This window comes from Rhodococcus sp. Ni2 (assembly GCF_021352185.1).
Classification (GTDB): domain Bacteria; phylum Actinomycetota; class Actinomycetes; order Mycobacteriales; family Mycobacteriaceae; genus Rhodococcus_F; species Rhodococcus_F qingshengii.
Genome location: NZ_WOXZ01000002.1, coordinates 1794662 through 1910004, shown reverse-complemented (window position 1 = coordinate 1910004; position 115343 = coordinate 1794662). Strand labels below are relative to the sequence as shown.

Here is a 115343-nt window from a genome sequence, read left to right as displayed (position 1 = left end):
GCTCAGCTGACCGTCGGTGGGACGGTCGTAGCTCAGCGGGTACGTACGACGGATGTCGTTCAGGTACGCCCACCACTCGGTGAGGTCGAACGTGGTGCCCGTGGCCATGTCGGCACGGATCGCCTCGATGAGTTCGGTGATGACCTCTTTGCAGTCGCCCACGATCGGGACGTCCGCGTAGCGGTTCTTGCCGATCTCGGCCGGGTCGATGTCGGCATGGATGACCTTGGCGTCGGGCGCGAAGGAATTCAGCTGACCGGTGACGCGGTCGTCGAAACGCGCACCGAGGGTGATCAGTAGATCGCTACGCTGCAGAGCGGCGACTGCGGCAACGGTGCCGTGCATTCCCGGCATACCGCAGTTGAGGTCGTGGCTGTCCGGGAACGCGCCGCGGGCCATCAGCGTGGTGACGACGGGGATACCGGTCAGCTCGGCCAATTCGAGCAGCTCCGGCGAGGAGTCGGACTTGATGACGCCGCCACCGACGTACAGAACCGGCGACTTGGCGTCGGCGATCAGACGTGCAGCTTCACGAACCTGCTTGCCGTGCGGCTTGGTCACCGGGCGGTAGCCCGGCAGACGCATCTCCGGCGGCCACGAGAACGTGGTCTGCGACTGCAGGATGTCCTTGGGGATATCGACCAGGACGGCGCCGGGGCGACCGCTGGCCGCGAGGTAGAAGGCCTCGGCCATGATGCGCGGGATGTCGATCGCGTCGGTGATCAGGAAGTTGTGCTTGGTGACCGGCATGGTGATGCCTGAGATGTCGGCTTCCTGGAATCCGTCGGTACCGATCAGCGAGCGCGCCACCTGCCCGGTGATCGCGACGATCGGAACGGAGTCCATCTGCGCGTCGGCCAGCGGCGTGACCAGGTTGGTCGCACCGGGACCCGAGGTGGCCATGCAGACGCCGACCTTGCCGGTCGCCTGGGCGTAACCGGTGGCAGCGTGGCCTGCACCCTGCTCGTGGCGCACGAGCACGTGGCGGACCTTGACCGAATCGAAGAGTGGGTCGTAAACCGGGAGCACGGCACCGCCGGGAATGCCGAATACCGTGTCGACCTCGAGCTCCTCGAGGGCTCGAACCACAGACTGCGCGCCGGTTACCCGCTCAGGCGGGAGCTGGCGACGGTTGGCCGTCTGGGTTGCGGCAGCCGCGGTTGTCGGGCTCGGTGTCCCTGACTTGCGCGGCGTGGGTTGAGGCCGTGCTGTTGGTGCGCTCACTGGGAAATCCTCTGATTCTGGCTCCGGGCAACAAAAAACCCCCGTCAGCATCTGCTGAGCGAGGGTGGCGCGTCGTTATCTGGTGAGTTGAAAAATCGACTCAGGCGACGACGCGCCGGCCGATTACGAGCAACTCATTCTGTTTCACGCACTCGACAGTAGAGGCGCTAGTCGCGAACGGCAAACTTGGTGAGTCGACCGTCCCAGAATCTGAGATACATCGGCTGCAATGCGAAGATGTAGAGGTGTCAACTTCGCAGCAGCCCGTGCCACCGGCTCAATCATCCCACACGCCGAAACCACTTCGGCACGTCATCCGCATTTCGCAGCTCGCTTACATGGCGTGCGCGTTCCTTCTGTTCGCGGTCAGCTTCCCGATCTTCGGGTGGCCCGTCGCCTTCAGCTGGTTGCTGATCCTTCCGATCATCGCCGTCTATCTCGTCGCGCGACTGCGCACCACCGTCAGCCCTGACGGCCTCGAGGTCCGCTCGACGTTCTCCAAGCGCACCCTCGCCTGGGACGACGTCAAGGGTTTCCGCTTCCCGAAGCGGAGTTGGGCGCGCGCGGAACTCACCGACGGAACCGAGGTGACCCTGCCTGCGGTCAGCTTCGTCAGGCTTCCCGAGATCGCGATCGCCAGCGGCGGCCGCATCACCGATCCCTACGCATCCGCCGCAGAAGCCTTCGCCGCCAAGGAAGCCGAAGAGGAAGAAGCAGCTGCAGAAGCAGAAGCAGAATCCGAGCTCGTCGAGAACACACAGGACCAGCCCGAAGAGAAGCGCCCGTAGCACGCGAGTAGCGTTGAAAGGCCCTCGCTTCTATTTGAGTGGACCAGCAACGATCACATAAGGAACACGCCCATGCCCCCGTTGAGGTCACGCACCACCACCATCGGACGTAATGCTGCCGGAGCCCGATCCCTGTGGCGCGCCACAGGAATGACGGATTCCGACTTCGGAAAGCCGATCGTCGCCGTAGCGAACTCGTACACCCAGTTCGTACCCGGCCACGTGCATCTCAAGAACGTGGGCGAGATCGTTGCCGAGGCCATCAGTGCGGCCGGCGGCGTCGCTCGTGAGTTCCACACCATCGCAGTCGACGACGGCATCGCAATGGGCCACGGCGGAATGCTCTACTCGCTCCCGAGCCGCGAGATCATCGCCGACTCGGTCGAGTACATGGCAAACGCCCACACAGCCGACGCACTGGTGTGTATCTCCAACTGCGACAAGATCACTCCCGGCATGCTCAACGCTGCAATGCGTCTCAACATCCCGACCGTCTTCGTCTCCGGCGGTCCGATGGAGGCCGGTAAGGCAGTGGTCGTCGGCGGCGTGGCCCAAGCCCCCACCGACCTCATCACCGCGATCTCCGCCTCTGCCAACGATGCCGTGTCCGACGAGGGCCTCGACGAGGTCGAGCGCAGCGCGTGCCCGACATGCGGGTCCTGCTCCGGAATGTTCACCGCCAATTCCATGAACTGCCTGACGGAGGCCCTCGGCCTCGCATTGCCGGGCAACGGCTCCACGCTGGCAACTCACAAGGCTCGTCACGCACTCTTCTCTCGTGCGGGCACCACCGTGGTCGAGGCTGCCCTCAAGTACTACCGCGACGGCGACGAGTCGGTGCTGCCACGCAACATCGCGACCCCGGCAGCGTTCCGCAACGCGATGGCTCTCGACGTCGCCATGGGCGGTTCCACCAACACCGTCTTGCACACGCTGGCTGCGGCGCAGGAAGGCGAGGTCGACTTCGACCTCGACACCATCGACGCGATCAGCCGAAAGGTTCCGTGCCTGTCCAAGGTCTCTCCCAACTCGGACTACCACATGGAAGACGTCCACCGCGCCGGCGGAATCCCCGCCCTGCTCGGTGAGCTTCGCCGCGGCGGACTCCTCGAAACCGACGTGTCCACCGTGCACACCAAGAGCTTCGACCAGTGGCTCGACGACTGGGACATCCGCTCCGGCAAGGCAACCGACGAGGCAATCGAACTCTTCCACGCGGCTCCCGGCGGCGTGCGCACCATCGAACCGTTCTCCACGGACAACCGTTGGTCTGCCCTCGACACCGATGCGGCCGGCGGCTGTATCCGCGACGTCGAGAACGCCTACACCGTCGAAGGCGGCTTGGTTGTCCTGCGTGGCAACATCGCACTCGACGGCGCAATACTCAAAACGGCCGGCATCGACGAGGAACTGTTCTCCTTCCAGGGCCCGGCGCTCGTCGTCGAATCCCAAGAAGAAGCCGTCTCGGTCATCTTGCAGAAGAAGATCAAGGCCGGCGACGTTCTCGTCGTGCGCTACGAAGGCCCCAAGGGTGGCCCCGGCATGCAGGAAATGCTGCACCCCACTGCCTTCCTCAAGGGCGCAGGCCTCGGTAAGGAATGCGCGCTGATCACCGACGGTCGTTTCTCGGGCGGAACCTCTGGGCTGTCCATCGGTCACATCTCCCCCGAGGCTGCCGCAGGCGGAATCATCGGTCTCGTCCAGAACGGCGATCAGGTTCGCATCGACGTCGCCTCGCGCACGCTCGAGATCCTGGTCGACGACGACGTCCTCGCCGAGCGACGCGCGAAGATGGAGGCCTCGGAGCGCCCGTGGCAGCCGGTCGATCGTCAGCGCACCGTGACGACAGCACTGCGCGCCTACGCCGCTCTGGCGACGTCCGCCGACAAGGGCGCGGTTCGCTACGTTCCGTAAGTTCTGCCACGAATCGAAAAAATCCCCGGCCGCTTTTCGGCCGGGGACTTTTTCTGTCAGCGCTCGTGCGGCTCGAGACGCCCGTAGCCGATGTGACAGTCACACAAGGTTTTCGGGCAGCCGCACGTGCGGCAACCAACTCAGCTCCACGAGAATGCTCGCCAACGGGCCACGACAGAGGGTCGACAGAGTCGGGTTCATGTCACCTCGGAGAAGAACGCGGGACCGACTGCGTCCGAACACGCCATACTTCCTCCGGTGTTGTATGAGCTTGAACCACAACCCAATCCGATCATCCCGTTGCCGACACACTCTGCCACGACGCGTGATGGACGCTCGACCGGATCCAGGTACGCGGTGGTCCTCTCGCCTGTCGCCCCGATACGGGTGAAATGGGACGTGCTGGTACAGCGACAGTGCAACTCATCGACAGCAAGACCGACCGACAGGTACCGAATAACCGGGCGACACGCGGAGCACCAACGGAACGATATGAGCTATCAGACATTTCAGACCGAATCGCGCGTCCGGCTCGTGAGCGAATTCACTTGGACGTAGGGTTTCAGACACCAGCTGATCAATTCAGATACATGAGGGGGGATGACTTTCAGTCAGGTGATCATTTCGGTCAGTTCGAGCGAGCCGACTTGCACACGGCGCTCACCAGTGGTTCCCTCATCAGGTCGCTGAGACGCACATCACAACGACGACAGTCAGCCACCGCCCGTCACCCACAAGGTCGACGGGAAACAACCAAGGAGCAATACATGCCCGGAGTCGGCATATGGCGCACCAAATCCGTCGAGCAATCGATCGCGGACACCGACGAGCCTGAGACAAAGCTCAAGAAGGAACTGACCGCGAAGGACCTCACGGTATTCGGAGTCGCCGTCGTCATCGGCGCAGGCATCTTCACGCTGACTGCTCGAACCGCAGGCAATGTCGCAGGACCCTCCATTTCACTGGCATTCGTTCTCGCTGCCATCGCCTGTGGCCTCGCCGCGCTGTGTTACGCGGAGTTCGCCTCCACCGTCCCCGTCGCAGGCAGCGCATACACGTTCTCCTACGCCACGTTCGGGGAGTTCGCCGCCTGGATCATCGGCTGGGACCTCATTCTCGAGTTCGCTCTCGCCTCCGCCGTCGTCGGCAAGGGCTGGTCGCTGTACCTCGGCAACGTCATCGGGGCCAGCGGAAGCACCACCGCCCACATCGGTTCGATCAGCTTCGATTGGGGCGCTCTGCTCATCATCGGCGCGATCACGCTGATCCTCGCGATCGGCACCAAGGTTTCCTCGCGAGTCTCCGCAATCATCACCGCGATCAAGATCGCAGTAGTCCTGCTCGTCATCGTCGTGGGCGCGTTCTACATCAAGAAGGAGAACTACTCCCCCTTCATCCCGCCGTCCGAAGGAACCGAGAGTTCTGCAAGCGGAATCCATCAGACCTTGTTCTCCTGGCTGACCGGCGCAGGCGGAAGTAGCTACGGCGCTTACGGATTGCTCGCAGCCGCCAGCCTCGTGTTCTTTGCCTTCATCGGTTTCGACGTCGTCGCCACCACCGCCGAGGAAACCAAGAACCCGCAGAAGTCGTTGCCGCGAGGAATCTTCGGCTCGCTCGCCATCGTCACGGTTCTCTACGTTGCCGTCACGCTCGTACTGACCGGCATGGTCAAGTACACCGAACTCAAGGACGGCAGTCCGTTGGTCGGCGATTCCAGCGCCACCCTCGCAACCGCATTCGAGGCCAACGGAATCGGTTGGGCACAAACCGCCATCAACTTCGGTGGCCTGGCCGGCCTCACGACAGTTGTCATGGTCATGATGCTCGGCCAGACCCGCGTCCTCTTCGCCATGTCCCGTGACGGCCTCATGCCGCGCAGCCTGGCCAAGACCAACGCCAAGGGCATCCCGATGCGCATCACGTTGATCGTCGGTGGCATCGTTGCCGTCCTGGCAGCGTTCTTCCCCATGGGCACGCTCGAAGAGATGGTCAACATCGGAACGCTGTTCGCCTTCGTCCTGGTTTGTGTCGGTGTCATCGTCCTTCGCCGCACCCGCCCCGACCTGCCGCGCGGATTCCGCGTCCCGCTGGTGCCGTTCGTTCCGATCGTCGCCGTGCTCGCCTGCGGTTGGCTGATGCTCAACCTCTCGGTCGAGACCTGGATCCGGTTCCTCGTCTGGATGGCCATCGGTGTGCTCGTGTACTTCGCCTACGGTCACCGCAAGTCGGTCCTCGGTCGCAAGCTCAAGGACGGAACGGCCATCCCGTCCGCGAACGCCGACCCGGTACTCGTCAAGGACTGATCCTTCACAAACGAACCGCCGCTCTCCGATTCGGAGAGCGGCGGTTCGTTTTGTTCGACGGCGCGAGTTTCAGATGAGCGGATTGGCACCGTTCAGGAAGATCCAGGTGCAGACACCGGCAGCGATACCGAGGATCAAAACCACGAGCGATCCGATAAACGGACGAGTTGCCCAGCCACGACGACCGTCGAGCGCAATACGACCTGGTCCCGTCAAAATGATGACGCCCGCACAGATTCCGAGCAGCATCTCGTACTCGGTCCCGGCCGGGGCGAAGTACTCCAGGCCGGGTGCGCTCGCCTGACGCAGCGCCCACGCATTGATCATCACCGCCAGAACCGACGCTGCCGCAACGGGAGTCAGCAACCCGAGGATCAGGAGGGCGCCACCTGCGACTTCACCGACGGCGCCGAGTATCGCCATCCACTTCGCCTGCTGGAACCCGGCGTCCGCCAGCATCGACTCGAACCCGTTCAGCCCCGGCCCGTTCCAGATACCGGTCAACTTCTGCAGACCGTGCACCAACGCAGTTCCACCGACGGCCAATCGCAGTGCAAGCAACCCGAGGTCGAGAGTGCCTCGGCCCCGCGGAGACTCAGTTGTACCTGCCACGGCTTCGGCGGTGGGGACGGCGGCGATCGGAGCGTCGTACGCCGTCTCACGCTCGAGAGCCACGGTCGGCTGATCCGCGCCAGGTGCTCGGTATGTCGGTATCTGTTCGGTCAGGGAGTTGGCGTTCGTGGAACCGAAATCGAGATCGTCGTCGGTCCGCGGCAACGGATTCTTGGCGCTCACCGTCGGAAATTGTTCGGTGGGCGAATCATACGGACTGGACACATTGCCCGTCGGCTTGTCCGCATCCGACAACTCGCTGGGATCTTTTCGCTCGTCAGTCACGTAGGTGAGCCTATGACCGATTCACGAACTCGACGGGGAACCTTGGTCCGGCGTGGCGGCATCTGCCGTGCATTACGTAACGTCTTGGGCATGACTACGGGTAGGCATGCAGCGCTGGGCGCACTGGCGCTGGTGCTCGGGACATCGTTGCTCGCAGGTTGCGCCGACTTCGACGAATCGACTGCCTCGCCGTTCACACCCGAACCGACCAACCAGGCCAGCGCGGAAGTGCAGCCGGAGAACCCGCCGCCGTCGACCACGCCGCCGGCGCCGCGGACCGGCCCCCTCGGACCGTGTCAGGATGCCGACACCGCCGTGATCGCAACCTGTCTCGACACCACGGGTGGGCTCGTCACACTCCCGGACGGGAACTCCGGACTGGTCGCCGAACGGCGGACCGGCCGGATCATGCAGGTAGCTCCCAACACGACACCGGTCGAGGTAGCCAAGATCGACGTCGACGGCAGCGGTGACGGCGGCCTGCTCGACATCGCACTCTCCCCCACGTTTGTCGAAGACAACCTGATCTATGCCTACGTCACCACCGGAACGGACAACCGGGTGGTCCGCATCGCTCCGGGTGACACCGCCAAGGAAGTACTCGGTGGAATCCCGCGCGGCGCGAGCGGCAACGGCGGGTCACTGGAGTTCGCGGCCCCGGACCAGCTCATGGTTCTGACAGGCGATACCGGAAACCCTGCGGTTGCTCAGGATCCCGCCTCGTTGGCGGGGAAACTCTTGCGGGTCCGATCGCTGACACCCAACGCTGCGCCGCCTCGCCCGGAAGTTGTTCTGTCCGGAATCGGAAACGGCGGCGGCGTGTGCGTCGATCCGGGAATCGCGACGTGGGTCACGGACCGAACCACTCTCGAGGATCGCCTCCAACGCGTCGGCGCCGACGGCACGGTGACATCCCCCGCGTGGACGTGGCCCGACCGACCCGGAGTCGGCGGGTGCATCGCGGCGCAGGGAGTGGTAGCTGTCGCGCTGGGGGCCGGCAAAGCGATCTCGGCGCTGGCCGCAGATCCAGGAACAGGAGCAGTTACGACCGCGCCGTCGGCAGTGGCGAAAGACACGTACGGCCAGCTGGGCGGTTTGGCACTCGGATCCGACGGTTTGATGTGGGCGAGCACGATAAACAAAACCGCGGGCGAGCCGGGTCCGAACGACGACAAGGTGGTCAAGATCCCGATGCCGAGTGGCAGCGGCGGGATCGACTGAGCTGAGATCGCCGAGCAGCATGTCTGTTCGGTCACGGATCCCGTGACCGAACATGCACAGATGCGTACTCTTTTGTTAGCGGGGCTAAACACCACGCATTTGCCAGGACCGGTTGGCCCAACCACGACAAAGGAGTCGGTATGAAGGCAATCCAGTACACGAGAATCGGCGCAGAACCCGAACTCACGGAGATTCCCAAACCCGAGCCCGGTCCAGGTGAAGTGCTCCTGGAAGTCACCGCTGCCGGCGTCTGCCACTCGGACGACTTCATCATGAGCCTGCCCGAAGAGCAGTACACCTACGGCCTTCCTCTCACGCTCGGCCACGAAGGCGCCGGCCGGGTCGCCGCCGTCGGCGAGGGCGTCGAAGGACTCGACATCGGAACCAATGTCGTCGTCTACGGACCCTGGGGCTGTGGCAGCTGTTGGCACTGCTCGCAAGGACTCGAAAACTACTGTTCTCGGGCAAAAGAACTCGGCATCAATCCTCCTGGTCTCGGTGCACCCGGCGCGTTGGCCGAATTCATGATCGTCGATTCACCTCGCCACCTCGTCCCGATCGGCGACCTCGATCCGGTCAAGACGGTGCCGCTGACCGACGCCGGTCTGACTCCGTATCACGCGATCAAGCGTTCACTGCCGAAACTTCGCGGTGGCGCGTACGCCGTCGTCATCGGTACCGGCGGTCTCGGCCATGTCGCCATCCAACTCCTCCGCCACCTCTCGGCAGCAACCGTCATCGCACTCGACGTGAGCGCGGACAAGCTCGAACTGGCAACCAAGGTAGGCGCTCACGAAGTGGTCCTGTCCGACAAGGACGCGGCCGAGAACGTCCGCAGGATCACCGGAAGTCAGGGCGCCGCACTGGTTCTCGACTTCGTCGGCTATCAGCCCACCATCGACACCGCGATGGCTGTCGCCGGCGTCGGATCGGACGTCACGATCGTCGGGATCGGCGACGGGCAGGCCCATGCCAAAGTCGGGTTCTTCCAAAGTCCTTACGAGGCTTCTGTGACAGTTCCGTACTGGGGTGCCCGCAACGAGCTGATCGAATTGATCGACCTGGCGCACGCCGGCATCTTCGACATCGCGGTGGAGACCTTCAGTCTCGACAACGGCGCCGAAGCGTATCGACGACTGGCCGCCGGAACGCTCAGCGGCCGCGCGGTTGTGGTCCCTGGTCTGTAGACCGACAGCGGCAAAACGACAGCGAAAAACACTGATGCCCGGCCGAATTCGATTCGGCCGGGCATCAGTGTCAGAAATTCAGTGTGCGCTAGCTGCACGCCTCGATGACAAGTTCCTTCACACGAGCCGCGTCTGCCTGTCCACGAGTGGCCTTCATGACGTCGCCGACGATCTTTCCGGCGGCCTGCACCTTGCCACTGCGAATCTTGTCCGCGATGTCGGGGTTCGCTGCGAGCGCTTCGTCGACGGCTGCCTTGAGCTTGGTTTCGTCACGTTCGACGACCAACTCCGGGTGGGCCGCGACAACCTGCTCCGGGTCACCCTCGCCGTCGAGGACGTGATCGACGACCTGGCGAGCCACTTTGTTGTTGAGCTTGCCGCTGTCGATGAGAGCTACGACCTGGGCAACCTGCGCCGGGGTGATCGGCAGAGCGCCGAGTTCGACGCCACGGGTGTTCGCCTGCTGTGACAGGTAGGACAGCCACCAGGAGCGCGCTGCCTCGGGCGAAGCACCGGCCTCGGTGGTCGCGATCACCAGATCGATGGCACCGGCATTGACGAGGTCGCGCATGACCTCGTCGGAGATTCCCCAGTCCTTCTGGATCCGCGCACGGCGAATCCAGGGAAGCTCCGGCAAGGTACCGCGCAGTTCTTCGACCCACTCGGCGCTCGGAGCGACGGGCTCGAGATCCGGTTCCGGGAAGTAGCGGTAGTCCTCGGCCGTTTCCTTCCGGCGTCCCGCTGCGGTGGTGCCGTCGCCTTCCTGGAAATGGCGGGTCTCCTGGATGACCTCACCGCCGGCGTCGAGAACTGCTGCCTGACGGCGCATTTCGTAGCGAACTGCGACCTCGACGCTCTTGAGGGAGTTGACGTTCTTGGTCTCGGTGCGGGTCCCGAGTTCGGTGGAACCGATCGGCATGAGGGAAATGTTGGCGTCGCAGCGCATCGATCCCTGGTCCATGCGGACGTCGGAGACGTCGAGGGACTTCAGCAGATCACGAAGCGCCGTGACGTACGCGCGAGCAACCTCGGGGGCGCGCTCACCGGCACCGTGGATGGTCTTGGTGACGATCTCCACCAAGGGAACGCCCGCACGGTTGTAGTCGAGCAGCGAATGGCTGGCACCGTGGATACGACCGGTAGCGCCACCCACGTGGAGGGACTTACCGGTGTCCTCCTCCATGTGGGCGCGCTCGATCTCGACGCGCCACGTCGTGCCGTCGTCGAGGATCACGTCGAGGTAACCCTCGGTTGCGATCGGCTCGTCGTACTGGGAGATCTGGTAGTTCTTCGGCTGATCCGGGTAGAAGTAGTTCTTGCGTGCGAATCGGCCCCACGGCGTGATGGAGCAGTTGAGCGCAAGGCCGATCCGGATCGCGGACTCGACCGCGGCTGCGTTCACCACCGGCAACGAACCGGGCATGCCCAGACAGACCGGGCACACCTGGGTATTGGGTTCGGCACCGAACTCGGTGGGGCACGGGCAGAACATCTTGGTCGCGGTGCCGAGTTCTACGTGCACCTCCATACCCATCACAGGCTCGTACTTGGTCAGTACTTCGTCGTAATCGAGGATGTCGGGCGCATCGACAGCAGTCATGGTGATCAGTTTATGCGTCTGCGGCTCAGCCGAAGAATGCGGCTGCCTCCTCGTAGCGCTCCTTGGGCACCGTCTTGAGTTTGCGGGTCGCCTCGGCGAGCGGAACGAGGTCGATGGACGTTCCGTGCAACGCGACCATCTGACCGAAATCTCCGCGGTGAGCTGCGTCGGTGGCATGAACGCCGAAGCGAGTGGCGAGGATGCGGTCGTGCGGCGTCGGGGTGCCACCGCGCTGAATGTGCCCGAGGACGGTGGTGCGAACTTCCTTGCCGATCCGGCGCTCGATCTCGTTTCCGAGCTGCTGCGCGACACCGGTGAAGATCTTGTGGCCGAACTCGTCTATGCCACCTTCGCGCAGGGTCATCGACGCGGGATCGGGCATCGCACCTTCAGCCACGACGCAGATGAAGTGGGAGTCGCCACGCTGGAAGCGCTTCTTGACCATCGCGCACACCTCGTCGACGTCGAACGGCTGTTCCGGAACCAGAGTCAGGTGTGCCCCCGACGCCAGTCCGGCCTGCAGCGCGATCCAGCCCGCATGCCGGCCCATGACCTCGACGAGCATGACGCGCTGGTGCGATTCGGCCGTGGTGTGGAGCCTGTCAATGGCGTCGGTGGCGACAGCCAAGGCGGTGTCGAAACCGAAAGTCACGTCAGTGCAGTCGATGTCGTTGTCGATCGTCTTGGGCACACCGATCACGGGTACGCCACTCTCGGAAAGCCAACTGGCCGCGGTGAGAGTGCCTTCGCCGCCGATCGGGATCAGGACGTCGATCCCGTTGTCGTCGAGAGTCTGCTTGATCTGATCGAGGCCCGCACGGAGTTTGTCGGGGTTCACGCGAGCGGTGCCGAGGATCGTGCCGCCGCGGGTGAGGATGCGGTTGATGCGGTCATCGGAGTCGAGCGGGACCTTGCGGTCCTCGAGCAATCCTCGCCAGCCGTCCCGGAATCCGACCACGGTACTGCCGTAACGACCGGCCGACGTACGTACGACGGCGCGGATGACCGCGTTCAAGCCCGGGCAGTCGCCGCCGCCCGTGAGGATTCCGATTCGCATAGTGCAGCACCTCTCGTGACCGGATTGTGGATCTTGGTGTCCATCTTCCCCCAGTCACCGTATTGCCGCAGGATAGCGGCGTTGCCGAGCCGCAACGCCGAGCCGCACGGGATCACTAACCTGGCGTGACGAGCCCGCTTTCGTACGCCAACACGACTGCCTGGGCGCGATCGCGCAGATCGAGCTTCGACAGCACCTTCCCGACATGGGTCTTGACGGTCTGCTCGGCGACGAACAGCCGCTCGGCGATCTCGACGTTGGACAATCCGCGGGCGATCAGTTCGAGGACCTCGCGCTCACGCGGGGTCAGGGCGTCCAGCGCTGCGGGCCGTGCGCGCGGGGCCGCCCGCCGGCTGGTCACATCGGCAATCAGACGCCGAGTCACCGTCGGCGCCAGCAAGGCCTGCCCTTCGGCAACGACGCGTACCGCCCGAATCAGCTCCTCAGCCGGTGCGTCCTTGAGCATGAAACCGCTCGCCCCGACGCTCAGTGCCTCGTAGACGTAGTCGTCGATGTCGAAAGTGGTGAGCATGAGGACTCGCACCGGTGGTTCCCATCCGGCGGACAGAATCTGGCGGGCAGCGTCGAGTCCGTTCATCTCGGGCATGCGAACATCCATCAAGACCACATCCGGACGCAATCGCGCGACCTCGGCGACGGCGATCTTGCCGTCCGGCGCATCGCCGATCACGCTGATGTCGGGCTGGGCGGAGAGTAGGGCTCCGAACCCTTGTCGAACCATCGCCTGGTCGTCTGCGATGAATACTGTGATGGGCACTCGGACAGCCTAGGCGGGCATCGACGGCAACTCGGCCCGGACCTCGAACCCTCCGTCCTGTCGCCGGTTTGCCAGCAGCATGCCGCCCACCGCCGAAGCCCGCTCTCGCATTCCGCGGATTCCGTTGCCACCAGTGGTTTCCGACGCCGAGTGCTGATTGCCACCCAATGGCGAAGGTCCGTTGTTCACGAGCGCGCTCACCGATTGCGGACCGAAGGCCACGGCGACCTCGATGGGTCCGCCTGGCGAATGCCTGGCCGCGTTGGTGATCGACTCCTGAATGATCCGGTAGAGCGCAAGGCCCGTGGATTCCGAGACCGACGCTCGATCGCCGTCGACTCGCCACGATACCGGCAAACCGGCACGGGTACTGCCGAGCAACAGGTCGTCCAACTGGTCGACGCCCGGTTGTGGAGCCGTCACCACGGTGTCCCCGTCGCTGCGCAGGACTCCGAGGAGGCCACGGATCTCGTTGAGCGCTGCTCGCCCTGTCTCACTTATCGATTCGAATTCGGTTCGGATCTCCGGAGTGACTGCATCGAGTCTGTACGGCGCACTCTGAGCTTGCACGACCACCATCGACATGTGGTGGGCCACGATGTCGTGCAAGTCGCGGGCGATCCGCGCCTTCTCCTCGAGGATCGTGCGTCGAGTGCGTTCGAGTTCACTGACTTCCTCCTGCTTGGCCAACTGGCGGCGCGAGAGAACCAACCAGCGGATCAACAGGCAGAAGACGACCAGGGCACTCAGCCCGACAGCCCAACCGGCGCCGTCGCTTCCCGGGGCGTTGCCGAGAAAGAGCAGCACTGTGGCGATCCAGGCGACACCGACAACCTGAATGGGCGCCCGCAGACTCACTGCGGCCAGCAACGACATCAGCACGATGATGTGGACGACCTGCCACGGGTAGTCGTAACCGGGAGTGTTGTCGAACACCAACGGGATGATCAACGCCGAGACCGCCGACACCGCCCACCCCAACGGAGCGTTGATCCGGATCAGGACGAACGGAAATGCAGCCAACGCGGCGACGAAGGGCATGATCGGCGGCGAAACATGATGCGTCAGTTGCAGTGTCGGCCAGGCAATCGAATAGAGGATCAGAGTGATCGCTACGATGACGATGTTCCAGAACTGACCGCGGGCCACGAAACTGGTTGCCCGACGCACTTTCTCCGAATGAACGACCGCCCCGTCGAGGCCGGACAGCATCGACCCGGCGGTGGCGTATGTCGGCGCGGGCACATCCGGTGCACCCTTGTTCTTCCTACGGACCTTGATCACTCGTCAAGCCTATGAAGGCGAACCCCGAAAGTCCTCATACTGCAGAGTGAGATCCCCCTACCTCCGAGGTATCACAGGGGAGGGAATTCTCACCCGAATGCGCGTCGGAGAACCCCTCCACAGAGCGATGACCGCCAGGATTGTCCGTTCATAGCGTGAACGGCATCCGGATCACACGGGTGAAAGACATCTCTCGAAGCGCCGGCACCTGGGCTGCCCTGGCGCTGGCTGCAACGGCAGCGATCACGGTCACTGCCGGAGCGAGCGGAGCCCAGTCGCCGCGCACCGAGAATTCGAACGCATCCAGGGCGATCGCCACCGTGACTACTGCGGATGCCGCTGACGCTGCGACCACCATCCCGGCGGACTTTGCGGCATTCGCCGGTTACACCCCCGCCGTCGTCGACGGATACCTCGCCAATCCCCACGGCGACTGCTCGTCGCCGGTCCCACTTCCCGACGAATTCGACTCGGCCTGCAAAGCGCACGATCTCGGCTACGACCTACTCCGCTACGCGCATTCGCACGGAACGGAACTGGGGCCGTGGGCACGTCAGGTCCTCGACGGTCAGCTCGACCAGCGAATGCATGCCGCGTGTGAAGACCGCACGTCCTTTCTCTCACGAGGGTATTGCTTCGCGATGGCCGATGTAGCCGTCACGGCTGTGAACGGAAACTCCTGGCGCCAAAGCTATCTGACGCCGGTCGCGGAATCGGGATTCGGTTACGGCACGGCCGGTGTTCTGGCAGTCTCCGCCTTCGGCTTCACCCTGATGCGATCGCGGCGCCTCGACCCGTCGAACGAGTTCTCCTACTCCCCGAAAGCGATTGCAGCATGAGCGTTCTGAATGCGTCACGGACCCCCGTCCTCGCCCGAGTCGGGGCGCTCGCACTCCCCCGCGTGTCCACGAGCGTCGCCGTGGCAGCGATGTCCGCCATCTCGCTGGCTCCCGGACTCCTGCCGCGATCAGCCGTACTACAAGGGGTGTTCAGCGGTCTGCTCGTCGCGGCCGGACTACTGGCGATGTGGGCGTTCTCCGCGGTAGCCCGTCGGCTCGTCCCCGACCGGGTCAAGGCCCGATTCGACGAACGTCATTGGCGCATCACCGCGTTCGGGTTGTCGACTGCCGGCACCGCAGTTGCGATGTTCGCCGCCGTCGGTTGGCAGAACTCGTTGCGAGCGGCGATGGGCGCACCGTCTGCCGGACTTCTCCACTGGGCGGAGGCGGGTTGCATTGCAGCACTGACCGCCCTTGCACTCTGGGGCCTCGGGGTCGAACTTTCGAAGGCGCTGCGGTGGATGGGTTTCGCGCGGAGTGTTGGCGCACTGGTCATGGGTGTTCTCGGAGTGCAGTTGGTAGTCGGTCCCGCCGTGTGGAACGGTCTTTCCGATTCGTTCGACAAGTCCAACGCGTACATCGACACCGCTCTGACACAGCCACTTTCGGCCTCCGCGACAGGCAGCTCCGAATCGCTCATCTCGTGGACGTCGATGGGCGCGGAGGGACGCAAGTTCGTCGCAGCAGGCGAAGACTCGGTGCGCGTCTACGCCGGTTTGGATTCGGCACCCGACACTGCATCACGTGCCGCGCTCGCGGTGAGCGAACTCGATCGCGTCGGCGGCTTTGCCCGCAACAGCGTCGTAGTGGCCGTTCCGACCGGATCGGGGTGGATCGACACGCATGCAGTCGACGGTATCGAGCAACGGTTCGGCGGCGACGTCGCAATAGTCGGGCAGCAATACTCCGACGCACCCAGTTGGGCGACATTCCTGTTCAGCCGCGACGACGCCGAAGAATCGGCAACCGCTCTGTTCACCGCCGTCGGCAGCCACATTGCCGCTATGCCCGCCGAGGATCGACCGGACCTGTTCCTCTACGGACAGAGCCTCGGCGCCGTCGGCGGCAGCGCCGCACTGTCCGAGGGCAGTCCCATTGTCCCGTGCGACGTGTTGTGGGCAGGTCCCCCGGCCGGCGCGACAGGGACGGACGGCGCAACCGTCCTAGCGAACACGTCTGACCCGGTGGTGTGGTGGTCCCCCGCCCTCGCGACGCAGAAGCCGGATCTGAGCCGTGCCGTGCAAGATGCACCGATCCCGCAGTGGATCCCGGGTGTCACGTTCTTGCAGACCACCGTCGACATGCTCGGTTCGCTCGGTGTCCCCGCCGGTCACGGCCATCGCTACGGAACCGATCAGGGGACGGCCCTGAGAACTTGCTCCTGAACTGCTGTGCGCCTTTATTAACCGCGGGGGGTTGATAAAGGCGCACAGCAAACAGGTCAGACTGCAGTCGCTATCGGGCCGCGTGCAGCTTCGTAGGCCGCACCGACACGGTAGAGGCGCTCGTCAGCCATGGCGGGCGCCATGATCTGCAAGCCCACCGGCAGGTTGTCGTCCGCGGACAGGCCCGAGGGCACCGACATCGCGCAGTGTCCGGCCAGGTTGGTCGGCAGCGTGCACAGGTCGGAGAGGTACATGGCCAACGGATCGCCGACCTTCTCCCCCAACTTCCACGGCGTGAACGGGCTGGTCGGCGAGACCAGTACGTCCACCTTCTCGTAGGCCTTGTCGAAATCGCGCGCGATGAGCGTACGAACCTTGAGCGCCGAACCGTAGTAGGCGTCGTAGTATCCCGAGGACAGTGCGTAGGTACCGATCATGATGCGGCGCTTGACCTCCGGACCGAAACCGGCGGCGCGGGTTGCCGCCATGACCTGGTCGGCACTCATGTTGCCGTCGTCGACACGCAGTCCGTAGCGCATGGCGTCGAAGCGGGCCAGGTTGGACGAGACCTCACTGGGCAGCACCAGGTAGTACGACGCGAGCGCATGCTCGAAGCTCGGGCACGAAACCTCGACAACTTCGGCGCCCAAAGCCTTGAGTTGCTCGACAGCAGCGTCGAAGGAAGCGATGACGCCGGGCTGGTAGCTGTCGGAGTGAAGTTCCTTGACCACACCGACTTTGACGCCGCGCAGGTCGCCGGCTGCACCTTCGCGTGCCGCAGCGACCACCGGACGCACGGGGGCGTCGATGGACGTGGAGTCACGCGGATCGTGTCCGGCGATGACCTCGTGCAGCAGAGCGGTGTCGAGCACGGTGCGACCACAGGGGCCGCCCTGATCGAGCGAGGACGCGCACGCGACGAGTCCGAAGCGCGAGACGGTTCCGTACGTCGGCTTGGTTCCGACCGTCGCGGTGACCGCAGCGGGCTGACGGATCGAACCGCCAGTGTCAGTGCCGATGGCCAGCGGGGCCTGACGGGACGCGAGCGCAGCCGCACTGCCGCCGCCCGAACCACCGGGGATGCGGGTGACGTCCCACGGGTTACGCGTCGGGCCGAAGGCCGAGTTCTCGGTCGAAGAGCCCATCGCGAACTCGTCGAGGTTCGTCTTGCCGAGGATCGGGATGCCGGCAGCGCGCAGCTTGGAGGTCAGAGTCGCGTCGTACGGCGCGACCCAGCCTTCGAGAATCTTCGACGCACAGGTGGTCGGCATGTCCGTCGTGGTGAAGATGTCCTTCAACGCGATCGGAACGCCGGCGAGTGCCGAAGCGGGTTCGTTTCCGCCTGCGAGCGAGTTGTCCACTGCTGCGGCGGCTTCGAGAGCCTGTTCGCCTGCAACGTGCAGGAAGGCGTGGTACTCGGTGTCGACGGCCGCGATGCGGTCGAGATGCGCCTGCGTGACCTCTACCGAGGACACCTCACGCGAGTGGATCTTGCCGGCCAGCTCAGCGGCGTCCAGCGTGGTCAGATCGGTCATTCGCCCTCTCCAAGGATCTGCGGAACCGCAAAGCGATCCTGTTCGACTGCGGGTGCTCCGGACAATGCCTGCTCGGGGGTCAACCCGGGCACGATCACGTCGGGGCGCGTCACGTTGGTGACGGCATTGGGATTCGCCATGGGCGGGACGTCGTCGGCCGCAACCTCGGTGACCACCTTGACGTGGTTGAGAATCGAATCCAACTGACCGGCGAACTCGTCGAGTTCGGCATCGGACAGGGCGAGTCTGGACAGCCGCGCGAGGTGCGCGACCTCGTCACGGGAGATGGCAGGCACCGCGGGGCCCCTTTCGGAAGAGGACGTGAACATTGCCGGTCCAGCCTAGTTGCTCGCCGCGACAGACCTGTAAGCACGCCTGCTGTATCGAACGACGAGCACGCTCACTGTGTCGATCGCCACGCCGGATGCCCGCGGTGTGTTTCGCTCGTGTGACAAGCATGTGCATCCGGCGTGACGCCGCCGCGGCGCCCACCATCGCAGGTTGGGCAAGTGCAAAGATGAGTCAGGCCCGGGTCGACGTGATCCGGGCGAGAACCGATCAGCGAAAGGCACGCACGTGTCGTACCTGCTTCGCGTCCAACTGCCCGATCGACCAGGCAGCCTCGGCGCGCTCGCCGTAGCTCTCGGATCCGTGGGCGCAGACATCCTCTCCCTCGACGTCGTGGAACGAGGTGACGGTTTTGCCATCGACGACCTCGTGGTCGACGTCGAACCGGGCGCGCTGCCCGACACCTTGATCACCGCTGCCGAGCATCTACCGGACGTGCTGGTCGATTCGATCCGCCCCTACGCCGGGATTCTCGACACTCACCGTGAGCTCGAACTCATAGATTCCGTTGCGACGGCCCGAAACGATCGACTACAGGTCCTCGTCGACGGCGCGCCGCGTGTACTGCGAGTCGGCTGGTGCGTCGTCGCGGACATCGGCAAGCACGGTGCGTACCGCGTCGTCGGTAGCGCCGGCGCGCCGGAAACCCACGCCACCGACATTCCGTGGATGCCACTGGACAAGCCCACCGCCCTCGACGGCGAGGCCGACTGGGTTCCGGACGTATGGCGCGACATGAACACCAGCCTCGCTGCCGCACCTCTCGGCTCCGGCAATCGAGTCCTCATGCTCGGTCGTCCCGGTGGGCCCGAATTCCGCCCTTCGGAGATAGCCCGCCTCGGCTACCTCGCAGGAATCGTGGCGACGGTACTGAGTTGACCAGGCTGGCTGATCAGGCCAGGCCGCGCACCATGACGGTCAGTTCCATACCGCGAATCGGCTCCCACGCCCGCTCGGGATCGGGGACGAAACCGTTGCGGTCGTAGATACGACGGGCATCGACCATCTCGGGCTGCGTCGAGATGACCACCGAGTGATCGCCGCGGTCGTAGGCTTCGGCGATCACTGCGCGAACCAATGCGGTTCCGGCGCCCGATCCCCGAGCTTGCGGCGAGACTGCGAGCATGCGGAACTCGAGTTCGCCCTTCTGCGCAACATCCGCGAAGGGCGTGCCGGGTTCTGCGATCGTCAACGAGCCCACGACTTCGTCACCGAGAACCGCAACCAGCACCCGGCCCTGCTCCACCCGAGTTGCGGTGTCTCGCAGGCGCTCCGCGTACGGCGATCCGCCGGCGACAAATCCGCCACCCACGTACGACTGCACAGTCAGCTCCCCGACGGTCTCGAACTCAGCCGGTAGAACTTCACGAATCTCGATCATGGCGTCACTATCGCACCCAGCACACCAATCTCAGAAATCGGACAAAGTCACTCTGGTTCGTCCAAATCGGTGGGAGCGACCGCATCCGGGCCATCTTCGAGCAACCGCCGGAAGCCGTCTTCGTCGAGCACCGGCACACCCAATTCGACCGCCTTGTCGTGCTTGGAACCGGGCGCTTCACCGACGACGACAAACGCAGTCTTCTTCGAGACCGACCCTGCCGCCTTGCCGCCGCGCACCAGAATCGCTTCCTTCGCCTGATCACGCGAGTAGGTCTCGAGCGAACCGGTGACGACGATCGAGAGGCCCTCGAGATTGCGCGGAATCGAATCGTCGCGTTCGTCCTCCATGCGTACTCCGGCCGACGCCCACTTGTCGACGATCTGCTGATGCCAGTCGACGGAGAACCACTCCACGACGGCGGCGGCGATAGTCGATCCGACGCCGTCCACTGCAGCCAACTCGTCGACCGAGGCTTCCCGAATGCGTTGCAGCGAGCCGAATTCGCCGGCCAACGCCCTCGCGGCAGTGGGGCCGACGTGCCGAATCGACAGTGCCACAAGCACTCTCCACAGCGGCTTGTCCTTGGCCGAATCCAGGTTGGCCAGCAAGCGTTTTCCGTTGGCGGACAGGGATCCCGCATTGGTGCGGAAGATCGGAACTTCGATCAGTTTCTCGGCGTCGAGTGAGAAGAGATCGCCCTCGTCGCCGATGACCTTCGCCTCCAACAGCCCGGTCGCGGCCTCGTAACCGAGCACCTCGATGTCGAATGCACCGCGCCCCGAGACGTGGAACACGCGCTCGCGCAACTGCGCCGGGCAGTACTGCTGATTGGGGCATCGCACGTCGACGTCGCCCTCTTTCGCGGGTGCCAACAACGTGCCGCACTCGGGACAATGTGTCGGCATGACGAACTCGCGCTCGGTACCGTCACGAACGTCTGCCACGGGACCGAGAACCTCGGGGATGACGTCTCCGGCCTTGCGCAACACCACGGTGTCGCCGATCAGCACACCCTTGCGCTTGACCTCCGAGCCGTTGTGCAGCGTGGCCAAGGACACAGTGGAACCCGCCACCGTGACGGGTTCCATGTACGCGAACGGCGTCACACGACCCGTACGTCCGACACTGACCCGGATGTCGAGGAGCTTGGTCGTGACCTCTTCCGGCGGGTACTTGTACGCGATAGCCCACCGTGGTGCGCGCGACGTGGTGCCCAGACGTCGATGTAACGACATCTCGTCGACCTTGACCACCAACCCGTCGATCTCGTGCTCGACGTCGTGGCGGTGTTCTCCCCAGTACTTCATCTTCTCGACCACGGCGTCGGCGCCGACCACCCGTGAGGTGTGCGTGGACACCGGCAGACCCCAGGCGGCGAGGGCCACGTAGGCGTCGTACTGCGAGGCCGGCTCGAAACCTTCCATGCGCCCGAACCCGTGGCAGATCATTCCGAGGCGGCGACGCGCGGTGACGGCAGGATTCTTCTGACGCAGGGAGCCCGCCGCGGAGTTGCGCGGATTGGCGAACGGCGCCTTACCCTCCTCCACCAGGGAGGCATTGAGTGCTGCGAAGTCCTCGAGGCGGAAGAACACCTCGCCACGCACCTCGAGCAGGCTCGGAATCGGGTACTCGTCCGTGGCGGTAAGGCGCTCCGGGATGTCGTTGATCGTCAAGGCGTTGAGCGTGACCAGCTCGCCCGTACGACCGTCACCGCGGGTTGCGGCACGAACGAGTTTGCCGTTCTCGTAGACGAGATTGAGGGCGACACCATCGATTTTCACTTCACAGAGATAGTGCAGTTCCGGCCCGGTTTCCTGCTCTACCTTGGCGATCCATGCTCGGAGCTCCGACTCGTCGAAGACGTTGTCGAGGCTGAGCATCCGCTCGAGGTGGTCGACGGACGTGAAGTCCGTCGCGAATCCGCCACCGACGAGTTGCGTCGGAGAGTCGGGAGTTCGCAGATCCGGGTACTGCTCTTCGAGAGCATTGAGCTGCCCGAGCAATGTGTCGAATGCACCGTCCGAAATGACCGGCGCATCACGAACGTAGTAGCGGAACTGATGCTGGCGTACCTCTTCGGCCAGCTCCGTCCACTGCTCGCGCGCCTCGTTGGGCGCTGGCTGCATTGCATCCGCGGTTTCAGTCACAGCTAGAAGATTATCGGTTCACACCGACACACCACACGACTCCACATCGGAACGCACACACTAGAACGCCGACGGATCGTCCACCAATGCCTTGCCGACGTCTGTACACAGCCGAAGGGCGGCACGCGCCCAGTCGAGGTTCGCACCCGAAAGACCGCAACGCGGAGTGACCGCGACCTGGGTCTGCAGGAGTTCACGAGAGAAGCCGAGACGATCTACCAGTGTGACGGCGGGCATCGCACACTCTTTCCACGTCACCGGCTTTTCCGGCTCCACGGACGGAACCAGACCGAGCGCCAATTCCTTGCCGGCGTCGAACAACTGGCCGATACCGTCGAGATCGCGTGAGCCGATGAGCGACATGTCGAAGCTCACGCCGAACGCCTGGCTTCGCCTCAGTAGATCCCACGGCATGTCTGTGCCGCAACTGTGGACGATTGTGGGCAGTCCACAACCGCTGATCGTCGAGTCGAGTACGGCGAGTGCCTCGGGTTCCGGCAGTGCCGGAACGCTCTCCATCTTGGTGCGCCCAGGCAGCGAACCGGCCAGAACTGCCGCGATCTGCGGCTCGTCCAACTGAATCACCACTGCGGCGCCGGTGCGGCGAGTGACCTCGGCCGCATGACGCGCGAGACCCTCACCGAGTGATTCTGCGATGTCGCGGAGCGCACCGCGGTCGACGAGAACTCGCGAACCGTTTGCGACTTCGATCTCGGCGCCGAGTGTCAGCGGGCCGGCGACTTGGAGCTTGACGACGTGGTCTTCGCCGACCATGCGCGCTGACTCCCAGGCTTCCTCGAGCGCGTCGAGATCCTGATTCAGAAAGTCCTCGGCTCGCTTCGCGACATTGCCCCTCCGAGGCACGACTCGATAGGCACGGGTCGAGGCGTCGAGGTTGATATCGACCAGAATTGCCCCCGCCCGGCCGACCATGTCAGCGCCGAGTCCGCGGCTCGGCAACTCCACCAGATGCGGGAAACCACCCAGCTCACCGAGGATGGTTGCGGCACTTTCGCGGGCATCCGTGCCCGGCCAGGATCCGATTCCGGTGACGAGACCACCGATGGAAACCTGCTGCGTCACAGTGTGTTCGGCTCGGATTCGGTGCCCGAGATGGTGCCACTGCCGAGAACCTGGTCGCCCAGTTCGCGGTCGGGGCGATACAACACGACGGCCTGTCCCTTTGCGACGCCGGTCAGTGGTTCGCGCAACGAGATCGAGATACCGCCGCTTGAAGTACCGTCGTCGACGGCCTCCGCAACAGCCTGCGCCAGTCCACCGTGCGCACGAACCTGCACCATGCATTCGACGGGGCCCTCCGGCGCCTGGCCCGAGGTCCAGATCGCACGCTGCGCCGAGATGGCCCAGACGTCGAGATTCTTGGCCGAACCCACTCGGACCGTTCCGGTTTCGGGCTCGATCGCGGTCACGTACCGCGGACGGCCGTCACCCGCCGGACCTTCGACGCCGAGACCCTTGCGCTGTCCGATCGTGAAGCCGTGTACGCCGTCGTGTGCAGCGAGGACTTCACCCGAATCGGCGTCGACGACGCTTCCCGGACGAACGCCGATGCGCGCACCCAGGAATGCTCGTGTGTCGCCGGTCGGGATGAAGCAGATGTCGTGACTGTCAGGCTTGTTCGCCACAGCCAGACCGCGCTCGGCGGCTTCCTCGCGGATCCGTTCTTTCGGTGTGTCACCGATCGGGAACATCGCTCGCGAAAGCTGCTCAGCCGTCAGCACACCGAGGACATACGACTGGTCCTTGTCAGCGTCGACCGCCCGGCGCAGGACGCCGTCTTCGAGGCGCGCGTAGTGACCGGTCGCCACGGCGTCGAAGCCGAGAGCGACTGCACGGTCGGCGAGTGCGGTGAACTTGATCTTCTCGTTGCAGCGCAGGCACGGATTGGGGGTCTCACCCGCTGCGTACGACGCCACGAAGTCGTCGATCACGTCTTCCTTGAAGCGATCGGCGAAATCCCAGACGTAGAAGGGTATTCCGAGAACGTCGGCGGCGCGCCTGGCGTCGCCGGCATCTTCCTTCGAGCAGCATCCACGCGAACCCGTCCGCAATGCGCCCGGCGCCGTGGACAAAGCAAGATGAACGCCGACGACGTCGTGTCCGGCGGCGACAGCGCGGGCGGCGGCGACAGCGGAGTCGACACCTCCGCTCATGGCTGCGAGTACTCGCATCAGCGATCCCCTCCACGCGAACCGGCACCGGCAAGACCGGCGGCCCGAGCGCGCTCTACTACTTGTGGAAGCGCAGCGATGAGCGCGTCCACATCGGTGACACTCGACGTATGTCCGAGCGAAAATCTCAGTGAGCCACGCGCGACGGGCGATTCGACGCCCATCGCGATCAAGACGTGGCTGGCCCTGGCCACACCGGCGGTGCAGGCCGAACCGGTGGAACATTCGATACCGGCAGCGTCGAGCAGCATCAGCAACGAATCGCCCTCGCAACCGGGGAAGGTGAAGTGCGCGTTACCGGGAAGCCGATCGGAACCGGTCGGGCCGTTGAGCACCGACTCGGGAAGGATCTCCAGGACTCCGTCGATCAAACGGTCACGCAACTGCGCCAATTCCCTTGTGCTGGAATCGAAGTTCTCGACGTTTGCGCGCAGCGCCGCAGCCATCCCGACAACGCCCGCAGTATCCGGAGTGCCCGAACGCAGATCACGTTCGTGTCCGCCGCCGTGGAGGAGCGGCACACACGGAACCTGGCGTCCGAGCAGCAGTGCGCCGACGCCGTGCGGACCACCGAACTTGTGTGCCGCGATGCTCAGCGCGGACAACTTGCTCGCCGCGAAATCGACCGGCAATTGTGCAACTGCCTGAACCGCGTCGCTGTGCATCGGAATCTCGAACTCAGCCGAAATCTCCGCCAACTCCACGATCGGCATGATCGAGCCGACCTCGTTGTTGGCCCACATCACCGTCACGAGTGCTACCTCGTCGGCGTGGACGGAAAGCTCGTCACGCAAGGTCTGCGGGTCGACGACACCGTTCTCGTCGACCGGCAACCACGTCACGCGCGCGCCCTCGTGCTGCTCGAGCCACTCGACGGCGTCGAGCACAGCATGATGCTCGACGGAGCTGGCCAGGATGCGAGTGCGTCGCGGGTCTGCGTCACGGCGAGCCCAGTAGATGCCCTTGACCGCGAGATTATCGCTCTCGGTGCCTCCGGAGGTGAAGATGACCTCCGACGGCCGCGCACCCAGGCTGGCGGCGATCGATTCGCGCGATTCCTCGACGCGGCGCCGGGCCGCACGGCCGGAGCCGTGCAGCGAGGACGCGTTGCCCACGGTTTTGAAGGTATCGGTCATCGCCTCGATAGCGGCTGCCGACATCGGAGTCGTGGCGGCATGATCGAGGTACACCGGAAATCCGGCGTGGGCACTGTGTGCAGGCAGAGTCATGGCTTGACAAGGATAGCCCAGCACGAGAGTTCGACCAGCCTCGCTCAGCAGGCTAAGCGCTCATCGCCGGGGAAGGATCGATTTGTCCCATGGCTTGTGTCACGAGTTCCGGTGCGGGGTCGAAGATGTCGTGAGCTGCCAGATCGATGATGTCGACGCCGCGTACGGCTCTCTCGCATCGCTGCGCGAGATCGGCTCGACACTCCCCTGCCTCCTCGAGCGGAGCCAGCCTGACCTTCACCTCGACGTTCTTCTGACGCAGGATCCGACGGATGGACTGACCGATCGTTTCGGTGCCGACAAAGCAGGGTCCGGTGCACAGGGAACCGTCGGCGTTCTCGTAGCGGATCGCCATCGGCTGAACCGGGCATTCGGCGTCGACGGCTGCTTGGAACATCGCCGGACGAAAACCGCCGTACGCCCGCCCGCACCAGGTCGTTCCCTCGGGGAACACCATCACCCGGACACCTCGCTGCAGGCGTTCGCGAACGACGTCGACGGTTCCGGGGAGTTCACGCAGGCGAGCGCGGTCGATGGGGACGACGCGCATCCGGCGCGCGAGACCGCCGAGCACTGCCCAGTCGAGCAGGTCGGCGCGGGCGACGAAGTTGGCCGGAGCAACGGCGCTCGCGACGAGGACGTCGGTCCAGGACACGTGACCGGCGACAACCATGACCCCGTCAGGTTCCGCGCGCCCCAACCGCTGGTCGTCGACCGTCAGCTTCATCCCCAGACAACGAAGCAACGCGCGCGAGTATCCGCGTTGCATCTCAGTACGCCAGGTGCGCGGGAGGAGCCAGCCGGCCGAAAGCACAGGCGCAGTCAACAGTGCGGCACCGACCATGACCCCGCGGGCCATCACGGTGATACTCGACACACCGGGTGCGTCCGCGGGTAGGCACCCGTCGCCGCAGGGGCTCGTCGGCACCCAGTACGGCACCGCCGCGGTCATCAGCCGATCCCCGACTCGTGTGCGGCGGCCGCCGATCGCAGCCGTTCGAGGTACCGCTTGTTGGCGGAGTGAAGGCCTTGCAGCGCAACAAAATCGGCCACACCGAACTCGGGATCGTGAGCAGGTTCCCCGCAGATCATCGCGCCCATCCGCAAGTAACCACGGAGCAACGGTGGCATCGTCACGCGTTCCGGTGCGGCGATCTCGTCGAGCGTCAGACCCCCGAGGACCACCGGGTTTCGTGGGATCACCCGCCGCGACCCCGGACTGGCGTGCTTGTTCATCACGAAGTCACGGACGCCGCGGACATCGGCGCCGGCAATTGAATCGGGGCTCGGCAAGACGGGCACGGAGACGCAGCCCATCACCCACTCGTATCCGGTCAATTCGAGATAGTGCAGGATGCCCGACCACATCAGGCTCAGGACGGATCCGGTGCGGTGAGCGGGATCGACGCACGCGCGACCCATTTCGACGATCCTGTTCGCCACCGGATCGAGCGCGGAGATGTCGAATTCCGTTGCGGTGTAATACCCACCGGCCGCCGCAGCGGAATCCGGCGGCAGCATTCGGTAGCAGCCGACGTACTCCTCGGTGATGTTGTCGCGAACGAGAAGATGATCACAGAATTCGTCGAAGGCGTCGGCGTCGAGTTCGAACACCCCGGCCGAAGCGGGGAGGGAGAAGCCTGGCTCGGAGGCGAACACTCGGTATCGAAGGCGCTGCGCAGCGACACGATGCTCGCGGTCGGAGGAGACGATCAGGGAATATCTCGGCTGGGCGACCTCACGGCCGAGATTGTCACTCGCGGAGCGAAGGACTGACGTAATTGTCATGCGCAAGGTTTATCGAGCGCGAACGGCGTCTCGGTATCGACGAAGTGACATGCCGATGCAGGCCGGGTGAATAAAGCACTGTGCGCCTTTATCAACCGCGGGGGGTTGATAAAGGCGCACAGCAGTTTGTGCTTTTCAGCCCTTGTGGGACTTCACAGCTTCGGTGAGCTGCGGTGCGACGTTGAACAGGTCGCCCACGATGCCGAAGTCGGCGATCTCGAAGATGGGTGCCTCTTCGTCCTTGTTGACCGCGACGATGGTCTTGGACGTCTGCATGCCGGCACGGTGCTGGATGGCACCGGAAATGCCGAGCGCGATGTACAGCTGCGGCGAGACCGTCTTACCGGTCTGACCGACCTGGAACTGTCCGGGGTAGTAACCCGAGTCCACAGCGGCACGCGAAGCACCGACTGCAGCGCCGAGGGAGTCGGCCAGCTCTTCGACGACGGAGAACTTGTCCGCGCTGCCGACACCACGTCCACCGGAGACGACAACCGACGCCTCGGTGAGCTCCGGGCGGTCGCCGCCGACAATGGGCTCACGCGAGGTGACCTTGACGGCACTCTCGTCCTGGGCCGGAACCTCGACGGTGATCTGCTCGCCTGCGCCGGCCTGCGGAGCAGCCTCGACTGCGCCCGGACGAACCGAGTAGACCGGAACGTCGCCGTTGGCCTTGGCCTCGACGGTGAACGCGCCACCGAAGATGGAGTGGACGCCGGTGCCGTCAGCCTTGATCTCGATGACGTCGGTCAGCAATCCGGAGCCCAGACGTGCGGCCAGACGACCGGCAACCTCTTTGCCCTCGGTGCCGGCTGCGGTGATGACTGCTGCCGGGCTGGTGGACTCGACCAGAGCGGCGAGAACGTCGACCTTGGGGGTGACCAGGTAGCCGTCGATGTCGTCGGACTCGGCGACGTAGATCTTCTCGGCGCCGGCTGCTGCCAGAGCGTCGGCGAGCTTTGCTGCGGTGCCCGCGGGGCCGGCGACAACTGCCGACGGCTCACCGAGTGCGCGTGCAGCGGTGATGAGTTCGGTGCTGACCTTCTTCAGCGCACCCTCTGCGTGCTCTACGAGCACAAGTACTTCTGCCATGACTTAACTCTCCCTGAGTTCTTCTGCTGGATGTCTAGAAGGGCGCGATCAGATGACCTTGTTGCTGACGAGGTACGCGGCAATCTTGGTGCCACCGTCTCCCTCGTCGACGATGCGCTCACCAGCGGTACGGGGGGGCTTGGGGGTGGAGGACGTCACGGTGGTGCCGGCGTTGGCAACTCCGACGGTCTCCGGGTCGACTCCGAGGTCGGCCAGCGTGTAGACGAGAACTTCCTTCTTCTTCGCGGCCATGATGCCCTTGAAGGACGGGAAGCGCGGCTCGTTGATCTTCTCGGTGACCGAGACGATCGCGGGCAGCGAAGCCTCGAGGCCGAAGACGCCCTCGTCGGTCTCGCGCTCACCGGTGATCTTGCCGTCGGCGACGACGACCTTGCGCAGCTGCGTGAGCTGCGGGATGCCCAGGTACTCGGCGATGATGGCCGGAACAGCGCCGACGCGGCCGTCGGTGGCCTCGTTGCCGGCGATGATCAGGTCGGCAGGCTCGTCGTTCTCGAAGGTGATCTGTCCGAGAGCAGCAGCGAGCGTCCATGCGGTCTGGATCGCGTCGGAGCCGTGCAGTGCCGGGTCGTTGATGTGGACGGCCTTGTCGGCGCCCATCGAGAGAGCCTTGCGGATAGCGTCGGTGGCGCGGTCGGGACCTGCGGACAGCACCGTAACCTCACCGCCCTGAGCTTCCTTGATGAGGAGTGCTTCTTCGACGGAGCGCTCGTTGATCTCGTCGAGGACTGCGTCGGCGGCTTCACGGTCAAGCGTGTAGTCGCCGTCGGTCAGCTTGCGCTCGGACCATGTGTCGGGGACCTGCTTGATCAAAACAACGATATTCGTCATGGGTCTTCGTCGACCTCCTGTGTGTAATTCACCTGATAAATCGTCTGTGGTGCTCGCGCAGTCCGAGCGTCCGAAAAGAGAGTCCGACAGGTCTCCCTACGGGCGAATTTCTCGGTTCACGTCGGCTGTGCGTTAGATTACCCCACGTTAAGTTACCGGTGGGTAACTTAACGTGGAACCTCGTCCACCATAACGGCACGAACAGGAATTGACAGCAGTGATCTGGACCACGGCGAACACGTTCTACTCGGATGGCACTAATCTCGCACGGGTGAGTGAAACGAGTGTCAGCAACCACGAGGACGCACCCCTGCCCTTGACGGGCGAACGAACCGTGCCAGGAATCCCCGAGGAGAACTACTGGTTCCGACGCCACGAAGTGGTGTACCGCGCACTTCTGGAGCGCTGCACGAACCGCCGAGTCCTCGAGGCCGGTTCCGGAGAAGGCTACGGCGCCAACATGATTGCGGACGTCGCAACAAAGGTTACCGGCCTCGACTACGACATCTCCGCGGTCGAGCACGTCCGTGCCCGCTACCCCCGCGTCGAGATGCTCCACGGCAACCTCGCCGAGCTTCCACTGGCCGACAACTCGGTTGACGTCGTCGTCAATTTCCAGGTGATCGAGCACCTGTGGGATCAGGGTCAGTTCCTACGCGAATGCTTCCGAGTTCTCGCTCCCGGCGGTGAACTTCTCATCAGCACCCCCAACCGGATCACCTTCTCCCCCGGCCGCGACACGCCGCTCAACCCTTTCCACACTCGTGAGCTCAACGCCTCCGAAATGACCGAATTGCTCGAAGACGCCGGATTCCGCGTTCAGTTGATGACCGGCGTCCACCACGGTTCACGTCTGAAGGAACTCGACGCCAAGCACGGCGGATCGTTCATCAATGCGCAGATCGACCGCGCGTTGGCCGGCGAGCCCTGGCCGGAAGATCTCACCCGCGACGTCGAGGGCATCACCGTCGACGACTTCAGCATCAGCGAACCCGACATCGACGACAGCCTCGACCTCGTCGCTATTGCCGTGAAGGAATCCGGCGAGTGAGTAACGCAACACCCGTCACCGAACCGGGGATGTTCGCCCTGGTTCTGCACTCCCATCTGCCGTGGCTCGCCAACCACGGCAGATGGCCCGTCGGCGAGGAATGGATCTACCAGTCCTGGGCTGCGTCGTACATTCCGCTCGCCGCCGCGCTACGTCGCCTGGCCGACGAGGGCCGATCGCACCTGCTGACGCTGGGAATCACGCCGGTGCTCGCGGCCCAGTTGGACGATCCCCACTGCCTCGCCGGGATGCATCACTGGCTCGGCAACTGGCAAATCCGCGCCCACGAGGCTGCCGGCATGCCGGACGCGGCGCACCGCGAACTCGGCGCGCGCGAGCACCGGGCCTCAGCTGCCGCTCTCGCAGATTTCGAGACTCACTGGCAGCACGGCGCCTCACCGGTGTTCCGCGACCTCATCGATCGCGAGGCCTTCGAGCTTCTCGGCGGGCCGCTGGCCCACCCGTTCCAACCGCTGCTCGATCCTCGCTTGCGGGCGTTCTCCCTCCGCGAAGGTCTCGCCGACGCGCATGCCCGGTGGAATCACACTCCGACCGGGATCTGGGGACCCGAGTGCGGGTACACCCCGGGCATGGAGCGCGGGTACGCCGAAGCGGGCGTCACCCACTTCATGGTCGACGGCCCCGCCTTGCGCGGCGACACGTCCCTCGGCCGCCCGGTTCGAGAATCCGACGTGGTTGCATTCGGCCGCGACCTGCAGGTCAGCTACCGCGTCTGGTCCCCCAAATCCGGATATCCGGGACACGCCGCCTACCGCGACTTCCACACCTACGACCACGAGACGGGCCTCAAGCCGTCGCGGGTCACCGGACGGACCGTCGACTCCGCCGACAAGTTGCCGTACGACCCCGAACTCGCCGCCGCCGCCGTCGACAAGCATGTCGCCGACTTCGTCGAAACCGTTCGGGCGCGTCTGCGCAGTGAATCCACCCGCATCGGCCGCGACGCCCTGGTGGTCGCAGCTTTCGACACCGAACTGTTCGGGCACTGGTGGCACGAGGGTCCGCAGTGGCTCGAAAAACTCCTGCGCGCGCTTCCCGAGGCCGGAATTCGCGTCGGCACCCTCGCCGACGCCAAGGCATCGGGATACGTCGGCGAACCCGTTCAACTCGAGGATTCGTCCTGGGGATCGGGTAAGGACTGGCGTGTCTGGGCCGGCGATCAGGTGTCCGACCTGGTGCAACTGAACTCCGAGGTGGTCGATACCGCGCTCACCACCGTGGACAAGTCTCGCGGACGCGACAACGCACCCGGCCGACCGGAACTGCGAAACCGGGTCAACGATCAGGTACTTCGCGAGACACTGATGACAGTTTCGAGCGATTGGGCATTCATGGTGAGCAAGGATTCGGCCGCGGGGTACGCCCGCGAACGCGCACACAAGCACGCCCACGCGACCAGGGAAATCTCCGAAGCGCTCGTTTCCGGCCGCGATGCCGTCGCCGAGCGACTCGCCGAAGGCTGGAATCGCGCCGACGGGTTGTTCCCGGGACTGGATGCTCGCCGTCTACCTGACACAGAACTGAGTCCGTCGTGAAAATTCTCATCGTCTCGTGGGAGTACCCACCGGTCGTCGTCGGCGGGCTCGGTCGACACGTCCACCATCTCGCCACCGAATTGGCAGCCGCGGGCCACGAGGTCGTGGTTCTCTCGCGCCGCCCCTCCGGCACGGATGCGTCGACGCACCCGACGATTACGCACATTTCCGAAGGCGTCCTTGTCGTCGCAGTGGCCGAGGACCCCGCGCACTTCGTCTTCGGCGAGGACATGCTCGCGTGGACCCTCGCGATGGGTCACGCGATGGTCCGTGCCGGGATGGCGCTGCACAAGCCAGGAGTGGGCGAGGGCTGGCAGCCCGACGTCGTGCACGCGCACGACTGGCTGGTCGCACATCCGGCGATCGCCCTGGCCGAATTCTATGATGTCCCACTGGTTTCCACACTTCACGCCACCGAGGCGGGTCGCCACAGCGGCTGGATCTCCGGACGCATCAACCGCCAGGTCCACTCCGTCGAGTGGTGGCTGGCAAACGAATCCGACTCTCTCATAACTTGTTCGGCGTCCATGCAGGAAGAAGTGACCGAGCTCTACGGCCCGACGCTGCCGCCGATCACCGTCATCCGCAACGGAATCGACGTGACCACGTGGAACTTTCGCGAACGTGGACCGCGATCCGGACCGCCGAAACTCCTCTTCGTCGGCCGCCTGGAATACGAGAAGGGCGTGCAGGACGCCATCGCAGCACTCCCCCGAATCCGTCGTAGCCACCCCGGCACGACCCTCGCGATCGCGGGCGAAGGCACCCAGTTCACCTGGCTCTACCAACAGGCACGCACGCATCGCGTCGCGCGGGCGGTGGACTTTCTCGGCAACCTCGATCACACGGAACTGCTCAGCTGGCTGCACGGAGCGGACGCCATCGTCCTGCCGTCGCGCTACGAGCCTTTCGGGATCATCGCCCTCGAAGCGGCGGCGGCCGGCACTCCGCTGATCACGTCCACCGCAGGCGGACTGGGCGAAGCCGTCGTCGACGGGGTGACGGGGATGTCCTTCCAACCGGGCGACATCGCCGGGCTCACCTCGGCTGTCCGCGAGGTACTCGACGATCCCGCCGGGGCACAGGAACGGGCAGTGGCCGCCCGCGCACGCCTGACATCGGACTTCGACTGGCATCAGGTCGCCGAGGAGACTGCTCACGTCTACGCGGGCGCGAAGCGTCGGGTGCGACAGCCGTTGGCCCGTCCGCAGATCCCCGAGCGTCCGCTGCCCGGTCGCTGAGCTCGCTTTGTGCTGATCTCAGGGGGTCGGGAGTGGCGCGGTGAAACGAGAACTCGCATCCCCGAGCAGATGGCCTGGTGGCAGCATCCGGCCGCACAGCACGAGCAGGAGATCCTGCGCCGCCCCGTGAACCTCGGCGCCGGCACCGTACGTCCAGTCTCGGTCGTCGGCGCGCAACCGAGCGCCGTCGAGGTCAGTTCCGAAATACTTCACGGTTTTGGGCGAGAGTCCGCTGAGCACACGAGTGAGCCGGTCTTCGGGCACCACGTAATCGTCGCCGAGTGCCACGCGAATGTCCTGACCGTGGATCACGTCGTGCGAGAGCGCACCCTCGAAGCCGCCGCCTGGTGGCTTCCACGGGTGTGCAACGTTGTCGCGAAGCGAGGCAAGCAGTTGTCGCTCACCGACTTCCGACGCATCGGCGAGCGCTCGCCGGTTCGACATCTTGTTGAAGTTTCCGCGTGACTTGACCATTTCCACGACGAATCGCGGCGCCGAGTATCGGTAGGGCATGGTGATGTGCGCGATCACTTCGCGGACCCGCCACCCCTCGCACAGGGTCGGCGCGTTCCACTGCTCCGTGCTCAGGCCTTCGAGAAATCCCACCAGTTCGCGGCGCTGCGCCACGACCCATTCGGGTGTCTGTTCGCTCATGTCGGCACTCCTTTCACCGGCGCAGACTTTCGGCGCCGATACCGATACAGACCGGTGGCAGCGCCGAAAGTAATCGCTGGTTCTGCGGAAAATGAGCTACGACGTCGACGACGCGTCGGCAGCGTCTGCGGCGGCCTTCTTGCGCGCGATGTCTTCGAGCGCCGCGATGTACTTCGCGCGATCGGCAGCGCCGGCTTCCCAATCGGACTTGCGGTTCTTGACCGCCTTCGCGGGCGAGCCGACCGCGATGCTGTAGTCCGGGATGTCGCCTTTGACGACGGCGTGCGCCCCGAGGACACAACCGCGTCCGACGCGGGTATTTCGCAGCACGGTGACCTTCGCTGCCACCCACGTGTCCGGGCCGATACGGACGGGGCCCTTGACGATGCCCTGGTCCTTGATCGGTGTGTTGATGTCGTCCATGCGGTGGTCGAAGTCGCAGATGTAGCACCAGTCGGCTACGAGCGTCGACGCACCGATTTCGATGTCGAGGTACGTGTTGACGACGTTGTCCTTGCCGAAGACGACCTTGTCGCCGATGCGCAGCGAGCCTTCGTGGCAGCGGATCGCGTTGCCGTCACCGATGTGCACCCAGCGCCCGATCTCGAGGCGGGACAGGTCGGGGGTGGAATGGATTTCGACGTTCTTGCCGAGGAACACCATGCCGCGCAGGATCACGTGCGGGTTGGCCATCTTGAACTTGGCGAGACGGTAGTACCGCACCAGATACCAGGGTGTGTACGCCTTGTTCGCCAGAACCCATTTGAGGGAATCGACCGTCAAGAACTTGGCCTGATCGCTGTCGCCTCGGCGTGATCCCCGCCATCGAGTGCGCAACGGTGCGCCCCACATGCTCGTCATGAGTGTTCAGCCTACGTGGGGCCGACTCACCGACCCTCGGGGTGTGCCCCGTCACGTTGCCCCGGTCGGGATAGTCTCTGGTCCGGGCTTGTGCAGTTACCGAGGGCTCTTGATCAAGTGAAGGCAGGGAGATTGTGATGCGGCGGGTCCTACGGTCGTCCGTGATGGTGTCGACGGCGATCGCTGCGGCCCTGATCGCCGGTTGCGGCAGCGACGACGGACGGGTGGACCGGTACGCGTCGGCGGGTTGGCCGGCCATGCATGCCGACGCCCGCAACAGCGACACGAGCCCGGTCACCGGATCACGCAATGTCGAGTTCGCATGGTCACGCCCTCTCGGCGGTCCGGTTGCCGCGTACGCCTCGGTGGCCGCGAACGGCCAGAGCTTCGTCACCGCCCGCACCGAGAACGGCTGCAATCTCTTCTCGTTCCAGATGGATTCGGGTCGCAAGAAGTGGTGCGCTCGACTCAACGACGGAGTAGTCGCCTCGACGCCCATCGTCGACACTGCCACCAATGTCTACGTCGGCGAGAGCGGCGCGATGATGTCCTTCACCGAGACTGGTCAATTGCGTTGGCGCACGCTCGTTGTGGGCACTCCTCTCTCGTCACAGTTCACCGGCGACGGAAACCTGTTGTTCATCACCCAATTGGGTCAGATCAACGTGCTCAACCCGCAGACCGGCGCAAAAGTGGTTCCGTCGTTCGACCTGATCCCGCCGCCGTCGATCGACCAGGGCGCGAATGCAGAACTCATTCCCGACAACAAGGGTTTGAACGAGTGCTTCCTCGGCACGTCCGGCTGCCCGGTGGCCAATACCCCGGCAGTGGACCTGGGCACCGGCAAGTTCTACTTCACCTTCTACGGACCCAGTTCTCAGGCAGCCGATCTGGTCGCCATGAAGTACACGGGCGGCGACAATCCGTCCATCACCCGCGAGTGGTCCACCGACGCGCTTCCCGGTGGAACGGCGTCGAGCCCGGACCTGTCGAAGGACGGCAAGACCGTCTACGCCACCGACAACAACGGATCTCTCTGGGCAGTGAACGCTGAAACCGGTGACACCAGGTGGAGTTACGACATCGGCTTCAACTCGGCCGGTAGTGCCTCGACGTCCGACGACGGTTTGATCATTCCCGCCGGCGGCGACAAGGGCCACCTCCTTGCCGTGCGCGACGAGGGAGATCACGCCGAACTGGCCTGGGAACGTAAAGACATTCTGCAACTGGGCGTTCCGGCGCAGACCGCCGGCAACACCGGATACACCGTCGTACGCGAGGGTGAGAACGGACTGAGCCTGATCACCTTCGACACCGAAACCGGTGAGACGGTGGATCAGGACACGTTGCCGGGAGCAGTCGGCTTCACCGTCGGCACCTCGATCGGCCCCAAGGGCGAAGTGTTGACGCCCAGCGCAATCGGTGAGCTGTTCGTCTTCAAGTGAGCTAGCGGGACGCCTCACAGATGAAGGCCGACGCCGATCGTCCGATCCGCACGATCACGACGCTCAGTGCACGCGAGCCCTTGAGCTTGAGCCGTGGACGCAGCACTGCCGGGTCCACGTCGACTCCTCGCACCAGGATTTCGGCCACACCGCAGTCCCGCTTGGACAGTGTCTGTTTGAGCAGTTTCTCGGAGTACTTGATCTGCTCGAGGATCCGGAATCCGCGAACTCCCTCAGGGACGCTGTCACCGGTCAGATAAGCGATGCGTGGATCGAGCTGCCAGAGGCCGTGTCTGGCCGCGTAGTGGCGCACGAGGCCCGCGCGTACCACCGCTCCGTCCGGGTCGATGATCCACTCCCCCGGCGCTTGCTCCGGAATCACGTCGTCCTCGGCGTCGGTGATCGCCCATCCGCTCCGGTCAGAGCGAAGCACCGAAGCTCGACGCGTGACGCCGGACTCGGCCAGCCCCGTCGACCACAGGCAGGCTTCCTTGACGCCGCCGTCGAGCGAGACGACCTCGACTTCCCCGTCCCAGCCCAGATTGTCGAAATCGAGTCCGGGAGCACACTTCACCGCGAGATCACGGCCGGAGTACGCCTCTATGAGGTCCGGTAGAGGTGGCATCAACGCTGCCGGATCGTGAGTGCGGCGACCGCCCGATCGCCGTGCGGGGTCTGCCAGTACGACGGTGTCGCGTGTCGTCGGGCGGAGCGCGTCGGCCCGCAGCAACGCTGCGCTCGGCACATTGCGCTGTGCCATCGCCAGGCGAACGGAATCGATGTCGCTGCCGATCACGCGATGCGCAACTCCGGTCAAGGCATGCAGTTCGGCGCCGATGGAGCACGTCACGTCGTGGACGTCGCGCCCGATCAGACGCTGCGCGCGGTGGGCCGCGACAACGCCGGGAGTGGCTTGTTGCATCGCGTCGTCCGTGAACAACCATTGCTCACTGCCCGGCAGTTTGGCGGCGGCTTTACGTCGAAGCAGGACGGTGTCCACGAGCGCAGGCATGTGATCACCGAAACGCGTACGCGTCCGGCCGATGTCGGCCAGACGCGTACGCGTGGACAGTTCGAGCTGATCCACCTCGGCCAAGGCAGCTACGCCGGAATCACTTCCGAGATAGTCGACGTCGCCGAGGGTGAAGTCATAACCCAATTCAGTTGCCGGGCTTCACGCCGGTGATCATGACGTTGTAGAAGAATCCGCGAGGAACGACGTGGCGGAGCACCTTCTCGTCGACCCAGCTGAGCGTCTTCCAACCACCGAAAGCGAAACGCCCCCAGCCCCAACCGAGCTTCTCCGGCGGAACAGCCGCTTCGAAGGTACGGACAGGCCAGCCGAGAAGCGCCGCTGCGAATTCCTCGGTGGCAGCGTGGACCTGATCGGCGCCCGCAGACTTCGCCATGTTCTCGAGGTCGGTGGGGTCGAACGTGTGGATGTCGACGACAGCTTCGAGAGCTGCTGCACGAGAAGACTCGTCGAGTTCCTCTTGCGGACGACGCCAGTCTGCGAGGAACGGCAGCTTGGTCACGCGTGTGGTTGCTTCCCACGTCGCGCGGCCGAGCCAGCGGGCGTAGAAGTTGCCGACAGTGGTGGGCTCACCGGCGAAGACGAAACGTCCGCCGGGCTTGAGGACACGAAGGACCTCACGGAGCGACTTCTCGACGTCCGGAATGTGGTGCAGCACGGCGTGGCCGACCACCAGGTCGAAGGTGTTGTCCTCGTACGGAATGGTCTCGGCATCGGCAACACGGCCGTCGACCGGAAGGCCGAGGCTTTCGGCATTGCGCAGTGCGACCTTGACCATACCGGGCGAGAGGTCGGTGACCGAACCGGTCTTGGCGACTCCACCCTGCATCAGGTTCAGGAGGAAGAATCCGGTGCCGCAACCGAGTTCGAGCGCGCGCTCGTACGGGAGCGGCTGATCGCCCGCGACGGCGTCGAAACGACCACGTGCGTAGTCGATGCAGCGCTCGTCGTACGAGATGGACCACTTGTCGTCGTAGGTTTCGGCTTCCCAGTCGTGGTAGAGCACCTGGGCGAGCTTGGTGTCCTTACGAGCGGCCTCGACCTCTTCGGCCGTGGCGTGCGGCCGCGGCGCGGGGTCGACTACCGAGGTGTCGGTAGCGGCGGGCGGCGTGACGGTTGCGTCGTCATTCGGGCTGGCTGTCATGGCGGCTATCCTACTCGCTGGTAAGAGATGAACAAGTTCTAGTTTAGGGGAGCCTACTCGCCCGTGAACTCGGCCTTGCCCGGACCGTTCGCGATGAACGACTCCATGCCGATCGCCTGATCCTTGGTCGCGAACAATCCGGCGAACAGATGCTGCTCGATCTTGAGCCCGGATTCCAGGTCGGTGTTCAGACCCTCGTCGATGGCTGCCTTGGCAGCAGCCAACGCACGTGACGCTCCCCCGACGAACTGCGAGGCCCACGTGCGAGCGGCGGTGTACACGTCGTCGGGAGCGACGACCTCGTCGACCAAACCGATGGCCAATGCCTCGTCAGCCCCGACGAAACGGCCGGTGAAGACCAGATCCTTGGCCTTGGCCGGACCGATCAGACGAGCCAGACGCTGCGTTCCGCCGCCACCGGGAATGATTCCGAGCAGAATCTCCGGAACTCCGAGCTTGGCATTGTCTCCGACGATCCGGCGATCGGCCGAGAGTGCAACTTCGAGTCCACCACCGAGTGCGTATCCGGTGATCGCGGCAACGGTCGGCTTCGGGATGGACGCCACGGCGCCGAGTCCGGCCTGCATGCCGCCGATCGCGTCACGGATCTGGCCGTAGTCCATCTCGGCCATTTCCTTGACGTCGGCACCGGCTGCGAAGACTTTCTCGCCGCCGTAGACGATGACGGCCTTGACTGCCTTGTCGACGGTCGCAGCGTGTGCGGCAGCAGCCAACTCGTCCTGAACCTGACGGTTCAGAGCGTTCATGGGCGGACGCGCCAGACGGATGGTGCCGATGCCTTCGGAAACCTCGAGAGTCACAAATTCAGCCATGGTCGAGAGGTTACTTTGCCGCCTTGACCGACCACGGATGCGGCCCGGCGACGTAGTAGCCATCCTGGTTCGGGAACTCGACGCGCAGCGTTTCCTCGTCGGTGATCAACGTAGGCAGGATGACGGGAATCTCCGGCTCGGCTGCGAGTATCTCCGCCACCGAACTGAACTTGGCCAATTCGGTCAGCTGACTCCACGTCGGCGGCAACAGGATGCTGCCACCCTCCCGCCAGTGCGCCAGCGCGTCTTGCGGGCTCTGCCAACGAACCTCGGCGGCCTCGGAGGTGACGCCGTCCGCGATCTGTCCGGTCGGTGACGCTGCGACGAAGAAGCGCGTGTCGTAGCGGCGGGTCTCGCCCACCGGCGTGATCCAGTTCGCCCACGGCCGCAGCAGATCCGTTCGCAGGACCAGGTACTCCTTCTTCAGGAAATCGCTGAACGACAGCTCGTGCTTTTCGAGAGCTACTCGGTCCTGTGCGTAGCCGGCCGTGTCCGCGACGACGGTGTCCGCGGTCGGTCCGGCGAGTAGGACGCCGCACTCCTCGAAAGTTTCCCGCACCGCAGCCAAGACGAGAGCCTTCGCCCGAGCCACATCCGTGCTGAACCGCTCGGCCCACCATTCGACCGACGGTCCAGCCCACTCGACCTCTGCCGTCGCATCGGACTTGTCGACGCCGCCGCCGGGGAATACCGTCATGCCCCCGGCAAACGCCATCCCCTGTACTCGTTGAAGCAGGAAGATCTCGATCCCGGATTCGGCATCGCGCACCAAGATGACGGTCGACGCATCCTTGGGCTCGGGGACAGCGTTTGTATTCTCGTTAGCCATGCTTCGCGAACCTACGCGATCTGTGATCTGGGACGCATTTCAGGTCCCACTGAAGCTCACGCGCGATGAGCTCCGGACGGTCTCGCGCGGCGCGCGAAGTATCGGCCGTCCGCCTTGTCGAGGCTGATGGACTGGCTGAATGCCGCGCTCAGATTTTCGGCGGTGATGACGTCGTCCAGAAGCCCCTGGGAGACGACCTCCCCTTCCTTGAGAAGGAGTGCGTGGGTGAATCCCGGCGGGATTTCCTCGACGTGATGGGTGATCAGGACGGTTGCCGGGGCGTCCGGATCGGCAGCCAGTTCGGCGAGTCTGGCCACAAGTTCCTCACGGCCACCGAGGTCGAGCCCGGCGGCGGGCTCGTCCAGGAGAAGAAGTTCGGGATCGGTCATCAAGGCTCGCGCGATGAGGACGCGCTTGCGCTCGCCTTCGGAAAGCGTCCCGTACGTCCGATCCGCCAGGTGCTCGGCGCCGAGGCTTTCGAGCATCTCCACAGCGCGCGAGGTGTCCATGGATTCGTACTCCTCGCGCCACCGACCGAGAACGGCGTAGCCCGCCGACACGACGAGGTCGCTGACCTTCTCGTCGCCGGGCACGCGGTTCGCCAACGACGACGAGGACAAACCGATTCGCGGGCGCAACTCGTTGACGTCGACCTTGCCGAGAACTTCGCCAAGGAGGTGGGCAGAACCACTGGTCGGGAAAGTCTCACCGGCCGCGATGCGCAGCAGCGAGGTCTTGCCGGCACCGTTGGGTCCGAGCACCACCCATCGCTCGTCCAGCTCCACTTTCCAGGTGACGGGCCCCACGAGAGTGGACCCTCCCCGACGGATGAGTACGTTGTCGAAATCGATGAGCAGATCTGGATCAGGTAGCGGCACCCGAACATCTTCCCGCACATTCTCCGGCCGTTCACGGCAGGATCATCTTGCGTGTCGCCTCTCATCGAAACTCACACCCCGACGCCCGGGTCTCCGTTCCCACTCGGCGCCAACATCGTGGACTCCGGAACCCAGTTCGCGGTCCACGCCCCGGCCGCGTCGAGCGTCCACATCTGCCTGATCGACCAGGACGGAAACGAAGATCGCGTCGAACTTCGGCAACACACGTACGGAATCTGGCACGGAATCATCTCCGGGATCGGTGCGGGGCAGCGTTACGGAATTCGGGCGTCCGGCCCGTGGAATCCGCGCGCCGGGCTGAGACTTAATCCACACAAGCTGCTCGTCGATCCGTGGGCGCGCCGCATCGAGGGGGATCTCGGTGATCACCGTGCCCTCCTGTCGTACGCCGACGATCCCTTCGGCGACCCGTCGACGGTCGACTCGCTCGGCCACGTGCCGCTGTCCGTGGTGACTCCCGGCCTCGCGCCCGCCGGAGCCCGCCTCGAGACGCCGTGGGAGGAAAGCGTCATCTACGAACTGCATGTGGGCGCGTACACCGCCAGTCATCCAGGAGTACCCGCCGCCCACCGCGGAACGTACCTCGGCCTGACGGCACCGGCCGTGATCGATCACCTCGTCTCACTCGGCGTCACTGCCGTGGAACTGCTTCCCGTACAGGCGTTTCTGACCGAACAGAGCGTCCGCGAGCGAGGAATGCGCAACCACTGGGGATACTCGACGGCGTCGTACTTCGCCCCGCATCCCGGATACGCGGCAACTCCGGGCGGCGAAGTCACCGAGTTCCGGATCATGGTCGACGCACTACACGCGGCAGGCATCGAGGTCGTCCTCGACGTCGTCTACAACCACACCTGCGAGCAGAGTGTCGACGGAATCAGCGTCAGCTGGCGAGGTTTGGACGGCCCCGGCTACTACCTTCTCGACAGCGACGGCCGCGACATCGACCTGACCGGGTGCGGCAACACGGTCGACGCCTGCTCCCCCATCGCCGTCCGCATGATCACCGACAGCCTCCGCTACTGGGCCACCGAAATGGGTGTCGACGGCTTCCGATTTGATCTCGCGAGCGCGTTGGGTAGGCCGCGCGGCGGCGGCTTCGACCAGCGGGCGTCCATCTTGTCGGCCATCTCCTCCGATCCGGTACTGACCCGGTGCAAGCTCATCGCCGAACCGTGGGATGCGACGGCCGACGGTTACCAGGTCGGAAACTTCGGACTCCAGTGGTCCGAATGGAACGACAAGTACCGCAGCACCATTCGCCAGTTCTGGAACGGCGGATCCAGCGTCCGGAAGGTCGCGTCGCGCCTCGCCGGTTCCGAGGACATCTTTGCCGGCAGCGGCCGTCGCCCCTGGGCGTCGATCAACTTCGTCACAGCGCACGACGGGTTCACCGCCGCCGATCTGGTCGCGTACAACCACAAGCACAACGAAGCCAACGGTGAAGACAATCGTGACGGCGCCGATCACAACGATTCGTTCAACCACGGAATCGAAGGCCCGAGCACCGATCCCGAGATTCAGGACGCCAGGGCACGTCATGTACGGGCGCTACTGGCCACGCTCGTGCTGTCGACAGGCACACCGATGCTCACCGCCGGAGACGAGTTCGGCCACAGTCTCGGCGGAAACAACAACGCGTATTGTGTTCCCACACTTGCCTCCCCAGCCGATTCGTGGGCCCTGGACTGGACGGCGGCCGATCAGTCGTTGGTGCAGTTCGTCTCCCGAGCGTTCGGATTACGCCGAGCGGCACCGGCGTTGCGTCAGCCCGAATTCTTCGAAGGCAGAAGAAGACTGGAGCACCCGGACCTCGTCTGGTTCGACGCTGCCGGCGTCGAGTTCGACGACACCGCATGGTACGACGAGAGTCACCGAACGCTGCAGGCCTGGATCGACGGAGCCGACGTTCGGTCTCACACTCGAACCGGGCGCCCACTCGGTGACGACAGTTGGCTCCTGATCCTGCATTCCGGTGGACCGGTTCAGGTCACCGTCGGCACTCCGGAATGGTTCGACGGCACCTTGACTGCATCGTTCGATTCGGCTTCACCCACCGGAGAACCTGCCTCCACGGCCGAAGTTCCCGTCGGCACCGAGATTTCGCTGACCGGCCCCACGGTCTTGGCCTTACGTTCCGTGACACCTCCTCCGGTCACCGCTGCTGTCATGGAATCCGGCAGCACCTTGATGAGGAATTGAATGGTCGGTCCGATCCCGAAGGCGTACAACACTGTTCCGACGCCGACGGTTCCACCGAGGAGCCATCCGGTCGTGAGGACCGCGATCTCGATGCTGGTACGCACGAGCCTGACCGACAGACCTGTGCGAGCGACCAGTCCGGTCATCAATCCGTCGCGGGGGCCCGGCCCCATGCCCGCGCCGATGTAGAGAACGCTGGCCAGTCCGTTGAGGAGGATTCCCGCGACCATGATCACGGCTCGAACTGGCATGGAATCAAAGACCGGCAAGAAGGCCAGTGAGGTATCCACCGAGATGGCAATTACAACGACATTGGCGACCGTTCCGAATCCCGGCCGCTGACGGATCGGAATCCAGAGCAGCAGTACCACCGCACCGGTAATCGCAGTGATCACGCCGAAACTGAGCGAAACGTGCTCGGCCACACCCTGATGGAAAACATCCCAGGGATCCAGACCAAGACCGGCTGTGATCATCATGGCCATCGAGAAGCCGTACAACCACAGACCGACGAACAGCGAGGCGAATCTCCGTATCAACACTCGACCATCTTGATGGCCACTGGACTGTTCATCCATAGCCAAGTTGCCGATACTGGACTGGTCGGTTGCGTCTCTACGGAACCGCGATGACTGTCATGGAGCCTGGTGCCACTTCCGTGAAACCAGCGTCACGAACCGCGACGGCCTCCGACTTCTTCAGCCGAACTACTGCTTCGGCCCACTGTTCCGGGCTCGCGTCGCGCACTGAGCAGCGAAAGTCGTTCTGCGCCCAGTCCCAGCACTGTTTCTCGGACATGGCCGCCGCCAACAACATCGAGGCATGCCCGACCTGTGCCGACGCCTTGCCTACCGTCATCTCGAGCGCCGAGTCGATCCACAGCACCGGAAGACCAGGCTCCGGCGGGCCAGGCTCGTCGTGCTCGAGATCGGTCCCACCGATCTGCAACTTCTTGATTCGCGGGTCCAGTTCTCCGACCGGCCCGGGAACCAGAGCCCGCGCCTGCGCGCCATCCACATCGACGGTGATTCCCGGTACCTCCTGCGCGGCGAGCCACTGCGCTCCTCGCGCTCGACGAGACACCTTCCGAATCCGGGCACCCACCCACGCCGAATAGTCCTCGTGCCAGGGGCCGGGTTCCCCGTCTTCGGTGAACCCGACGCGTTCGTCCAGACACAGCGCCACAGCCGCCGTTGCCGCAGCCTCGAGCAGTGCGGTGCGCTTGGGCGGGTCTGCCTTCGGAATGTGCAGAACGATCGGCATCGCCAACACCAGCGCCGGATCCGCGGGATCGTCTCGCCCTCCGTACCCAGCAGCCAGCACCGCGTGGCGCTCGCGCCAGCGCGAATCGGGGCCGGACATCACAGCTGGATCGGAACTGAATGCTGGATCGGAACTCATGGAATCGGTACGCGTCGCACGCCACCGTCGACGGCGTCCGCAGCCTCGACCTCGTCGCGGGTCACACCGAGAATGAACAGCACAGCATCGAGGAAGGGATGCGACAACGCAGCATCTGCGACCTCCCGCAACGCAGGCTTGGCGTTGAACGCCACGCCCAGGCCCGCGGCGTTGAGCATGTCGATGTCGTTGGCACCGTCACCGACGGCGACGGTCTGTTCCATCGGCACACCGACCTGATCGGCGAACTTGCGCAGCGCAACGGCCTTCGCGGCGCGGTCGACGATTTCACCGATCACACGTCCGGTCAGCTTGCCGTCGACGATTTCGAGGGTGTTGGCGTGCACGAAGTCCAGTTCGAGTTCGTGTGCGAGGCCTTCGATGACCTGACGGAAGCCACCCGACACCACGCCGCAGTGGAATCCGAGACGGCGCAAGGTGCGAATCGTGGTTCGCGCACCCGGCGTCAGTTCGATGCTCTCTGCCACCTCGTCGATGACGGAGGCGTCGAGACCGGCGAGTGTCGCCACACGCTGGTGCAGTGATTCGGTGAAGTCGATCTCGCCGCGCATCGCAGCTTCGGTGACGGCGCGGACCTCGTCCTCGACGCCGGCCTTCGCGGCGAGCATCTCGATGACCTCGCCCTGGACGAGCGTCGAGTCCACGTCGAACACGATCAGACGCTTGGCCCGGCGAGCGAGACCTGCGCGCTCGACCGCGATGTCGACGTTTTCGAGAGCGGCGACCTCGGCGAGTCCGGTGCGCAGCTTCGCGTCGCCGTCCGCCGTATCGGCCGCGCTGACGCTGAGTTCGAGGCCGGTGACCGGATAGTCGGCGACACCACGGATGGAATCGATGTTTGCGCCCTGCTTCGCGAGTTCGCGTGCCACCGATCGCATTGCGCGAGCATTGACCGGGCTACCGAGAACAACGACCGCGTGGGTGGACACCGCGGGCCGTCCGGGATCGGCACCGATTTCGATGTCGACGTTCATTCCGACCGTCGCCATCGCCTGTTCGAGTTCTTCCTGAAGCGCTTCGGGATCGTTCGGGCAGGCAACCATGACACCGAGTGTCAGTCGACCTCGAATCACCACCTGCTCCACGTCGAGTAGACGCACATCGTGCCGCGACAGCGCCGCGAACAGTACCGAGGTGACGCCAGGGCGGTCCGGCCCGGTCACAGTCACCAGAACAGTGGTGTCAGAGGCACCCACCGAAAACTCCGATCGTTTCTTCGTTCGCGTCTTGATCGTCACTATTGTGCCAAGCGAAAGGCCCCACCCGTTACTCGGGCGGGGCCTTCGCTGATTACTTCAGTGTGTTACTTCGCTCAGGAGCGGCTGTCGGTTCCGGGGTCGCCTTCGTCCCCGACCGTGAGCGGCTCGTGACGAGCATCTTCGAGCACGGTGCTGGCGTTCTTCCCGCCGTGGCCGGGGCCGACGTGCGCTTCCGCGCGCATCCGCTCCACCATGTGCGGGTAGTGCAGCTCGAACGCCGGACGCTCGCTACGGATGCGCGGCAACTCGGTGAAGTTGTGACGCGGCGGCGGGCAGGTGGTTGCCCACTCCAGCGAGTTTCCGTAACCCCACGGATCGTCGACGGTGACAACTTCGCCGTAGCGGTAGCTCTTGAAGACGTTCCAGATGAACGGAAGCGTCGAGGCACCGAGTACGAAGGCGAAGATCGTGGACACCGAGTTCAGCACCGTGAACCCGTCCGAGGGCAGGTAGTCGGCGTAACGACGCGGCATACCTTCGGCGCCGAGCCAGTGCTGAACGAGGAACGTGCCGTGGAAACCGACGAACGTGGTCCAGAAGTGCCACTTGCCGAGGCGCTCGTCCATCATGCGACCGGTCATCTTCGGGAACCAGAAGTAGATACCGGCGTACGTGGCGAACACGACCGTGCCGAAGACCACGTAGTGGAAGTGGGCGACGACGAAGTAGCTGTCGGTGACGTGGAAGTCGAGCGGCGGGCTCGCGAGGATGACACCCGACAGACCACCGAAGAGGAAGGTGATCAGGAAGCCGATCGAGAACAGCATCGGCGATTCGAAGGTCAACTGCCCCTTCCACATCGTGCCGATCCAGTTGAAGATCTTCACACCTGTCGGCACGGCGATCAGGAACGTCATGAACGAGAAGTACGGCAGGAGAACAGCGCCGGTTGCGTACATGTGGTGGGCCCACACTGCGATCGACAGAGCGGCGATGGCCAACGTTGCGTACACCAGGCCGCTGTAGCCGAAGATCGGCTTACGGCTGAAGACCGGGAAGATCTCCGAGACGATGCCGAAGAACGGCAGCGCGATGATGTACACCTCGGGGTGACCGAAGAACCAGAACAGGTGCTGCCACAGGAGCACACCGCCCGTTGCCGGGTCGAAGATGTGCCCACCGAGATGGCGGTCGACGAACAAGCCCATGAATGCAGCGGTCAGCAGCGGGAACGCCAGCAGGATCAGGATGCTGGTGATGAAGATGTTCCAGGTGAAGATCGGCATGCGGAACATGGTCATACCGGGTGCGCGCAGGCAGATCACGGTGGTGACCATGTTGACGCCACCGAGGATGGTGCCGAGGCCGGCGACGGCCAGACCCAGGACCCACAGGTCGGCGCCGACGCCGGGGCTGTGCAGCGCGCTGGTCAGCGGCGTGTATGCCGTCCAACCGAAGTCTGCTGCGCCACCGGGCGTGACGAATCCGGCCGTCGTGATGATCGCACCGAACAGGTACAGCCAGTAGCTGAACGCGTTCAGGCGCGGGAACGCGACGTCGGGTGCACCGATCTGGAGCGGAAGAATGTAGTTCGCGAAGCCGAAGACGATCGGGGTCGCGTACAGCAGCAGCATGATCGTGCCGTGCATGGTGAACAGCTGGTTGAACTGTTCGTTGGAAAGGAACTGCATGCCGGGTACAGCAAGTTCGGCACGCATCATCAGTGCCATGAGGCCACCGATGAGGAAGAAGGCGATGGAAGTCGCCAAGTACATGATTCCGAGCACCTTGGGATCGGTGGTCGTGATCATCTTGAAAATGAATGAGCCCTTGGGTCCCTGCCGCGGCGGGTAAGGCCTGGCCGGCGCTATCGTGGGGACTGGCTGGGGCGCTACGGCAGTCACTGATCCTCCTGAATGTGCCTTTGGTCGCTCCGCAGACTCCGTCAAAGAGCCCTTGGTTGCGCCCGCAGGGTCCGTCGCCCGGGCTGCGGACAACGGCTTCTGGCTTGCGCTCATCGAATCGTAGACCGTGACTCCGAGGCACCGCGACCCGGTCCTACTCTGCGTCGTACTCGAGCCTCCGTTTTTCACGGCACCGAACGAACGACCTGCGGTTTATGTTCCCCCGGGAGTCCGAACCCACTTCCGAATCGGCGTGTCGTGCGCGTCGAAGAATTCGGTCGGTGTCCGTTTTCGGCCATCTCCTCCACTGATAAGGTCACCCTCGCCTAACTCACCTCAGGAGTATTCAGTGAAATTCTTTCCCCGCCGCGCCGCGCTGGTAGCCGTCGCAGCCTCGATCGCCTTGGTCGTTCCAGCCTGCTCGAGTAACGACGAGCCCGCTGCAACCACCACCTCGACCGAGTCGGGCGCATTCCCCCGCACGATCGAACACTTCCGTGGAAGCACCGAAATCCCGGCAGCACCCCAGCGGATCGTCGCGCTCGACAACAGCTTCACCGACGCCGTCCTTCTCCTCGAATCCCCGCTCGTCGGCTACGTCGACTACCGCGAGCCCGGTCTGCCCGACTACCTCGGATCCTCGCGGGAGGAATTCGCCGCGGACGCCGTCTCGGTCGGCACGGTCAGCAGTGCAAGCCTCGAGAAGATCGCCGCACTGCAGCCGGACCTCATCATCTCCGCCGAGGTCCGCGACGGGAAGAACTACGAGCAGCTCTCCGCAATCGCGCCCACCGTCTTCACCCAGACGACCGGTCCGACGTGGAAGGACAACATCCGCGTAGTCGGTGAAGCGCTGGGCAAGGAATCGCTGGCCGAGGCGAAGATCACCGAATACGAAACACGCGCGGCTGCCGTCGGCAAGGAAATCAACGAGAAGGCGAACAACCCGGTCATCTCGGTAGTCCGGTTCGCCGGTGAACCGACCGCACGTCTCTACCGCACCACCTCGTTCAGCGGCATCGTTCTTCAGGACGCCGGATTGAAGCGCCCGGACAACCAGGGACCTGACCCCGCCGATGCCGGCAACATCATGATGAAGATCAGCCCCGAGCTGATCAACGAAGCCGACGCGGACGTCATCTTCATCAGCACCTGGCAGGACGCCGAGGGCAAGAGCGCCGAAGCTGCGAAGCCGTTCCTCGAGAGCCCGCTGTGGCAGACCCTTCGAGGACGCAAGGTCGACGTGGACGATTCACGTTGGATGTCGCCGGTCAGCATCCAGGGCGCCCACATGATCCTCGACGACCTCTCGGACACGTTCGAGGTGGACAAGCAGAACAGCTGAGTCGAACAGCTAACCTGAACGGCGCCCGCTCACACAGGAAGCCGTCGACTTGTCTGTTCTCTCACGCACGTCTGTTCTCTCACGCACGACCGCCCGCACGTCCGTTCGTCGTGTCTCGATCCTGGGGATCGCCGCCACGATGCTCGTCCTCGGTGGTTGCTCGTCCGACTCGTCGGACGATCCCGCGAGCACCATCGTCCGGACCACTACGTCGATCGCCGGTGCCGGCGTGATGGGTATCGAACGCGACACCGCCACCGCGTGCCCGACGCCGACGCAAGCCGACCCGGGAGCGGGCCCCGGGGTGAAGCGTCGAGTCGTACACACTGCGGGTGAAACCGAGGTTCCTTCCGATCCCCAACGGATCGTGGTCCTCGACAGCGTCTCGATGGACGCCGTGTGCGCCCTCGGCCTGTGGGAGCGGGTAGTGGGCGCCGCGACCGGTGTCGACTCACCTCAACCGTCGTACCTGGGTTTCGGCATCTCGGAGATTCCGAGTGTCGGCCCCGTGAGCACACCTGACGTCAACGCCGTGAAGGCCGCCGCGCCGGACTTGATCCTCGGGTCCAGTCCGGCGTCCGACGGCTTGTACGGGCAACTCGACGCCATCGCCCCCACCGTGTTCGCGGGCTCGGATCCTGTGTACTGGAAAGCGCAGTTCGCCCTCGCCGGCCAGGCACTGGGCCGTTCGTCCGCGGCTGCGACGGAGCTCGACCGCTACCAGCAGGACGTCGTGCAGCTCGGCGACGCATTGAATGCATCGCAGACGCAGGCATCAGTGGTTCGGTTCGGTTCGAAGGACCTGCAGATCGAGGGCCCCGCATCCTTCGCCGGACAGATCCTCAGCGACGTCGGCGTCCGGCGCCCACCGGCGCAGCGATTGACCGATGCGACCACGGCACCGATTCCGGCCGACGATCTCAGCGCCGCCGAAGGGGACTTGATCTACGTCCTCTTCGACGGGCCGAACGGTCGTAGCTACGGCACCGAGGTCATGAAGAGCGACCAGTGGCAGGACCTCGCCGCTGCCACCGACCGACGTGTGTTCGTAGCGGAAGACGACATCTGGAACGGAAACGGGATGACTGCCGCCCGTGCCGTATTGGCGGACTTGAAGGGAACCTTGAACGGATATGCGAGCTGACTGGAACGAACCACAACTCCGACATTCGAAGCGGTTCGCCCCAGCTGTGAAGTTCGGGTTCTGATCATGCCGATCCCCGAATTCATTGTTGCACTGCGCGAGAAGGTCGGTCATGCGCCGCTCTGGCTGTCCGGAGTGAGCGTCGTGATCCGCGACGACGACGGTCGGGTCCTGCTCACCCGCCGCGCCGACAACGGTCAGTGGGCCGTCGTGTCCGGCGTTCTCGAGCCTGGGGAGGAACCGTCGGCGGCGGCGGTGCGCGAGGCGAAGGAAGAAACCGGCGTCGACGCCGAATTGGTTCGGATCACGAGTGTCGATGTCACAGAGCCCATTACGTACCCCAACGGCGACGTGACTCAGTACCTCGACGTGTGTTTCCTGGCCAGGTGGACCGGCGGAGCTGCACACGTGGCGGACGACGAAAACCTCGAGGTCGCGTGGTTCGCGCCGAGCGAACTGCCTTCGGACATGACGGAAACCTCGCGCCTGCGCCTCGCAAAAGCGTTGCTGGACAAGCCGGAAGCGTGGTTTCAGCGCTAGCCCGCTCTCAATACACGGCCGAAGCCCGATTCCCGCGTGTGCAGGAGTCGGGCTTCGGTGTGTAGGTCGCTCTCTAGAAATCCCAGTCGTCGTCTTCGGTGTTGACGGCTTTGCCGATGACGTAGGAGCTACCCGAGCCGGAGAAGAAGTCGTGATTCTCGTCCGCATTCGGTGAAAGTGCCGACAGGATAGCCGGATTGACGTCCGTCTCGTCCTTCGGGAAAAGGCCTTCGTAGCCGAGATTGTTGAGCGCCTTGTTGGCGTTGTAGCGCAGGAACTTCTTGACATCCTCGGTCAGACCGACCCCGTCGTAGAGGTCCTGGGTGTAGTCGACCTCGTTCTCGTAGAGCTCGAAGAGCAACTCGAACGTGTAGTTCTTGAGCTCTTCACGCTCGGCCTCGGTGAGCTGTTCGAGGCCCTTCTGGTACTTGTAGCCGATGTAGTACCCGTGCACGGCCTCGTCGCGGATGATGAGGCGGATGAGGTCTGCGGTGTTGGTGAGCTTGGCTCGCGAGGACCAGTACATCGGCAGGTAGAAGCCGGAGTAGAAGAGGAAGCTCTCGAGGAGCGTCGATGCGACCTTGCGCTTGAGCGGCGACTCGCCGTTGTAGTAGTCGAGAACGATCTGCGCCTTGCGCTGCAGGTTGGGGTTCTCCTCCGACCAGCGGAACGCGTCGTCGATGTCGGGGGTGGAGCACAGCGTCGAGAAGATCGAGCTGTAGCTCTTCGCGTGCACCGATTCCATGAAGGCGATGTTGGTGTACACCGCTTCTTCGTGGGGAGTGATCGCGTCCGGGATGAGGCTGACGGCGCCGACCGTTCCCTGGATGGTGTCGAGCAGCGTCAGGCCCGTGAAGACGCGCATGGTGAGCTGCTGCTCCTGCGCGGTCAGCGTTCCCCAGGACGGGATGTCGTTGGAGACCGGCACCTTTTCGGGCAGCCAGAAGTTGCTGACGAGGCGATCCCATACCTCGGCGTCCTTCTCGTCCTGGACGCGATTCCAGTTGATGGCGGAAACGCGACTGACCAGCTTGACCATAATTCCTACCTAGCGAGAGAGATACTGCCGAATGTTGGCTTGCCTGAACACTACCCGTTGTGTCGGGTCCGCGATGCCAACACAACAACATGTGTCGCACGCGCCCCTCCACGAGTACAAAAAATGTGATATCAATTAAATATCACTTACCGATGGAAAGCGAGTCTCGCATGACCAGCACACCCACCGTGGCCGAGAAACCGACCGGTGTCGCCACCACAACGATCGCCGAACGCCCAGGCTGGGACCTGTCCGGCAGCTGGATGCTCCTCGGCGGCGTCCTTCTCTTCCTGGCCGGAATCGCGCTGTCCGTCGTTGGCGGAGTTCTGGGACTCTTCGCCCTGATTCCGGTCGGAGTGGTGCTGTTCATCGCGTCACTCCCCCTCCTGATGGGCCTGACCTTGGTGCAACCTAATCAAGCCCGAGTTCTGCAACTTCTCGGAAGCTCGTACAGCGGCACCTTGCGCACGCCGGGACTGCGATGGACAAACCCGCTGACGGTCCGTCGATCGATCTCGACGCGCATCCGAAACCATGAGACCGGTCAGGCGAAAGTGAACGACGCCGACGGCAATCCCATCGAGATCTCGGCGGTGGTCGTCTGGCAGGTGGCCGACACAGCGCTCGCCTCGTTCCAGGTGGACGATTACGAGGAGTTCGTCTCCGTACAGACCGAGGCGGCCGTCCGCCATATCGCCGGTAGCTACCCGTACGACGCCGAAGGCCGAGTCTCGTTGCGCGAGAACGCCGATATCATCACCACCACCTTGTCGGAGGAGGTTCACGCCCGCGTACGTGCTGCGGGTGTCGAAGTTATCGAGACACGCATCAACCGGCTCTCGTATGCACCCGAAATCGCCAGCGCGATGCTTCGGCGCCAGCAAGCGGGTGCAGTGATCGCCGCCCGCAAGCAAATCGTCGAAGGTGCGGTGCCCATGGTCGACATGGCACTCAAGCAGCTCGAGGAAAAGCACGTCGTCGAACTCGACGAGGAACGCAAGGCCACGATGATCAGTAACCTTCTGGTCGTGCTGTGCGGCGACCGCGACGCACAACCGGTGCTCAACACCGGTTCGCTCTACCAGTAAAGGAAAGGCCACATGGCCACGGATCCAGCTCCGCGATCCGAGCGTAAGAAGATCCTTCTTCGGTTGGACCCAGCGGTGCACGACGCGCTTGCCCGCTGGGCCGCCGACGATCTCCGAAGTACCAACGCCCAGATCGAGTTTCTCCTTCGGCGCGCACTCACCGAGCACGGTCGAATGCCGAAGAACGCCGGCAAGATGCACGGTCCCGGCCGCCCGCCGGCCTGATACCCCTGTGCGCCTTTTTGGTAGTAACCACTACCGAAAAGGCGCACGGGGGCGGAGCCCTCTACAGCATGCAGGAAACGCAGCCCTCGACCTCGGTGCCTTCGAGTGCCATCTGACGCAGACGGATGTAGTACAGCGTCTTGATGCCCTTACGCCACGCGTAGATCTGCGCCTTGTTGATGTCGCGGGTGGTTGCGGTGTCCTTGAAGAACAGCGTCAGCGACAGGCCCTGGTCGACGTGTTGCGTTGCGGCAGCATAGGTGTCGACGATCTTCTCGTACCCGATTTCGTAGGCATCCTGGTAGTACTCCAGGTTGTCGTTGGTCAGGTAGGGCGCCGGGTAGTAGACGCGGCCGATCTTGCCTTCCTTGCGGATCTCGATCTTCGACGCCACCGGGTGGATGGAGCTGGTGGAGTAGTTGATGTACGAGATCGAGCCGGTCGGCGGGACGGCCTGAAGGTTCTGGTTGTAGATACCGTGCTTCTGAACCGAAGCCTTCAGCTCACGCCAGTCGTCCTGAGTGGGGATGTGCAGCTTCGCATCGGCGAAGAGTCCGCGAACCTTGTCGGTTGCCGGCTCCCAAGCCTGATCGGTGTACTTGTCGAAGAATTCACCCGAGGCGTACTTCGACTCCGGGAAACCCTTGAAGTACGAGCCGCGCTCGATGGCGATCTTGTTCGACGCACGCAGTGCGTGGAAGAGCACGGTGTAGAAGTAGATGTTCGTGAAGTCGATGCCTTCTTCGCTGCCGTAGAAGATCCGCTCACGAGCGAGGTATCCGTGCAGGTTCATCTGACCGAGGCCGATGGCGTGAGAGTCGTTGTTGCCCTGCTCGATCGACGGCACCGAGTAGATGTGCGTCTGGTCGGACACTGCCGTCAATCCGCGGATCGACACTTCGATGGTCTTGGCGAAGTCGGGCGAGTCCATGGTCTTCGCGATGTTCAGCGAACCCAGGTTGCAGGAGATGTCCTTGCCGACCTTCGAGTAGGACAGGTCGTCGTTGAACAGTGAAGGCGTCGAAACCTGCAGGATCTCCGAGCACAGGTTCGAGTGCGTGATCTTGCCCTCGATCGGGTTTGCCCGGTTCACCGTGTCCTCGAACATGATGTAGGGGTAGCCCGATTCGAACTGCAATTCGGCGACGGTCTGGAAGAACTCGCGAGCTTTGATCTTGGACTTGCGAATTCGCTTGTCGTCGACCATCTCGTAGTACTTCTCGGAGACGTTGATGTCGGAGAACGGAACTCCGTAGATGCGCTCGACGTCGTACGGCGAGAACAGGTACATGTCCTCGTTCTTCTTCGCCAGTTCGAACGTGATGTCCGGGATCACGACGCCGAGTGAGAGCGTCTTGATACGGATCTTCTCGTCGGCGTTCTCACGCTTGGTGTCGAGGAACCGGTAGATGTCGGGGTGGTGCGCATGCAGGTACACAGCACCGGCGCCCTGACGCGCACCCAACTGGTTGGCGTAGGAGAACGAGTCCTCGAGAAGCTTCATGATCGGGATGACACCCGAACTCTGGTTCTCGATCTTCTTGATCGGGGCGCCGTGCTCACGAACGTTGGTGAGCAGCAGAGCAACTCCGCCACCGCGCTTGGACAGCTGCAGTGCCGAGTTGATGGAGCGACCGATGGACTCCATGTTGTCTTCGATACGAAGCAGGAAGCAGGACACGGGCTCACCGCGCTGCTTCTTACCCGAGTTCAGGAACGTCGGGGTGGCGGGCTGGAAGCGTCCGGCGATGATCTCGTCGACGAGTTCGACGGCCAGGTCTTCGTTGCCTGCGGCCAGGGTGAGCGCAACCATGCAGACACGATCTTCGAAACGCTCGAGGTAGCGCTTACCGTCGAAGGTCTTGAGCGTGTAGGAGGTGTAGTACTTGAATGCACCCAGGAACGTCGGGAAGCGGAACTTCTTGGCGTACGCGTGATCGATCAGGAACTTCACGAAAGTACGTGAGTACTGATCGAGAACCTCGGGCTCGTAATAGTTTTCCTCGACGAGGTAGTCCAGCTTCTCGTCGAGGTTGTGGAAGAACACGGTGTTCTGGTTGACGTGCTGCAAGAAGTACTGACGGGCTGCAGCGACATCCATCTCGAACTGGATCTCACCGTTGGCGCCGTACAGGTTGAGCATGGCGTTGAGTGCGTGGTAGTCGAGACCGTTGGTGGAATCGCCGCCGCGCGCATCACGCTCTACGCTTCCTGCCGCGATCGTGTCAGTGATGGTTGGCGCCACTGCCCGTGCTCCTTCTCTGTTTCGAGATGATTCCAGAACTCCCCCAAGCCTTCTCGTACCCGGTCGACGTCCTCGGCAGTGCCCATGAGTTCGAACCGGTACAGAAAAGGAACGTGGCATTTCTGGGAAATGATGTTTCCTGCATAGCAAAAGGACTCACCGAAATTGGTGTTTCCCGCCGCGATCACTGCTCTGATCAACGACCTGTTGTGTGGATTGTTCAAAAAACGAATGACCGGCTTCGGTACATAACTGGTGTCGCGCCCTGTCACGGTGACCCCGCCACCATAGGTGGGCAGAATCAGCACATAGGGCTCGTCTACACGAAATGAGCCGTCACGGTCATGGATAGGTATACGTGTCGCAGGCAGGCCGAGACGTTGAACGAATCGGTGGGTGTTCTCCGACACGCTGGAAAAATAGACCAGCGAAGTCATCGGTTGTCACCATTTTCTTGTACGGTGCCCGGAACTACTCAGATGTGTCGGCGGAGGTGTCCACCGCCGACACTGCGGCGCTTCAAGCAGCGACGGTCAGGGTCTTGATGCGATCGGGACGGAAGCCCGACCAGTGATCTTCACCGGCAACCACGATGGGTGCCTGGAGGTACCCGAGAGCCATGACGTAGTCGCGGGCTTCGGCATCCTCGGTGATGTCGATGACGTTGTATTCGAGACCGGCCTTGTCCAGGGCGCGGTAGGTGGCATTGCACTGAACGCAAGCGGGCTTGGTGTAGACGGTGATGCTCATGAGAGTCCCTCTTTCGCTTAGCCAACAAAGGCCGATGTAGTGATGTTCAGCACCGATACGACCGATTGCCGGAGTCTCGCTCGAGGCGTTCCGCGTTGTGGTCTCTCAGTGCTCAAGACACTACACCTAGTGGCCGACAGAAACACATAACGCGAGATGTTGTGAGTCACATCGTTGGAATTCCCAGGTCGCCCCAGTTCAGCGCCTTCATTTCCCGGCGCGTCGGCGTGTCGCGCGTCACAGTTTCTTTTTGTGCTCGCCAGCCTCTGGGAGCCGCGCCACGGACCTACCATGAGCGTCGTGGAAACACCCCCGAAGGACGAGGCTCCACGCCACGAGGCAACCGTGACGAGAACACAGCAGGTGACACCGTTGATGCGCAGAATCACCTTCGGCGGGGAGGGCCTGAGCGACTTCGAGACGAGTGGTAGCCCGGACGAACGGGTGCTCGTCAGATTCCCCCTCGATCCCCCTCACGCCCGTAGTTACACGGTCCGGCGCTGGCAGCCGTCGAAGAACGAACTGGAGATCGACTTCGTTCTCCACGGCCACGGCGGCGCGGCACTCTGGGCCGCGACTGCGCAACCGGGCGAGACCGTTCACCTCTCGACGGCGAGCGGGTGGTTCACGCCGCCGGCAGGTTGCGACTGGCTGCTGATGGTCGCCGATCACGCCGCTCTGCCCGCGATCGGGCGAATTCTCGAAGAAGCACCCGACGGTCTACCGATCCACGTCATCGCGCAGGTACCCGCGCCGAGTGAACAGCAGACGTTCACGACGCGCGCCCACGCTCACTACCGATGGATCGAGGAATCGGACTCGCTGCTCGCCGAATTGGCCGGCGCTCCCCTGCCCCCCGGCGAGGGCTACATCTGGTGTGCAGTCGAGGCCGCGGCCGCCAGACGCATCCGCACTCACCTGCGTCGAACATGGGAAATCCCGGCAACCCGCATGCACGTGATGGGTTACTGGCGGGAGGACAAGGAGAACTGGGAGCGTCGGTACGCCGCCGTCGCCGACCGTATCGATGCTGCGATGGGCGAAGCGATGATGGCCGGCAAGGATTTCGAGTCGGTTCGGGACGCGGTCGACGACGCGATGGAACGCGAAGGGCTCTAGCGCGCATACGAGTGAGGACCACACCTTCCGGCATGGCCCTCACTCGTGAAACGGATTACGCGTTGACGAGCTGCTTGCCAGCGTCGACGAGGTCGGAGACGACCTTGGAGACCTGAGCGAGCACCTCTGCGTTCTCACGCGGGTGCAGCTCACCGAACAGTGCGCCGGTTCCACCGATGCTCAGTGCAGTGTCCTCGACGACCTTGCCGCCGGCGATACGGACCGCCTTGGTGGTGTCTTCGTGTGCCCACTTGGCGCCGTTGCCGCTGGGCGAAGCGCTGATGACTGCGACAGCCTTGTCCTTGACTGCACCGACACCGTACGGACGCGAGATCCAGTCGATGGCGTTCTTCAGAACTGCGGGAATGGTGCCGTTGTACTCGGGGGTGACGAGCAGGAACGCGTCCGCGTCGCTCGCAGCGGAGCGCAGTGCGTCGACAGCGGGGATGGAAGCACCCTCGACGTCGATGTCTTCGTTGTAGAAGGGGACGTCGGCGAGGCCTTCGAAGACCGTCAGCGTGGCACCCTCGGGTGCGGCGGACACAGCTGTCTCGGCAAGCTGGCGGTTGACGGATCCGGCGCGCAGGCTGCCGACGAGAACGAGAACATTGGTCTGTGACATAGCGAGTTTCCTTCGAGAGTGGTGCGGTTGGTGGCTCCGGTTGAAAGTTATATCAACTAAACGGACCGCGGTCCACTTACATTCCCCGGCCCTGTAACCTGATCCCGTGAGCGCAATCCCCCTCCCCCAGATCGGCGCGGCGCCGGTCGAGCGCGGTGACGCAGCACGTAACCGCGTACTTCTGCTCGACGCCGCAGCCCTCCTCGTTGCCGAGCGAGGTGTCGACGCGGTGACGATGGACGCTGTCGCGTGCCGGGCCGGTGTGGGCAAGGGCACAGTTTTTCGGCGCTTCGGCAATCGATCGGGACTGATGCAGGCACTGCTCGATCACACCGAGCGAGAACTGCAGCAGGCATTCATGTTCGGCCCCCCACCGTTGGGTCCGGGCGCGCCGCCGATCGAGCGCCTCATCGCGTTCGGACGAGCCCGGATTGCCATGGTGGAAGTACAGGGCGAAGTCCTCCGAGCTGCGGAAAACGCTCCTGAATACCGCTTCGGCGGTCCGGCCCGGGCTCTCGGCATCGCTCACGTCATCGGGCTTCTTCGAGGAGCCGGCGTCGAGGGCGACCTCGATCTGCTCGCTTCAGCACTGTTGGCACCGCTCGAAGCGTCGCTCGTCCTTCATCAGGTGCGCGATCTCGGGATGACCACCGAGCGCCTGGCGGCCGGCTGGGAAGACCTTGCCCGGCGCGTTACTCGATGTTGACTCCCCAGATCCGTCCCACCACTTAATGTGAGCCCATGCGCATCGCTGCAGCCGTCATCGGCCTCCTGACCATCGCCGCGGTAAGTGGTTGCTCCGCTTCGTCCGACTCCCCCGAAGACAAGACGGATCCCTCCGGTCGTGTGTTCATCTCGACCTCCGTGGATGGAACACAAATTCCCGGCGGCGGCCCGCTGACTCTCGACTTCAGCCAGGCCGGTCGAGTGTCCGCGAGCGCCGGATGCAACACGGCAAACGGTTCGGTCGAGTTCAACGACGGCACGCTGACCACCGGCACCATGGCGTCGACCATGATGGGCTGCCCTCCCGGCATCGCCGAGTCCGACTCCTGGACAACAACATTGCTGACCGCCGCGCCGGCGTGGAGCCTCGACGGCGACACCCTCGTCCTGACATCGAAGGACGCCACAGTCACCCTGCAGGACAAGAAAATCGTCACGCCGGATCGACCGCTGCAGGGCACGACGTGGACTGTCACGTCCCTCATCAGTCCCGATGCGATCAGTACGAGCCTGGCTCTGGAGACGTCAGCTCCCGAACTGACGATTGCCGCAGACGGTTCGGTCAGCGGGAGCACCGGATGCAATCGCATGACCGGAAGCGCCCAGACGTCCGACACCACAGTCACGTTCACGCCGATGGCAACCACGCGTATGGCTTGCCCCGAGGAGAACATGGACATCGAGCGCCAGATCCTGGCGGTGCTCGACGGCGAAGTGAGCTACACCGTCGACGCCGACACGCTGACCCTGCGCAAGCCCGACGACACCGGATTGATACTGACTGCGCAGGCTTGACCAGACGCTGCAGGCTCGATCAGACGTTGTCGAGCAGCCAGCGCCCCAACTCGCGGGCGCTGGCATCGGTCATCGCGGGCCAGTCCAAGGCCGAGTCGTCCGCGTGATCGCTGACGTGTTTGACGAGTCGGCAGGTAGCACCCGCAGCCTGCGCGGCGAATGCGATGGCAAATCCCTCCATGTCGACCAGATCGGCTCGCTGCGCAAGGGCGTCCCGGGTTGCAGCGTCGGCGATGAATGCGTCGCCGGTCGCCAACACCGAGTCGTCACCGCCGGCGAGCACCAAACGGTCCGCGACGTCGTGCCCCAGCGCTCGGATCGCGGTGCTGCTGATGTCGTGATTGATGACGACGCCGGGAACATAGAGGCCGCCGTGGTGCGCGTGCAGCGCACCGGCTGTCCCGATGTTGACGACCAGCGGCAGATCATCCCGCTCGTACCGCGCGAGAGCAGAGGCGACTGCTGTTGCAGCACTGACCTTTCCAATCCCCGTGATCAGCAGTTCGTATCCTTGCGGCACGTATGCCGCTTCCGACTTCGTCGCACTGACCACCAGAACGTTGTTCGCACTCATGTGCGCGACCGTACCGCCCCGGATACGGTGGCACTGCACGCGCCTGCTCACATCGCTAGAGTCCATTCATGGCCACACTGCGTGAAAGCATCATCGAAGAACTCGGCACAAAGCCGACAATCGACGCCGCAGCGGAGGTTCGCGCGCGAGTCCAGTTCCTGAAGGACTACGTGCGCTCGACCCCCGCCAAAGGGTTCGTTCTGGGAATCAGCGGCGGTCAGGACAGCACGCTCGCCGGAGCCCTCGCCCAACGCGCGGTCACGGAACTTCGTGAAGAAGGCCACGAGGCCGAGTTCGTCGCCGTTCGACTCCCCTATGGCGCTCAGGCTGACGAATCCGACGCTCAGATCGCGCTCGGCTTCATCAAGCCGGACCGCTCTCTCACGGTCAACGTCAAGCCTGGCGCCGACGCGACGGCCCGTGAGGCCTCCGAGGCGTTGGGGAACGGCGAACTACGCGACTTCGTCCGCGGCAACATCAAGGCGCGCGAACGAATGGTCATCCAGTATGCGATTGCCGGTCAGCTCGGCTACCTCGTGATCGGTACCGACCACGCCGCAGAAGCGATTACCGGCTTCTTCACGAAATTCGGTGACGGCGGTGTCGACATCACGCCGCTCACCGGCTTGAGCAAACGCCAGGGCGCTGCATTGCTGCAGGAATTGGGCGCACCCGAGAGCACGTGGCGCAAGGTGCCGACCGCCGACCTCGAGGACGACCGACCCGCGCTACCCGACGAAGTTGCCCTCGGCGTCACGTACTCACAGATAGACGACTACCTCGAAGGAAAGGACGTTTCCTCCGAGGTAGCCGAGAAGCTCGAGAAGATGTTCACCAACACTCGTCACAAGCGCACGGTGCCGGTCACACCCCTCGATGACTGGTGGAAGTAACTCCTACCAGAGCTCTTACCAGCGACTAGCTACCGAACAGGCTGCCGAAGACGTCGCCCAGCGAACCCGTTCCCGAAGCCGGATCCTTCTTCGCGAAGTTGGTGGTGCATCCGTTGAACTGCACTGCATCGACCAGCGTCGACGTGGCGGCGGAACCGGTGCCCACACTGACGCCGTAGTGGTCGACTACCGCGTTCGGGTTCGCGGCGACGATGTCAGCCAAAGGCACTGACACGCGGTCCTTGGCGCCGTCGATGTTCTGAGTGCTCCACCACACGCCCTTCTGGATATCCGCGTGAACGCCGCCGTCAGCCGTCGGCGTCGCGTCGGGTCCCGGGACCCACACCAGGGTGGTGAATCCGTTCTCGAACTTTCCGCCGGTCGTTCCGGTGAGGCGGAGCTGGAATGCCGCAGTCGGCGTGGCGGCGCGCTCGGCAAAGCCGATCGCCTTGTCGACTGCGTCGGACAACTTGATACCGCCGGCCGAATGGTAGGAAACCGAACGATCGCCGGTACCGTCGACGGCCAGCTTCAGTGAACCGTCCTTGTCGAGAACGTTGTCGGCCGAGTACGACGCGGTCTGATCCTTCTCGTCGGTGAACGGGATGCCCCACCCGTTCGGCGTCGCTTCGGTGGACAGGGTCGAGCACGAGGCTTCCGGCGCAGAAGAGCCGAGAGAACCGGTGGACGGAAGCGCAGTAGCAATTGCCGGAGCGGTGAGTGCAGCTGCCCCGAGGAGCGCTACGACGACTCCGACACGGCGCGTGGAATTAATCGACATTGAAATACCTTTCACATAACCCGAGTGGAATTGCGCCAAAATTAACACATGTCGACAATTACCAACAGCGAAGGTATTTCTTTTGTCATCCAAACAGATGACAATTCACCTTGGCAATTCGAAGTGCATTCGCTCCCCCAAAAGTAGGAGAAACTAAACAAAACGACCAATGCTGGACAATTGACCAACAATGGAGAAAACGGAGATAGATGCCACTTGAGCTGGAGTGATCAAGATATAAATATTTGGACCGGCAAACCGAAAAAGGACAATACGTCGGCAGCCCACAAATAGCTACGCCGGCAATTCTCGGACTAGCCTCCAGCGAAAGGCGGAAGAATATCGACAGCGCTACCGGAGGCTCGAGAGACGTCGCGGGTCAAATCGTCACCGACGAGGAAAGCCGAGACCGACAGCACTCGCTCCATCTCCGGTCCGTATCGCCCGACCAGCACCGCCACCAACTCGGCAAGTGTGTTGTCAGGCGAGATGGCGACTACCTCGCTACGGCAACCGGATACATCCGCTGCAGCAGCAAAGTAACGAACCGAGATCGAATGCGGATCAGCCACCAATCGCTCCCATACTTCTTTCCGGCGGAACGAAGTCCGCGGCGTCGATGCCGTGCCCAGCCCACTTGTTCCACATCGCACCGCGCCACAAATCCGCTAGTTCGTCGTCACTTGCTCCGGCCCTGAGCGCGGCACGCAGATCAACTTCACGGTCACTGAACAGACATGACCGAATTGTTCCCTCTGCGGTCATTCGCGTCCGATCGCATTCACTGCAGAACGAGCGGGTCACGGAAGCGATGATCCCTACCGTCATCGTGGTCCCGTCGACACGCCATTCTTCGGCAGGAGCCGACGGATCTTCACGGCCGATTGCTTCCAATTCGAAACGGCTTTCCAAAACGGACAACAATTCAGCCGCGGTCACCATGTTCTCGCGTGCCCAAGCATGGTCTGCGTCCAGAGGCATTTGCTCGATAAAGCGCAATTCGACGCCGGCTTCGAGGCACCACTGCAAAAGATCCGCCGCGCCGTGGAGCGTTTCACGCATCAGCACCGCATTGATCTTCAGTGGCGCGAGCCCGGCCGCAGCTGCCGCTCGAATTCCCGCGAGAACGGACGGCAACCTGTCTCGACGCGTCAATTCAGCGAAATGGGCGCGATCAACCGAATCCAGGGAAACATTCACGCGGGTCAAACCAGCTGCAGCCAGCTTTGCGGCACGATGTTCGAGCCCAACGGCGTTGGTAGTCATGGAAAGTGGAATTCCTGGCACGCGCGCGGCGCACCCCCCGATGATCTTTTCGAGGTCACTACGCATCAGCGGTTCCCCGCCGGTGAATCTCACCTCGCGAATACCGACTCGTTCGACGCCGATTCCGACTACTCGAATGATCTCGTCGGCACTCAGAAGATCTTCCGCAGCGATGGCCGGCAAGCCTTCCTCCGGCATGCAATACGTGCAACGAAGTGAACACTTCTCGGTGATCGAGACTCGCAGATCTCTGGCAACACGCCCGAACCTGTCGACCAGGAGATCCGTCTCGGGACGACCGGCGAGGGAGGCAGCGTCGAACCGCACGGTGGGAATTCCCATCGAGACCACTGTCATCACTTCACCAACTTCCGTATTGCTCCAGTATGACCGAAAGCCGTACTCCGTGTGTCGGACGGACCACACCGCCTAGGATCAAAACATGTCGAGGTTGTCGAGGTTACTGTCATGAGCGCGCGTTCGGTCGAGGAACACGCGTCGCACATCTCCGGATTGCTCACCGGCCTGCACACCCTCTCTCCGACGGCAGTTCCGACGGCAGAAGCGTTGGGGCGCATAACTTGCTCGGATATCGCATCGCCGGTAGACCTGCCACTCTTCCGCAACTCGCAGATGGACGGGTATGCCGTCGATGCTGCTTCTGTGGCCTCGGTTCCGACCACACTGACGGTTCGAGGCGTGATCGCCGCTGGAAGCGGAAAACCACCGAAACACCTTCCAGGATCGGCATTTCGCATCATGACCGGTGCTCCGCTCCCCGAGGGTGCCGACGCCGTTGTTCCGGTCGAGGACACAACGGGTGTCACCGAGCACGTCGTCACGATCGAACGGGGCAGGTCGGTAGGCGAATTCGTACGCGAACGTGGCAGCGACATCACCGCCGGAATGCTACTGGTCACGGCCGGAACGCACTTGGAACCTCGCCATATCGCCGCGCTGAGTGCTGTGGGCCTGGCCTCGCTCGACACCTACACGAAGCCACGGGTCGCGATAATTACGACGGGCGCCGAACTGAAAAGTGCCGGAACAACTCTCGAACCCGGTGAGATCTACGATTCCAACGGTCCAGCTTTGGCAACATTGGCCGAAGCCAACGGCGCCGATGTCGTATCCGTCGCCCGAAGCAGCGACGACCCCGCCGAGTTCCGCGAATTGCTCTCGTACGCAACCTCGGTCGCTGATCTGGTGTTCACCTCCGGCGGAGTGTCCATGGGCGACTTCGAGGTGGTGAAGGAAACTCTCACGCCTCTGGGAGCACACTTCGGCCACGTCGCAATGCAGCCGGGCGGTCCGCAAGGCACTGCAGTGGTGAACGAAGTGCCGGTACTGAGCTTCCCGGGCAACCCGGTGAGCACGATGGTCTCCTTCGAGGTCTTCGCACGGGGCGAACTGCGCCGGGCCGCGGGCCTGCCCGAGATCCCGCGCGAGCGACTCCCGTTGACTGCACCGCTGCGTTCGGTGGACGGCAAGCGGCAGTTCCTGCGGGCACGCAGAACTGCGGACGGAATCGAACTCGTTGCCGGACCCGGATCGCACCTTGTTGCAGCCATGGCGTGGGCCGACGTCCTGATCGACATCCCCGCCGCCGTGACCGAGCTCGGCGCGGGCGATCTCGTCGACGTCGTCCCGCTCTCGACTTCCTCGATCTGATTCACTCGATCTGATTCAAAGGACACTGATGACCGAATTGACACACGTCGACAGCGAGGGCCGAGCGCGCATGGTCGACGTCAGCGCCAAGGCCGAGACGACGCGTATCGCCGTCGCCGCCGGCGAACTCGTCACGACCGCCGAGGTAGTTCGCCTCGTCCGCGCCGACGGCATGCCCAAGGCTGATGTCCTCACCACCGCGCGCATCGCCGGAATCGCCGGTGCGAAGAAGACCTCCGAACTGATCCCGCTGTGTCATCAACTCGCGCTCTCGTCGGTCAAGGTGGAATTCGGGTTCACCGAAACATCGATCACCGTCGAGGCGACGGCGAAGACTCGCGGACAGACCGGCGTCGAGATGGAAGCACTCACCGCCGTCGCGGTAGCCGGCCTGACCTTGCACGACATGGTCAAAGCGGTGGACCCCGGAGCTACCATGAACGGTGTTCGTCTGCTCACCAAAGACGGTGGTAAGCGCGGACATTGGACCCGCGACACTCAGAACGCACAGACAGCTCCGGCGCACACCTTCACCTCGGCACGGTCCGCGACCGTCCTCGTGGCTTCCACCGGCGGTGCGAACGGCACCAGACCCGACACCACCGGACCCACGATCGCGACCTGGCTACGTGAACGGGACTTCGAGGTACGTGGACCGCTTGTGTACGCCGACGCAGACATCGCGGCGGGCATCGCTGACGCCAAGGAGGGCTCCCCGTCACTCGTCATCAGTACCGGCGGCACCGGGGCTTCCCCCACGGATGCCACCCCGGAAGCTACCCGGGCAGTCTTGACCCGTGAGTTGCCCGGCGTCGCAGAAGCGATCCGGACCAAGGGCCTCGAGAAGACACCGCACGCGTCGCTGAGCCGTGGTGTGGCAGGTCTCACAGGTACGACGGTCATCGTCAATCTTCCGGGTTCTCCCGGTGGAGTGAAGGACGGTCTCGCCGTCCTCGGACCCATCATCGATCACCTGCTCGCGCAGGTCGCAGGCGGAGGAGCGCACGATGAGTGAGCTATTGGCTCGGATCTCCGAGCAACCGATTCACGCAGACACCGTCGACGCCGCCGTTGCCGGTCCGAAGAACGGCGCTGTTGTGGTGTTCACGGGAACGGTGCGCAATCACGATGGAGGTCAAGCGGTTTCGGCGTTGGAGTACCAAGCGCATCCGGATGCCGAACGCTTCCTCGAGACGTGCTGCCAAGAGGTTGCGGCCTCGACCGGCCTGCCGGTTGCTGCGATCCATCGCGTCGGTCACCTCGAGATCGGTGATCTCGCACTGGTCGCCGCCGTCGCCGCGCCGCATCGAGCGGAGGCGTTTGCCGCGTGCGCCGAACTGGTGGAGCGCATCAAGCACGAGGTACCGATCTGGAAGCGGCAACACTTCGCGAACGGCGTCTCCGAATGGGTCGGGTTGTAGGTCGAACGCTCCGGGAAGGTAGAGTTGCGATCACTAGGTGCCTGAAATCGGGCATCCAGCGTCGTAGAACGCAAATTTTCTTGCTGAGTGCTCAATGCACCCGCTCTTCTTACGGCGAAGAAGCCTGCCGACCGGCAGCGCCGCCACCACTGTGCTTGATTGTTCGACCGGTTAATTCCCGTGTCGGCATCCGGGCACGAACACGTGCCCGAAAGGCTCTGAACACACTTGTCTGACATCTCTACGCCCGCTACCACCTTCGCAGCCCTCGGTGTGCGCGCACCGCTGGTGAAAGCTCTCGAAGACGGCGGAATCACTTCTCCGTTCCCGATCCAGATCGACACCCTCCCCGACACTCTCTCGGGGCGCGACGTACTGGGCCGCGGAAAGACCGGAAGCGGCAAGACCCTCGCGTTCTCCATCCCCATGGTCTCCCGCCTCGCCGGCGAACTGTCCGGAGGAAAGCGTCGTCCGGGTCGACCGCTCGGCCTGGTGCTCGCACCGACGCGTGAGCTCGCCACCCAGATCACCGCAACCCTCGAACCGTTGGCCGCCGCATACGACTTGCGCGTGACCACGATCTTCGGTGGTGTCTCGCAGCACCGCCAGGTTCAGGCTCTCAAGGCCGGAGTCGACATCGTCGTCGCCTGCCCCGGTCGCCTCGAAGACCTCATGAAGCAGAAGTTCGTCAGTCTCGACGCCGTCGAGATCACCGTGCTCGACGAGGCCGACCACATGGCCGACCTCGGCTTCCTGCCCGTCGTCACCCGCATCCTCTCGTCCACCCCGCAGGACGGGCAGCGTCTACTGTTCTCGGCAACGCTGGACAACGGCGTCGACAAGCTCGTCAAGCGTTTCCTCAAGAACGAGGTCATGCATTCGGTCGACGAGGCCAACTCCCCCGTCGCCGCAATGACGCACCACGTGTTCGACGTCGACGGCGTCGAAGCCAAGAAGGCTCTGGTCGAGAAGCTCGCTTCCGGTACCGGTCGTCGCATCCTGTTCATGCGCACCAAGCACCAGGCTCGCAAGTTGGCTCGCCAGCTCACCGAGTCGGGCATCCCGTCCGTTGACCTTCACGGCAACCTCTCGCAGGCTGCTCGCGACCGTAACCTGGCGGCATTCTCCGCCGGTGAAGCGCGCGTCCTCGTCGCCACCGACGTCGCAGCGCGTGGCGTCCACGTCGACGACGTCGAGTTGGTCGTCCACGTCGATCCGCCGGCCGAGCACAAGGCTTACCTGCACCGCAGTGGTCGCACCGCTCGCGCAGGCAGCGCCGGCGACGTGGTCACCGTGGTTCTGCCCGAGCAGCGTAAGGATCTTGCGATCCTCATGCGCAAGGCAGCCATCAAGGTGACCCCGGTCCGTTCGACTGCCAACTCCGAGCACGTCGTCAAGTTGGTCGGCGACATCGCACCGCACGTCACGCCGGCTCCGAAGGCTCCTGCCCAGCCCAACGGTGGACGCGGACAGCGTCCCGCCGGCCAGGGTGGACGCGGCGGCGCAGCACGTTCGGGTCAGGCTCGCTCCGGACAGGGCGGTCAGTCACGCGGTGCTCGCACCGGCGGAGCTGCCCGTCAGGAACATGCCGGTGGTGGCGCTCGCCGTCCCCGCACCGGCGGCGGCGCTCGCACCGCAGGCTCCACCGGTGGCCGTCCCGCACGCTAGGCCACCGGTACAACTCAATAGGTTTCGTAATGGACAGCGTCGGCCAATGGCCGGCGCTGTCGCCATCCGAAGCGTTCGAGATCCGGAACCTGTTGAAACTCGGTCACCTTCCCGACGCACAGCCACGCAATGGGGCGAACGGGTGACGGAATGCCCATGAGTTCGGTGAGGTACTTCTCGTCGTAGAACGAAACCCAGCCGATGCCGATCTCCTCGGCTACCGCGGCGAGCCACAAATTCTGAATTGCCAGCACCGCCGAGAACAGCCCGGTGTCGTCGACGGTATGACGGCCGAGGATGTTCGGGCCACCGCGCGACGGGTCGTAAGTGACGACGATGCCGGTACCACTCTCGGCGATTCCCTCGATCTTGATGGGGTCGAACGTCGAGCGGCGATCCTCGGGCAAGGACTGCGCGAATTTCACCCGGGCATCGGCGACGTGTGCCGCGAAGGTGTCGAGCGTCTCCGGATTACGAACGACGACAAAATCCCACGGTTGCGTGTTTCCCACGCTCGGCGCGCGATGGGCGGCGTCGAGAATGCGCATCAGAGTTTCGTCGGGGACGATCTCTCCCGAGAACTCGGCGCGAACGTCTCGCCGTCGCCGAATCGCTTCGTACACGGATACAGCTGATTCACTCACGCCCCGACGGTATAGCGGTGCAATCCCAGCATGGCGTCGGGGTGCGGTTCGACCGTTTCTTCGCGCATGCAGGCGCGGAGCGCGCTGCCGACCGCCCCCGAATCCATCCCGGTGCCGATCACGACCAGTTGCGTGGTTCGAGGTTCGCCCGACTTCCATCGCAGCGGCGTGATCCGGACATGATCACCCACCGATTGGATCTCGAATTTTCCTGTGTAGCCCGGAATCTCGAAGTTCACGAAGCCCTTGATGCGGTAAACACCCGACGGCTGATTCTCGAGAAAGTGCGTCAGAGCCCTGGCATCGAGAGGCGTCTCCGATGCGAAATCAACCGATTCGTAGCGGTGGTGCAGGTGATCGTGGTGACACGAGCCGTCCTCGTGATCGTCGTCGTGCCCGTCGCGCAGGAGCTCGTCGAGGCTCAGTTGATCGCCCGGAGCCGGAGGGGTCACCTCGCCGGTATCGAACAACAGAGCGGGGTCTATCCGCGAGTGCGAGGTTTCCACCATCGGCGCTCGCGGATTCAACTTACGAATTTCGGCCGTGAATCGCTCGCGTTCGGCGACCGGAACGCTGTCGATCTTGTTGACTACCACCAGGTCTGCCAGGCGGACATGTTGATCGAGCTCGGGATGTTCGCGGCGAACGGTGGAGAAATTGGCTCCGTCGACCAGGACCACCAGGCCGCCGTAGACGACAGACGGGTTCTCACTTCCGAGGACGAGTCGAATCATGTTCCGCGGCTCGGCAAGCCCGCTGGCCTCGATGACGATCACGTCGATCCCGGACTGCCGGTGCGCCAACTTGTTCAGCATCTCGTCCATGTCCGAGACGTCGACAGCGCAGCACAAACAGCCGTTGCTGAGAGAGACCATCGAATCGACCTGACCGGCGACCATCATCGAGTCGATGTTGACGGATCCGAAGTCGTTGACGATCACGCCGATGCGTACACCGTCGTTGTTACGCAGAAGATGGTTGAGCAGCGTCGTCTTGCCCGAACCGAGAAAGCCTGCGACGACTATTACGGGAATCTGCTTCTTCGCCACCACACAACCTTCCGAAACCACACGTACCGATCAGTGATCGTAGTGGAGTGTGGCTCCGGAAGGTTCACGCTGACAGCAGACTCACACCGTGCAGAGCGGACGGATGTCCGACGTGCCCTCGGTGGTCGGTGACGTCAGGATCGTGCATGCGTTGTATCCACGGGATTCGGCGACCCGGCGGATCTCACTCCAGCCTGCCGCGTCGATGACCGCCGACCGTGAGAGCACGAACCCGGAAAGCCTGAGCGGATCGCCCACCAGTGCCCATGAATAGTCGTCGGCAATGTAGGTGACGATGTAGTTGGGTGGGCCGTCCAAGCTTTCCTGTGAGGGCACCCCGGGGAAGCTCACATGCAACTGGGCACCCGTTGCTGGATCGGTAACTCGGGCATTCCCGACGATCTCGTTGGCTTGACCGGTCCACGTCGTACACGTGTTCTTCACGCTCACGTTCGACGAATCGACGATCCCGTAACTCGCCCGGGTGTCCTTCGCGCACGCGAGGTTGAAGGGCTGAGGAATCGCCGCCACCTGGTTCCATTCCCCTACGTAGCGCGCGACGTCCAGGTTCGCCACCGGCTGCAAGGGTTCCCAGAGTGGGCTCGCCTGCGCGGTTCCCGAAAACATCGTCGCTGCGGCGCACACTCCCGCAATCGCAATCGCACTTCGCCCCGACCACTTCATGTCACTGCTCCTCGTCTGTACAACGCTCGATCGGCATTGGTTCCTCAAGGCATTCGGAGCTGACGGACTGGAGGATGGGGCGGTATGTAAAACTACTTTTGGTTTGTTATGGACCTACTTCACAAACCTTATGTAGTCTTTGCTAAAAGATAGCTGAAAGTCGGACGGAGCTACTGTGATGAAGGTTGTCGACTTAGGTCTAGAACGCACTCGCTATGCAGTCATCGACGAGACGATCGAGTCGAGGTGGCGCCGAGTCACCTCTATGCAGCACGACGCCGTTGCCGTCGTGACTCCGCGCGACCGGATCACTTTCGCCGAACTCGAACTCCGGACCGACGCATTGGTCCGCGAACTTCGCCTACGTGGGTCACACGGGGCACGCCCGGTTGCGGTCGATCTCGAACCAACGGCCGAGTCGGTGCCCGCCATCCTCGCCACTCTGATTTCCGGTCGGCCCTTGGTCATGATCGACCCACAACTCCCCGAGGCCCGCCGAGCGCACATCATGAGCACCTCGGGTGCAGTCCCGCTGCAGTCGATACTCGACGAGTCTGCTGCGACGGGCTTCAGATTCGACAGCGCGTTGGAACCATCGAGTTCCGACCCTGCAATGATCGCGTTCACGTCAGGCACCAGCGGGGCGCCCAAGGGAGTCGTGTTGAGCCACTCCATGTGCCTGAACAAGGCCGACGAACTCGCCGCAGCAATCGACCTGCGACCCGATGATCACATCGGGAACCTGTTGCCCGTCAGTTTCGGAGCCGGAATCACGGCCCTGATCATGGGGCTCATGAACGGAGTCACGGTCTTCTGCTGGGATCCACGTATCGACGGCGTCTCGGGAATCGACGACTGGCTGATCGAGAATTCGATCACGACCACGCACTGTGCGCCGTCCTTTCTGCGGGCGTGGTCGGATCTCGATTGCGATGCAGCAAATGATGATTCGATCGGTTCCCTACGCGTCGTCGTAACGTACGGGGAAGCAGTTCACGGCGAGGACTACGCGCGCCATCGCAGTCACGGCTTCGCTCGCGTCACGTACGTCAACTGGCTGGCCACCACCGAGACCGGTGTCGTCGCGTACAACGCGTTCCCACCACATTCCGAACTACCCGTCGGAGTGGTACCGGCCGGACGTGCTCGCGACGGCAAGGACGTACAGATCGTCGATGTGAACGGCGTGCCTCTCCCCGACGGAGAGATCGGCGAGATTCAGGTTGTCTCGAGTGATCTTGCCGACGGATACCACGGCGACCCGGATCGCACGGCGGCACGATTCACGCGCCTGGGCGACGGAGTGAGCATCTACCGGACCGGTGACCGGGGCCGCATCGACGAACGCGGAGAACTGCAACTTCGGGGACGCGTCGACGACGCCGTCAAGATTCGGGGCTACCTGGTGGAACCGATGGAAGTCGAGTCGCATATTCGTCGAATTCCCGGCGTCGCTGATGTTTTCGTGGCCGTCGTCCTCGAGAACGATCGACCGGAGATTGTCGCCTACGTGGTCCTGACCAACACCGTGATGGCACGGTCGGGCGCCGAGATGCGGCGCGAACTGGCGACATATCTGCCGGCCTGGATGCTCCCCCGACATTTTGTTCTGATGCCGGCGTTGCCCCGCAACGAAAGAGGAAAGGTCGATCGAACAGCGCTGCCCTCCGTCGAGGTGCGGTCCACTTCACCGACTCTCGCCGGGCCCGCCGAATTGTGGTTGTCCTCGATCTGGGAGTCGATTCTCGGCATCGACTCCATCGACCGTGAGGACGACTTCTTCGAACTCGGCGGCGACTCGCTTGCTTCAACCGAAGTGGTGGCAAAGATTCACGACATGTTCCGGATCCGGATCACGGCGGCGGAGTTCGCGGCCGCCAGTACCGTCAAAGACCTTGCAGCGCTGGTAAATCGGCGCAGAATCGATCCCGATGATCGCGTCTGTCACAACACGATGGTTCCGCTGAAGCTCGAAGGGTCCGGGCGACCGCTGTTCATCATGAACGGAGCGGGGTGCCCATCGACGACGCTGTCCACCTTGTCGAAAGCGCTGCACACCGATCGGCCGGTTTACGCACTTCAGCCACACGGCTTCGAATCTCGCGGACTACCCGACCGGTCGGTGAAAGCAAGCGCCCGCCGTTTCATTTTCGAAATCAAGAAGATTCAGCCCACCGGGCCATACCTCCTCGCCGGATACTCGTACGGCGGCTACGTGGCGCTGGAAATGGCGGCACAGCTGTCCGAGTCAGGTGACACTGTCGAACACGTCACCGTTCTCGACACCAGAATCTCCACCGAGGCTGCCGCACGACTGGCTGGTCGAGCGGGCATCACTTTGGATCCGTCGATCGTCGACCTTGCACCACAACCATCCACCAATGCCCGCTGGAAGCCGACCAGACGCACCGTCGCGGCCATGTGGATCCGCACGCTGTTCGCCGGCATTCTGCAGTACCCGCCGGCCACCCAGTGGACCGTGTTCCTCTACATCGGAGGCCAGGCGCTCCGGAAGCATCGAATACGAGCATGCGCCGCGCCCGTCACCGTGATCCGTGGGGCCACCAACAACCGTGGACGCGAGATCTGGTCACTCATTGCCACGGGCTCACTGGATTTCGAGGACGTCGACGCGTGCCACGAAGACGTCGTCCGCCAACCGTACGTCCGCAAGACTGCGGCGATCATCGATCGAGTCTGTGATCGAGCGTGACCAGCGCTCCTCATGTCCAGCTGTAGAAGAAAGAGCGGCGCGGAGTGAGGGCCCAGTCGGTCGTCGACGAACACACTCGTTCCTTGACGAACGCACCCGCCCTGCCTGCGACGAACATGCCCGTTGCGTCGTCGACACGAGTGGTCCGCTGGAACACACCTCGCCGCCTCCCGAGACTGATGCACCGGCCTGCGAACTTCGGAGCCACCGGGCGCGGCGCGGAACCTTCGAGTCGATGCAGGATCGTCTCGGCCGCATGGACTCCCAAGGGAATCGCGGCCTGACAACTCATCCTCAGTAAAAGATCACCGACTGCGACCGCATCACCCGCACCGACGATGTTGGGGTGGGACGAGCATCCGAGTCGGTCGTCGACCTTCAGACGACCGAGACCGTCGACGGGAAGGCCACTTCGGCGCGCCAGATCGGGGACCCCGAATTCTGTCGCGAGAATCGTGCAATCTGCCTCCACCCGTGCGCCTCCCGCAAGCTCGCAGGACGAACCGTCGATCCGCGTCACCCGGGATTCGGTGACGATGTCGACCCCAAGATCGGTCAATGTTCTGAGAATTGCAGATCGCGCACGCTCTGACAGATCCGGGGCCACGATTCCTCCGGTCACCAAAGTGATTCGGCTGCTTCGCTGCTCAGCCAATTCTGCGGCAGTCTCGATTCCGGTGAGACCGCCGCCGACAACGCAGACCGTAGCCTTCCCGTCGAGTGTCGCCATTCTGGATTCGAGGCGAACCGCGTCCTCGAATTCGGAGACGCTGAACCCGTGCTCCGCCGCCCCGCCGATAGTGCTGGGTAACTGCCCACTTCCGACTGCGTAGACCAGATAGTCGTAGTCGAGCACACTGCCGTCGTCGAGGGTAAGCCTGCCGAGCCCCGCCTCGATCGTCGTCACCTCTCCGAAGACTTGGTGTGCCGCACGCGGTAGCGCCCTGTCGAACGAGACCGTCGCGTCGTAGCCGCCCGCGATCATCTGATGGAGCCGCTTCGCTGCCATGGCGCCCGCATATCCTGCACCGATCACCACCACGTGTGCGCGCACGATTCCCCATTCCGCCGCTGGTCTCCGTACCGAGATGCACGGGCCGATCAGGCCTCACAGCGGACAGTATTGCGCACGAAAACAACAAATGCTCTGCACCGATTGGTGCAGAGCATTTGCCTTGGGTGGAGCTAAGGGGACTCGAACCCCTGACCCCCACACTGCCAGTGTGGTGCGCTACCAGCTGCGCCATAGCCCCGTATTCAGTTCACTCTAACAGTCGAACTCGCAGCGGCTGTTCTGCTTTCCGCTTGCTGGAAGAAAGTTACACCACTTGACTCCTGGGCAACAAATCGCCTGGTCAGAGCGAAGCGGCCGCTCCTCGTCGGAGCGGCCGCTTCAGCTCAGGAGGAAAGCTTGGAAACCCAGTCGCTGCTGCCCGTGTCAACGATCTTGCCGTTCGCCACTACCGTGGGCGTCCCGTTCGACCCGACATCCTTGAGCGCCTGGCTGGCGGCTGCGGCATTGGCCGCGGCGGCTTCGACGTTGGTACCGGAAGAGATGCAGGTTGCCACGTCCTCGGATGCGCCCGCATCACGAGCGATCTGGGCGAGGTCGTCGTTGGTGTGGTCGCTGCTGCCGCCCTCGGCCGGCTGCGTGTCGGTCGCGAAAAGCTTGTTGTGGAATGCGGAGTACGCAATCGCGTCACCACCCTGAGCGACGCAGAGCAGAGCGGCGCCGGCCCGTGTGGAGTAGTCACCGCTGCCCGACGCCCGGTTGAGGAAGTTCAACATGTGGTACCGCACGGCGACGTCACCGTTGTCGACGGCGGCCGCGAGAGCCTGGCCACTGAGGTGTTCGAGAGCAGCACAGGCCGGGCACAGCGGATCCTCGAAGAGATCAATGGTTGTCGCGGCGGAGGGCTTGCCGAGCAGCACCACTCCGTTGTCCTGCACCGTGACGGCAACTTCGGAACTCTGCACGGAGCCGTAGCCGTCGTTCTGGGGCTTGTTCTTGCTGTTCGTCCACAAGACACCACCGATGACGAGGGCCGCGATCACGAGCACCGCGAGGCCACCGATGATGTAGGTGGAGCGGCTCGAGACCGGTTCCGGCGAGTATTTGTTCTTGCTGCTCTTGGTGCTCACGCTGATGCAGTCCTTCGTGCGTCGAAACGATTTACCGATTGCTTACCTTGCCACTGAAGACTGAGTATCCACTGAGAACGCCGCGCGTGATCCGGGCCCTAATGCGAGTGGCGAACGCGGGAACACGAGCAGCCAGACGGCAAGTGCCAAGAAGCCCAGGTCCCGGAGAATCTCCTTCGAATAGTCCCAAGCGCCGACGTCGGCTGCACCTCCGCCGCCGAAACATCCGCAGTCGATGGACAATCCCCTGGCCCACACCGAAATGATCACCGCAATGAGAACCGTGAGGATGACCACCGAGACTGCAGCGGATGCTCGCACCGCCAACCCGACGAGGATCAGCAGGCCCAGGACTATTTCGACCAGGGGAAGAGCCGTCGCCACCGGACCCACCAGTGACTCGGGCAATAGTTGATAGGCGCGCACCGCGATCTTCGTCTGAACGGGATCAAAGAACTTGAGTCCCCCGGAAATCAGCCAGACGGCCGCCAAACCCAATCGGGCCACAAGACTCACGATGCGAATTGCCACCCGATCGAGAGTACAGAATGCCCGGTCAGTCCAGGTTTGTCCGCGCAGGAGTATCCGTTAGCACCGTCACATCAGTCAGATCTTCTACAACGGATTCGACAGGCTTCGTTCGCGACGGGACGAACAGCCACCCCGTCGCCGACACGACAACGACGGCTCCCATCACTGCGAAGGCCGCCGAGTACGAAACATGTTGGGCGATCAGCCCGGCACAAATCGGCGCCACTACCCCACCGATGTCGGACATCATCTGGAATACCGCCAGGACGGGTCCACCTCGGGCCGTCGATCCGACAACATCGGCAACCGCGGCCTGCTGGGCCGGACTCATGAGGCCGGAGCCGACACCAGTCACTGCGGCAATGGCGAAGAACACCACGAGGTTGTCGGTGAATCCCATTGCGATGGTTCCCAGACCGCAGATGAGTAGGCCGCTCACGACAAAGGGCTTACGTCCGAAGCGGTCCGAGAGTCGTCCGGAGACGATCAACACCAACGCATTGCCGACGGCGAAGATCGTCAGGGCGTAGGCCGCAATCGAGGGGTCTCGGCCGAGGAACTCGACGACGAACAGGGGAACCATGGCAACGCGAACTCCGAAGATCACGCCACCGAAGGCGAGGTTCGATCCGAGCGCTGCCCGGTACACCGGAGACTGGAGGCCTTCTGTGAGAGTCATCGACTTCACATCGACAGCCTTGTCCGGTGACGCCAAATGAGATCCACGCAGGCTCACGAAGACAACGAGCGCGGCGATCACCAACGCAATTGCGTAGATGATGAACGGCATCCGCAGACCGAACTGCAACAGCGCACCGCCGACCAGCGGGCCGCCGATCGATCCCATGAGAAAGCTTGTCGCGTACAGACCCGACACGCGGCCGCGACTGTCCGGCGGTGACATGCGAATGATCAGCCCGAGAGCCGACACGGTGAACATGGTCGACCCGATGCCACCCAACGACCGGAACAGCAGAAGTTGCCAGTACTCCCCCGCGAAAGCGCACGCACCGGTCGAGACCGCGACGATGAGAAGGCCGACGATGTAGACCGGCCGCTCACCGAGTTTCTGTACCAAAGTGCCGCTCATCGGCGCGAACACCAATCGCATGAAAGCGAAAGACGAGATCACGATCGTGGCGGCGGTGACCGATACGTCGAAGCTGCGCGCGAACTGAGGTAGTGCCGGGGCGACCAACCCGAATCCGAGGGCGATGACGAAGCTGGCGGCGACCAGTACCCAAATTTCCTGTGGCAGCTTGGCTGCACGAGTTTTCATGTCGCCCGGAATTCTAGCCGGGCGACATGAGCGGTCCGCGGGCTAGTTCGCCTTCAAGACGCCGGACACCAAGTCCTTGGCCGCTGCCTGAACCTGAGCCAGATGATCGGCGCCCTTCATCGACTCGGCATAGATCTTGTACACGTCCTCCGTGCCGGACGGCCTCGCTGCAAACCATGCGTTCTCCGTCGTCACCTTGAGACCACCGATCGCCGCGCCGTTTCCGGGCGCGGCAGTCAGTGTCGCGGTGATCGGTTCACCCGCCAGCTCGGTTGCACTCACCTGGTCGGGAGACAGTTTTGCCAAGACTGCCTTCTGTGCGCGTGTCGCGGGCGCATCGATACGTGCGTACGCCGGGCTCCCGAACTTCTCGGCCAACGCGGCGTAGTGCGCTGACGGAGACTTTCCCGTCACCGCGGTGATTTCCGACGCGAGCAACGCAAGGATGATGCCGTCCTTGTCCGTCGTCCAGACGGAACCGTCGTGTCGGAGGAAGGACGCGCCGGCGCTTTCCTCGCCGCCGAATCCCACAGACCCGTCGAGCAATCCGGGAACGAACCACTTGAACCCGACCGGAACCTCGAGCAATTCGCGGCCCAGGCTGCTCACGACACGGTCGATCATCGAGGAACTCACGAGGGTCTTGCCGACCTTGGTATCTGCGCCCCAACCTGGCCGGTTCGCGAACAGGTACTCGATGGCAACGGCGAGATAGTGATTCGGGTTCATCAAACCGCCGTCGGGAGTGACGATGCCGTGGCGGTCGGAGTCCGCATCGTTTCCGGTCGCGATGTCGTAGCGATCCCGAATCCCGATCAGCGACGCCATCGCGTCGGGCGACGAGCAGTCCATGCGGATCTTGCCGTCCGTATCGAGCGTCATGAACCGCCAGGTCGGATCGACGAGAGGATTCACCACTTCGAGGTCGAGTCGGTGAGTTTCGGCAATCGCGCCCCAGTAGTCGACGCTTGCCCCGCCGAGGGGGTCTGCACCGATCGTGATTCCGGCATCGCGGATCGCGTCGAGGTTGAGGACACTGGGGAGGTCTTCGACGTAGTAGCGGAGGAAGTCGTAGCGTTCGACGCGGTCCAGCGCTTGTGCCGCCGTCACACGCCGTACCCCGGAAAGCCCCTTGCGCAGTAGCTCGTTCGCTCGATCGGCGATAACCGACGTCGCATCCGTGTCCGCGGGCCCGCCGTGCGGCGGGTTGTATTTGAAGCCACCGTCACGAGGCGGATTGTGTGACGGTGTCACGACGATGCCGTCGGCTTTGGCCTCCGGACCCGTCGAGTTGTATCGCAAGATCGCGTGACTGACAGCCGGGGTGGGAGTGTAGGCGTCGCGTGAATCGACGAGGACGACGACGTCGTTGGCAACCAGGACCTCCAAGGCCGACAGCCAGGCAGGCTCCGAGAGCGCATGTGTGTCCCGGCCGATGAACAGCGGGCCGTCGATTCCCTGCGAAGCGCGGTACTCGACGATCGCCTGGGTTGTCGCCAGGATATGAGCTTCGTTGAACGCCGAGTCGAGACTGGAACCGCGATGTCCTGAAGTGCCGAAAAGTACCTGCTGCATCGGGTTCTCGGGATCCGGAGTGCGCGTGTAATACGCGGTGACCAGATGAGGAACATTGATCAGATCCTCTGGCAGAGCCACTTGTCCTGCTCGTTCGTGCGCCACGAATCCCCCTCGGCCCGGTGGTCGACCACTGTGTCGACGCGACTGTGGACAATTGTCTACCCTGGCCGCGTGGCGTGCACGCTCGGCGCCGGATCCGTCAATCCGTGATCTGGATTCCCAACCACGCAGCGGACAGTCCCACGATCAGACTGAGGACGATGTAGATCAGAGAAAGCGCCGTCTGGCGCCTCTCGATCATCCCGACGTTCTCGGTCGCGAAGGTCGAATAGGTGGACAAGCCGCCGCAGAAGCCGGTCGCCAGAAGTGCGGCCATCTCGGTGGAAAGAGCTGCCCCGGTGAACAATCCAAGGAGGAAGCAGCCGATCACGTTCGCGGCGAACGTCGCAGCCGGAAATCCCTTGTACGCGGGCACATACCGCGCCAACAGGTACCGGCCACTCGCACCAGCGCCGCCGCCGAGCGCCACCAGGAGAACTGTCATGCCGACGCTCCGTCCCGCGCGCGGATCCAGCGTTCACCGAGCCCTTTGCCCAGTGCTGCAGCGAGGATCGCGGGAATCAACGTCCCGAGAACATAGAGAATCGATCGCCACGGACTCTCCGTCACGGCGTGAACCGCGAAGGACGAGAAGGTGGTGAAGCCGCCGCAGAAGCCCGTGCCGAGAAAGAGGTACCCAACCTTGTTGTGCACGAGCAGGGCCGCGAGAACACCGAGAACGAACGAGCCGACGACGTTGATGACCAGAGTCGTCCAGATGTGGGGAAAGAGCTCCCCCAGACCGTAGCGGCTGAGCGCGCCCAACCCTCCGCCGACGGCAACCGCGCATACCGCAGCCGGCAGTTTCAGATCACCCATGCTCTGGCCTCACCCGAAAGAGCCTACGTCCCGGAGCGGGCTTTCGGCGGGCGAGGAATGAAGTAACTTGTCCGCTGCTGATACTCGCGATAGCCCGGACGCTGTTCCATGTGTCGCTCGAGCAACCGCGCTCCGGTGGCGAAGACCAGGAAGTACGTCATGGCGATCGGTGAGAGGACGGTCAACACCCCCGGCCACACGGACGCCGAGACGAGGAAGATCCCCCACCAGACACACGCGTCGCCGAAATAGTTGGGATGCCGCGTCCATGCCCACAAACCTTGATCCATGACGTGGCCACGGCTGCCCGGATCGGATTTGAACTCCTCCATCTGTCGGTCGCCGACCGTCTCGAACGTGACGCCGACAATCCACAGCGCGATTCCGAGTACGACAAGAAGTCCGAAGCTGCCGTTCGACACTGCTGCGACCTGGATCGGCAGGGAGACGAACCACAACGAAATCCCCTGCGTGAGATAGATCTTGCGGATCGCATACAGCGTTCGATTACCCGTCGCTCGTCCGAGCATTTCTTCGTACCGCGGGTCTTCACCTTTGCCACGCGATCGAATCGCCATGTGCGTCGCCAACCGCAGACCCCAGATCGCCACGAGCGCAAGCATCAGCAACCGGCGCCAGAGGTCGCCGGTTCCCACTATCGCGGACACGAGCGCGATCAGAACGAAGCCGGCGCCCCACGACACGTCGACAACGTTGTGGCGCCCGATCCGTACACCGATCGTGGCTGTCACCGCCATTCCGACGGCGATCGCCAGCAGACTCGTGAGTGTGACCACTCCGAACGCGCCCCAGTCGAATCCGTTCATCGCCGCGACACCCACTGCGGCCGTACCGGTTCCATACCCGATCGACCATCACCGTGCGGCCGGACCGACAGAATCTGATCGACGCCCATCCTACCGTCCCGAAATGCCATTCCTCCGCCGACGAGGTAGAGACGCCACACCCGAGCGACTTCGACACCTACGAGTTCCACGACGCGATCCCAGTTCGATTCGAAGGTCTCGATCCACGCGTCGACGGTCCGCACGTAGTGCTCACGCAGGGCGTGGACGTCCCGCACTTCGAGTCCACCTTCCTCGATCATCGCAACAGTGCGACCGACGGGCCGCATGTACATGTCCGGCGCGATGAACGACTCGATGAACGGACCTCCCCCGGGGTGCGGGCCAGTGCGGGACATCTGCTGAATCAGCACACGGCCACCGGCAATAACATTGTCGTGGAGCGCTTTCACGTAGGTCGGATAGTTGTCCTCACCGACATGCTCACCCATCTCGATGGAAGCGACCGCATCGAAGGGACCGTCTGGAATCTCTCGATAATCTTGGAGGCGAATCTCGACCCAGTCTTCCAAACCGAGCGCGCGGACCTTCGCGTCGACAAAAGCCTTCTGCTCCGCCGAGATCGTGATTCCGACAACCCTGGCGCCGTACTCCCGCGCTGCATGCAGGCTGAGCGAGCCCCAACCACAGCCGACATCGAGAAACCGCAAGCCTCGCGCTCGATCGAGACCGACCTTGCGGCACACCAGGTCCAGCTTGTCTGTCTGTGAGTCTTCGAGCGTGTAGTCCGGTGCATCGGAAGTCCAATAGCCCGAGGAGTACGCCATGTTCTCATCGAGGATCAATTGGTAGAAATCGTTCGACAAATCGTAGTGGTGCCCGATTGCCTCGCGGTCGCGGGCGAGGCTGTGCAGGCGCCCCTTCACCTGAGCCTGCGACGCCGGCGGAGCCAAAGGTCTCCCGAAAGCACCGAAGGATCGCGCAGCCTTGACCGCGGCCAAGACGAGCGACGGTGTCGGGGTAATCGACCCGAGCCCCCGCTCGGCAGACACCTTCCACACGTGTGTGAGTGCATCGCCTAGATCGCCCTCGACGTCGAGTTCACCAAGAACATACGCCTGCGCAGCCCCCAACTCGCCGGGATTCCAGAGCAAGCGTCGCAAAACGTTCGGGCTGTAGAGCGTCACTTTCGGAGCATCTTCCGGACCTGCTGTGCTGCCGTCCCAGGCAGTCAATCTCACCGGAAGTTCGCCGCCGACAAGTGGACTGAGGATGTCCGAGAGACGGCCCGCAACGCCGGTACCTTGTATCGTTCGATCCATTGTGGCAGTCATCGCTGGTTCCTCCGATCGAGAACAATTTGCTGGACGTCGAGATACCCCGACCGAAACCCCGCCTCGGAGTAGCAGAGATAGAAATGCCACATGCGCGCGAACACTGCGTCGAACCCGAGCGCGGACGCCTCGTCGGTGCGAGCGCTGAATCGCTCGTCCCACAGTCGCAACGTCTGCGCGTAGTGATCGCCCATCGACATCCGCTCACGCACCCGCAGGGTTGTCATGCGCTCGGTGACGTCCTCGATCGCCCGCACCGACGGGAGAAATCCGCCGGGGAAGATGTACTTGTGCACCCAGGTGTAGGTGTTGCGGGTCGCGAGCATTCGATCGTGCGGCATCGTGATGGCTTGGATCGCCGCGCGCCCACCCGGCGCCAGCAGGGCGTCGATCGTCTGGAAGTAGCTTCCCCAGTACTGGTGGCCGACGGCCTCGATCATCTCGACCGACACAACGGCGTCGTACTCCCCCTGTACCTGCCGATAGTCGAGAAGGTCGACCTGAACGCGATCTGCCAGTCCCGCAGCGCTTATCCGCTTCGCTGCCAATTCCTGCTGTTCGACCGAAAGTGTCACCGAGCGCACCGTCGCTCCCCGTTGGGCAGCTCGGATCGCCAATTCTCCCCAGCCTGTGCCGATTTCGAGCACTCGCGAACCGGGTCCGACACCTGCGCCATCCAGCAGTCGATCGATCTTCCGATGCTGCGCCGCTGCGAACACGTCCCACGACGGGGTCGCTCCTACCGACAGATCCTCGAAGAGGGCACTGGAATACGTCATGGTGTCGTCGAGGAACAGTTCGAACATCTCGTTCGAGAGGTCGTAGTGCCGGGAGATGTTCGAGCGCGTGTTCTGCGTCGAATTCCGTTCACTGCGAGGCTGCTTCGGAATGTAGAGGCCTCGTAGCCGCTGCAGGAAGTCGGGAATGAGCGTCGCCACGCGGGAGGCGAAGACTTCCAGGACCGCAGTGAGGTCGGATGCTTCCCAATCGCCCGCCATGTAAGACTCGCCGAATCCGATCAAACCACTGTCCCCCACACGAGCAGCGAAGTCGTCTGGGCGGTGAATGACCATCAACGGCGAATCGGGGCTACCGCCACCGGAGAACTCACCGTTGGGCATCTGGACACGCAGCGGCAAACGCGCGACCGCCTTGTGAAACAGGGCGCGGGCAACCGGTGATGCAACCCGCACTTTGAGCCCGCTCGGCACGGTGGCGACGCCCGGCCACCGCTCGGTTTCGATCGTGTGAGCGGAAGGTTCGGTGCCGAGAGTGGTTGTGGTCATTGCACTGCCTCCTGCGGGTGATGTTGCGGTCGGGGAACGATGGGTAAGCGCCTGGCCCACAGCCGGATTCCTTGAAATCTGATCTGCGCGGCGACTCGGAGCGGAGCCAGCGGGATGGCGAGCGCACTGCGCACGATCTCGCGCGTCGTCGCCGGCACACAACGACCGGACACCGTGGCCACGAAGGGCGCCTTGCCGTCACGGGCCAGAACTATCGAGAGCGCGAGCGCGGTGTCGGGTAGCGGAAGTCGCATCCGGTACTCGCCGTCCAGATCGTTGAATGGAGACACGTAGAACTCTTTGGACGTGCGAACCGCGCCACGTTCGTCGGTTTCGAGCAGGTAGCAGTGCCGCTCGCCGTAGGTGTTGTGAACCTCGGCAACGACGCACCGCTGACTGCCGTCGTCGTTCAGACACCAGAACACACTCAGCGGGTTGAACACATGGCCGAACACACGCGCGTTCGCAAGCATGAGGATGCGACCGCCGGCGAACTCCAATCCGTTGGTTGCCAGAAAAGTCTCGACGTTGGCACGAATCGATCGAGTGGGGTCGCCGAGGTGATCCCCGGCGTCGAACTTCGCCAAGGGCCGCAAAGCCTTCGGAAGCTCGGGCAAATCGTCGACGTCGACGAGCCAACTGTAGCTTCGGTACTCGAACTCGTTGTGCAACGGCTCCGTTCGTACGTGCCGAATGCTCGTATGAACGATGGACGGCGTGATGGGTGCGGTCACGGCCACCGACCTCCGACGCGTTCGGCGGCGCGCAGGCCAGAGAGTGCACCGTCCTCGTGGAAGCCCCATCCGTGGTACGCACCGGCAAACGCGAGCACGTCCGAGTCCAACTCGGGAAGCCGCGCTTGAGCGGCGACGGAGGTGGGTGTGTACTGCGGATGCTCGTAGGTCATCTGATCGATCACCGAGTCCGGGGCCACCATTTCGTCTCCCCCCAACGTCACCAGGTAGCGCCGGCCGGTCTCCGGCAGCCGCTGCAACCTCGTCATGTCGTAGCTGACCAGAACGTGATCCGGCTTCGCGTTGCATTCAGGGATGTAGTAGTTCCACGACGCGCGCGCATTGGTGTTGCCGGGCAGCACATTTTCGTCCGTGTGAAGTTGGGTGTGGTTGACGGAGTACGGCATTGCACCGAGGACCTGGGATTCGACAGGCGTCGGATCCGCCAAAATCTTCAGCGCTTGCTGCGGATGCGTTGCGACCACGGCTGCGTCGAAGGTCTGGATCTGGTCGTCGCCGTCACGAATGTCGACGCGATCATCGAACCGGTGGATTGCGCGCACCGGCGTGTTGAGGCGGATATCCCCGATACTTTTGGCGACGAGACGAACGTATTCGCCCGATCCACCGGTGACTGTTCGCCAGGTCGGCGATCCAGTGACGCTCAGCATTCCGTGGTGATCGAGGAACGAGAACAGGTACCGCGCGGGATATTTCAGGGCCGAGCCGGGATCACACGACCAGACTGCCGACACGAGCGGAGTCATGAAGTGAGCGGTGAAGTAGTCGGAGAACCGGCCGCTGCACAGAAACACCCCCAGTGTCTGGTCGGGTGCCGACGGATCCGTGTTGTCGAGCAGGGCTCGGGCACGGCGATGGAAGCGCTTGACCTCCATCAACATCGACAGAAAGCTGCCGTTGACAAGGAGCCCCGGCGTCGGGAGAACGCCGCGCAACCCTTGGCCTCCCGAGTACTCGAGCCCGCACCCCCCACACCTGACCGACATACTCATGTCGGATTCCTGCGTAGGCACATCGAGTTCTGCGAACAATCGCAACAATGTCGGATAGGTGCGATCGTTGTGGACGATGAACCCCGTGTCGATGGCGAGGCTTCGCCCTTCCGGGTCGGTGACCGAATGGGTGTCCGCGTGCCCGCCGAGCCGTGAATCCGCTTCGTAGAGGGTGACGTCACTGTCCTTACTGAGCACCCACGCCGCTGTCAGACCTGCGACACCACTACCGACGACGGCCACCTTGCGCTTGTCGGAACTCATCGTCGTTCTCCCATCTTTGTTGCGGCTACCCCGCGACTCATTCCTGCGATTGCATCCGCGACGAGGCGATGCCAAGTCGCCGCCCGACGGAGCATGAAGTGGCCTGCGCCGTCGATGCCGATCCATTCAGCGCTCTTACCCGACGCCTGCAGTTCGTCGACCTTTCGCCGCGACACCTCCGGATCGGTCCAGGAGTCAGCCGTGCCGTGAAGGACTGACAGTGGTGTGTCCGAACGCAGATTCACCGACGTTCCATCGGGCCACCACGGCGCCAGCGCGACCACACCGACCACCGCCGGATCGCCACATAGTTCGGCGGCGACCCGTCCGCCCATCGAGTGCCCCAGCAGGATCACCTGAGCTTGTGAATTACGTTTCGTTATCGCGTCGAGTGCGGCGCGGGCGTCGGCGACCGGACTGCGCTCGGCACCGTTCCAACCCCGAACTCGATAGCGAGCCTGCACCGCTTTGACACCGGAGAGGCGAAGCTGAGCGGTGAACGGGCACATCCGAAGGTTGGACAGATGCCAGGCGCGAGCCGGGCGATGGCTCGATACCTTTCCTCCAGGCAGCACTAGCACCACCAGGTGCTGGTCACCGTCCTGCTGTTGCCGTCGGTTGGGCGTCATACACGGCATTCGGAGCCGAAAACCATTTGGATGGGGTTCGTAGAATTTCTTTTGTGAATCGTGAAGCACTCGTCGGCGATGTCCTCGACGCCATGGACGCCAACTTGGTATCCCATGCCTGCCACCTGCATGAACACTTGCCGACGGGATCGGTCACGGTCTCTGCAGATGTTGTCGTCGCAGACAGCGGCCTCACCGACGACACGTTCAACATCATCGCTGGTGCGCGCTTCGCTGTACCTGCTGCTGAAGGCCCGGAAGAAGACCGACGACTACTCGACGTACTCGCGTGGCTTCGAGCAACCGGTCGTCCGTTCTCCTGGTGGACAGGTCCGCGCGACAAGCCCTCTGACCTCGGCGCTCGCTTGTCAGCCGTCGGCTGCGTGCGCTCCGAGGAAGAAAGAGCGATGACGGCAGACTTGAACGTCGTCCCACGCCCAACGCCTGTCTCAGAACTGTGCGTTCAGCGAGTGACGACTCGTTCGCAGCTCGCCGACTACGCCGCCGTGATGGCCGCCAATTGGTCGCCGCCCTCAACCGCAGTAATACGTTTCTTCGAAGACACCGCCGATGACATCCTCGATGAGCGCTCGCGGAGTTCGTTTGTCGTGGGATACGCGAACTCCCAGCCTGTCGCCGGAGCCGAGGTCCATTTTGCCGCCGACGTCGCCGGACTGTATGGGGTCGTCACACTCGAAACGGCGCGCCGACGCGGATTCGGCTCGGCGGTCACCCTTGCCGCACTCGACATCGCCCGCGAGCGAGGTGCCCGAACCGCTGTACTTCAGGCGTCCAGCGACGGCGCACAGCTCTATCGAAACGTCGGCTTCGAGGATGTCGGTACCTACGCCGAGTACTCGATCGGCAGCGGTTAGACGTCCCCGCGGGGACGCTTTCCGTCCTCATCCACGGATGTGTGTCGGTACTGGCATCTATCATCGAACGTACATTCGAAACATTGTCGGACACGCGCCGGGGAGCAACGATGAACGCAGAACTGACCGATACCGCAGAACTGACCGATACCGCAGCACTGATCAATGAAGAAACGCAGGGTTCCACCCGAAGCGACGTAGAGCAACTCGGCTCCGAAATCTGCGCTCTCGCCGGCCAGATCGCGGCGGCCACGGCTCGATTCCTCACCCTCCTGTCGAAGTTCGACGAAGACCGCGGCTGGGCCGGCCCTGGACTGCATTCATGCGCCCACTGGCTGTCGTGGAAATGTGGAATGAGCCTGCACACCGGCAGGGAATATGTTCGCGTCGCCAAAGCGCTCCGACCTTTGCCCGAGATGCGGAAGGCCTTCGAGCAAGGCCGGCTGTCCTACTCGAAGGTTCGCGCACTCACCCGGGTCACCACGCCGTCAAACGAAAAGCAGATGGTTCGGTTCGGATGCGAGGCGCCCGCAGCCCAGATCGATCGTCTCGCCGCAGGTCTGCGTAAAGCAACCGACAATGAATCTGGCAAAAGCAAAGCGCCCGAACATCTTCAGGTCCGCTGGCATTGGGACTCGGATACGGGCGAGTTTGTCATCAAAGGACGCCTGCCCGCACAGGACGGCGCCCGAATCCTCGCAGCATTGGCGGTGGCGGAACGTGAACGCACCCGAACCGCTGCCATCCGCCCTGTCGACGAGAAGGCTACAAAGAACCCGGCCGGAAATATCGGACCAGGACTCGTCGCGATGGCAGAGCTCGCCACCGCCGCAGTCACAGACCGCACGTCCAAGGCCGCCGCGAACGAAGTTGTGTTCTTCCACGAAGCGAACACCGTCCGTGTACCGAGTGGACCCGCGCTCCCCCAAAGTGCCGCCGAGGAAGTGCTCTGCAACGCGAAACTTCGCCTGGGAACGACAAAGGAGGGATGCGTTTTGAATCTGGGCCGAAGGACCCGCGTCGTCAGCGCCAAACAAATGCTGGCATTGAATTACCGCGACGGATCTTGCCGCACACCGGGTTGCGGGCGGACTCGCTTCTTACACGCACATCACGTGAAATTCTGGGGACGCGGCGGAAATACGGACTTGGACAATCTGATCATGCTGTGCGGCACCTGCCACCGCGCGCTGCATGACGGCCAGTTCACAATCACTGCTCTCGGCGAGCAGAAGTTCGAGTTCCTTTACGCCAATGGTGACGTCATCGACCCAGCACCACCGACCGAGGGATTCGCTGATGGCCTACTGCGCGGAGACATACCCGACGACGCGATCATCCCAAGATGGGACGGCGAGCCCCTTCACCTCGATCACGCGGTCAGCGTCATCCTCGACGGTTGGGCCGCCTGAGGAAACATTGGTCTAGTCCAATCTGAACCTGCCGTGAACAACAGGACAACCCTCACATCCAGGTAGTGCAATTGGTCTAGTCCTATCGCAAGATGCTTAGCGTGACCAAGAAAATCGCACGCACCTCAGCCGCCATCACACTCCTCCTCGCCGGCGCGGTAGCAGCCGGAACTGCAACCGCTGCAGCAATTCCCGGATCATCCGACCTCAATCCGTCGGCCGCCGAGAAGACAGTTGTCATCGGCCTCGACGGCACCATGCTCAGCCACATCAAGACCGCCGACGCTCCCCGCCTCCAGAAGCTGATCGCCGAAGGAACCAGCGGAGAATCTTCCATCCTCGGCCACACCACCATCTCCGGACCGTCGTGGTCGACCATCCTGACCGGAGTCTGGGATACCAAGCACGGAGTCAAGGACAACACGTACGCGGGTGCCCGCTTCGACCTCTACCCGAGCGTCTTCACCCGACTGGAAACAGCAAAGCCCTCCCTCCTCACCGAATCGATCTCCACCTGGGGCGGCATCGACAACATCGCCTCCAGTGGGACACCGAAAGCCGACGTTGTCGTCACCACGGCCGATGCAGGTTCCGGAGCGGCCACCGACGCTGCGACGGCAGACGCCGTCGCCCGCGACATCACAGACAAGGGACCTGACCTGATCTTCACCCAACTCGATCAGGTGGACGGCGCGGGACATAGCGGCGGCACCAACGGCGCTGCGTACGAAGAGTCCATCGCCTCGGTCGATGCTCAGGTGGGCAAGATTGTCGATGCCGTCGATCAGCGCGCAACAAAGACCGGTGAGAAGTGGACCGTACTGGTCACTGCGGATCACGGGCACAAGCCCGCCGGTGGGCACGGCGGTCAGACACCCGCGGAAGCAACGACATTCGTCATAGCACGCGGCTCGGGATACGCGGCCGGTCAGAACACAGACTCGTACACGATCGCTGACATCACCCCGACAATCCTCCAGAGCCTGGGCGTTGCATTGCCTGCCGATCTGGACGGCAAGCCGCTGGCCAAGGAAGCTCCCGGCTTCGTCGGCTCGGTCGACCTGGGATTCTTCGGCTCCTGATCGCAAGAAGGCCCGGGCCACACAGCAGAGTGCCGCAGCAAGACAGCAGCAAAAAGGCAGCAAAAAGGTCGGGCCGGAGAGCGTGTGCTCTCCGGCCCGACCTGTTGTGGAGCTGCCGGGAATTGAACCCGGGTCCTACGTTGAATCGCTAGGGCTTCTCCGTGTGCAGTTCGCTAAGTCTCTACTTGGATCTCCCAGTCTCGCGAACAAGCCAGGATGACGATCCCAGTCACTGTTTGATGTCCCATTCGACTCCGTGACCGAGCCGAACAGTAAAGCCCTCTAGCTGATGCCAGGAACCGGGTCGAGGGCAACCCCGGGCTGACAGACACGCTTCGCTACTTAGGCAGCGAGAGCGTAGTCGCGCTGATTGGAATCGGCGCTTATAGGTTTGCAGCGACGCTTACGGTGGTCTCTTGCCTGCACCGACACGCTTCCCCTAACTCAACACACGCAGTCGAAACCGTTCAGCCCCGTGTGTGCCCCGCGTCTTTCGTGGGGCTATTCACTATAACGCGCCGAAGTTCGGAAGTCATACCAATTAATCGGCGGCACTTTCCGTGTCCTTCGGCCCAGCCGTTTCCTGCACTGCACCCGCTTCCTGCACTGCACCCGTTTCCTGCACCGCAGCCATCTCACGCTCGGCGGCACCGGTGATGTTGGTGATCATCCCCTGGAAGACGACTCCGTGGAAAGGCAGGATCGAATACCAGTACGCCCGACCCGCGAGCCCGCGAGGGAAGAAGACCGCGCGTTGATCGAGGTGGGAACCCACCGGCCGTCCGTCGGCACCGGCTGGGCCTTCTGATACTCGCAACTCCAACCATGCTCCGCCCGGGACCTTCATCTCGGCGCGCAATCGGAGCAACTTGCCTCGATCGATTTCTTCGACCCTCCAAAAGTCCAGGGCTTCGCCCGTGTTGAGCCGGCGTGGATCCCGCCTGCCCCGGCGCAGTCCGACACCACCGACCGCGCGGTCCATCCACCCCCGAATGGCCCACGCCAAAGGGAATGAATACCAACCGTTCTCGCCGCCGATCGACTCGACCACCGACCAGAGGGTTTTCGGATCCGCCGCGCAGTCACGTTCGCGATGATCGACGTAGACCGCTTCGCCGGCCCAATCCGGGTCGGATGGAAGAGGATCGGATGGAGCGCCCGCGATCGTTGCACCGGACCACGCCGTCTCCACCTCACCGGTGTCGATCTTTCGAAGTGCCAGTCGCACCGCTTCTCGATACGGCGTGAGGCCCTCGGCGGGAGGCGGGATGAAGCCGTCGATGTCGTGGTTGTGCATCACCGCGTCGTTCTGCAGGGATTCGATCAGGGGCATCGCCAAACCTCGTGGGATCGGCGTGACCAATCCCACCCAGTGACCTGCCAGACGCGGGGTGAGGACGGGCAGGACGAGGATGCGTCGGCGTACCAATCCAGCGACGTCGGCGTAGGTGTTCATCATTTCGCCGTACTGCATGACATCCGGCCCACCGATGTCGAAGGCGCGGTTGACCTCCGGCGTCGTCGCCGCGGCTGCAATCAAATAGTGGAGTACGTCACGCACCGCGATCGGCTGAATGTTGTTGTGCACCCACTTGGGTGTGGTCATCACCGGAAGCCGATTGGTCAAGTGGCGCACCATTTCGAAGGACGCCGAACCCGATCCGATCACCACTCCAGCTTGGAACACAACCGCCGGAACCTCGGAGTCGAGCAGGATCCGACCGACTTCGAGCCGGGACTGCAAGTGAGTCGACAACTCTCGGTCGGAGGGATGAAGCCCGCCCAGGTAGACGATCCGTCGCACCCCCGCATCGCGGGCAGCGGCGGCGACGTTCTCCGCGCTTCGCTTGTCGATATCCGAGAACGACCCTCCCCCACCCATGGCGTGAACGAGGTAGTAGACCACGTCGATATCGTCGAAAACACCTGAGAGGGTGGCACTGTCGGTCAGATCCCCGCGCTTGATCTCCACCGAATCGTGCCAGGGAACATCGCGTAGTTTCTCCGGGCTGCGCACCACCACTCGAACTCGATGACCCTCTTCGACCAGGCGAGGGGCAAGACGTCCGCCGATGTATCCGGTCGCACCCGTGATCAACACTCTCACTGCGTCCATCACCCCACGCTACGCACAATTCAACTGCGAAGCGCGAGTGCAACCTCGAGGTCGTCGTTGGTCAACATCATGTTGATCCCCGCTCCGGCCTTCGCCCCGGCGGCTGCGGCCATGATGACCTGGGCACCCGGGTCCACGACATTGCCCGCAGCGAACACGCCGGGCACGCTTGTGGCCCCCATCATGTCGACTGTGACGAAATCGCCCATCATCGTCTCGGCGCGCTGCGCACCGAATGCGCGCAAGATCGCATCGTTGGGGTCCATCGTGAGGGCGCCACCGACAAAGACCGCCGAACGCGCGACCACACTGCCGTCGGCCAACCGCACGCCCACCAACCGATCATCCTCGACGACGGGACCGGCAACCTCACCCTCGACGATCGAAATACCGCGAGCCGCAAGCTTTTCCCGATCTTCGGAACTCAGTTCGGTGATGCGATGAAGGAAGAGAACCACGTCATCGGACCACTGGCGAACCATGAGCGCCTGGTGCATCGCAAATTCCGCGCTCCTGGCGATCACGCCGAGCGGCTGATCACGCACGCCATACCCGTGGCAGTACGGGCAGTGCAACACATCGCGTCCCCAACGCTCGCCGAAGACTTCGAGTTCTACCGGTAGGCGGTCCGTCAGACCCGTCGAAACAAGCACCTTGCGCACCTGAATCTTGCTGCCGTCAGCCAGTTCTACCGAGAATTTCTCGCCGTCCCGTGTCACGGAGACAACGGTGCCGTCATGGAACTCGCCGCCGAATTTGCGGACCTCACCTCGGCCGATGGTCAACAATTCTGCCGGGTTCATGCCGTCACGGGAGAGGAATCCGTTCATGTGGTCGGCGGCCGCGTTCCGTGGCGATCCGTTGTCGAAGACGATCACGGACCTGCGTGCCTGACCGAGAATGAGTGCGGCGTTGAGGCCTGCCGCACCGGCTCCGATTACTGCTACGTCGAATGAGTTCTGCGTCATGAATCCAGAATGACAAGAGAACGCAGTCTTGACAAACACTGTTGCCACTTTGGCAAAATGAGTGCATGACCGAAACATCGTTCGAAGCCGTACTAGCCGGCATCGGCCCTCGCCTACGTGCGTTGCGCCAACAGTCCGACATGACCCTGGCCGATTTGTCGGAGACCACCGACATCAGCGTCAGCACACTGTCGAGACTCGAATCCGGTACTCGCCGAGCCAACTTGGAGTTGCTGCTGCCGATTGCCAAGGCACACGGCGTCCCGTTGGACGACCTGGTGAACAGCAAGATCAAGGACCCCCGCGTTCGAGAAGAACCTCGAACGGTCGGATGTATGACGGTCATTCCGCTGACCAGTCAACCCGGCAATCTGCAGGCCTACAAGATGATCATCTCGCCCACCGACGACGATCGCGAACCGGGATCCCACGAGGGCTACGAGTGGGTCTACGTTCTGTCCGGGCGCATCCGACTCCAACTCGGCGATCGGGATTTCGTCATGGGCGCAGGCGAGGCCGCCGAGTTCGACACGCACATCCCGCACCGCATCAGTGCTGCCGACGGCCGGCCGGCCGAGGCGATCAGCCTCTTCGGAAAACAAGGCGAGCGGGTTCACCTACGCGCAGCGCCGGCCGACAGACGCGGCTGAAACGCTAGGATTGAAAACGCTGAAACTCGAAAAAATCTAGGCGCCCGCGACGGCAATCATGCCGACTGCCGCCAGCGCCAACAGCATTCCCGCTTGTTGCACGCGGCTTACCCGCTCGCCCAGCATCACCATGGCGAGCAGAACCGTCGCAGCCGGATACAGCGAACCGATCACGCTGACCAGTGAGAGCATTCCGCCTTGGAAGGCGTAGATCATCGTCCCGTTCGCGACGACGTCGAGGACGCTGACGTACACCGCGAGCTTGAGTGGCTCGCCTCGTGGGAGAACGAAGTGACCGGCCGCCAGCGCGACCAACCACACCACGACGGTCGCGGCGCCTCGAGATACGGCCAACGCCCACAGCCCGCTGCCCTCGCCGATCTGGTGAAGTGCGATGAACGAGAGCGCAAATGCGCCACCGCTTCCGACGGTCAGAAGAGCCACTTGTCTGGTGAAGCGGAGGGTGATTCCGCCGGCAACCTCACCCGCGGTGTCGTCAGGCGACTCGCGGCTGACCAGGACGACGGCGACCAGCGCGACGGCAATACCGAGGTACGCGATCAACCCCGGCCGCTCACCGAAAGCGAAGCCGACGAGCACCGGAATGCCCGCCACCAGAACAGCTGTCAGCGGCGAGACCACCGACATGGGGCCGGTTGCCAGCGCGAGATAGAACCACCAGACCGCCAGACCACTCGTGACGCCCGCGATCGCACCCCAGATCAGACCGTTCGGCGTCAGCGTCCCGGATACGAAAGGTGCTGCGATCAGTACGATGACGAGCGAGAGTGGATACGAGACGATCACCACACGCAGTGCGGCAACTCGTCGTGACGCAACTCCCCCGACGAAGTCGCTGACTCCGTAGGCAACTGCCGCCACGAGGGCAAGCAGGATGGAGGTCAGCGCATGCCCTTGATACGACGACCGAGCTCGCGGGTCACCTCGCGCTCGGCGGTGCGCTTGGCCATGTCCTGGCGCTTGTCGTAGTCCTGCTTACCCTTTGCCAGTGCGAGTTCGACCTTGACCTTGCCGTCGTTGAAGTACATCGACAGCGGGACCAGCGTCTGATTTCCCTCGCGGGTCTTGCCGACGAGGTGCTCGATCTCACGCTTGTGCAGCAGGAGCTTTCGGGTACGACGTGGCGAATGGTTGTTCCACGTGCCTTGCGTGTACTCCGGAATGTGCAACGAGCGCAACCACACTTCGCCGTTGTCCACCGTGGCGAACGCGTCGACGAGCGACGCCTTGCCTTCACGCAGACTCTTGACCTCGGTCCCGACGAGAGCGATGCCGGCCTCGTAGGTGTCGATGATCGTGTAGTTGTGGCGTGCTTTGCGATTGGTCGCAATGACCTTGCGGCCCTTTTCCTTCACTGTCCGGGCCTCTCAGTCCGCTGTCTTGCTGTCGAATGGTTCTTGCTGTTCCAGCATAGAAGCTCGTGCAAACCGATTATTCGCGGACGTACAGACGCAGCGTCACGTACGCCGTCACCGCGGCCATTCCGACACCGGCAAGTACGAGGATCGGCGAGACGAACAGCACGTCACTGTTGGATATCCGCGCCACGATGTTTGCTTCGTAGACGTCGGACAGGACCCCGTCGATGAAGACGTTCTTCGCCGTGAACAGCCCGGCAATGGCGAGCACCGCACCGATCAAGGCCGCCACGACGGCTTCGAGGAGGAACGGAAGCTGGGTGTACCAACGCGTCGCGCCGACCAACCGCATGATGTTGACCTCGGTACGACGCGTGAACGCGGCGATCTGGACCATGTTGGCGATGAGCAGGATGGCCGCTATCGCCTGGACGATCGCGATCGCGAACGCTGCGTTGCGCACTCCACCGAGCACGCTGAACAGTCGGTCCACCAACTCGCGCTGATTGAGCACACTCTCGACGCCGGGCCTCGAACCGAAGGTGTCGTTGATGACGCCGAACCGCTCCGGGTCACTGAGCTTGACCTTGAACGACGCCGGGAAGCTGTCCGGGCTCACCAGGGCTGCCAGTTCGGGCTGGTCCTTGAAGACGCGCTCGGTGGCGTCCTTCACGGCGTCTTCGCGGTTGAGGTACTGAACCGCGACGACGGACGGAGTCTGCTCGAGTTCCTTGCGCAACGAACTGCAGATCTCCTGCTCGCAACCGGGATCGGCCGAAGAGATGTCGTCGGTCAGGAAGATCTGCACCTCGACTCGTTCGAGGAAGATCTGCTGGGTCTTGCCTGCCATCTGCACGACCAGCAGACCACCGCCGAAGAGTCCGAGGGAGATCGCCGTCGTCAAGATCATGGCGATGGTCATCGTGATGTTGCGGCGTAGGCCGGTCAGGACTTCGCTGAAAATAAAGCTGGCGCGCATCGGGGAATCCGATTCCTTTTCGAGAGGCCGGTTGTTTCACGACAACCGGTGGGCGTACGGGACGTGTGGTCGTAGTCGGCGCTACCTGCCGACGCCGTACACACCCCGCGCTTCGTCTCTGGTCACCTTGCCGAGATCGAGTTCGATGACGCGTCGACGCATGGAGTCGACGATGTGGTGATCGTGGGTCGCCATCACGACGGTGGTGCCGGTGCGGTTGATCCGTTCGAGCAGCAGCATGATGTCCTGGCTCGTTTCGGGGTCCAGGTTGCCGGTGGGCTCGTCGGCGAGCAGCACGAGAGGGCGGTTCACGAATGCGCGGGCGATGGCGACGCGCTGCTGCTCACCGCCGGAAAGTTCGGTGGGCAGTCGATCGGCTTTGCCGGCCAGACCGACCATGTCGAGAACCTCGGGCACAGTGCGCGCGATGACGTTGCGGGGCTTGCCGATGACTTCCAACGCAAAGGCCACGTTCTCGGAGACCGTCTTCTGCTGAAGCAAGCGGAAGTCCTGGAACACACAGCCCATGCTCTGGCGAAGCTTCGGCACGCGGCGGGCCGCCAACTTGTTGACGTGGAAATCCGCGACCTCGATGTCGCCGGACGTGGGCGACTCCATCTTGAGCAGCAACCGCATGAACGTCGACTTGCCGGAGCCGGAGGGGCCGATGAGGAAGACGAACTCCCCCTTCTCCACCTCCACACTGACCTTGTCGAGCGCCGGCCTGGTGGAGGCCTTGTAGGACTTCGACACATTCTTCATGCTGATCACAACTAGCCAGTCTAGCCGTTATCTAACGGTGACCTTGGCGCCACGCGCGAGCACCCTCGTCCTTATCCGGTACCGGTGGTCGCGGGTGACTGCGGCACAGACGTCGGTGCCTGCATCGCCGCGCCAGGTTGGGGAACGGTCGTCGTCGCCGGAGTGGTCGGCGCCGTGGTCGCGGACTGTTCGGCGTTGCCCGGCGCAGGCGCGGGACCCGAAGTCGGCGTCGGAGAACCTGAGCTGCCCGTGCTCGATTCCGGAGACTGGGTCTCGGACGTAGTCGTCGGCTCGGTCGAGGACGGCACGGGGGTCGTCGTCGACGGTTTGACCGAGGGCGCGACGTAAGGCTCGGTCTGCGACGTGTCCACGCTGGGCGGTGGTGTCACTGCGGTCGGGTCCTCAGGATTGAGATACGTATGCAACAGATACGTCAATATCCACGCCACGATGAGAATGAAGGTAGAGGTTCGCATCCGGCCGCCGAAGATCCGGGACGGGAGCCAGTCCAGGTGAAACAGTCGGTCGAGTCCGCGGCGCGGTTCCTGATCGGTCATTCGCTCGCCTCCTCGGTCCGTACGGTGTGCAGATCCGGTGACACCGTGATCCCCTGACGTCGCAGTGCTGCGGCGACGCGGACACGAAGAGCGCGTCCGACCTGGAACTGTTTGCCAGGGAGTGTGCGCGCGACCATCCGCACGTTGACCTGATCGACCTCCAGGCTTTCGACGCCCATGACCGTGGGCTCGTCGAGCAGCAGTTTCTTGAGTCCGCGGTCGGCCATCGCGTCGACTCCGACCTGGCGAAGCACCTCGTTGACCCGGGTGAGATCGGCGGTCGCCGGAACCGGAACGTCGATGACGGCGCGTGCCCAATCCTTGGACAGGTTGGTCGCTTTCACGATCTGGCCGTTGGGAACGGTGATGACCTCGCCGTCGGAGTTCCGCATCCGCGTCACGCGCAGGGTCACGTCCTCGATGACACCTTCGGCGTCGTCGGAGGAGCCGGTGATCGCAAGCCGGACGGTGTCACCGAAGCCGTACTGACGTTCGGTGATGATGAAGAAACCGGCAAGAATGTCCTGCACGACGCGCTGTGCACCGAAACCGAGCGCCGCACCGAGAACGGTCGCCGGCGCGACGAGACTTCCGATCGGCAGGTTCAGTTGGTCGAGAACCTTCAGCGTCGCGATCACGTAGATGAACGTGATGACCACCCAGGTGATGACCTGCGCGACCGAGTGACGATGCTTGGTCGCCTCGGAACGAACCAGCGCATCGCCCAACTGATAGTTGGAGTCGATCTGGTCGGTGACCTTGTTGCCTCCCCAACTGACCAACCGGGCGAGAATCATCGCCCCGAGCACGGTCATGAGGACGGACAAACCGGTGGTTTGAAGCCAATCGAGCAGGTTCTGCCCAGGTCGAAGTAAAGTCATCGTGCCTTTCGGTATCCGAACGCTATGCGGACTGGTTCTCGCTCATGCGCCAGCGGATGCCGGCCTCGAGGAACCCGTCGATGTCGCCGTCGAGCACTGCCGACGGGTTGTTGACCTCGTACTCGGTACGCAGGTCCTTGACCATCTGGTACGGATGCAGAACATAGGAGCGCATCTGGTTGCCCCACGAGCTGCCGCTGTCGCCCTTGAGCGCATCCATCTCGGCGCGCTCTTCCTGACGCTTGACCGCGAGCAGCTTTGCCTGCAGGACGCGCATCGCCGACACCTTGTTCTGGAGCTGCGACTTCTCGTTCTGACAGGTGACGACGATTCCCGTCGGGATGTGCGTGAGTCGAACGGCGGAGTCCGTCGTGTTGACCGACTGGCCGCCGGGACCGGACGAGCGGTAGACGTCGACGCGGATGTCGTTCTCGTTGATCTCGATGTGGTCGGTCGTCTCGACGACCGGCAGTACCTCGACCTCGGCGAACGACGTCTGACGACGCCCCTGGTTGTCGAAGGGACTGATGCGAACGAGCCGGTGGGTGCCCATCTCGACAGACAGCGTGCCGTACGTGTACGGGCCTTTGATCGCGAACGTCGCGCTCTTGAGTCCGGCTTCTTCGGCGTACGACGTGTCGTAGACCTCGACGCCGTAGTCGTGCTTCTCCGCCCAGCGGATGTACATACGCATGAGCATCTCGGCCCAGTCTGCAGCGTCGATACCGCCGGCACCGGAGCGGATGTTGATGAGCGCGTCGCGCTCGTCGTACTCGCCCGAGAGCATGGTCTTGACTTCCATCGCCGCGATGTCGTCTCGCAGGCTCGCGCGCTCGGCGTCGGCGTCGGCCACCGCGTCGGGGCCTTCGTCTTCTGCCAGTTCGTAGAGGATCGGCATCTCGTCGAGTCGCTCGCGTAGTGCCACGATCCGGCGCAGCTCGGCCTGCGCGTGGGAGAGCTGGCTCGTGACCTGCTGGGCGTGTTCCTGGTCGTTCCACAGACCCGGGTCGGCTGCCTGGTGCTCGAGCTCGTCGATGCGTCGGCGCAGCTCCTCGACGTCCACAACCGATTCGCAGGTGCGAAGGGTGGTGTCGAGGGCGTTCAGGTCTGCAATTACGTCGGGATGCACGGTTCTCAAGGCTACCGGGTGCCGACCTCGGCCCTGCCGCCCGTCACGTATTGGGATCACCGGGACTGGAAGCCTTGCCAACCTCGCTCCGAGGGAACCTACTGGAACGATGACTGTCACCGACGAATACCTGCAGAACAACGCCGCCTACGCCGAGCAGTTCACCGGACCGCTCCCCCTCCCACCCAGCAAACACGTCGCCGTACTCGCCTGCATGGACGCCCGCATCGACGTCTATCGGGTGCTGGGAATCAAGGAAGGCGAATCGCACGTCATCCGCAATGCGGGTGGAGTCGTCACCGACGACGAGATCCGATCCCTGGCCATCAGCCAGCGTCTGCTGGGAACTACCGAGATCATCCTCATCCACCACACCGACTGCGGAATGCTGACGTTCACCGACGACGACTTCAAGCGATCCATCCAGGACGAGATCGGCATCAAACCAAATTGGGCTGCCGAATCGTTTCCCGACATCGACGAGGACGTCCGTCAGTCGTTGAAGCGCATCGAGAACAGTCCGTTCGTCACCGCGACGACCTCCCTACGCGGATTCGTCTTCGACGTCGCAACCGGAAAGCTGAACGAGGTCCTCCCCGATTGAGCCGGTAGGTTGTATACCCGTGACCGATCGCGCATCCGACCTCGCACTCGCCCTCCGTATCGCCGACGAGGCTGACGCGATCACTCGCGCCCGCTTCGGCGCCCTCGACCTTCGAGTGGACGACAAGCCGGACCTCACCCCCGTCTCCGACGCCGATCTGGCTGTCGAGCGAGCAGTGCGCGCGACGCTCGGTGAGCATCGTCCTGCGGATTCCGTACTCGGCGAGGAATTCGGCGGCGACGCAGTCTTCGAGGGCAGACAGTGGGTGGTCGACCCCATCGACGGGACCAAGAACTTCGTCCGCAACGTACCGGTGTGGGCCACGCTGATCAGCTTGCTCGAGGACGGCGTCCCGGTCGTCGGCGTCGTGAGCGCACCTGCACTGAATCGGCGATGGTGGGCTGCAACAGGTTTGGGTGCACATACGTCCTTCGGGGACAGTGATGCGCGAGCGATCCAGGTATCCGCCGTCGATCGCAGCGAGTCAGCGAGCCTGAGCTTCTCGAGCCTCTCGGGGTGGAAGGACCGCGGAATTCGCGATCAGTTCGTCGAACTCACCGACCACGTCTGGCGCGTGCGCGGTTACGGGGACTTCTTCTCCTACTGCCTCGTGGCCGAAGGCGCCGTCGACATTGCTGCCGAACCCGAGGTTTCCCTGTGGGATCTGGCAGCGCTCGACGTATTGGTCCGTGAGGCCGGCGGCGCGTTCACCGATCTGGACGGCGGCGCAGGTCCGCACGGCGGCAGCGCGGTCGCCACCAACGGACTGCTGCACGAAGACGTTCTGGCCCGCCTGCGGTAACCACCCGACTACCAGAACATCCCACCCGCCGCAAGGGTCCGAGGGAGGAGTTCCGACAGGCCCGTCGGCAGGATTCGGCACGACATCTCGGCCCGTTGACTGGAAGTAGTTGATCACGCACTACTTCCAGGAGAACGATGAACCGGATTTCCAGGCGCACGATTCTGTTCGGTCTGGCCGCAGCGCCCCTCGGGCTCGCGGTGGGCTGCGGCGCCGACCCGGCAGCGAAGAGCGCCACACTGGCGGTGGCCGGAACTTCGCGTCCGCTACCGATTCCACCGCTTGCCGAATCCACCGTCGACGACGCCGGTGTTCGCCACTTCACACTTCGTGCCGGTGCCGGAACCACCGAGATCGTCGCGGGAAAACTCACCGACACTTGGGGTTTCAACGGATCCATTCTGGGACCCACCGTCCGCGCCGAACGCGGAGAATCTGTCGCATTCACGATCGACAACACACTGGCAGAGCCCACGACCGTCCATTGGCACGGCATGCATCTGCCCGCCCGATACGACGGCGGCCCGCACCAGACCATCGAAGCCGGCGGACGCTGGGAACCGGCGTGGACGATCGGCCAGTCGGCGTCGACGCTCTGGTATCATCCACACCCGCACGGATCCACCGAACGGCACGTGCAGCGCGGTCTCGCCGGACTGTTCCTGATCGACGACGCCGACACGCGGGCGTTTGACATCCCCAAAACCTATGGTGTCGACGATGTTCCGCTGATCATCCAGGATCGTCGATTCCTCGCCGACGGCAGCTTCGACGAATCGGATCCGACCGACATAGGCCTGCTCGGCGACACGATAGTCACCAACGGCATCTCCGACGCCTACCTCGACGTCACCACCGGGGTCGTCCGGTTACGCATTCTGAACGGCTCTTCCGGCCGTCTCTACAACCTGGGGTTCCCCGACGACCGCACCTTCGATCTGATTGCCACCGACGGCGGACTGCTCGAATCACCTATTGCGATCAAGCGGATTCAGCTCAGCCCCGGCGAACGAGCCGAGATCGTGGTTCGCGTCGACCCCGGCGCGACGACCACACTGGTGTCGTTCCCGATCGAGGACGGCGGTGGCGTGAGTTCCTCCGACGCCGAGAACTTCGGCATGAACGACCGCTTCGACATCCTCGAACTGCGGGGCGTTGCCAGCCGCGCGTCACGGTCGACTCTCCCGGCGCAGTTGGCCGTACTGCCGAGTCTGGATCCGTCGAAGGCAAGCGTTTCCCGAACCTTCGATCTGCAGTGGTACATGATCAACGGGCAACGAATGGACATGAACCGCATCGACTTCGAGGCCGAGGTCGGCGCGACCGAGGTGTGGACGATCACCAACAAGGACAACTGGCCACACAATTTCCATGTCCACGACGTACAGTTCCAGATCCTCGACGTCGACGGTCGCACTCCCCCGCCGCACTTGCGCGGACTCAAGGACACCGTCTACACACCGCCGGGCAGCAGGGTTCGCGTCGCACTGCAGTGGTCCGAGTACACCGATCCCACCTTCCCGTACATGTTCCACTGCCACCTGCTGATGCACGAGGACCAAGGGATGATGGGCCAATTCCTCGTCCTCGAACCGGGACAGAAGGCGGCTCCGATGCAGATGGACATGCCGATGGACATGCCGATGCCTGGTTCGCACTCCGGTCACTGAAAGTTCTGCAAGTGGTACACGGCGAGGCGAACCCGATTGTCGCAACCGGTCTTCGACATCAGGTTCGCCACGTGCGTCTTCACCGTGGTCACACCGAGATGCAGCGTGTCCGCGATCTCCTGATTGCTCTTCCCTTCTGCCACCAGCGCGAGGACCTGCGATTCGCGATCGGTCAACGGAACCTTCTCCGTCGCAGCAGTGTCTGCGATACCACCGATCACCGCTCGATCCACAACGCGGCGGAGAAGTTCCGGAGTGAACACCATCTCGCCCTCGGCGATCCGCCGAATGGCACCGAGCAACTCGGCGGGTTCGGTGTCCTTGACGAAGAATCCCGAAGCCCCCGCGGCGAGTGCGGGATACAGATGATCGTCGTCGTCGAAGGTGGTCAGCACGAGGATGCGCGCTCGACGACCGGCCTTGACGATCTGCTGCGTGGCGCCGATCCCGTCCAGCCCGGGCATTCTCAAGTCCATCAGAATCACGTCGGGATCCAATTCTGCAGCGAGCGCTACCGCCTCGACGCCGTTCGACGCCTCACCGGCCACGGTCATGTCCTCGGCTGCCGCGCACAGCATCCGCAAACCGGCGCGCACAAGTCGCTGGTCGTCGACGATCAGCACGCTGATCACGAGACACCGCCCGAGACAACGAGTGGAATACTCACGTGCACTTCCCATTTCCCGTCACTGTTGGTGCCGGCGGTCATCTCGCCGCCGACCAACTCCGCACGCTCCTGCATTCCCACCAGGCCATGACCTGCACTCCGAGGCGATCCCTCGACGTCGTTGACAACCCTGACATGCACCCGGTTGTCTTCGCGACCGACCGAGACCGATACCAGCCCCTTCTTGTCGCCGTGCTTCATGACGTTGGTCAGTGATTCCTGAATCACCCGCAACAACGTCAGCCTCCCGATCGCGTCGAGATCGGCTGCGCCTGACTCGACATTCTCCTGGGCATCGAAGACTGCCCGCACCTCGAAACCCGCCGCACGCACACGATCTATCGCCGCCTCGATTTCCGCCTCGACGGCATCCGGCTCGACCAGAGCGACCTCACCGAGCGAAGGATCACGAAGTGCGACCAGGAGGCGACGGATATCGGCCAGCGCATCGGACGCAGTCCCACGCACATCCGCGAGGACCTCACGCACGGCCTCGTCCTGGGGCGCCAAGACATGTTGAGCCACGCCGATTCTCAGGACGATCGATGCCATGTGGTGCGCAACCAGGTCGTGCAGTTCGCGGGCGAGCGCACTGCGCTCCGCAGCGCGGGTCTGCGCAAGATTGTTCGCGGCCAATTCACGCTGCGAGCGTAGATACAGCCCGAGCAGCAGTGGCAACCCCACGTACGCAAGCACTTTCACAGCCGTCGTGACAGACCAGAACGCTTCGTGAGATTCGAACCAGATACCCGCGAGCACCGAACCGCACCATCCTGCTGCCGATACGGCAACCATTTCTCTACGCTCGGCCCGCATCGTGACGTCGACGACGGCGACCGCCCCGAGATACGGAACAAGCTCGGACAGCCCCCAGGCGTCGGCGACGAACATCGGAACGGCGAGCGCCGAGATGACCAGGGACGCGAAGACCGGCCATCGACGGCCGACGGCGAAGGCGAGCGCCGACAGCATCGACAGAATCCAGTAGGTGAGGGGAACTCGATACTCCCCCGGATACGTGCTGGCGATCAACAGGCACGGGACCACCACCAACGGCGTGTAGCGCACGTACCGCTGTATCCGATCTGGCACCTCTGTCCGGTTCACCCCTCGAGCCTATGACGCGCATCATTTCGCGGTTTCTCGACAACAGACCTTACTGATGAGTAAGATAAGGATCGTCCAACGCCCCAACACCGAGAAACAGCTGGTGATCATGACCAAGCAAGACAGTGTTGCCCCCGACAAGAGCGCTCAGCGCAGCGAATCGGGCGCGCAGCGCGGCGGCGCCAAGGGTGCGCCCCGCGACACGTCCGCCGTCGGCCTGAACCCGATCAAACGCGACGCCATGGGCGCAGCCATGCGTGTGCTTACCAAGATCACCGGTTCGGAACTGGCCGAGAAGTTCAATCTGCGTCAGACCATCGATCGCGTGACCTACGAGGGCACCAAGACGGGCTTCAAAACCCTGGGTGCCGCCACTCGAGGATTCCAGAAGGTCTCGGGCAACGGCGCACCCAAGCGCCTGCCCGACAACCCGAGCAAGAACGCCGACTACTTCGATCTGACCCCCGACGACGACCAGAAGATGATCGTCGAGACCGTGCGCGAGTTCGCGGCCGAGATCCTGCGTCCCGCAGCGCACGACGCCGACGGCGCAGCGCAGGCACCCGCCGATCTCTCCAAGCGCGCAGCCGAGCTCGGCATCACGCTGATCAATGTTCCCGAAGAACTCGACGGAGCAGCTGCCGATCGCGGCGCAGTCACCAATTCTCTTGTTGCCGAGGCACTTGCGCACGGAGACATGGGGCTTGCACTTCCGATCCTCGCACCCAGCGGCGTTGCAGTCGCACTGACGCAGTGGGGCACCGACGCGCAGCAGAAGACCTACCTTCCGGCCTTCACCGGCGAGCAGGTCCCCGGCGCAGCAGTGGTGGTCAACGAACCACGCGCACTGTTCGATCCGTTTGCCCTGCAGACCAAGGCAGTTCGCTCCCCCAGCGGCTACAAGCTCAACGGCGTCAAGAGCTTGGTGCCCGCCGCCGCTACGTCCGAACTCTTCGTCATCGCCGCAGAACTCGACGGCAAGCCGTCCTTCTTCATCGTCGAATCCGACACCAAGGGACTCGTCGTCGAAGCAGATCCCAGCATGGGTCTGCGCGCCGCCGGTCTGGGTCGCCTGATCCTCACCGACGTCGCTGTGTCGGAGTCCGCACTGCTCGGCGACGGTGACGCCGAGCAGCGTAAGGCCGAATACGCCGACGCGATTCGCCTGGCTCGACTCGGTTGGGCGTCCATGGCCGTCGGCACCAGCCAGGCAGTTCTCGACTACGTGATTCCGTACGTCAACGAGCGCGAAGCGTTCGGCGAGCCGATCAGCCACCGCCAGGCGGTTGCCTTCATGGTCGCCAACATCGGCATCGAACTCGACGGACTGCGCCTGGTCACGCTTCGGGGCGCTTCACGCGCCGAGCAGGGCTTGTCCTTCGCTCGCGAATCCGCTCTGGCCCGGAAGCTGGCTTCCGAGAAGGGCATGCAGATCGGCCTCGACGGTGTGCAACTCCTCGGTGGACACGGGTTCACCAAGGAACACCCGGTCGAGCGCTGGTACCGCGACCTCCGTGCCATCGGCGTTGCCGAGGGCATCGTCCTCATCTGACGCCGCTGAACTTCCAGGAGAACCACGATGATCAACCTCGAACTTCCCAAGAAGCTCAAAGCATCAGCGAACCAGGCACATCAGGTCGCGGCGCAGATCTTCCGACCCATTTCACGTAAGTACGATCTCGCTGAGCACGAGTATCCCGTCGAGCTCGACACCATGGCCGCCATGGTCGAAGGCCTCTCCGATTCCGGTGGAGACATCGGCGGTGCCAGCGGCGGACGGTCCGACGCGAGCGCCAAGGGTGGCAACGCCAACGGCGGCAACATGTCTGCGCTCCTCAACTCGCTCGAAACGTCTTGGGGCGACGTCGGACTCATGCTCTCGATCCCCTACCAGGGGCTCGGCAACGCCGCGATCGCCGCAGTGTCAACCGACGAACAGCTCGAACGTTTCGGTAAGGTGTGGGCCTCGATGGCCATCACCGAACCGAGTTTCGGTTCCGACTCCGCCGCAGTGACCACCACCGCCGTTCTCGACGGCGACGAGTGGGTTCTCAACGGCGAGAAGATCTTCGTCACCGCCGGTGAGCGTTCGACGCACATCGTCGTGTGGGCGTCGGTCGACAAGTCGAAGGGCCGAGCGGCCATTAAATCGTTCGTCGTTCCGCGTGACGCACCGGGCCTGAGCGTTGCCCGCCTCGAGCACAAGCTGGGCATCAAGGCCTCCGACACCGCAGTACTCCTGCTCCAGGATTGCCGCATTCCCGCGGACAACATCCTCGGCAGCCCGGAGGTCAACGTGGAGCAGGGCTTTGCCGGCGTCATGCAGACGTTCGACAACACCCGGCCCCTCGTTGCAGCCATGGCCGTCGGCGTCGGACGCGCAGCTCTCGAAGAACTGCGCGGCATCCTGACCGAAGCCGGTGTCGAGATCTCCTACGACACACCGGTCTACAACCAGCATGCAGCTGCAGCCGAGTTCATCCGTTTGGAAGCCGACTGGGAGGCCGCGTACCTGCTGTCTCTGCGCGCGGCGTGGATGGCCGACAACAAGAAGCCGAACTCGCTCGAAGCGTCCATGTCCAAGGCGAAGGCCGGCCGCACCGGCACCGACGTGACGCTCAAGGCAGTCGAGTTGGCCGGCACTTACGGCTACTCGCAGCGCCCGTTGCTCGAGAAGTGGGGCCGCGACTCGAAGATTCTCGACATCTTCGAGGGCACCCAGCAGATCCAGCAGCTGATCGTCGCACGCCGCCTGCTCGGAAAGTCGTCCGCCGAACTGAAGTGACGGTCGCACGGACCAGATCCCGAAACACTCCGCCCCGCCACCTTTCGAGGTGGCGGGGCGGAGTGCTCGGTCGCCATCGTGAAACTTCACCACCGAAACCTGATTGCGCATTAGTGTGTAATCAGTCCTACAACGACGCTCGGAAGAGGTTCACGTATGCCCGGATTGGTCACCAAGGTCACTGACACCATCGGCGCGGCGGGGGTCATGTTCCGAGCCGGACTCGTCCCGTTCCCTCGCCTCGATCGCGGGCTCAAATCCATTGCAGCCGTGGACAAGTACGGACCCTTTGCCGGGCCGGTCCATGCACACGCCGAGAACGGCTACGATGCGGTGGCGGTCATCGACGAGCGCGGACCCATCACCTATGCCGAGCTCGAGCGTCAGAGCAACGCGTTGGTCCGGGCGTGGCAGGCCGACGGCATCACCTCCGACTCCGTCATGGGTGCGATGTGCCGTAACCATCGAGGCTTGGTCCTGACCATGCTGGCGGCAGCGAAAAACGGAACGAAGCTCGTTCTCATGAACACGGGCTTCGCTCGGCCCCAACTCGTGGACGTCGCCGCGCGGGAGAAGGTGGTCGCCTTCGTCTACGACGACGAGTTCGCGGACATCGCCGATGCCTTGCCGGACGACGTCGTCGTCTATCGTTCCTGGCCAGAGGGCACGGCCGCTGACGGTTCCACGGCAGCTACTCTCGACGAGGCCATCGCCGGACGCACCACGTCGTCGGTGCCGGCACCCGAGAAGAACGGTGGCTTCGTCCTCCTCACCAGCGGCACAACGGGAACTCCCAAGGGTGCGCCGCGTGGCCACACCTCCCCTCTCGCGTCGGCGCAGTTCCTCGACCGCGTGCCGTTGCGCCGCGGACAGACCATGATGATGGCGGCCCCCGCCTTCCACGGAACCGGCGTCTCGCAGTTCGCTCTCGCGTTGGCGCTCGGCCAGACCGTCGTCATGCATCGAAAGTTCGATCCGGAGAACACGATCAAGCTTGTCGCCCAGTACAAGTGCGACAGTCTGGTCGTGGTCCCGACGATGCTCACTCGCATCATCGACCTCGGTCCCGACGTGCTGTCCAAGTACGACACGTCGAACCTGAAGATCATCTTCTCGGCAGGTTCGTCACTCTCACCCGACCTGTGCAAGCGAGTCACGGCCTCGTTCGGGTACGTCCTCTACAACCTGTACGGATCCACCGAGGTCGCAGTGGCCACGGTCGCGACTCCCGAGGATCTGACCATTGCGCCGGGAACCGCGGGCCGCGCTCCGGTGACCTGTCACGTCGAACTGTTCGACGAGAACAACAGGAAGATCACCACCCCACACACGATCGGCAGGATCTTCGTCGCCAGCGGGCTGAGCTTCGAGGGATACACCGACGGGCGCGACAAGGAACGTATCGACGGACTTCTCTCGACCGGCGACGTCGGACACTTCGACGCCAACGGCCTCCTCTTCGTCGACGGCCGCGACGACGACATGATCGTCTCCGGTGGCGAGAACGTCTACCCGCTCGAAGTCGAGAACCTGCTCGCCGATCGCGAGGACGTCTTGGAAGCGGCAGTCATCGGAGTCGAGGACGCCGACTTCGGGCACCGCCTGCGAGCGTTTGTCGTCGTCGCCCACGGCGCCGACCAGAACTCCGACGAGCTGAAGGATCACGTCCGGTCGAATCTCGCGCGCTACAAGGTTCCCCGCGAGATCGTCTTCATCGACGAACTTCCCCGCAACGCCACCGGAAAGCTGTTGCGCCGCGTCCTGATCGAGATGGAGATCAGCGAAGACTGAGCACAGTCACAAAGCGCTGAGCGTGCGGATCAATTCCGCCTCGTCGACGCGAGTGGAGTGCCCGTCGCGGAGTACGACCTCGCCCGCAACCAACACCGTGTCCACTATCTGACGACTGCCCGTCGTGAGAATGGACGCGCCCGGATCTCGTACCGGGAGGCAACCGAAGTCGCGTTCGAACCGAATCATGGTGAGGTCGGCGGGATCACCCACGGAGATCCCGCCGGACCTGGCCGGCAGACCGAGTGCTGCGTTTGCACCGCCGGATGCGATGTCGATCATGGCTTCGAAGCCGAGCAGGTCGGCGCGGCCGCGCGCGGCTCGCTGCACGTAGGCGCCGGTGCGCAGCGTCTCGAGCATGTCCTGAGTATCGTTGCTGGCTGCGCCGTCCACACCCAACCCCACCGCGATCCCCGCGTCGAGGAAACTCGGGACGGGCGCGATTCCGCTACCGAGCCGCATGTTGCTGACGGGGTTGTACGACACTCCGACGCCGCGCTCCGCCAGCACCTTCTGACCACGGTCGTCGAGTTCGACGCAGTGGACCGCCAGCACCCGGTCCCACAAGAACCCATGGGAATCCAGGTAGTCGACCGCGTTCATGCCCGCGTGTTCGGTACACATCGTGTTGTCGGTCTGCGTCTCGAGCAGGTGAATCGAGACCGTCAGGTCGCGAGCCTGCGCGAACTCACGCACTTCCGACATCCCCTCCGGGGTCAGCGAACGCGGGTTCGGTACCGCGACTGCCACGTCGACGCGGGAACCTGCGACGTCGCGCATCATCTGATCCGTATGTGCGAGAACGTCTCCGAGTGGTTGCATGAGCCGCGGATCGAAGCCCCACTTCCTCGTCTTGTCCGCCCGGTCTGCGGTTCCGCGTCCCAGTACCGCACGAATCCCGGTGTCGTGCAACGCCCGGATCACAGCGTCGTGAACCTCGCTGGACGGATGCGGCCACATGTGTTCGACCAGGGTGGTCGTACCGCTGCGCAATGCCTCCAGCGAGGCTGCGACAGTGGCCGTGTATGCGCGCTCCGGCGTGATCTGAACCGACTCTTCTGCGACCGCGAGTAGCCATTCGAGAAGCGGTGTCCCTTCGGCGATCCCACGCATCAGTGACTGCTGAAGGTGCGTATGGGTGTTGACGAACCCAGGGATCAGATACGCCCCCGATCCGTCCACACTTCCAGGTGTGGCGGTGCCGGTCGACTTCTCGATCGATTCGACCACCCCATTCGAGACGACGACGTCGTGGCCGGTCAGCCATTGCCCGCCGCTGTACAACGTCACGTCCCGGATGATCGCGTCGGTCATGTTCTTGGGCGCGGTAGTCATCGCCAGTTCTCCTGAAAGTGTGTGACGGAACGGATACGGATCAACGCGCGAAGTTCGCGCGTACTCGCTGGTCGATGTAGTCCTCGGCAGTGATCGGCGGGTACTTGCCCGCCGGCCCCTCGATGGTCACGTCGCGGTTCGCCTGAGCGAAGAACGCGAGGCTGTAGCGGGCTCCCCGATAGTCGGTGACTCCGGGACTCTTGACTCGATGAAAATTCGACGGCAGGACGTCATCACTCCATCTCATCAGCATGTCGCCGATGTTGCAGGTGATTGCTTCCTCAGCCGGCACCACCGACGTCCATTCCTGGGTGTCCATCTCCTTGCCCGGGCACAGTTGCAAGCCGCCCTGACCGTCACGCTGGAAAAGCAATGTCAGGCAATCGAAATCGGTGTGTGCTCCGGCACGCCACATCCCTTCGACATCTGCGTCGGCGGCAAGGGGGAAGTAGTGGAGTAGTCGCAGCGTGCTCTGGTAGGTGTCCACCGACGGGTCATGTGCCCTGGTGAAGAAGTCTCGTTCGAATCCCAGCTTCTCGGCGAAGCACGACAACAGGTCCATCGCAATGCCCCAGCACTTGGCTTCGAAGTCCAGGATCGTTTCGCGGAATCCGCCCAATTCGTCTGCAGTGGGCCACAGATCACCCATATGCGGGCGGGTCACCTGATAGGACTCTTTCTGATCAGGTGTTCCGATGGACGGACGCACCTGCGTCATGCTCTCCCAGCCGGAGTTGAAACCCTTCTTGAGCGGATACTGCGCTTTGACCTCGGTGGGCAGTGCAAAGAATCGCTCGGCCGCCGCGAAGGCCTCGCGGACCTGGTCCAGATCGATCCCGTGATTGACGATTTGGAAGAATCCGATGTCGGTCGCTGCCGACCACAACTCCTCGGCGATCTCGCTGCGCCGGTTCTCGAAATCCGAGAGATCGATTCTTCGGACCTCGCGGTCGGTGGTCTCCGTGCCCAGGCCACCCATGCGGGTCTCGCGGTTGAGTTCTGTCATGTCGTAAGTCATTTGCTGTCAGCTCCTTCAGCGGATTCCGATGGACCGATCGGTGAACTTGTCGGTGTAGATCGCTTCTGCAGTCAATGACTGCGGTATCGCCGCACCCCCGGCGTTCAGGATGGGCTTCAGTTCTTCGACGGTGTGAGCGACTCGCGTCATGTCGAACGTGCCGACGGATCCGTCCGCCTCGTTCGCGATCAGGCCCTTCTCTTTCAAGAGTTGGGCACTGAACGCTGCTTCACCCTCGGTGTAGGGAGAGAACGACACGTCCTGCGAGACGACGTCGACAATGGCAGCATTCGCCGTATCCGGCGCTGTGATGTAGTCCGCGGTGGCCTGCTGAATGATCGGAACCAGCTTGCTCAAACACGGGGAGAGTGTCTCGACCTTGTCGGCACGAACGGAAACATTGGACGCGTAGATGTCGAAACCCGAATCTTTCAGCAGGTCATAGGAAACCGGCTTGTCCCACGCCGGCGTCTCCTTCTCGTACGTGTACGGTTCCGAATTCGCGAATCCTTGCTGAGCGATGGTCGGGTCACCGACAAATCGCGAGGGAGCTCCGTCGTAGCTCGTATCGAGCTGAGACTGCTTCAGTAGGCCTTTCGCCACGAGCCACTGCGGAAACAGTTGCTCCTTGGAAACGACGACACTCGCGTCGGACTTGCCGATATCGGCAACACTCGCCCATTCCGGATGAGACTCTTTGTCCCACATGAGGATTGCCGGGCTGTACTTGAGCAATGGCGTGACGGCCACGACGGGCTGACTTGCCGCTGCCGCGATCACCTGATCGCCGTGCACCAAGCCGAGAGTGATCGAATCGTCGACGTACATCTGGGAGCTGACGGATTGGAACCCGATTGCCGGTCCCCCGGCCCGCAAGGTCAAGTCGACTCCGGTGTCCTTCCCTCCGGCGACAAGAGTCCCGCTGACGGACTTGTCGTCGGTGTCGACCGAATAGCCGGGACCAAGCATCTCGAAGAGCGCTCCCATATCCGACTGCGGCTGCCATTGGAGTTGAACCACAACGTTTTCCGGACAGAGACCCGCTAGGTTCTGAGCCTCGGCAGCTGGTTCGAGAGATTCAGCCTTGGCCGTCTCAGCCCCACTGGAGCTGCACGCAGTCAATCCGATGGCTGCACACATGGCCAGTGCCGCGCCGGCCGCTCCCACACTTCTGCGATTGGAATGCACCTTGCGATTTGAATACACAGCGTCTCCTTCGTGAAAACAATTGGGATGTGGGCGAACCAGGAAGGATGATCCGATGTGCACACTCTGCAGCACATGGATTACATGCAATCGACTAGTTGTTTCCATCAGGTAACGCGCGCCAGGATTCTCGCTTCACCTGCAATGTCACCTCACATTTACATTCAGCAATCTAGGCGACATACATGCAATTCAAGATGGTTCATACATCTTGAAGAACTTTTGCATGCATTATTGAACCGGAGGCTCAGATGGAACTCGCGAACACGATGCAGGATGCCGACGCTCGCAAGCTCACCGCACCGATGCAGATGGTCTTTTCCGATGTCGTCAAGAAGTTCGATACCGGCACTGTCGCGCTGGACGGCATCGATCTGAACGTGGAGCGAGGAGACTTCGTCGCCGTGGTCGGACCCTCCGGCTGCGGCAAGTCGACTTTGTTGCGCATGGCGGCCGGCCTCGAGCGACCGACCAGCGGCGCGGTTGCCCTCGACACCGAATCAGTTGGCTTCATCTTCCAGGAGCCGACTCTCCTCCCCTGGCGAACCGTGCAGGCCAACGTCGAATTGTCCGCCGAACTCGGTGGCGGCGACAAAGCAGCCCGAAAGTTGCGCGCCGACGAGGCAATTCGCGCAGTGGGCCTGGCGGACTTTGCGAAACAACTGCCCAACGCGTTGTCGGGCGGAATGAAGATGCGTGTCTCGTTGGCGCGAGCGCTCACCCTCGCACCTGCTGTGATGCTGCTCGACGAACCTTTCGGTGCTCTCGACGAGATGACACGACTGGAGATGCAGGTAGAGCTGCAAAGGCTCTACACCGACAAGGGGTTCACCTCGATGTTCATCACGCACTCGGTATCCGAGGCCGTGTACCTCGCAAACAAGGTGGTCGTCATGACCGCCCGGCCCGGACGAATCCATTCGGTCGTGGACATCGATTTCCCGTACCCGCGTAGCCCGGAACTGCGCTACGACGCCCGATACACCGAACACGTCGCCGAGATCTCGGCCAGTCTCCATGGGAGCTCACGATGACCGAAGTCCTTGCAGTGCAACAGGGCACCACCGCACGCAATTCCGCCGTTCGCACTGATTCTGCGACCGCTGCGCGAGCACAGTCACAGCCCGGACGGCCCTCTCGAATGAGAGCGCTCGGCACCTTCCTGCTCTATCCGCTGCTCTCACTTGCCGGCGCGGTCGCAGCGTGGTCGATCGTCAGCTACCTCGTTCTCTCCCCGGAACGTCGATTTCTCCTTCCGCCGCCGAGTCAAGTACTGACAAAGTCGCTACTCGACTGGAAGCACCTCTCGCCCATGCTCGAAGCCCTCGCAGTGACGGCACAGGTAGCACTGGTCGGCTTCGTCGTCGCGGTGGCAGTCGGCGTCGGAACCGGCGTGCTGATGAGCCAGGCCAAGTGGATCGAGCGGATCGTCTATCCCTATGCCGTTGTGCTGCAGGTCATTCCCATCCTCGCCATCGTCCCCCTCATCGGGCTCTGGTTCGGCTACGGTATGACCGCGCGTACCCTGGTGTGTGTTCTCATCGCAGCCTTCCCGATCATCACCAACACACACTTCGGATTGCAATCGGTCGATCGCGGACTGCACGAACTCTTCACCCTCGGCCGCGCGTCCCGTTGGGATCGATTGGTGAAACTCGAACTGCGAGCGGCAATGCCGGCTATTCTCACCGGCATCCGCACCGCCTCCGGCCTTGTTGTCGTCGGTGCCATCATCGGCGACATGTTCTTCGCCAAAGGACAACCCGGGATCGGAACGCTGCTCGACGTCTACCGAAGCCGCCTTCAGTCCGAGGATCTGATCGCCGCGATCGTGATCGCGTCGGTGTTCGGTGTCCTCGTCTTCTCTGCCTTTGGATTCCTCTCACGTGTGCTCGTCGGTAAGTGGCACACGTCCGGCCGCAAGGACTTTAAATGACCCACGAAACTCCTGTCTTCGAAATTCCTACGATCGATATCAGCCCGTACCTCCGCGGCGAGGCAGCGGTTGCAAACGCCACCAACAGCACTGCCTGTGCGGAAGTGGCAGCTCAACTCGATCGCGCGTGCCGGGAGGTCGGATTCATACAGATTGTCGGACACAGCATTCCACGATCGGCGACCAAAGGACTGGCCGACGCTCTCGACGAGTTCTTTGCTCTCCCACTGACGGTGAAGAACAACTATCGCCGTCCCTCGTCCGAGAACCGCGGCTACTCACCACCGAAATCGGAATCACTCAGCATGAGCCTGGGCGTCGCCGCCGCGAACCAGATGAACGATTTCTACGAAGCAATAGTCGTGGGCACAGAGGTGAGCGACTATCCGGGCGTCGACCTACCCGAGTCCAGCTACGCCGCCAACACCTGGCCCGTGGCCGCGCCCGGATTCCGACCGGCAATCGAAGAGTATTTCCGTCATGCCCAGGGCTTGGCACGAATCCTGATGTGCGCCTTTACCGACGCTCTCGGATTGCAGCCCGGGTACTTCGATTCGATGCTCGACCATTCGATCGACGCGATGAAGATGAACAACTACGCACTGCCCGAGGGCGAGATCCGCATCTCCGGCGACATGACGGGAATGGGCGCTCACACCGACTTCGGAATCTTGACCATCCTGTGGGCAGATCAAGTTCCGGGCCTTCAAGTTCTGAGTGCCGACGGCGTATGGCACGACGTCCAACCTGACGACGGCGCACTCTTGATCAACCTCGGCGACGCGATGGCACGCTGGACGAACGACCGATGGCGCTCGACAGTGCACCGAGTCGACCCACCTATCGTCGATGGTCAGATCATCCGACGTCGCTCTGCCGCATTCTTTTTCGACGGGAACTACGACGCCGTCATCGAAGCACTGCCAGGGACTCTCACACCGGGCGAAGTGGGATACCCGCCGATCACGATCGCTGAGAACATCGCGGCCAAAGTGGCCGGACTGAAAGGCGCGACGGCGCCCGACGTCGACAGTCGCAGCGCTGACCGGGTGCGCGCCGCTGGATAACGCTCCCGGGTACCGTCGACATCGTGCAGGATCGAAGTGAGGACAAGATGACCACCACCGAACGAGCTTTACTCACCGAGTCCGTGCACGAGACGCTTCGCGAACTGATCTTTTCGGGCGAGCTGGCGCCGGGGACACCACTGAGTGTTCCCGCGCTGGCGAGCAAGCTCAATGTCAGTCGAACGCCGGTCCGCGAGGCCGTGCAGCAGTTGATCTACGAGGGCATCGCCGTCCACACACGGAACGCGGGTGCAAAAGTCGATTCGCTGGACGCGGAGTCTCTGCGCGCGGTCTTCGAGGTGCGTGAGGTACTCGACGGTCTCGCGGCGTTCAACGCGACGGCCAATGCCACGCACGAAACCGTGTCACAGCTGAACAAGATGGTGCAGGTGCAACGCGAACTTCTCGAGAGCTCGCCGGATCAGCGTCGGGATTCGAAGCTCGACCTCGAGTTCCACACCTTGATTCGTGAGACTGCATGCAATCACCCACTCAGCGAAGCCCTGCATCGTCTGGATGGACAGTCACATCTCTACCGTTCGGACATGTGGAGCCTCGAGCTCAATCGGCGGATCGCTGTCACCGAGCACGCTCGTATAGTCGCGGCCATCGAATCGGGTGACGCCTTGGGAGCGAGAACTGCCGCGAGCGCACACGTAGCCGGGCTACTCGTCCGAACAACCCGGACCTGAAGCTTTACCGAAATGACGGAAACAGCGTGTCAGGCCAGGTGATGTCGCCGTCGTTCTCGTCCACGAACGTACCGACACAGTCGCGCCCCAAAGCGCTGATCGCTCCCGAGATGACCTCTGGATGCTCGAGCTCGGTGAGATGGTCTCCTCCGGTTCCGGCCCCGGGAACGCCATCGACGTACACCCGGCATTGGCCCCCGTCCAACCGACCGTCCGCCCACTCGCCCGAACTCTGCACCACCGAATAGTAGGCAGATCCAGGAGTGTCCTCACCGGCATTGAGCTTGGTGAGAACTTCGGAGAACATGCAGGTGTCGTAACCGTCGGCAGGGCCTTGTACGCAGCCACCGGGGCTACCGTACTGCGGCGCACCGATGGCGACGAATGAATCCACTACTTCGGAGCCACCGAGGAACTTCGCGTAGTACCGGGAGCTCAGTCCACCCGCACTGTGCGCGATCACCCCGACGGAGTCAGCGCCGGCAGCGTAGGAGCGAATCGAATCGGCAATCAGCTCGGCGTCGGCCGCAATCATCTTGCCGGGTGCATCGACGAAGTGTGTCTCGTAGCCCGCAGCGCTCAGTGCCTTGTCGAGGGCGCGGTAGGTCGCCTGGTGCGTTTCTCCCGAGTTGTAGAGCTGCTGCCCCGGAACGATGAAGACCACGCGCTTCGCATCGGTGATCCGCCCACCGGCGGCAGCGCTTCCTGCCGAGAACGCCAGAGCGGTGGTCGCCAGCGAAGTAGACACCGCCATCGCCAAGAGAATCTTCGAGAGTCGCACGTCGCCACCCTACGACGGCTGCGCACAAAAAAGGACCGCCGCACTGGAATCCAGTGCGGCGGTCCTTTTCTAGTAGCGGGGACAGGATTTGAACCTGCGACCTCTGGGTTATGAGCCCAGCGAGCTACCGAGCTGCTCCACCCCGCGATGCATGGACAAAGTTACACGAGCAGGTGAACGGAACGCAAATCGCCTGCGCTGGAGCGAAATACACGCCTGAAAGTCGAGAAATCGGGTGACTGGGTTCACAAAATGCCCGTGA

At 63.3% G+C, this 115343-nt stretch carries 108 protein-coding genes, 2 tRNA genes, 1 other RNA gene and 1 pseudogene (1 of these 112 cut by a window edge); 41 read left to right on the top strand and 71 right to left on the bottom strand.

The genetic code is table 11. The features are described from left to right. On the bottom strand, positions 1-1224 hold the 5' portion of the coding sequence (locus GN300_RS22470; protein ID WP_030535411.1) for an acetolactate synthase large subunit. It extends 717 nt beyond the left edge of the window; the window shows 1224 of its 1941 coding nt (coding positions 1-1224); its start codon is at positions 1222-1224; its stop codon lies off the left edge, out of view. A gap of 266 nt (positions 1225-1490) precedes the next feature. On the opposite strand from GN300_RS22470, the gene GN300_RS22465 reads away from it, so the two are divergent. The 3 genes from GN300_RS22465 to GN300_RS22455 all read left to right on the top strand — a co-directional run bounded on the left by GN300_RS22465 (position 1491) and on the right by GN300_RS22455 (position 6229). Continuing rightward, positions 1491-2012, top strand: a complete 522-nt coding sequence (locus tag GN300_RS22465) for a PH domain-containing protein (protein WP_039973093.1) — start codon at positions 1491-1493, stop codon at positions 2010-2012. Between the two features lie 72 nt (positions 2013-2084). Further along, on the top strand, positions 2085-3926 hold the full coding sequence (ilvD, locus tag GN300_RS22460; protein WP_007729361.1) for a dihydroxy-acid dehydratase: 1842 nt from the start codon (positions 2085-2087) through the stop codon (positions 3924-3926). Positions 3927-4693: 767 nt separating this feature from the next. Beyond that, positions 4694-6229 carry an amino acid permease gene (locus GN300_RS22455; protein WP_003944693.1) on the top strand — a complete coding sequence of 512 codons (1536 nt, stop codon included), beginning with the start codon at positions 4694-4696 and terminating at the stop codon, positions 6227-6229. A gap of 69 nt (positions 6230-6298) precedes the next feature. Here GN300_RS22455 and GN300_RS22450 read toward each other — a convergent pair whose 3' ends face one another. Continuing rightward, on the bottom strand, positions 6299-7126 hold the full coding sequence (locus GN300_RS22450; RefSeq protein ID WP_003944742.1) for a DoxX family protein: 828 nt from the start codon (positions 7124-7126) through the stop codon (positions 6299-6301). A gap of 90 nt (positions 7127-7216) precedes the next feature. Between GN300_RS22450 and GN300_RS22445 the strand changes: the two genes are divergently transcribed. Continuing rightward, positions 7217-8347: a sorbosone dehydrogenase family protein gene (locus GN300_RS22445; RefSeq protein ID WP_003944688.1), complete on the top strand. Its 1131-nt coding sequence runs from the start codon at positions 7217-7219 to the stop codon at positions 8345-8347. A 140-nt stretch (positions 8348-8487) separates the two neighbouring features. After that, positions 8488-9534 (top strand): NAD(P)-dependent alcohol dehydrogenase, encoded by a 1047-nt coding sequence (locus GN300_RS22440; protein WP_063316589.1) that lies wholly within the window; start codon positions 8488-8490, stop codon positions 9532-9534. 88 nt (positions 9535-9622) lie between these two features. Here GN300_RS22440 and gatB read toward each other — a convergent pair whose 3' ends face one another. The 4 genes from gatB to GN300_RS22420 all read right to left on the bottom strand — a co-directional run bounded on the left by gatB (position 9623) and on the right by GN300_RS22420 (position 14253). Further along, complete coding sequence (gene gatB, locus GN300_RS22435) at positions 9623-11134, bottom strand: Asp-tRNA(Asn)/Glu-tRNA(Gln) amidotransferase subunit GatB (RefSeq protein ID WP_007729370.1); 1512 nt, start codon at positions 11132-11134, stop codon at positions 9623-9625. A 25-nt stretch (positions 11135-11159) separates the two neighbouring features. Continuing rightward, positions 11160-12191: an ATP-dependent 6-phosphofructokinase gene (locus tag GN300_RS22430; protein ID WP_019747919.1), complete on the bottom strand. Its 1032-nt coding sequence runs from the start codon at positions 12189-12191 to the stop codon at positions 11160-11162. 115 nt (positions 12192-12306) lie between these two features. Beyond that, positions 12307-12969: a response regulator transcription factor gene (locus tag GN300_RS22425; protein WP_007729374.1), complete on the bottom strand. Its 663-nt coding sequence runs from the start codon at positions 12967-12969 to the stop codon at positions 12307-12309. Between the two features lie 9 nt (positions 12970-12978). Continuing rightward, positions 12979-14253: a sensor histidine kinase gene (locus GN300_RS22420; protein ID WP_030535406.1), complete on the bottom strand. Its 1275-nt coding sequence runs from the start codon at positions 14251-14253 to the stop codon at positions 12979-12981. Between the two features lie 164 nt (positions 14254-14417). Between GN300_RS22420 and GN300_RS22415 the strand changes: the two genes are divergently transcribed. Next, positions 14418-15092, top strand: a complete 675-nt coding sequence (locus GN300_RS22415) for a membrane protein (RefSeq protein WP_039973090.1) — start codon at positions 14418-14420, stop codon at positions 15090-15092. Then, positions 15089-16477, top strand: a complete 1389-nt coding sequence (locus GN300_RS22410) for an alpha/beta-hydrolase family protein (protein ID WP_063316590.1) — start codon at positions 15089-15091, stop codon at positions 16475-16477. The genes GN300_RS22415 and GN300_RS22410 overlap by 4 nt, the downstream gene beginning before the upstream one ends. Before the next feature lie 56 nt (positions 16478-16533). On the opposite strand, the gene gatA is transcribed toward GN300_RS22410, so the two are convergent. Beyond that, the gene (gene gatA / locus GN300_RS22405) at positions 16534-18012 is read right to left on the bottom strand and encodes an Asp-tRNA(Asn)/Glu-tRNA(Gln) amidotransferase subunit GatA (RefSeq protein ID WP_007729384.1); all 1479 of its coding nucleotides are present in this window, start codon (positions 18010-18012) and stop codon (positions 16534-16536) included. Next, positions 18009-18308 carry an Asp-tRNA(Asn)/Glu-tRNA(Gln) amidotransferase subunit GatC gene (gene gatC, locus GN300_RS22400; RefSeq protein WP_003944747.1) on the bottom strand — a complete coding sequence of 100 codons (300 nt, stop codon included), beginning with the start codon at positions 18306-18308 and terminating at the stop codon, positions 18009-18011. The genes gatA and gatC overlap by 4 nt, the downstream gene beginning before the upstream one ends. A 280-nt stretch (positions 18309-18588) precedes the next feature. Here gatC and GN300_RS22395 point away from each other — a divergent pair, with 280 nt between their 5' ends. Beyond that, complete coding sequence (locus GN300_RS22395) at positions 18589-19239, top strand: hypothetical protein (RefSeq protein ID WP_063316591.1); 651 nt, start codon at positions 18589-18591, stop codon at positions 19237-19239. A 13-nt stretch (positions 19240-19252) separates the two neighbouring features. On the opposite strand, the gene GN300_RS22390 is transcribed toward GN300_RS22395, so the two are convergent. From GN300_RS22390 to GN300_RS22350, 9 genes are all read right to left on the bottom strand, one after another. Beyond that, the gene (locus tag GN300_RS22390; RefSeq protein ID WP_003944764.1) at positions 19253-19741 is read right to left on the bottom strand and encodes a GNAT family N-acetyltransferase; all 489 of its coding nucleotides are present in this window, start codon (positions 19739-19741) and stop codon (positions 19253-19255) included. Positions 19742-19788: 47 nt separating this feature from the next. After that, positions 19789-21870, bottom strand: a complete 2082-nt coding sequence (gene ligA / locus GN300_RS22385) for an NAD-dependent DNA ligase LigA (RefSeq protein WP_007729389.1) — start codon at positions 21868-21870, stop codon at positions 19789-19791. 81 nt (positions 21871-21951) lie between these two features. Continuing rightward, positions 21952-22974, bottom strand: coding sequence for a methionine synthase (locus GN300_RS22380; RefSeq protein ID WP_063316592.1), 1023 nt, complete (start codon positions 22972-22974; stop codon positions 21952-21954). Further along, positions 22971-24083 (bottom strand): tRNA 2-thiouridine(34) synthase MnmA, encoded by a 1113-nt coding sequence (gene mnmA, locus GN300_RS22375; protein ID WP_063316593.1) that lies wholly within the window; start codon positions 24081-24083, stop codon positions 22971-22973. Before mnmA ends, GN300_RS22380 begins: the two co-directional genes overlap by 4 nt. Further along, entirely contained in the window at positions 24083-25312 is a 1230-nt protein-coding gene (locus GN300_RS22370) for a cysteine desulfurase family protein (RefSeq protein WP_019747909.1), read from the bottom strand. Before GN300_RS22370 ends, mnmA begins: the two co-directional genes overlap by 1 nt. Positions 25313-25364: 52 nt before the next feature. Continuing rightward, complete coding sequence (locus tag GN300_RS22365; protein WP_050655131.1) at positions 25365-26264, bottom strand: 1-acyl-sn-glycerol-3-phosphate acyltransferase; 900 nt, start codon at positions 26262-26264, stop codon at positions 25365-25367. Beyond that, complete coding sequence (locus GN300_RS22360; RefSeq protein ID WP_003944707.1) at positions 26264-27100, bottom strand: GNAT family N-acetyltransferase; 837 nt, start codon at positions 27098-27100, stop codon at positions 26264-26266. The genes GN300_RS22365 and GN300_RS22360 overlap by 1 nt, the downstream gene beginning before the upstream one ends. A gap of 135 nt (positions 27101-27235) precedes the next feature. After that, positions 27236-28192 (bottom strand): electron transfer flavoprotein subunit alpha/FixB family protein, encoded by a 957-nt coding sequence (locus GN300_RS22355; protein WP_003944698.1) that lies wholly within the window; start codon positions 28190-28192, stop codon positions 27236-27238. 48 nt (positions 28193-28240) lie between these two features. Further along, positions 28241-29041 (bottom strand): electron transfer flavoprotein subunit beta/FixA family protein, encoded by an 801-nt coding sequence (locus tag GN300_RS22350; protein WP_003944754.1) that lies wholly within the window; start codon positions 29039-29041, stop codon positions 28241-28243. A gap of 271 nt (positions 29042-29312) precedes the next feature. Here GN300_RS22350 and GN300_RS22345 point away from each other — a divergent pair, with 271 nt between their 5' ends. The 3 genes from GN300_RS22345 to GN300_RS22335 are packed head-to-tail and all read left to right on the top strand — an operon-like array spanning position 29313 to position 32889. Continuing rightward, entirely contained in the window at positions 29313-30092 is a 780-nt protein-coding gene (locus tag GN300_RS22345; RefSeq protein ID WP_051720803.1) for a bifunctional 2-polyprenyl-6-hydroxyphenol methylase/3-demethylubiquinol 3-O-methyltransferase UbiG, read from the top strand. Positions 30093-30121: 29 nt separating this feature from the next. Next, complete coding sequence (locus GN300_RS22340; RefSeq protein WP_037125876.1) at positions 30122-31648, top strand: glycoside hydrolase family 57 protein; 1527 nt, start codon at positions 30122-30124, stop codon at positions 31646-31648. After that, positions 31645-32889 carry a glycosyltransferase family 4 protein gene (locus tag GN300_RS22335; RefSeq protein ID WP_003944732.1) on the top strand — a complete coding sequence of 415 codons (1245 nt, stop codon included), beginning with the start codon at positions 31645-31647 and terminating at the stop codon, positions 32887-32889. The genes GN300_RS22340 and GN300_RS22335 overlap by 4 nt, the downstream gene beginning before the upstream one ends. Positions 32890-32907: 18 nt before the next feature. On the opposite strand, the gene GN300_RS22330 is transcribed toward GN300_RS22335, so the two are convergent. Further along, positions 32908-33543, bottom strand: coding sequence for a maleylpyruvate isomerase family mycothiol-dependent enzyme (locus tag GN300_RS22330; RefSeq protein ID WP_003944749.1), 636 nt, complete (start codon positions 33541-33543; stop codon positions 32908-32910). Positions 33544-33639: 96 nt separating this feature from the next. Beyond that, positions 33640-34404 (bottom strand): acyltransferase, encoded by a 765-nt coding sequence (locus tag GN300_RS22325; RefSeq protein ID WP_003944741.1) that lies wholly within the window; start codon positions 34402-34404, stop codon positions 33640-33642. Between the two features lie 137 nt (positions 34405-34541). Between GN300_RS22325 and GN300_RS22320 the strand changes: the two genes are divergently transcribed. Next, the gene (locus GN300_RS22320; protein WP_063316594.1) at positions 34542-35849 is read left to right on the top strand and encodes a PQQ-binding-like beta-propeller repeat protein; all 1308 of its coding nucleotides are present in this window, start codon (positions 34542-34544) and stop codon (positions 35847-35849) included. Position 35850: 1 nt separating this feature from the next. Here the strand turns inward: GN300_RS22320 and GN300_RS22315 are convergent, their stop codons facing one another. From GN300_RS22315 to GN300_RS22295, 5 genes are read right to left on the bottom strand one after another with little or no spacing between them, the layout of a single operon-like run. Beyond that, positions 35851-37008 carry a hypothetical protein gene (locus tag GN300_RS22315; RefSeq protein WP_063316595.1) on the bottom strand — a complete coding sequence of 386 codons (1158 nt, stop codon included), beginning with the start codon at positions 37006-37008 and terminating at the stop codon, positions 35851-35853. 1 nt (position 37009) lies between these two features. Further along, a complete protein-coding gene (locus GN300_RS22310; protein WP_003944733.1) occupies positions 37010-38026 on the bottom strand; it encodes a class I SAM-dependent methyltransferase in 1017 nt (338 codons plus the stop codon). A gap of 53 nt (positions 38027-38079) precedes the next feature. Beyond that, positions 38080-38859, bottom strand: a complete 780-nt coding sequence (locus GN300_RS22305) for an enoyl-CoA hydratase/isomerase family protein (RefSeq protein WP_003944701.1) — start codon at positions 38857-38859, stop codon at positions 38080-38082. Positions 38860-38869: 10 nt separating this feature from the next. Then, positions 38870-39688 carry an NUDIX domain-containing protein gene (locus tag GN300_RS22300; RefSeq protein ID WP_063316596.1) on the bottom strand — a complete coding sequence of 273 codons (819 nt, stop codon included), beginning with the start codon at positions 39686-39688 and terminating at the stop codon, positions 38870-38872. A gap of 56 nt (positions 39689-39744) precedes the next feature. Next, entirely contained in the window at positions 39745-40566 is an 822-nt protein-coding gene (locus GN300_RS22295) for an ABC transporter ATP-binding protein (RefSeq protein ID WP_003944728.1), read from the bottom strand. A 51-nt stretch (positions 40567-40617) separates the two neighbouring features. Here GN300_RS22295 and glgX point away from each other — a divergent pair. Further along, positions 40618-42660, top strand: a pseudogene (gene glgX / locus GN300_RS22290) (glycogen debranching protein GlgX); the annotation flags it as partial. Here glgX and GN300_RS22285 read toward each other — a convergent pair. The 4 genes from GN300_RS22285 to ctaD form a co-directional block, all read right to left on the bottom strand. Continuing rightward, positions 42573-43367: a YitT family protein gene (locus GN300_RS22285; protein ID WP_267933182.1), complete on the bottom strand. Its 795-nt coding sequence runs from the start codon at positions 43365-43367 to the stop codon at positions 42573-42575. The pseudogene glgX and the gene GN300_RS22285 sit on opposite strands and share 88 nt — an antisense overlap. Positions 43368-43404: 37 nt before the next feature. Continuing rightward, entirely contained in the window at positions 43405-44190 is a 786-nt protein-coding gene (locus GN300_RS22280) for a peptidyl-tRNA hydrolase (protein ID WP_082845795.1), read from the bottom strand. After that, positions 44187-45407: a phosphoserine phosphatase SerB gene (gene serB / locus GN300_RS22275; protein WP_003944761.1), complete on the bottom strand. Its 1221-nt coding sequence runs from the start codon at positions 45405-45407 to the stop codon at positions 44187-44189. Before serB ends, GN300_RS22280 begins: the two co-directional genes overlap by 4 nt. 116 nt (positions 45408-45523) lie before the next feature. After that, complete coding sequence (ctaD, locus tag GN300_RS22270) at positions 45524-47314, bottom strand: cytochrome c oxidase subunit I (protein WP_020907234.1); 1791 nt, start codon at positions 47312-47314, stop codon at positions 45524-45526. Positions 47315-47663: 349 nt separating this feature from the next. Between ctaD and GN300_RS22265 the strand changes: the two genes are divergently transcribed. From GN300_RS22265 to GN300_RS22255, 3 genes are all read left to right on the top strand, one after another. Then, positions 47664-48659, top strand: a complete 996-nt coding sequence (locus GN300_RS22265; RefSeq protein ID WP_042450041.1) for an ABC transporter substrate-binding protein — start codon at positions 47664-47666, stop codon at positions 48657-48659. 49 nt (positions 48660-48708) lie between these two features. Continuing rightward, the gene (locus tag GN300_RS22260) at positions 48709-49803 is read left to right on the top strand and encodes an iron-siderophore ABC transporter substrate-binding protein (protein WP_063316598.1); all 1095 of its coding nucleotides are present in this window, start codon (positions 48709-48711) and stop codon (positions 49801-49803) included. Positions 49804-49869: 66 nt separating this feature from the next. Then, positions 49870-50343 carry an NUDIX domain-containing protein gene (locus GN300_RS22255; protein WP_063316599.1) on the top strand — a complete coding sequence of 158 codons (474 nt, stop codon included), beginning with the start codon at positions 49870-49872 and terminating at the stop codon, positions 50341-50343. Positions 50344-50416: 73 nt separating this feature from the next. On the opposite strand, the gene nrdF is transcribed toward GN300_RS22255, so the two are convergent. After that, entirely contained in the window at positions 50417-51382 is a 966-nt protein-coding gene (nrdF, locus tag GN300_RS22250; protein WP_003944744.1) for a class 1b ribonucleoside-diphosphate reductase subunit beta, read from the bottom strand. 170 nt (positions 51383-51552) lie between these two features. Between nrdF and GN300_RS22245 the strand changes: the two genes are divergently transcribed. Both GN300_RS22245 and GN300_RS22240 read left to right on the top strand, forming a co-directional pair. Next, entirely contained in the window at positions 51553-52470 is a 918-nt protein-coding gene (locus GN300_RS22245; RefSeq protein ID WP_063316600.1) for an SPFH domain-containing protein, read from the top strand. Between the two features lie 12 nt (positions 52471-52482). After that, entirely contained in the window at positions 52483-52695 is a 213-nt protein-coding gene (locus tag GN300_RS22240; protein ID WP_003944723.1) for a hypothetical protein, read from the top strand. Positions 52696-52756: 61 nt separating this feature from the next. Here the strand turns inward: GN300_RS22240 and nrdE are convergent, their stop codons facing one another. The 3 genes from nrdE to nrdH form a co-directional block, all read right to left on the bottom strand. Beyond that, positions 52757-54940 (bottom strand): class 1b ribonucleoside-diphosphate reductase subunit alpha, encoded by a 2184-nt coding sequence (gene nrdE / locus GN300_RS22235; protein ID WP_003944756.1) that lies wholly within the window; start codon positions 54938-54940, stop codon positions 52757-52759. Continuing rightward, positions 54898-55377, bottom strand: coding sequence for a class Ib ribonucleoside-diphosphate reductase assembly flavoprotein NrdI (gene nrdI / locus GN300_RS22230; RefSeq protein ID WP_003944767.1), 480 nt, complete (start codon positions 55375-55377; stop codon positions 54898-54900). Before nrdI ends, nrdE begins: the two co-directional genes overlap by 43 nt. An 82-nt stretch (positions 55378-55459) precedes the next feature. Further along, entirely contained in the window at positions 55460-55690 is a 231-nt protein-coding gene (gene nrdH, locus GN300_RS22225) for a glutaredoxin-like protein NrdH (RefSeq protein ID WP_003944717.1), read from the bottom strand. Between the two features lie 291 nt (positions 55691-55981). Here nrdH and GN300_RS22220 point away from each other — a divergent pair, with 291 nt between their 5' ends. Further along, complete coding sequence (locus tag GN300_RS22220; protein ID WP_063316601.1) at positions 55982-56809, top strand: siderophore-interacting protein; 828 nt, start codon at positions 55982-55984, stop codon at positions 56807-56809. Between the two features lie 55 nt (positions 56810-56864). Here GN300_RS22220 and GN300_RS22215 read toward each other — a convergent pair whose 3' ends face one another. Then, a complete protein-coding gene (locus tag GN300_RS22215) occupies positions 56865-57431 on the bottom strand; it encodes an NAD(P)H-dependent oxidoreductase (protein WP_030534957.1) in 567 nt (188 codons plus the stop codon). A gap of 106 nt (positions 57432-57537) precedes the next feature. Here GN300_RS22215 and GN300_RS22210 point away from each other — a divergent pair, with 106 nt between their 5' ends. Both GN300_RS22210 and GN300_RS22205 read left to right on the top strand, forming a co-directional pair. Next, the gene (locus tag GN300_RS22210) at positions 57538-58137 is read left to right on the top strand and encodes a TetR/AcrR family transcriptional regulator (protein ID WP_003944690.1); all 600 of its coding nucleotides are present in this window, start codon (positions 57538-57540) and stop codon (positions 58135-58137) included. 35 nt (positions 58138-58172) lie between these two features. Further along, positions 58173-58952, top strand: a complete 780-nt coding sequence (locus tag GN300_RS22205) for an META domain-containing protein (RefSeq protein WP_007736061.1) — start codon at positions 58173-58175, stop codon at positions 58950-58952. A 19-nt stretch (positions 58953-58971) separates the two neighbouring features. Here the strand turns inward: GN300_RS22205 and GN300_RS22200 are convergent, their stop codons facing one another. Continuing rightward, positions 58972-59526, bottom strand: coding sequence for a nucleosidase (locus GN300_RS22200; protein WP_063316743.1), 555 nt, complete (start codon positions 59524-59526; stop codon positions 58972-58974). 68 nt (positions 59527-59594) lie between these two features. On the opposite strand from GN300_RS22200, the gene nadE reads away from it, so the two are divergent. Further along, positions 59595-60419 carry an ammonia-dependent NAD(+) synthetase gene (gene nadE / locus GN300_RS22195; protein ID WP_003944695.1) on the top strand — a complete coding sequence of 275 codons (825 nt, stop codon included), beginning with the start codon at positions 59595-59597 and terminating at the stop codon, positions 60417-60419. A gap of 25 nt (positions 60420-60444) precedes the next feature. Here the strand turns inward: nadE and GN300_RS22190 are convergent, their stop codons facing one another. The 3 genes from GN300_RS22190 to moaA form a co-directional block, all read right to left on the bottom strand. After that, a complete protein-coding gene (locus GN300_RS22190) occupies positions 60445-61200 on the bottom strand; it encodes a hypothetical protein (protein WP_063316602.1) in 756 nt (251 codons plus the stop codon). A 314-nt stretch (positions 61201-61514) separates the two neighbouring features. Further along, on the bottom strand, positions 61515-61772 hold the full coding sequence (locus GN300_RS22185) for a MoaD/ThiS family protein (RefSeq protein WP_063316603.1): 258 nt from the start codon (positions 61770-61772) through the stop codon (positions 61515-61517). Further along, positions 61765-62823 (bottom strand): GTP 3',8-cyclase MoaA, encoded by a 1059-nt coding sequence (gene moaA / locus GN300_RS22180; RefSeq protein ID WP_063316604.1) that lies wholly within the window; start codon positions 62821-62823, stop codon positions 61765-61767. The genes GN300_RS22185 and moaA overlap by 8 nt, the downstream gene beginning before the upstream one ends. Before the next feature lie 111 nt (positions 62824-62934). Between moaA and glp the strand changes: the two genes are divergently transcribed. The 4 genes from glp to GN300_RS22160 all read left to right on the top strand — a co-directional run bounded on the left by glp (position 62935) and on the right by GN300_RS22160 (position 67226). After that, positions 62935-64137, top strand: coding sequence for a gephyrin-like molybdotransferase Glp (glp, locus tag GN300_RS22175; protein WP_003944714.1), 1203 nt, complete (start codon positions 62935-62937; stop codon positions 64135-64137). A gap of 28 nt (positions 64138-64165) precedes the next feature. Further along, positions 64166-65152, top strand: a complete 987-nt coding sequence (gene moaCB, locus GN300_RS22170) for a bifunctional molybdenum cofactor biosynthesis protein MoaC/MoaB (protein ID WP_054187785.1) — start codon at positions 64166-64168, stop codon at positions 65150-65152. Further along, complete coding sequence (locus GN300_RS22165; RefSeq protein ID WP_003944730.1) at positions 65145-65558, top strand: molybdenum cofactor biosynthesis protein MoaE; 414 nt, start codon at positions 65145-65147, stop codon at positions 65556-65558. Before moaCB ends, GN300_RS22165 begins: the two co-directional genes overlap by 8 nt. Before the next feature lie 228 nt (positions 65559-65786). Next, entirely contained in the window at positions 65787-67226 is a 1440-nt protein-coding gene (locus GN300_RS22160; RefSeq protein ID WP_042450056.1) for a DEAD/DEAH box helicase, read from the top strand. A 14-nt stretch (positions 67227-67240) separates the two neighbouring features. Here the strand turns inward: GN300_RS22160 and bluB are convergent, their stop codons facing one another. The 3 genes from bluB to GN300_RS22145 form a co-directional block, all read right to left on the bottom strand. Beyond that, positions 67241-67870, bottom strand: a complete 630-nt coding sequence (gene bluB / locus GN300_RS22155) for a 5,6-dimethylbenzimidazole synthase (RefSeq protein ID WP_007731309.1) — start codon at positions 67868-67870, stop codon at positions 67241-67243. Further along, entirely contained in the window at positions 67867-68919 is a 1053-nt protein-coding gene (locus tag GN300_RS22150; RefSeq protein ID WP_058038591.1) for a GTP-binding protein, read from the bottom strand. Before GN300_RS22150 ends, bluB begins: the two co-directional genes overlap by 4 nt. A gap of 81 nt (positions 68920-69000) precedes the next feature. Beyond that, positions 69001-69603: a lipocalin family protein gene (locus GN300_RS22145; protein ID WP_042924492.1), complete on the bottom strand. Its 603-nt coding sequence runs from the start codon at positions 69601-69603 to the stop codon at positions 69001-69003. Between the two features lie 178 nt (positions 69604-69781). Between GN300_RS22145 and GN300_RS22140 the strand changes: the two genes are divergently transcribed. Beyond that, positions 69782-72316, top strand: coding sequence for an alpha/beta fold hydrolase (locus GN300_RS22140; protein ID WP_063316605.1), 2535 nt, complete (start codon positions 69782-69784; stop codon positions 72314-72316). 10 nt (positions 72317-72326) lie between these two features. On the opposite strand, the gene GN300_RS22135 is transcribed toward GN300_RS22140, so the two are convergent. The 14 genes from GN300_RS22135 to GN300_RS22070 form a co-directional block, all read right to left on the bottom strand. Next, positions 72327-73370, bottom strand: a complete 1044-nt coding sequence (locus GN300_RS22135) for an NAD(P)/FAD-dependent oxidoreductase (RefSeq protein ID WP_233405683.1) — start codon at positions 73368-73370, stop codon at positions 72327-72329. 126 nt (positions 73371-73496) lie between these two features. After that, a tRNA-Ala gene (locus GN300_RS22130) sits at positions 73497-73569 on the bottom strand. Positions 73570-73714: 145 nt separating this feature from the next. Beyond that, positions 73715-74458, bottom strand: coding sequence for a DsbA family protein (locus tag GN300_RS22125; RefSeq protein WP_007731305.1), 744 nt, complete (start codon positions 74456-74458; stop codon positions 73715-73717). A 42-nt stretch (positions 74459-74500) separates the two neighbouring features. Next, positions 74501-74989, bottom strand: a complete 489-nt coding sequence (locus GN300_RS22120) for a MauE/DoxX family redox-associated membrane protein (RefSeq protein ID WP_003942318.1) — start codon at positions 74987-74989, stop codon at positions 74501-74503. 25 nt (positions 74990-75014) lie between these two features. Then, positions 75015-76268 (bottom strand): MFS transporter, encoded by a 1254-nt coding sequence (locus GN300_RS22115; RefSeq protein WP_030534968.1) that lies wholly within the window; start codon positions 76266-76268, stop codon positions 75015-75017. Between the two features lie 42 nt (positions 76269-76310). Then, complete coding sequence (gene pgm, locus GN300_RS22110; protein WP_042450064.1) at positions 76311-77948, bottom strand: phosphoglucomutase (alpha-D-glucose-1,6-bisphosphate-dependent); 1638 nt, start codon at positions 77946-77948, stop codon at positions 76311-76313. Positions 77949-78045: 97 nt separating this feature from the next. Next, the gene (gene crcB / locus GN300_RS22105; RefSeq protein ID WP_003942344.1) at positions 78046-78390 is read right to left on the bottom strand and encodes a fluoride efflux transporter CrcB; all 345 of its coding nucleotides are present in this window, start codon (positions 78388-78390) and stop codon (positions 78046-78048) included. Beyond that, a complete protein-coding gene (locus tag GN300_RS22100) occupies positions 78387-78764 on the bottom strand; it encodes a CrcB family protein (RefSeq protein ID WP_007731302.1) in 378 nt (125 codons plus the stop codon). Before GN300_RS22100 ends, crcB begins: the two co-directional genes overlap by 4 nt. Positions 78765-78787: 23 nt before the next feature. Further along, positions 78788-79591 carry a DUF1295 domain-containing protein gene (locus GN300_RS22095; RefSeq protein WP_063316745.1) on the bottom strand — a complete coding sequence of 268 codons (804 nt, stop codon included), beginning with the start codon at positions 79589-79591 and terminating at the stop codon, positions 78788-78790. After that, a complete protein-coding gene (locus GN300_RS22090) occupies positions 79588-80904 on the bottom strand; it encodes a cyclopropane-fatty-acyl-phospholipid synthase family protein (RefSeq protein ID WP_063316606.1) in 1317 nt (438 codons plus the stop codon). The genes GN300_RS22095 and GN300_RS22090 overlap by 4 nt, the downstream gene beginning before the upstream one ends. After that, positions 80901-82190 (bottom strand): cyclopropane-fatty-acyl-phospholipid synthase family protein, encoded by a 1290-nt coding sequence (locus GN300_RS22085; protein ID WP_007731299.1) that lies wholly within the window; start codon positions 82188-82190, stop codon positions 80901-80903. The genes GN300_RS22090 and GN300_RS22085 overlap by 4 nt, the downstream gene beginning before the upstream one ends. Continuing rightward, the gene (locus tag GN300_RS22080) at positions 82187-82930 is read right to left on the bottom strand and encodes a DUF1365 domain-containing protein (RefSeq protein WP_042450068.1); all 744 of its coding nucleotides are present in this window, start codon (positions 82928-82930) and stop codon (positions 82187-82189) included. Before GN300_RS22080 ends, GN300_RS22085 begins: the two co-directional genes overlap by 4 nt. Beyond that, a complete protein-coding gene (locus GN300_RS22075; protein WP_063316607.1) occupies positions 82921-84201 on the bottom strand; it encodes an NAD(P)/FAD-dependent oxidoreductase in 1281 nt (426 codons plus the stop codon). Before GN300_RS22075 ends, GN300_RS22080 begins: the two co-directional genes overlap by 10 nt. Then, positions 84198-84830 carry a dienelactone hydrolase family protein gene (locus GN300_RS22070; RefSeq protein WP_063316608.1) on the bottom strand — a complete coding sequence of 211 codons (633 nt, stop codon included), beginning with the start codon at positions 84828-84830 and terminating at the stop codon, positions 84198-84200. Before GN300_RS22070 ends, GN300_RS22075 begins: the two co-directional genes overlap by 4 nt. Positions 84831-84883: 53 nt before the next feature. Here GN300_RS22070 and GN300_RS22065 point away from each other — a divergent pair, with 53 nt between their 5' ends. The 3 genes from GN300_RS22065 to GN300_RS22055 all read left to right on the top strand — a co-directional run bounded on the left by GN300_RS22065 (position 84884) and on the right by GN300_RS22055 (position 88199). Next, complete coding sequence (locus GN300_RS22065) at positions 84884-85705, top strand: GNAT family N-acetyltransferase (protein WP_080726644.1); 822 nt, start codon at positions 84884-84886, stop codon at positions 85703-85705. Between the two features lie 110 nt (positions 85706-85815). Beyond that, a complete protein-coding gene (locus GN300_RS22060; protein ID WP_063316609.1) occupies positions 85816-87117 on the top strand; it encodes an HNH endonuclease signature motif containing protein in 1302 nt (433 codons plus the stop codon). Between the two features lie 92 nt (positions 87118-87209). Next, positions 87210-88199, top strand: coding sequence for an alkaline phosphatase family protein (locus GN300_RS22055; protein WP_252366390.1), 990 nt, complete (start codon positions 87210-87212; stop codon positions 88197-88199). Between the two features lie 104 nt (positions 88200-88303). Here GN300_RS22055 and ssrA read toward each other — a convergent pair. The 3 genes from ssrA to GN300_RS22040 form a co-directional block, all read right to left on the bottom strand. Continuing rightward, positions 88304-88674: a transfer-messenger RNA gene (gene ssrA / locus GN300_RS22050) on the bottom strand. A 66-nt stretch (positions 88675-88740) separates the two neighbouring features. Next, positions 88741-90315: an SDR family oxidoreductase gene (locus tag GN300_RS22045; protein WP_063316611.1), complete on the bottom strand. Its 1575-nt coding sequence runs from the start codon at positions 90313-90315 to the stop codon at positions 88741-88743. Positions 90316-90335: 20 nt separating this feature from the next. Further along, a complete protein-coding gene (locus tag GN300_RS22040; protein WP_050655138.1) occupies positions 90336-91283 on the bottom strand; it encodes an NAD(P)/FAD-dependent oxidoreductase in 948 nt (315 codons plus the stop codon). 65 nt (positions 91284-91348) lie between these two features. On the opposite strand from GN300_RS22040, the gene GN300_RS22035 reads away from it, so the two are divergent. Beyond that, positions 91349-91933 (top strand): helix-turn-helix domain-containing protein, encoded by a 585-nt coding sequence (locus GN300_RS22035; protein WP_063316612.1) that lies wholly within the window; start codon positions 91349-91351, stop codon positions 91931-91933. A 36-nt stretch (positions 91934-91969) separates the two neighbouring features. Here GN300_RS22035 and GN300_RS22030 read toward each other — a convergent pair whose 3' ends face one another. The 7 genes from GN300_RS22030 to prfB all read right to left on the bottom strand — a co-directional run bounded on the left by GN300_RS22030 (position 91970) and on the right by prfB (position 97620). After that, entirely contained in the window at positions 91970-92827 is an 858-nt protein-coding gene (locus tag GN300_RS22030; RefSeq protein ID WP_073512801.1) for a DMT family transporter, read from the bottom strand. 8 nt (positions 92828-92835) lie between these two features. Continuing rightward, the gene (gene smpB, locus GN300_RS22025; RefSeq protein WP_003942330.1) at positions 92836-93309 is read right to left on the bottom strand and encodes an SsrA-binding protein SmpB; all 474 of its coding nucleotides are present in this window, start codon (positions 93307-93309) and stop codon (positions 92836-92838) included. 76 nt (positions 93310-93385) lie between these two features. Then, on the bottom strand, positions 93386-94291 hold the full coding sequence (ftsX, locus tag GN300_RS22020; protein WP_003942367.1) for a permease-like cell division protein FtsX: 906 nt from the start codon (positions 94289-94291) through the stop codon (positions 93386-93388). 81 nt (positions 94292-94372) lie between these two features. Continuing rightward, on the bottom strand, positions 94373-95053 hold the full coding sequence (gene ftsE / locus GN300_RS22015; protein WP_020969258.1) for a cell division ATP-binding protein FtsE: 681 nt from the start codon (positions 95051-95053) through the stop codon (positions 94373-94375). Positions 95054-95124: 71 nt separating this feature from the next. Then, positions 95125-95610, bottom strand: a complete 486-nt coding sequence (locus GN300_RS22010) for a hypothetical protein (protein ID WP_082845796.1) — start codon at positions 95608-95610, stop codon at positions 95125-95127. Beyond that, positions 95607-96491 (bottom strand): mechanosensitive ion channel family protein, encoded by an 885-nt coding sequence (locus GN300_RS22005; protein WP_003942304.1) that lies wholly within the window; start codon positions 96489-96491, stop codon positions 95607-95609. The genes GN300_RS22010 and GN300_RS22005 overlap by 4 nt, the downstream gene beginning before the upstream one ends. A gap of 22 nt (positions 96492-96513) precedes the next feature. Next, positions 96514-97620 carry a peptide chain release factor 2 gene (gene prfB / locus GN300_RS22000; protein WP_003942364.1) on the bottom strand — a complete coding sequence of 369 codons (1107 nt, stop codon included), beginning with the start codon at positions 97618-97620 and terminating at the stop codon, positions 96514-96516. 109 nt (positions 97621-97729) lie between these two features. On the opposite strand from prfB, the gene GN300_RS21995 reads away from it, so the two are divergent. The 3 genes from GN300_RS21995 (at position 97730) to GN300_RS21985 (ending at position 100696) form a co-directional block, all read left to right on the top strand. Further along, complete coding sequence (locus GN300_RS21995; protein WP_007731285.1) at positions 97730-98224, top strand: carbonic anhydrase; 495 nt, start codon at positions 97730-97732, stop codon at positions 98222-98224. Between the two features lie 19 nt (positions 98225-98243). Then, positions 98244-99026: a histidinol-phosphatase gene (gene hisN, locus GN300_RS21990; protein ID WP_003942301.1), complete on the top strand. Its 783-nt coding sequence runs from the start codon at positions 98244-98246 to the stop codon at positions 99024-99026. A gap of 137 nt (positions 99027-99163) precedes the next feature. Beyond that, on the top strand, positions 99164-100696 hold the full coding sequence (locus GN300_RS21985) for a multicopper oxidase family protein (RefSeq protein WP_063316614.1): 1533 nt from the start codon (positions 99164-99166) through the stop codon (positions 100694-100696). Here GN300_RS21985 and GN300_RS21980 read toward each other — a convergent pair. Together GN300_RS21980 and GN300_RS21975 are read right to left on the bottom strand one after the other, a co-directional pair. Next, entirely contained in the window at positions 100690-101328 is a 639-nt protein-coding gene (locus GN300_RS21980) for a response regulator transcription factor (protein ID WP_047271656.1), read from the bottom strand. The genes GN300_RS21985 and GN300_RS21980 overlap by 7 nt on opposite strands. After that, positions 101325-102470, bottom strand: a complete 1146-nt coding sequence (locus tag GN300_RS21975) for a sensor histidine kinase (RefSeq protein WP_223304439.1) — start codon at positions 102468-102470, stop codon at positions 101325-101327. The genes GN300_RS21980 and GN300_RS21975 overlap by 4 nt, the downstream gene beginning before the upstream one ends. Positions 102471-102573: 103 nt before the next feature. Between GN300_RS21975 and GN300_RS21970 the strand changes: the two genes are divergently transcribed. From GN300_RS21970 to GN300_RS21960, 3 genes are all read left to right on the top strand, one after another. Continuing rightward, entirely contained in the window at positions 102574-104022 is a 1449-nt protein-coding gene (locus GN300_RS21970) for an acyl-CoA dehydrogenase family protein (protein WP_003942317.1), read from the top strand. A 27-nt stretch (positions 104023-104049) separates the two neighbouring features. Next, on the top strand, positions 104050-105255 hold the full coding sequence (locus GN300_RS21965; RefSeq protein ID WP_003942363.1) for an acyl-CoA dehydrogenase family protein: 1206 nt from the start codon (positions 104050-104052) through the stop codon (positions 105253-105255). A 156-nt stretch (positions 105256-105411) separates the two neighbouring features. Continuing rightward, positions 105412-107046: an acyl-CoA synthetase gene (locus tag GN300_RS21960; protein ID WP_063316616.1), complete on the top strand. Its 1635-nt coding sequence runs from the start codon at positions 105412-105414 to the stop codon at positions 107044-107046. A gap of 6 nt (positions 107047-107052) precedes the next feature. Here the strand turns inward: GN300_RS21960 and GN300_RS21955 are convergent, their stop codons facing one another. The 3 genes from GN300_RS21955 to GN300_RS21945 are packed head-to-tail and all read right to left on the bottom strand — an operon-like array spanning position 107053 to position 110605. After that, positions 107053-108381: an amidohydrolase family protein gene (locus GN300_RS21955; protein ID WP_058039108.1), complete on the bottom strand. Its 1329-nt coding sequence runs from the start codon at positions 108379-108381 to the stop codon at positions 107053-107055. A 40-nt stretch (positions 108382-108421) separates the two neighbouring features. Then, on the bottom strand, positions 108422-109399 hold the full coding sequence (locus GN300_RS21950) for an isopenicillin N synthase family oxygenase (protein WP_003942293.1): 978 nt from the start codon (positions 109397-109399) through the stop codon (positions 108422-108424). Positions 109400-109414: 15 nt separating this feature from the next. Then, positions 109415-110605 (bottom strand): nitrate ABC transporter substrate-binding protein, encoded by a 1191-nt coding sequence (locus tag GN300_RS21945; RefSeq protein WP_232330017.1) that lies wholly within the window; start codon positions 110603-110605, stop codon positions 109415-109417. Between the two features lie 251 nt (positions 110606-110856). Here GN300_RS21945 and GN300_RS21940 point away from each other — a divergent pair, with 251 nt between their 5' ends. The 4 genes from GN300_RS21940 to GN300_RS21925 are packed head-to-tail and all read left to right on the top strand — an operon-like array spanning position 110857 to position 114300. After that, a complete protein-coding gene (locus GN300_RS21940; protein ID WP_003942349.1) occupies positions 110857-111639 on the top strand; it encodes an ABC transporter ATP-binding protein in 783 nt (260 codons plus the stop codon). Beyond that, positions 111636-112541, top strand: coding sequence for an ABC transporter permease (locus GN300_RS21935; protein ID WP_007731277.1), 906 nt, complete (start codon positions 111636-111638; stop codon positions 112539-112541). The genes GN300_RS21940 and GN300_RS21935 overlap by 4 nt, the downstream gene beginning before the upstream one ends. Continuing rightward, positions 112538-113608, top strand: a complete 1071-nt coding sequence (locus tag GN300_RS21930) for an isopenicillin N synthase family oxygenase (protein ID WP_063316617.1) — start codon at positions 112538-112540, stop codon at positions 113606-113608. Before GN300_RS21935 ends, GN300_RS21930 begins: the two co-directional genes overlap by 4 nt. A gap of 47 nt (positions 113609-113655) precedes the next feature. Continuing rightward, positions 113656-114300 (top strand): GntR family transcriptional regulator, encoded by a 645-nt coding sequence (locus GN300_RS21925; RefSeq protein WP_003942323.1) that lies wholly within the window; start codon positions 113656-113658, stop codon positions 114298-114300. Between the two features lie 4 nt (positions 114301-114304). Here the strand turns inward: GN300_RS21925 and GN300_RS21920 are convergent, their stop codons facing one another. Both GN300_RS21920 and GN300_RS21915 read right to left on the bottom strand, forming a co-directional pair. Then, positions 114305-115081, bottom strand: coding sequence for a triacylglycerol lipase (locus GN300_RS21920; protein ID WP_063316618.1), 777 nt, complete (start codon positions 115079-115081; stop codon positions 114305-114307). A 73-nt stretch (positions 115082-115154) separates the two neighbouring features. Next, positions 115155-115228, bottom strand: a tRNA-Met gene (locus tag GN300_RS21915). Between the last annotated feature and the right edge of the window lie 115 nt (positions 115229-115343).

Bases quoted from the DNA above. Each gene is read 5' to 3' on its own strand.
- ilvD (WP_007729361.1), top strand. From the start codon at position 2,085: ATGCCCCCGTTGAGGTCACGCACCACCACCATCGGACGTAATGCTGCC.
- GN300_RS22455 (WP_003944693.1), top strand. From the start codon at position 4,694: ATGCCCGGAGTCGGCATATGGCGCACCAAATCCGTCGAGCAATCGATC.
- GN300_RS22445 (WP_003944688.1), top strand. From the start codon at position 7,217: ATGACTACGGGTAGGCATGCAGCGCTGGGCGCACTGGCGCTGGTGCTC.
- GN300_RS22440 (WP_063316589.1), top strand. From the start codon at position 8,488: ATGAAGGCAATCCAGTACACGAGAATCGGCGCAGAACCCGAACTCACG.
- gatB (WP_007729370.1), bottom strand. From the start codon at position 11,134: ATGACTGCTGTCGATGCGCCCGACATCCTCGATTACGACGAAGTACTG.
- GN300_RS22430 (WP_019747919.1), bottom strand. From the start codon at position 12,191: ATGCGAATCGGAATCCTCACGGGCGGCGGCGACTGCCCGGGCTTGAAC.
- GN300_RS22410 (WP_063316590.1), top strand. From the start codon at position 15,089: ATGAGCGTTCTGAATGCGTCACGGACCCCCGTCCTCGCCCGAGTCGGG.
- gatA (WP_007729384.1), bottom strand. From the start codon at position 18,012: ATGACCGATCTGACCACGCTGGACGCCGCTGAGCTGGCCGGCAAGATC.
- GN300_RS22390 (WP_003944764.1), bottom strand. From the start codon at position 19,741: ATGATCGAGATTCGTGAAGTTCTACCGGCTGAGTTCGAGACCGTCGGG.
- ligA (WP_007729389.1), bottom strand. From the start codon at position 21,870: ATGCAGCCAGCGCCCAACGAGGCGCGCGAGCAGTGGACGGAGCTGGCC.
- mnmA (WP_063316593.1), bottom strand. From the start codon at position 24,083: ATGCGAGTACTCGCAGCCATGAGCGGAGGTGTCGACTCCGCTGTCGCC.
- GN300_RS22370 (WP_019747909.1), bottom strand. From the start codon at position 25,312: ATGACTCTGCCTGCACACAGTGCCCACGCCGGATTTCCGGTGTACCTC.
- GN300_RS22365 (WP_050655131.1), bottom strand. From the start codon at position 26,264: ATGACCGCGGCGGTGCCGTACTGGGTGCCGACGAGCCCCTGCGGCGAC.
- GN300_RS22360 (WP_003944707.1), bottom strand. From the start codon at position 27,100: ATGACAATTACGTCAGTCCTTCGCTCCGCGAGTGACAATCTCGGCCGT.
- GN300_RS22355 (WP_003944698.1), bottom strand. From the start codon at position 28,192: ATGGCAGAAGTACTTGTGCTCGTAGAGCACGCAGAGGGTGCGCTGAAG.
- GN300_RS22350 (WP_003944754.1), bottom strand. From the start codon at position 29,041: ATGACGAATATCGTTGTTTTGATCAAGCAGGTCCCCGACACATGGTCC.
- GN300_RS22340 (WP_037125876.1), top strand. From the start codon at position 30,122: ATGTTCGCCCTGGTTCTGCACTCCCATCTGCCGTGGCTCGCCAACCAC.
- GN300_RS22330 (WP_003944749.1), bottom strand. From the start codon at position 33,543: ATGAGCGAACAGACACCCGAATGGGTCGTGGCGCAGCGCCGCGAACTG.
- GN300_RS22325 (WP_003944741.1), bottom strand. From the start codon at position 34,404: ATGACGAGCATGTGGGGCGCACCGTTGCGCACTCGATGGCGGGGATCA.
- GN300_RS22320 (WP_063316594.1), top strand. From the start codon at position 34,542: ATGCGGCGGGTCCTACGGTCGTCCGTGATGGTGTCGACGGCGATCGCT.
- GN300_RS22310 (WP_003944733.1), bottom strand. From the start codon at position 38,026: ATGACAGCCAGCCCGAATGACGACGCAACCGTCACGCCGCCCGCCGCT.
- GN300_RS22305 (WP_003944701.1), bottom strand. From the start codon at position 38,859: ATGGCTGAATTTGTGACTCTCGAGGTTTCCGAAGGCATCGGCACCATC.
- GN300_RS22300 (WP_063316596.1), bottom strand. From the start codon at position 39,688: ATGGCTAACGAGAATACAAACGCTGTCCCCGAGCCCAAGGATGCGTCG.
- GN300_RS22285 (WP_267933182.1), bottom strand. From the start codon at position 43,367: ATGGATGAACAGTCCAGTGGCCATCAAGATGGTCGAGTGTTGATACGG.
- GN300_RS22280 (WP_082845795.1), bottom strand. From the start codon at position 44,190: ATGAGTTCCGATCCAGCATTCAGTTCCGATCCAGCTGTGATGTCCGGC.
- GN300_RS22255 (WP_063316599.1), top strand. From the start codon at position 49,870: ATGCCGATCCCCGAATTCATTGTTGCACTGCGCGAGAAGGTCGGTCAT.
- nrdF (WP_003944744.1), bottom strand. From the start codon at position 51,382: ATGGTCAAGCTGGTCAGTCGCGTTTCCGCCATCAACTGGAATCGCGTC.
- GN300_RS22245 (WP_063316600.1), top strand. From the start codon at position 51,553: ATGACCAGCACACCCACCGTGGCCGAGAAACCGACCGGTGTCGCCACC.
- GN300_RS22240 (WP_003944723.1), top strand. From the start codon at position 52,483: ATGGCCACGGATCCAGCTCCGCGATCCGAGCGTAAGAAGATCCTTCTT.
- nrdI (WP_003944767.1), bottom strand. From the start codon at position 55,377: ATGACTTCGCTGGTCTATTTTTCCAGCGTGTCGGAGAACACCCACCGA.
- nrdH (WP_003944717.1), bottom strand. From the start codon at position 55,690: ATGAGCATCACCGTCTACACCAAGCCCGCTTGCGTTCAGTGCAATGCC.
- GN300_RS22220 (WP_063316601.1), top strand. From the start codon at position 55,982: ATGAGCGTCGTGGAAACACCCCCGAAGGACGAGGCTCCACGCCACGAG.
- GN300_RS22215 (WP_030534957.1), bottom strand. From the start codon at position 57,431: ATGTCACAGACCAATGTTCTCGTTCTCGTCGGCAGCCTGCGCGCCGGA.
- GN300_RS22205 (WP_007736061.1), top strand. From the start codon at position 58,173: ATGCGCATCGCTGCAGCCGTCATCGGCCTCCTGACCATCGCCGCGGTA.
- GN300_RS22200 (WP_063316743.1), bottom strand. From the start codon at position 59,526: ATGAGTGCGAACAACGTTCTGGTGGTCAGTGCGACGAAGTCGGAAGCG.
- nadE (WP_003944695.1), top strand. From the start codon at position 59,595: ATGGCCACACTGCGTGAAAGCATCATCGAAGAACTCGGCACAAAGCCG.
- GN300_RS22190 (WP_063316602.1), bottom strand. From the start codon at position 61,200: ATGTCGATTAATTCCACGCGCCGTGTCGGAGTCGTCGTAGCGCTCCTC.
- moaA (WP_063316604.1), bottom strand. From the start codon at position 62,823: ATGACAGTGGTCTCGATGGGAATTCCCACCGTGCGGTTCGACGCTGCC.
- glp (WP_003944714.1), top strand. From the start codon at position 62,935: ATGAGCGCGCGTTCGGTCGAGGAACACGCGTCGCACATCTCCGGATTG.
- moaCB (WP_054187785.1), top strand. From the start codon at position 64,166: ATGACCGAATTGACACACGTCGACAGCGAGGGCCGAGCGCGCATGGTC.
- GN300_RS22165 (WP_003944730.1), top strand. From the start codon at position 65,145: ATGAGTGAGCTATTGGCTCGGATCTCCGAGCAACCGATTCACGCAGAC.
- GN300_RS22145 (WP_042924492.1), bottom strand. From the start codon at position 69,603: ATGAAGTGGTCGGGGCGAAGTGCGATTGCGATTGCGGGAGTGTGCGCC.
- GN300_RS22140 (WP_063316605.1), top strand. From the start codon at position 69,782: ATGAAGGTTGTCGACTTAGGTCTAGAACGCACTCGCTATGCAGTCATC.
- GN300_RS22115 (WP_030534968.1), bottom strand. From the start codon at position 76,268: ATGAAAACTCGTGCAGCCAAGCTGCCACAGGAAATTTGGGTACTGGTC.
- crcB (WP_003942344.1), bottom strand. From the start codon at position 78,390: ATGACAGTTCTCCTGGTGGCGCTCGGCGGCGGCGCTGGTGCGAGTGGC.
- GN300_RS22100 (WP_007731302.1), bottom strand. From the start codon at position 78,764: ATGGGTGATCTGAAACTGCCGGCTGCGGTATGCGCGGTTGCCGTCGGC.
- GN300_RS22095 (WP_063316745.1), bottom strand. From the start codon at position 79,591: ATGAACGGATTCGACTGGGGCGCGTTCGGAGTGGTCACACTCACGAGT.
- GN300_RS22090 (WP_063316606.1), bottom strand. From the start codon at position 80,904: ATGACTGCCACAATGGATCGAACGATACAAGGTACCGGCGTTGCGGGC.
- GN300_RS22085 (WP_007731299.1), bottom strand. From the start codon at position 82,190: ATGACCACAACCACTCTCGGCACCGAACCTTCCGCTCACACGATCGAA.
- GN300_RS22075 (WP_063316607.1), bottom strand. From the start codon at position 84,201: ATGAGTTCCGACAAGCGCAAGGTGGCCGTCGTCGGTAGTGGTGTCGCA.
- GN300_RS22070 (WP_063316608.1), bottom strand. From the start codon at position 84,830: ATGACGCCCAACCGACGGCAACAGCAGGACGGTGACCAGCACCTGGTG.
- GN300_RS22060 (WP_063316609.1), top strand. From the start codon at position 85,816: ATGAACGCAGAACTGACCGATACCGCAGAACTGACCGATACCGCAGCA.
- GN300_RS22055 (WP_252366390.1), top strand. From the start codon at position 87,210: ATGCTTAGCGTGACCAAGAAAATCGCACGCACCTCAGCCGCCATCACA.
- GN300_RS22045 (WP_063316611.1), bottom strand. From the start codon at position 90,315: ATGGACGCAGTGAGAGTGTTGATCACGGGTGCGACCGGATACATCGGC.
- GN300_RS22040 (WP_050655138.1), bottom strand. From the start codon at position 91,283: ATGACGCAGAACTCATTCGACGTAGCAGTAATCGGAGCCGGTGCGGCA.
- GN300_RS22035 (WP_063316612.1), top strand. From the start codon at position 91,349: ATGACCGAAACATCGTTCGAAGCCGTACTAGCCGGCATCGGCCCTCGC.
- ftsX (WP_003942367.1), bottom strand. From the start codon at position 94,291: ATGCGCGCCAGCTTTATTTTCAGCGAAGTCCTGACCGGCCTACGCCGC.
- ftsE (WP_020969258.1), bottom strand. From the start codon at position 95,053: ATGAAGAATGTGTCGAAGTCCTACAAGGCCTCCACCAGGCCGGCGCTC.
- GN300_RS22010 (WP_082845796.1), bottom strand. From the start codon at position 95,610: ATGACCGATCAGGAACCGCGCCGCGGACTCGACCGACTGTTTCACCTG.
- GN300_RS22005 (WP_003942304.1), bottom strand. From the start codon at position 96,491: ATGACTTTACTTCGACCTGGGCAGAACCTGCTCGATTGGCTTCAAACC.
- GN300_RS21995 (WP_007731285.1), top strand. From the start codon at position 97,730: ATGACTGTCACCGACGAATACCTGCAGAACAACGCCGCCTACGCCGAG.
- GN300_RS21985 (WP_063316614.1), top strand. From the start codon at position 99,164: ATGAACCGGATTTCCAGGCGCACGATTCTGTTCGGTCTGGCCGCAGCG.
- GN300_RS21965 (WP_003942363.1), top strand. From the start codon at position 104,050: ATGATCAACCTCGAACTTCCCAAGAAGCTCAAAGCATCAGCGAACCAG.
- GN300_RS21960 (WP_063316616.1), top strand. From the start codon at position 105,412: ATGCCCGGATTGGTCACCAAGGTCACTGACACCATCGGCGCGGCGGGG.
- GN300_RS21955 (WP_058039108.1), bottom strand. From the start codon at position 108,381: ATGACTACCGCGCCCAAGAACATGACCGACGCGATCATCCGGGACGTG.
- GN300_RS21950 (WP_003942293.1), bottom strand. From the start codon at position 109,399: ATGACTTACGACATGACAGAACTCAACCGCGAGACCCGCATGGGTGGC.
- GN300_RS21940 (WP_003942349.1), top strand. From the start codon at position 110,857: ATGGAACTCGCGAACACGATGCAGGATGCCGACGCTCGCAAGCTCACC.
- GN300_RS21935 (WP_007731277.1), top strand. From the start codon at position 111,636: ATGACCGAAGTCCTTGCAGTGCAACAGGGCACCACCGCACGCAATTCC.
- GN300_RS21930 (WP_063316617.1), top strand. From the start codon at position 112,538: ATGACCCACGAAACTCCTGTCTTCGAAATTCCTACGATCGATATCAGC.
- GN300_RS21925 (WP_003942323.1), top strand. From the start codon at position 113,656: ATGACCACCACCGAACGAGCTTTACTCACCGAGTCCGTGCACGAGACG.